This is a genomic window from Kitasatospora sp. NEAU-69 (genome assembly GCF_057158765.1).
The window spans coordinates 262143-375421 of record NZ_JBWXUE010000003.1; the positions used below are offsets into that span (position 1 = coordinate 262143).

Genomic DNA, 113279 nt, shown 5'->3' on the forward strand with positions numbered 1-113279 from the left:
CCTGCTTTACCACGAGACACAAAGCCCACCCCACCCCCCCCCCCCCACCACCCCCCCCCCCCCCCCCCCCCCCCCCCCGGGCCCGGGTCTCAGCCGGCGTTGACGCGGGCCGCGAGGCGGAGCAGGGCGGGCGAGATCCGGCCCAGCCAGCGGGCCGCCTTCGCCTCGACGGTCACCGGCACCACCGCCTTGCGGGTGTGCACCGCGCGGACGATCTGCGCGGCCACCTTCTCCGGCGGGAACCCACGCCGGGCGTACAGCTTGGACGCCCGGGCCTGCTTCGCCGCCTGCTCGTCGGCCGAGACGCCGGAGAAGGTGGAGGTGCGGGTGATGTTGGTGTTCACGATGCCGGGGCAGATCGCGCTCACCCCGACGCCGGTGGGCGCCAACTCGGCGCGCAGGCAGTCGGAGAGCATCAGCACCGCCGCCTTGCTGGTGGCGTACGCGGCCAGCACCTTCGAGGGCAGGTAGGCGGCGGCCGAGGCCAGGTTGACGATGTGCCCGCCCTGGCCGCGCTCGGCCATCATGCCGCCGAAGGCGCGGCAACCGTGGATCACACCCCACAGGTTGACGTCGAGGACCCGCTGCCACTCCTTCTCGGTGGTCTGCAGGAAGGTCCCGGAGTGGCCGATGCCGGCGTTGTTGACCAGCACGTCGGGCACCCCGTGTTCGGCGGCGACGCGCTGCGCGAACTCGTCCATCGCGCCGCCGTCGCTCACGTCCACCCGGTAGGCGTGGCCCGATCCGCCGGCCAGGCCGACGAGTTCGGCCGTCCGCTCGGCCGCGGCGAGGTCCAGGTCGCAGACCACCACCCGGGCACCCTGCTCGGCGAAGGCCAGCGCGGTGGCCCGCCCGATCCCGCTGCCGGCCCCGGTGATCACGACCAACCGGCCGTCACCACTGGGCGGTTCGGCGCCACTCTCGGCGGCGGTGTCGACCCGGCCGACGAACTCGCGCACCATCCCGGCCACCACCGGACCCTGCTCCAGCAGCGCGGACCAGTGGGTGGCGTTCAGCTCGCGCCGGGTCAGCCTGGGCACCCAGCGCTCCAGCCCCTCGGAGAGGAACGGCTTGACGTAGCGGTCCCGCTTCAGCGTGATCAGCTGCACCGGCAGCCGGGTCGGCCGCTCGCGCGGGTTCCGCAGCCGCGGGCGCATGTTGGCCCGGTACAACTCGATGCCGCGAACCGCGTCCTGACGCAACGTCGGCTGCGGATGGCCCGGGCGCGGCGGCACCGCCTCCAGATCGCGCAGCACCCGCGGCCAGGCCCGGGCCAGCCCGAACCGCCAGGTGGCCGGCGCCAGGAACGGCAGGTGGAACGCCGTGATGTACCAGGAGTGCGCGCTCTGCGCCAGGAGTTGGCGGACGTGCCGGGGCGTCGGGCGGCGCAGCCGGTGCCGGATCCAGTGGCCCATGTGGTCCAGGCAGGGCCCGGACATCGTGGTGTACGAGGCGAGCCGCCGCTCGGCGCCGGGCTCGGTGACCGCCTCCCAGGACTGCAGCGAGCCCCAGTCGTGCGCGACCACGTGCACCGGGCGGTCCGGGCTGACCGCGTCGGCCACCGCGAAGAGGTCGGCGGCCAGCAGCTCCAGCCGGTACTGCGCGCGGGTGCCCGGCACCCCCGACTCCCCGGCGCCGCGGACGTCGTAGCGCACCACGTGGTGGTCGGCGGCCAGGTCGGCGGCCACGTCGTCCCAGACCACGTGACTGTCGGGGTAGCCGTGCACCAGCAGCACGGTGGGCCCGGCGGGGTCGCCCTGTTCGAAGACCGCGAGGTCCACGCCGGCGCTGTGCACGGTTCGGCGGACGATGGTCATGCCGCGATCTCCTCGGAGTCGTTCCAGCGCCGCACGTGCGGCAGGTCCTCGTCGAGCCAGTAGGCGCTGTCCTCGGTGATCACCAGCAGCTCCTCGAACTTGATGCCGACATCGCGGAACCCGATGTGCGGCTCCACCGCCCACAGCCCCGGGGTCGGCGCGTGCCGGGAGGAGCGCCCGTCCGCCCAGAGCGGGGAACGCCCGTGCAGGCGCTCGCTGATCAGCTCCCGGCCGAGCGTCTGCAGGGTGCGCAGCCCGAAGCCGAAGAGGTTGACGCCGGCCGGCGCGCGGCTGGTGTTGCGGGTCACCTGGTGGCCGATCACCCGCCCAGGGTAGACCTGGTGGCGGTTGTCGTACCCGTGCGCGGCGATCTGCGCGTCCACGGCCGCGTAGATCTCGTTCAGCGGCTTGCGGGCCGTCACCTCGCGCAGGATCAGCTCCCGGTAGACCTTGAGGTCCTGCGCGAGGCGGTCCCAGATCCGGTTCTCGCCGACCTTGCCGCCGTAGCCGATGTCGGCGGTGTAACCGTCCACCACCGGCGCGCAGTCCAGCACGTACGGCATGCCCTCGCGGAGCACCCGGCCGCCGGCGAAGAACTGCAGCGGGGTGTGGAAGTGCCGGAACGCCGTGCGGTCGCCGAACCAGGCGAACGGGACGTGGAAGAAGTCGTCCACGCCCTCGGCGACCAGGCAGCGGCGCAGCTTCGCGGTGGCCTGGCGCTCGGTCACGCCGGGCTCGATCCAGGCCGCGACCTGCTCGGCGCAGTGGTAGGCGAGCTGCTGGACCTCGCGGAACCGGTCCAGGTCCTGCTCGGAGTAGGTGAATGCCATCGTTCAGACCTCCAGGACCAGGGTCTGGCCCTCGGCTGCCCGCGAGACGCACGGCAGCAGCGCGCCGGCCGCGCGCTCCTCGGCGGTCAGCCGGCGGTCGCGGTGTTCGGGGGTGCCGGCCAGCACGGTCACCTTGCAGGTGCCGCAGAAGCCCTGGTGGCAGGAGTACGGCAGCTCGGGCCTGGCCTCGCGCAGCACGTCCAGCGCGGAGCGGTCGGCCGGCACGGCCAGCCGCTCGCCGTCGGGGCCGAGCTGGAGATCGAACGGACGGCCGCCGACGATCGGCGCGGCGCCGAACCGCTCGAAGTGCAGCGCGACGGCCGGCGAGGCCTCGAACGCGCGCTGCACGGCGGTCAGCATCGGGGCCGGGCCGCAGCAGTAGACGGCGGCGCCGGGGCGGGCCCGGGCGAGCAGCTCGGGCCCGGTCGGCACGGCCTCGGTGATGAAGCCGACCCGCTCCGGCGCGAGCGCGGCGAGCTCCTCGGCGAAGGGCATCGACGCTGCGCTGCGGCCGGCGTGCACCAGGTACCAGTCCAGCCCGCGGCGCTGTGCCTCGCGGGCCATCGGCAGCAGCGGCGTGATGCCGATCCCGCCGGCCACCAGCAGCAGCACCGGCTCGACGCAGAACGGGAAGCCGTTGCGCGGGCGGCGGACCGTCAGCCGGGCGCCCACGTGCAGCTCGTGGTGGACCTCCCAGGAGCCGCCGCCACCGTCCGCGATCAGGCGCACCGCGATCCGGTAGGACGTCCGGTCGGACGGGTCGCCGCAGAGCGAGTAGTGCCGCTCGCGGCCGGACGGCAGCGTGAGCCGCAGGTGGGCGCCGGGCTGCCAGGCGGGCAGCACGCCGCCGCCGGGTTCGGCCAGCCGCAGCTCGACGACGTCCTCGGCGATCATCCGGTGAGCGGTGATCACCAACGAGAGCGCTGCTCTCGAACGCGGCGCGGGGAGACGCGGGTTGCGGCGCAGCAGCGGGCTGCCCAGCGCGGGCGTGTACCGCTCGCTGAACGCCGTGACCGCGTGCATGAAGCGGTCGAGCTGCGGACGGCCGTAGAGGTCCGGCGGCGGCTCGCTGATGTCCAGCCGGGTGGTGCGGTCGAAGACCGCGGTCGGCGCCGGCTCGGTGGCCAGGCTGGGCTCGGCGATCGGGCTGGGCTCGACGGTCGGGCTGGGCCCGGCGGCCGGGGAGGTTTCGGTACGCGACTCGGTGCTCATCGGGCGGCGCTCCGGCGGCTCAGCGGGCGGCGGCCGCGCGGGCGGCCGGCGAGGTGGCGAGGTAGCCGAGCGCCTGGGCGCTGGAGCCCTCCTGGGTCGGGTGGTAGCGGGGACGCAGGTAACGCAGGCCGGACCGCAGCGACTGGACCGGGTCGGGCAGCAGTCCGCGCTGCGCGTCGGCCCAGGCCTGACGCCAGCTCGGCCGGACCCGCCCGTTCAGCGTCGGGTCGGCCGCGAGCAGGAACCGGGTGCCGCGCACCCACAGGTGCACCAGCAGCGGCCCGGAGACGAGCATCCCGCGGATCCGCCGCAGGTACCCCGGGTCCAGGTGCTCCATCAGGTCGAAGGCCACGCTGCGGTGCTCGACCTCCTCGGCGCCGTGCCAGCGCAGCAGGTCCACCATCGTCGGATCGGCCTTGGCGCGGTCCAGCCCCGGCGAGTTGAGCGCCCAGTTGCCGAGGAACGCGGTGAAGTGCTCGATCGCGGCGACGAACGCCACCCGCTCGATGATGTTCTCGCGCCGCTGCCGCCCGGTCAGCCCGGTCTTCTCGCCGAGCACCCGCTGGAACAGCCAGGCGAGCTGGCGCACGTACGGGCGAGGGTCGATGCCCTGCCCGAGCAGGTGGTCCAGCACCTCCTGGTGCGCCTGCGCGTGGATCGACTCCTGCCCGATGAAGCCGAGCACCTCCTCGCGCAGCTGCTCGTCGCGGACCAGCGGCAGCGCGTCCAGGAACACCTTGATGAACCAGCGCTCGCCCTCGGGCAGCAGCAGGTGGAGCACGTTGATGGTGTGGGTGGCGAACGGCTCGTCCGGTATCCAGTGCAGCGGCAGGCTGCTCCAGTCGAACTTCACGTCACGCGGTTCCAGCACCAGGCTGTCGTGCACCTCGGGGGCGTCTTTGCGCATGGGGGCCTCCTGACCTGCGGGGAGTGGCGGCAGCAGTTCAAACTACTGGCGGGTACGGCGGCCCACAAGGGTTTCGGCAGGTCTTATCGACAACGCGTCTAATAAGATCTGCCGAACGCCGCCCCGCTCGCGGGCGCCGACGAGCGCACCTACGGTGAGACCGCCGGTACTCTCCGGCATCGGAAGGAGAGAGCTGTGATCACAGCGCGTGACATCATGCACCGCGGGGCCCAGTGCGTCGAGGCCAGCCAGACGCTGATGGAGGCGGCCAAGATGATGCGGGACAAGGGCGTCGGCGCCCTCCCCATCTGCGGCCCGGACAAGAAGCTCAAGGGGATCATCACCGACCGCGACATCATCACCCGATGTCTCGCGGAGGGGAAGGACCCGTCGAAGATGACCGCGATGGACCTCGCCGGTCACCTGCACTGCGTCCGGGCCGACGACGACATGGAGACGGTGCTGAAGAAGATGGAGCAGCACAAGATCCGCCGGATCCCGGTGATCGAGAACGAGATGCTGGTCGGCATGATCACCGAGAAGGACCTGGCGGACGGGCACAAGATGTCCAAGGGCCTGACGGATCAGCAGATCATCGACTTCATGGACAGCATGTTCGTCACGCACTGACGCGCGGGACCTCCGTGCGGGCCGGGACGCCAGCCCGGCCCGCACGCACGTGCGCGCAGCGCGCACGCACGCTCAGCAGGCACAGCAGGCGCAGGCTCAGACCGCCATCGCGAGCATCAGCGGCGCCGCCCGCTCCGCGAGCAGCTCGGCCGCCGCACGTAGCCGGTGCGCGTTGTCCGCCGGCAGCGACATCGCCAGGCAGCCGACCGTGCTGCCGGCCGTCACCGGCACGGCGGCGCAGACCGTCCCCAGCGCGTACTCCTGGAGGTCGAGCATCGGGACGGTGGCCGGCTGGCGCTCCAGCCGGTGCATCAGCTGCTCGGCATCGGTGATGGTGCGCGAGGTGAGCCGGGCGATCGGATGCCGGGAGAGGTGGTCGAGCCGCCCGTCATGGTCGAGCTGGCTCAGCAGGCACTTGCCGATGGCACTGGCGTGCGCCGTCGCCTTGAAGTCCACCCACTCGTGGACCGCCGGCGCGTGCTCGGCCTCGGCGACCGCCTCGACCCGCAGTTCGCCGTCGTGGTAGCGGCTGAAGTAGACGGCGGCGCCGAGCTCGTCGCGCAGTTCGGCCAACTTGTGCTGCAGGCGGATCCGGATCAGCTGCTCGCGGTTGTGCTGGCCGAGCATCGCGAACGTGCCGCCGAGCACCCAACCGCCGTCCGCCGCCTGGAGGTAACCCTCGGCGCAGAGCAGCGCGACCAGGTCACGCACCACCGGCGCGGGCAGCGCGGTCTCCCTGGCCAGGTCGGCCAGGCCCGCGCCGTACGGGTGTCGATCGGCGGCCTCCAGCACCCGCAGCGCCCGGCGCAGCGAGCCGAACGGGCCGGACTCTCCCTGGTCGAGCGTGACCTGACGACCCGCACCGTGTGCCGACATGGCCTCCCCTTTCCGCTCATCGAGCGGTACCGGGGTCCACTGCGCGGCGCCAGCGACCATCCCGGAAACCAGGCTCCAAGCCTATCCATCACAGGGCCCGCGCACCCCCAGGTCCGGAGAGATTCCCGCTGGTGACGGGTATTGGCCGAATGGCATATGCCAGACCGTCCACTGACCGGCCGCGCCTGGCTGAAATGCCGCACTTGACCGAAAGAGATCGTCAACCCCGGCCCAGACGCCCGCGGGCTCCTCCCCCACTGTCGAGGGGGAGGAGCCCGTTGAGGGTCGTCAGTTGGTCGTCAGGCGCAGCCGGTCAGGACCGAACTGTCAGGACCGGATCGTCAGAATCGGACTGTCAGTCAGTTCTCGTCGCCCGCACGGAGCTTGGCGACCGCGGCGGCCAGCCGGCGGCCGTAGTCCTCGTCCGCGGCGTGGAAGTGCGCGAGGTTCTTCTCGACGATGTCGTCGCGCGAGACCTGCGCGAGGAAGCCCGCGAGGTTCTCGATCAGCCGGGACTTCTCGCCCTCGGACATCAGCCGGTAGAGCTCGCCGGCCTGGAAGAAGTCGTCGTCCTTGCTGTGCGCCGGCGTGGTGTACGTGCCGGTGTGGCCGCTGACCGCGACCGGCGCGGCCAGCGCGCGGTCGGTCTGCGCCGGGCCGTCGAACGAGTTCGGCTCGTAGTTCTTGCCCCGGCCGGCCTTGTTGACGGCGGAGAGGCCGTCCCGGCCGTAGTTGGCCGCCTCGGTGGCCCGCGGCGCGTTGACGGCGAGCAGCGTGTGGTTGACGCCGAGGCGGTAGCGCTGGGCGTCCGCGTAGGCGAACAGCCGGCCCTGCAGCATCTTGTCCGGGGACGGACCGATGCCGGGCACGAAGTTGTTCGGCGAGAAGGCGGCCTGCTCGACCTCGGCGAAGACGTTCTCCGGGTTCTTGTTCAGCACCAGGCGGCCGACCTTGACCAGCGGGTAGTCGGCGTGCGGCCACACCTTGGTGAGGTCGAACGGGTTGAAGCGGTAGTCGGCCGCCTCGGCCACCGGCATCAGCTGGACGTAGAGCGTCCAGGACGGGAAGACGCCGCGCTCGATCGCCTGGTGCAGGTCGCGCTGGTGGCTGTCGGCGTCACCGCCGACCACCTCGGCGGCCTGGGTGCCGTCCAGCGAGCGGACGCCCTGGTTGGTCTTGAAGTGGTACTTGACCCAGAACGCCTCGCCCGACTCGTTGACCCACTGGTAGGTGTGCGAGCCGTAGCCGTTCATGTGGCGGTACGAGGCGGGGATGCCGCGGTCGCCGAAGAGCCAGGTGATCTGGTGGGTGGCCTCGGGGGCGTGCGCCCAGAAGTCCCAGACGTTGTCGGCCTCGGTGATGCCGGTGAACGGGTCGCGCTTCTGCGAGTGGATGAAGTCGGGGAACTTGATCGGGTCCTTGATGAAGAACACCGGGGTGTTGTTGCCGACCAGGTCGTAGTTGCCCTCGGCGGTGTAGAACTTCAGCGCGAAGCCGCGCGGGTCGCGCACCGCGTCGTTGGCGCCCAGGTTGCCGGCCACGGTCGAGAAGCGCAGGAAGACCTCGGTGCGCTTGCCGACCTCGGCGAGGAAGTCCGCGCGGGTGTACCGGGAGACCTCGTCGGTCACCTCGAAGTAGCCGTACGCGCCGGAGCCGCGGGCGTGCACGACCCGCTCCGGGATCCGCTCGCGGTTGAACCGGGCGAGCTTCTCCAGGAGTTGCTGGTCCTGGATGAGCAGCGGGCCGTACTCGCCGGCCGAGGCCGAGTTCTGGTTGTCGGCGATCGGAGCGCCGGACTCGGTGGTCAGGATCTTGGACATGGGGGTCCTTCGCGATGAGAGGCGGTGCGTGGAGAAGAGGAGCCCGGTGAGTCGGCCCCTGGGTCGGCCTGTGAGCAGGCCCCGCGGGTCAGACGCCCAGCAGGCGCCAGATCGCGGCGGCCCGGCGGGTGGTCTCGGTGCCGTCGGGGCCGTCGGCGGGCAGCAGCGCGGCGACGGCCGCGGTGAGCTCGGCCGGTCCGGCGAGCGGACGGGCGGCGGCCAGCGTGATCGCCTCGGCGCCGGTCAGGCCGGCATCGGCCAGCGCCTGGGCGGCCTCGGCGGGCGCCAGCGCGTTGAACCAGCGCAGCGCGAGCGCGGCGCGGCCGGCCTCGGTGAGCTTGCCGACCAGCCGCAGCCGGGCCAGGCCGCCGTCGGGGTAGACGTTGATGCGCACGTGGGTGACCGTCCGGCCGCCGTAGCCGGACGACGCGGTCAGGCGCAGGCGGTGGCGGGTGTCGGGCTGGAGCCGGGTGCGCGGCAGGATCTCGAACCAGCCGGCCGCATCGGTCTGCGGGTCGCCGCCCGACGAGGCGTCGTACCCCACCAGGTCGGCCCAGCCGGGGGCGTTGGCGACGAAGTGGGTGGTATCCACCTCGACAGCCAGGACCTCGCCGCCCCCGGCCAGGGCGATCTGTACCCAGTCGTTGGCCTTGTCGCGCCGACGCCGGGTCTCCCAGCCCTCGCCCATGACGGAGGCGCGACCGGGAGCGTTCAGGTTGTGCGGGGAGGAGAAGTAGCGGTCCGAGGCGGCCTCGGCGACGCCGCCGTACTCCTGGGCGGCCAGGTCGAAGGTGAGGCCGTCCAGGTCGCGCGGGTCGGGCAGCACCTCGCCGTGCACCCGCAGCCGGGCCACGCCGCCGTCCGGCCAGATGTTCAGCCGCACGTGCGTGTAGCGCGTGGTGTCCGTGACCTCGAACGCGTGCACGGTGTCACCGCGCAGCGCGGTGCGCGTGACCAGGTCGGTCCACTCGGCGGCGTCCAGCTCCTCGACCGAGGGCAGCCCGGGTATCGAGGCGGCCTGCACGGAGGCGGTCTCCGGGTAGTTGCCGGTGAAGTGCGCGGTGTCCACGATCACGCCGTGGATCCGGCCGGGCACGCCGAGCCGGACGATCGCCCAGTCGTGGTCCTCGTCGGTGGGGTGCGGCTGCTCGGCGCTGACGCCGCGCCGGCGCTTGCTCTCCCAGCCGTCCATGATCTGGCCCTTGTGGCCGAAGGTGTGCGCGCGGAACTCGGCGGGCTTGGCGACCAGCAGGTTCTCCGCGTCGGCGAAGGTGTCCTCGTTGGTGGCCACCACGCCGGCGCCCAGCAGCCGGGAGGCGAGGTTGACCAGCTCGGTGAAAGGAGCGGCCGGGGTGTCACTGGTAGTCATGTCGCTCCTCAGCGATGGGTGTCGGCGGTGTGTCGGCGGTGCTGTCGGCGGTGCCGTCCGGCGGATGTGGTGTCAGCGGTGGCGCAGGATCTGCTGCCCGAAGGGCTCGGCGCTCACATCGACCACCCGGCCGCGCAGCCAGGTGGTGCGCACGACACCGGTCAGCTTCTTGCCCGCGTACGGGGTGACCGGGTTGCGGTGGTGCAGCCCGGCGGGATCGACGGCGAACTCGCCGTCGGGGTCGAAGGCGACCAGGTCGGCGTCGTGCCCGACCGCGATCGCGCCCTTGCGCCCGTCCAGGCCGACCAGCGAGGCCGGGCCGCTCGCCATCCAGCGCACCACGTCGGTGAGCGCGTGGCCGCGGCGCCGGGCCTCGGTCCAGATCGCCGGCAGGCCGAGCTGGAGCGAGGCGATGCCGCCCCAGGCCGCCGCGAAGTCGCCGCTGCCGCCGTACTCGCGCAGCAGCTTCAGGTCAGGGGTGGACGGCGAGTGGTCGGAGACGATGCCGACGAACTCGCCGTTCGCCAGCGCCGCCCAGAGCTTGTCGCGGTTGGACTCGTCGCGGATCGGCGGGCAGCACTTGAAGGCGGTGTCGCCGTCCGGCACCTCCTCGGCGGCCAGCGTCAGGTAGTGCGGGCACGTTTCCGCAGTCACCTGCACGCCGTCGGCGCGGGCCTGGGCGAGCAGCGGCAGCACGGCGGCAGACGAGACGTGCAGGATGTGCACCCGGGCGCCGGTGACCCGCGCGGTCTCCAACAGCCGTGCGACGGCGGCGGATTCGGCAGCGTCCGGGCGGGAGGCGAGGAAGTCGCGGTAGTGCACGCCGGGCGTGTGCGGCGCGGCGTCCAGCACCGCGGGGTCCTCCGCGTGGATGATCGCGAGCGCGCCGATCCGGGCCTGCTCGGTCAGCGCGGCGGTCAGGTCCGCCTGCTCGACGTGCGGGAACTCGTCCACACCGGACGGCGCCAGGAAGCTCTTGAAACCGAAGACGCCGGCCTCGTGCAGCGGCTCCAGGTCGGGCGTGTTGCCCGGGATCGCGCCGCCCCAGAAGCCGAGGTCCACCCAGCTCTGCCCCTCGGCGATCTGCCGCTTGGCTGCCAGCCCGGCCACCGTGGTGGTGGGCGGGATCGAGTTGAGCGGCATGTCGATGATCGTGGTGACGCCGCCGGCCGCGGCCGCCCGGGTGGCGGTGGCGAAGCCCTCCCACTCGGTGCGGCCGGGCTCGTTGACGTGCACGTGGGTGTCGACCAGGCCGGGCAGCAGCGCGGTGTCGCCGAGGTCGGTGAGCGGCGTGTCGGCGGGCAGCGAGCCGATGGGCTGGGAGCGGGAATGCACAGAGCCGGAGTGGAGCGAGCCGTGCTCGGCGATCCGCTCGATCCGACCGTCCCGGATCAGCACGTCGGCGGGGCGCTCACCCTCCGGCAGGACCACTCGCCGGGAGCGGATCACCTCGGTCGACTGCTGCATCAGATACCTCCGACTGTGCTGGCTCAGCGCTGCTTTGGGGGTGGCTCGGAGCCTAGGCCCGCCTTCAACAAAACGTCAATGTAGGAAGATACGACTAATTTCTGGCCAACCGCTGGTGGATCAGCGGCCCGCGAGCAGGTCCCGGGCGAGCTTCTCGCCCGCCACCTCGGCCAGCTCGGCCGCCAGCGTCAGGCTGTCGCCGGGCTGCTCGGCCAGGTCGGTGAGCGCGTACGCGGCCACGAAGCCGGCGGCCCGCCACTGCGGCTCGGCCAGTTCGAGCCGGCCTGCCACAGCGGCCACCGGAACCCCCGCCCCAGTGGCCGCCGCGGCGACTCCGGCGGGTGCCTTGCCATGGAGCGTCTGAGCGTCCAGGCAGCCCTCACCGGTGACGACGAGGCGTGCCCCACGCACGGCCTCGTCGAAGCCCAGCAGTTCGAGCAACAGCTCGATGCCGGGCCGCATGGTGGCACCGAGCAGGGCCAGGGCGGCGAAGCCGACCCCGCCTGCGGCCCCGGCGCCGGGGGCGTCTCGGAAGTCCTCACCGGTGCTCTCGCGCACCACGTCGGCCCAGCGGGTCAGGCCGGCCTCCAGGACCACCAGGTCCTCGCCGTCCGCGCCCTTCTGCGGGCCGTAGACGGCGGTCGCGCCGCGCGGGCCGAGCAACGGGTTGTCCACGTCGCAGGCGACCACGATCTGCACGCCGGCCAGGCCGTCCGCGAGCGAGCCCGGGTCCAGGCGGTGCAGCCGGCGCAGGGCCGCACCGCCCGGCGGCAGCTCGATGCCGTCGGCGTCGTGAAGTCCGGCGCCGAGCGCCTGGACCATGCCGGCGCCGCCGTCGGTGCAGGCGCTGCCGCCCAGACCCAGCACGACCCGCTTGACCCCGAGCGCGACGGCCCGGCCGATCAGCTGGCCGACGCCGTAGGAGCCGGCCCCGAGCGGCGCGGTGCGGCCGCCGGGCAGCCGGGCCAGGCCGGAGGCCTGGGCGAGCTCGACCACGGCGGTGTCGCCCTTGACGGCGATCGCGGCGTCCACCGGCAGGCCGGTCGGGCCGGACACCTTGACCGGGATCCGGGTGAACCCGGCCGCCAGCGCGGCGGCCAGGGTGCCCTCGCCGCCGTCGGCGACCGGCAGTTCGCGGACCTCGACGCCGGGGACGACCCGGCGGATCCCCGCGGCCAGCCGGGCGGCGACCTCGGCGCCCTCCAGGGTGCCCTTGAACTTGTCGGGAGCTACGACCACATGGCCCTGGGTGGGGGTGGCAGGCATGGTGCTGGCCTCACTTCCGAGTCGAGCTGGCTTACGAGTCGAGCTGGTGGTCCATCGTCGGTTCGTCCATGGTGCGCGCGAACCGGATGAGATCAAGGGGTGCGACCCCCTCCCCGCCGATCCTCCCGTCCCGCTTCCGACGTACGGGAGGCTCCCCTCGGCGAGGAGGGGATCGGGCGGCGCGTCCGCACGACCGAAGTGCGCTGCGCCGCCGGTTGGCACGACCAGCGGGTGGGGGTCCTCCCGGCGGCTGCCGGATTGGTGGATGAGCCCCACGCCCACCCGCTGGTCGAATTTGGCCTCCTGGTGACGCGGGCACGACCGGACAGGTACACGCCACCAGGAGGAGTCATGAGGACCCGGAGGTCACTTCACCTCACGGCCGGCGAGGCGCTCGACGCCGCGCAGCAGGGCCGAGTGGTCCAGGCCGCCGTCACCGTTGGCGCGGGCCGAGGCGACCAGCTGGGCGACGGTGGCACCGAGCGGCAGCGGGGCCTCGACGGCGCGGGCCGCGGCGGTCACGATGCCCATGTCCTTGTGGTGCAGGTCGATCCGGAAGCCCGGGGCGAACTCGCGGTTCAGCATGTTGGCCTTCTTGCGGTTCAGCACCGTCGAGCCGGCCAGGCCGCCCGCGAGGACGTCCAGCGACGCCTCCAGGTCCACGCCCGCGTTCTCCAGGAAGACCACGGCCTCGGCCACGGCCTGGATGTTGATCGCCACGATCAGCTGGTTGGCGGCCTTGACGGTCTGACCGGCACCGGCCGGGCCGACGTGGATCACCGTGGTGCCGAGCGCGTCGAAGAGCGGCTTCGCCTCGGCGAAGTCCTCGGCGGCGCCGCCGACCATGATCGAGAGCACCGCCTCGACGGCGCCGGCCTCGCCACCGGAGACCGGCGCGTCCAGCGCACGCAGGCCCTTGGCCCGGGCGGCGGCCTCGACCTTGATCGAGGTCTGCGGGGTGATCGAGGACATGTCGATCACCAGCGCGCCGGCCTTCGCGTTCTCCAGCACGCCACCCTCGCCGAGGATCACCTGCTCGACGTGCGGGTCGGCCGGGACCATCGTGATGACGACCTCGGCGTCCTTGACGGCGTCCGCGATGCTGCTCGCACCGTGGCCACCGGCCGCCACCAGGGCGTCGATCGCGGACTGCTCGAGGTTGAAGCCGGTGACGTGGTGGCCGGCGTTGACCAGGTTGACGGCCATGGGCTTGCCCATGATGCCGAGGCCGATGAAGGCGATCTTGCGGGAGGCGCTCATCGCGTGGCGTCCTTACGTGTGCGGGGTGGTGGGGAGTTCTTTGGCGGGCACTGGGTGGCCGGCATGCCGGGCGCGGGAGTGCGTGGGACTACTTCGCGGCGCGCAGCTCGCGCGGCAGCCAGTCGAAGCTGTCGGCGCTGACGCCACCGGCGGGGCGGTACTCCAGGCCGATCCGGCCGGTGTAACCGGCGGCGGTGAGCCGGGCGAACAGGTCCTCGAAGTCCAGCGCGCCGGTGCCGGGCTCGTTGCGGCCCGGGTTGTCGGCGATCTGCACGTGGCCGAAGCGGTCGGCGTAGGTGTCGATCACCTCGGCCAGGTCCTCGCCGTTCATCGCCAGGTGGTAGAGGTCGCAGAGGAACTTCGCGTTGCCCAGGCCGGTCGCGGCGTTGACCTGGTCAACGATCTCGACGGCGGCCTTCGCGGAGACCAGCGGGTAGTCGGGCGACTCGGGCTTGTTCAGCGCCTCGATCAGCAGCACCGCGCCGATCGCGTGCGCCGCCCGGGCGGCCAGGGTGAGGTTCTCCAGCGCGAGCGCGTCCTGCTCGGCCGGGTCCACACCCGCCACGCGGTTGCCGTAGAGGGCGTTCAGCGCCTTGGTGCCGAGCGACTCGGCGAGCGCCGCGGTGACCGGGACGTTCGCCCGGAACCGCTCGCTCTCGGCCGGCACCGAGACGGTACCGCGGGCGCCCCGGCTCAGGTCGTCGAGGAAGTTGAGGCCGGTGAGCTGGACGCCCGCGTCGGTGAACGCCTTGCGCAGCGCGTCCAGCTCCGCCTCGGACGGGGTGTGGTTCTCGCCGAAGGGCCACCACAGCTCGGCCGCGGTGAAGCCGGCGGCCGCCGCGGCGGCCGGGCGCTCCAGCAACGGGAGCTCACCGAACAGGATCGACAGGTTGATCGTGAAGTTGTGCCCGGAAGCGGCGCTCACGTCCATCACCTTTCACTCTTCCGTATCCTCAACTTCCATGATGCGGAAGAAGGATTCTGCTTGATGGAATCTTGCCACGAGCACCCTCGGAAGTGTCAAGGGCTCTGCAACAGTTTGTTGAAGCAGCTGCTCCGCCGGGCCCGCCGCACACCCGCTCGCTACAGTGAGCGCGTGCGATTGATGGTGGAGTTCACGACAGAACCGTTCGAACTGGTCAACTTCCCGGACCACGCGGCGGCAGCCCGGCGAGTGGTCGACGAGGCGGGCCTCGCCGTCTCGGTCGGGCCGTTCGGCACGAGTGCCGAGGGTGAGGCCGAGCAGGTGCTCGCCGCGGTGACCCGACTGCTGCACGACACCCTGGACGCCGGCGCCAGCCGGATCTCGGTCCAGGTCAGCGTGGTCCCCGAGGAGGCCGCCGAGACCCCTGAAGGAGTGGGTACGCAGTGACCGAAGCCCTGGAACACCCGCTCGCCGTGGCGATAAAGCCGCTGCTCGACGCCGTCGGCGCGACCCCGCTCGCACTGGACGAGGCGAAGCCGGACGACGTGCTGCTGGAGTGGGACGGCCGGCCGGCGCTGGCCGTCCGGCTCCCGCACCTGAGCAGTGCGCTCGACCGCCTGCTGGCCGAGATGACCCGCCAGTTCGACGGCCGTCCGCTCGCCGAGCTGGACCGGCTGGAGAAGCAGCGGGTCGTCGCCCTGCTGGAGGAGCGCGGCGCCTTCACCGTGCGGCACGGCGTGGAGACGGTCGCGTCCGCCCTGGGCGTCAGCCGGTTCACGGTGTACAACTACCTGAACCGGCAGGTCGACGGCCCGAAGGCCGACTGACCAGGCCAGTCTCACCGAGCACCACGCACGGCACACTTGGCGGATCACACACGAAACCACCCGGTGAGCACCGGCGGTTCGAAACGTAACCACCAAGGCTTCAACAAAGTGTTGACGCCCGGGGGTGGTGGATCTAGCTTTTCCGGGTGGCACCACTCTTCAGGAGGCCCACCCGTGACCAACCACCCCCACGCGTCCGATGACGTGGCGAGCGCCCTCGCGGCGCTCGCGGCGGCTCCGGCCGACGAGCTGGAGAAGCTCCTGCTGGAGGTCTGCTCCAGCCCCGGCTGGGCCGGAGCCGTCGCGGCGACCCGGCCCTGGTCCGGCCGCGACGCCCTGCTCGCCGCCAACTCCGCCGCGATGGCCGGCCTTTCGGTCGGCGACCTGAACGACGCGATGGCCGGCCACGCCCGGATCGGCAAGCCGAAGACCGGCGACGCCACCTCCGAGCGCGAACAGGCCGGCATCCACGGAGTGGACCAGGCGCTGCTCGACGAGCTGCACGAGGCGAACGCCGCCTACGAGGCGAAGTTCGGCCACGTGTTCCTGATCTGCGCGACCGGGCGAACCGCGGCCACCATGCTCGCCGCCCTGCGCGAGCGCTTCCCGAACGACGCGGCCACCGAGGCCGAGATCGTCCGGGGCGAGCTGCGAAAGATCAACGACATCCGTCTGGGTCGTCTCCTGGACGAGACCTCCTGACGTATTTTTCCGGTACGTGCTCCTGGCACGTACTTTCCGAAACGTACTTTCTGACGCATCGTCACTTTCCGATGATCCGTCACCCCTGTTACCAGTAAGGTCACTCAGCCATGACTGGCATCTCCACGCACGTGCTCGACACCAGCCTGGGCCGCCCGGCCGAGGGCGTCCCGGTCGAGCTCGCACTGTTCACCGAGGGTGGCTGGAAGGTGCTCGGCGCCTCCGCCACGGACTCCGACGGCCGGGCCAAGGACCTGCCGGCCGCGGAGGCGGGCTCGGTCGTCCGGCTCACGTTCGACACCGCTGCGTACTACGCGGAGAAGTCGGACGAGACGCCGTTCTTCCCCGAGGTCTCGATCGTCTTCACGGTCGCGCCCGCGCAGCAGCACTACCACGTGCCGCTGCTGCTGAACCCCTTCGGATATTCCGTCTACCGCGGAAGCTAGACACCAAGGAGCCGACGATGGCCCACGTGCTCGGTCAGAACCAGTACGGCAAGGCGGAGAACCGCATCGTCCGGGTCTACCGTGACAGCACCCGTCACGAGATCAAGGACCTGAACGTCTCGGTCGCCCTCCAGGGCGACTTCGAGGACGTCCACCTCACCGGCTCGAACGCCAACTGCCTGCCCACCGACACCACCAAGAACACCGTCTTCGCCTTCGCGAAGGAGCACGGCATCGAGTCGGCGGAGGCGTTCGGCATCACGCTGGCGCGCCACTTCGTCGACAACACCGAGCCGGTGCACAGCGCCCGGATCCGGATCGAGGAGTACACCTGGGACCGGATCAGGACCCCGGACAGCTCCTCCCGCTTCATCGGCTCGGAGGAGGTCGGTCACTCCTTCGTGCGCAACGGCGGTGAGGTCCGCACCAGCGAGATCGTCTACGACGGCGAGACCGTCCAGGTGATCTCCGGCCTCAAGGACCTGGTCGTGCTGAACTCGACCAACTCCGAGTTCTGGGGCTACATCAAGGACAAGTACACGACCCTCCAGGAGGCCTACGACCGGATCCTGGCCACCCAGGTCACCGCGCGCTGGAAGTACTCCTACAGCGGCCGCGAGGACGAGGCCCAGCCGAACTGGAACCGCTCCTACCAGCACGTGCGCCGGCACATGCTGGAGGCCTTCGCGGAGACCTACTCCTACTCGCTGCAGCAGACCCTGCACGCGATGGGCACCCGGGTGCTGAACAACCGGGCCGAGGTGGACGAGGTCCGCCTGGAGCTCCCGAACAAGCACCACTTCCTGGTCGACCTCTCGCCGTTCGGCCTGAAGAACGACAACGAGGTGTACTACGCCGCCGACCGCATGTACGGCCTGATCGAGGGCACCGTGCACCGCGAGGGCGTCACCCCGGTCATCCCGGTCGTCTGAACCGCGGTTCTTCGCCCAGACCGACACGCACGGCCGGACGGGTGCCCCAGTCCTCCCCGCTCCCGCCCGCCGGCCGTGCCACCGTCGTCGTCACCCACCCTCACGGGCTCGCGGCCCTCCTCCCGGCCCCGCCCGGCCCTCCCCCATTCACCAGGAGTCACCATGGCAGTCCAGCCGCCGCCCGCCGACCAGCGGATCGTGATCGAGAACGTCGCGATCGCCACCGTCGACGCCGCCGACACCGAGTACGCCCGCGGCCATGTCGTGATCAAGGGCAACACCATCGAGTCGGTCGGCGACGGCCCGGCTCCGCAGTGGCTGGACAACGTCGTGCGCCGGATCAACGGCGAGGGCCACCTGATCACCCCGGGCCTGGTCAACACGCACCACCACTTCTACCAGTGGATCACCCGCGGCCTGGCCCAGGACAACATCCTCTTCGACTGGCTGGTCGCGCTGTACCCGACCTGGGCCCGGATCGACGACCAGCTGGTGCACGCCGCCACGCTCGGCTCGGCCGCCGCGCTGCTCAAGTCCGGCTGTACCACCGCGAGCGACCATCACTACGTCTTCCCGAAGGACGGCGGCGACATCCTGGGCGCCTCGATCGAGGCCGTCCAGTCGCTCGGCCTGCGCTTCACCGCGCTGCGCGGCTCGATGGACCGCAGCAAGAAGGACGGCGGCCTGCCGCCGGACCACGCGGTCGAGACCACCGAGGACATCCTGATCGCCTCCGAGGCGGCCGTGGACAAGTACCACGACTCCTCCTTCGGCTCGATGCTGCACGTCGCGATCGCGCCCTGCTCGCCGTTCTCGGTCTCCACCGAACTGCTGCGCGAGGCCGCCGTGCTGGCCCGCCGCAAGGGCGTCCGGCTGCACACCCACGGCTCCGAGACGGCCGAGGAGGAGCAGTTCTGCAAGGAGCTGTTCGGCATGGGCCCGACCGACTACTTCGAGTCCACCGGCTGGCTGGGCGAGGACGTCTGGATGGCGCACTGCGTCCACATGAACGACTCCGACATCGCGAAGTTCGCCGAGACCGGCACCGGTGTCGCGCACTGCCCGTCCTCCAACGCGCGCCTCGCCGCCGGCATCGCCCGGGTGCCGGACATGGTGAGAGCGGGCGTCCCGGTCGGCCTCGGCGTGGACGGCACCGCCTCCAACGAGTCCGGCGAGCTCGGCACCGAGCTGCGCAACGCCCTGCTGATCAACCGCCTGCACGGCCGCCCCGACGCACTGACCGCGCGCGGCGCGCTGCGCCTGGGCACCATGGGCGGCGCCCGGGTACTGGGCCGTCAGAACGAGATCGGCTCGATCGAGGTCGGCAAGCTCGCCGACCTGGCGCTGTGGAAGGTCGACGGGATCATGCACTCCTCGATCGCCGACCCGGTCGCCGCGCTGACCATGGGCGCGCTGCCGCCGCTCGCGGCGCTCTTCGTCAACGGCAACGCCGTGGTCGAGAAGGGCACCCTGACGACCGTCAACGAGGACCAGATCGCGCTGGCCTGCGCCCGCGCCGCGAAGGAGCTCGCCTCCCGCGGCTGATCCCCCCATACTCCGGGCCGCCCAGGGACGGTGCGTGACCCGGACTCCGTCCCCCGCCACTCCCGGCGGTGGGCGGACCGCAGCCCCGGACCCACGGCGAGGGTCCGGGGCTGCGGCGTGCCGTGCCGGGTGGGCACGTAGGTTACTGCTCATCAGCACTGCACCTCGACGGCCGAAAGAGACACGATATGACCACCGTGGGCCCGGCGCTGCCCGCTGCCAGCCCTGGGCGTGCCAGCCCTGGGCGTGTCCTGGCCGCCGCGCTGCGTCATCCGGTGGTCGCCGCCACCCTGCTGGCCGCGGTGCTGCACGGCATCTGGGCCGTGGCGCTGGCCAACGACGCCGGTGACCTGGCCGCCCAGTACGCCTGGATGGAGTTCACCCGGCAGCACCCCGAGGCGGCGTACAACCTCTCCTGGTACGGCGGGATGCACACCGCCTCGTACAGCGTGCTCTCGCCGTACCTGATGGGTCTGATCGGGGTGCGCACCACCGGCGTGCTGGCCGGCACCGCCTCCGCCGCGCTGGCGGCCGCGCTGCTGCGGCGCACGGGCCTTGCCCGGCCGCTGGCGCCGGCGCTGTGGACCGCCTTCGCCCTCTGGTGTGACGTCGCCTCGGGCCGGGTGACCTTCGCGGTCGGCGTGGCGTTCGGGCTGGGCTCGGTGCTGCTCGCGTTCACCCCGACGGTGCTGCGGCTGCGCGGCTGCGCGCTCTTCGGGCTGGCCGCGCTGGCCACCCTGGGCAGCCCGGTGGTCGGGCTCTTCCTGGAGGTGGTGGCCGCCGCGCTCTTCCTGACCGGACGGCGCCGGGACAGCTATCCGCTGGCCGCGGCGCCGGTGGTCGTGGTGGCGGCCACCACGCTGCTCTTCCCGTTCTCCGGCGTGCAGCCGTTCGACTGGTTCACGGCGGCGCCGGTGATCGCCGCCGCGCTGTCGGTCGCCTGGCTGGTGCCGTCCTCGTGGCGGGTGGTGCGGCGCGGCGCGCTGGTCTACGCGCTCGGCGTGTTCCTGGTCTGGCTGATCCCCTCGCCGGTGGGCAGCAACGTCGAGCGGCTCAGCCTGCTCTTCGCGGGGACGGTCTTCCTGGCCGTCCTGCTCGGCGCGCGACCGGGCGACTCGGCGGTGCGGCCGGGCGACACAGCGCAGCCAGGCAGCACAGCGCAGCCGGGTGACACAGCGGTGCGGCCGGATCCGCGGCACACCGGCTGGCGGCGGCTGGCGCGTGGCCGCGGCATGGTCGCGGTGGCGTTCCTCTCGGTGGCCTGCTGGCTGGCCGGGCGCACGCTCGGGGACCTGCTGGTGACCGTCCCGGTCTCGGCGCCGGCCCGGGACGGCGGGGCGCTGATCGACGAGCTGCACCGGGTCGGCGCGGACCGGGCCCGGGTCGAGGTGGTCCCGCTCGCCTCGCACTGGGAGGCCGCCGGCGTGTCGCCGTACGTCGATCTGGCACGCGGCTGGAACCGGCAGGCGGACGTCACCCGCAATCCGCTCTTCTACGCCGACAAGCTCTCCCCCGACGACTACCACGCCTGGCTGCGGCACTGGGGCGTCGGCTACGTCGCGCTCTCCACCGAACGGCCCGACGACGCCGCGGTGGACGAGGCGGCGCTGGTCGCGGCCGGCCAGCCCTGGCTGCAGCAGGTGTGGCAGCACGGCAGCTGGCGGCTGTTCCAGGTCACCGACGCCGAGCCGCTGGCCGAACCGCCGGCGGTCGTCCAGCAGGCCGGGCCGGCCGCGCTGACCGTCCAGGTGCCCGTCGCCGGCCCGGTGCGGCTGCTGCTGCCCTGGTCGCCGTGGCTGGGCATCGCGAGCGCGACCGGCGGCGCGGTGGGCTGCCTGGCCGCCTCCGGCGACTGGACCATGCTGTACGCGCCGACGCCCGGCACGTACCGGATCGCCGGTGACTACAGCCTGACCCGCGGCACGCCGTGCTCGGCGGCGAAGCTGGCCCAGGCGGCAAAGGCGGTCCGGGCCCGCTGACGCTCGGTCAGCGGGCCCGGACAGGGTGATCTGGCGGGGTGCTCTGGCGGGGTGATCGGACCGATCAGCCCTTGCGATCAGCCCTTGAGCGCCAGGATCGCGGTCGGGGCGTGGCCGGGCTCGGTGGCCAGCTCCTCGAACTCGCTGACGTCGCTGATGTCGGCCGTCTTGCTCATCGCGATGTTGGTGATCCGCTCCAGGATCGCCTCGACCACGACCGGCACCTGGTGCTCGGCGGCGAGCTTCTTGGCCTGCTCGAACGCGGCGCCGAGCTCGCTCGGGTCGGTGACCCGGATCGCCTTGCAGCCCAGGCCCTCGACGACCTTGACGTGGTCCACGCCGTAGACGCCCAGCTCCGGGGAGTTGATGTTCTCGAACTCCAGGTTGACCTGGAAGTTGATGTCCAGGCCGATCTGCGCCTGACGGATCAGGCCCAGGTAGGCGTTGTTCACCAGCACGTGGACGTACGGGATCTTGTGCTGGGCACCGACGGCCAGCTCCTCCAGCATGAACTGGAAGTCGTAGTCGCCGGAGAGCGCGACCACCGGGGTCTGCGGGTCGGCGGTGGCGACACCGAGGGCCGCCGGGGTGGTCCAGCCGAGCGGGCCGGCCTGGCCGCAGTTGATCCAGTGCCGCGGCTTGTAGACGTGCAGCATCTGCGCGCCGGCGATCTGGGAGAGGCCGATGGTGGTGACGTAGCGGGTCTCCGGGCCGAAGGCCTTGTTCATCTCCTCGTAGACGCGCTGCGGCTTCATCGGCACGTTGTCGAAGTGGGTGCGGCGCTGCAGCGTGGCCTTGCGCTCCTGGGTGGAGGCGACCCACGCGCTGCGGTCGGGCAGCTTGCCGGCGGCCTTGAGCTCCTTGGCCACCTCGATGAAGAGCTCCAGCGCGGCCTTGGCGTCGGAGGCGATGCCGAAGTCCGGGGCGAAGATCCGGCCGATCTGGGTGGGCTCGATGTCGACGTGGACGAACTTGCGCTCGCCGCGGTAGACGTCCAGCTTGTAGCCGGTGTGACGGTTGGCCCAGCGGTTGCCGATGCCCAGGACGAAGTCCGACTCCAGGAAGTTCGCGTTGCCGTAGCGGTGCGAGGTCTGGACGCCGACCATGCCGGCGCTCAGCTCGTGGTCGTCCGCGATGATGCCCCAGCCCATCAGGGTGGGGATGACCGGCGTGTTGGTGAGCTCGGCGAACTCGACCAGCAGGTCCGCGGCGTCGGCGTTGATGACGCCGCCACCGGCGACGATCAGCGGCCGCTCGGACTCCAGCAGGAACCCGATCGCCTTATCGATCTGGGCGCGGGTCGCGGCCGGCTTGTAGACCGGCAGCGGCTGGTAGGTCTCCGGGTCGAACTCGATCTCGGTCAGCTGCACGTCGATCGGCAGGTCGATCAGCACCGGGCCGGGGCGGCCGGAGCGCATCAGGTGGAAGGCCTGCTGGAAGACGCCGGGGACCTGCGCGGCCTCCAGCACGGTGGTCGCGGCCTTGGTGACCGGCTTGGCGATCGAGGCGATGTCGACGGCCTGGAAGTCCTCGGTGTGCAGCTTCGCGACCGGTGCCTGGCCGGTGATGCACAGGATCGGGATCGAGTCGGCGATCGCCGAGTAGAGCCCGGTGATCATGTCGGTGCCGGCCGGGCCCGAGGTGCCGATGCAGACACCGATGTTGCCCGCCTTGGTGCGGGTGTAGCCCTCGGCCATGTGCGAGGCGCCCTCGACGTGGCGGGCCAGCGTGTGCCGGATGCCGCCGCCCTCCTTCAGCGCCTTGTAGAAGGGGTTGATCGCGGCGCCCGGCACGCCGAACGCGACCTCGACGCCTTCGCGCTTGAGGATCTCAACTGCTGCGCGGGCGGCTGTCATTCGAGGCATCGGGTGACTCCTGACCGACTCGGTTCCGCACCGAGTGTTTCCACTATGCGGAATAATGCTTCTAGGATGCGAAAACCACGGTAGGTGGCGGCCCGCCAGGGCGTCAAGAGTTCCGCAGGGCCATCTTCAACAACTCGTTGAAGTCCCGGCCATTGGCGATCCCACCAGGAGCGAACGGCCACGCGGGCCCCGATTCGCACCGAACACACCATTCGCATACGGACCACATGGGCGGCGGCACCCGTAAGGGCCGAGCCGATCAGCCGGCGTGGAGCGCCTGCCCGGCTCCGGGCGCTTTAGCGGCTTGCTAGGCCGGCGCGGTAGACAGCTCAGTCCGCTTCTCTGCCCGCTGGAGCCCGCCCATGACAAGCCCTGCCCCGACATCCGACACCGCCGCCACCCCTGATCGAGGTTCAGGGGCCACGCTGACCGTCCTGGTCGGCGCGTATCTGATGATCGGCATCGACTCGACGGTGGTCAACGTCGCACTGCCCGCCCTGCAACGCCAGCTGCACTTCAGTGCGACCAGCCTGTCCTGGGTGCCCAACGCGTACTCGCTGACCTTCGGCGGCCTGCTGCTGCTCGGCAGCCGGCTCGGCGACCGGCTGGGCCGGCGGCGCACCTTCACCGTCGGCGTGCTGCTCTTCACGCTCGCCTCGCTGCTCGGCGGCCTGGCCGCCGGTGGCAGCTGGCTGCTGGCCGCCCGCGCGCTCCAGGGCGTGGGCGCGGCCCTCACCACGCCCAACGTGCTCGCGCTGATCGCCGTCAACTTCGCCGAGGGCGCGCCGCGCAACCGGGCGCTCAGCCTCTACTCGGCCACCGCCGGGATCGGCGCCTCGGTCGGCCTGGTCCTCGGCGGGCTGCTGACCAGCTGGTTCTCCTGGCGCTGGGCGCTGCTGATCAACGTCCCGGTGGGCCTGGCGGTGGCGTTCGCCGCTCCCCGGGTGATGGCCGAACCACCGCGCCACCCCGGCCGGTTCGACGCCGCCGGCGCACTCACCGGCACGCTCGGCATCAGCGCGCTGGTGTACGGGTTCCTGCAGGCCGGCGACCGCGGCTGGGGCGACGGGCGGACGCTGACCGCCTTCCTCGCCGCCGCGCTGCTGCTCGTGGCCTTCCTGCTGGTCGAACTGCGCACCAGCGAGCCGCTGTTGCCGCTGGAGCTGCTGCGCGACCGGGTGCGGGTCGGCGGGTACGTCAGCATGCTGCTGATCCCGGCCGGGATGCTGCCGGCCTTCTTCTTCCTGACGCTGTTCCTCCAGGACGTGCTCGGCTACAGCCCGCTGCGCACCGGCTTCGGCTTCCTGCCGCTGACGCTGTCGATGTTCGTCACCGTGCGCCTGCTGCCCCGGGTCCTGGCCCGTACCGGCACCCGTCCGATGCTGCTCACCGGCGCCACGCTGCTGATCCTGGCCAACCTGTGGCTCACCCGGCTGCCGGAGCACGGCAGTTACCTGGCCGCACTGTGCGGGCCGATGCTGCTGACCGGCGTCGGCGCGGGGCTCAGCTTCATGCCGATGAGCGTGCTGGTGCTGACCGGCGTCAGCCCCGCCCGCTCCGGCGCCGCGGCCGGCCTGATGCAGACGCTGCAGTGGAGCAGCGGCACGGTCGGCACCGCCGTACTGGTCTCGCTCTACGGCAGCGCCGCCCGGCACGGCTCAGGCAGCCCACTGCACCACCAAGTGCGCGGCCTGGACACGGCGTTCACCGGCAGCGCCACGATCATGGTGCTCGCGCTGCTGGTCGCCGCGGTGATGCTGCGCCCCGGGCCGAGCCGGGGCCGGTCGGACGGGCCCGCGGACGGGCCCCGGGAGACCGGAGCCCAGCCGGTCCCGGCCCAGCAAGTAGCTGCTTAGCCGATCCGGTTCAGCAGGTCCCGGTTCAGAAGGTGCGGCCGAGCGTGGCCAGGTAGGCGCGCCAGCCGCCGAACTCGGTGATCTCCTTGTGCACGCCGCGCTCCGACTCGCCGCGGGCGAGCAGCATCGAGAAGCAGGCGCTGCCGTCGGCGAGCCGGATGATGCCGAACTCCAGCTCCGGCGGCTCACCGGGCAGGATCACGTCGCGCAGCAGCTCCAGGCTCAGCTCGTAGAGCTCACCCTCGATGGCGGTGTCCACCGCCGGATCGGGCAGCAGGCCGGGGCAGACGTCGCCGATCGAGAAGAAGCGGTGGCCGGGCGCGGTGCGGACCTCGCCCAGGAACGGCGCGCCGGCGAGCAGCGGGTGGAACTCGCCGCCGCGCATCGCCTGGCCGTTGAGGAACATGCGGACCATGGTGCATAAGCCTTTCGTGGCAGGAAGCGCACGGTCCACCGGGGAGTGTTCGCCCCGGTGGACCGTACGAATCGGAGTGCGGTGCTCAGCCGAGGAGTGCGTAGCCTGGCAGCGTCAGGAAATCGACGAAGTCCTCGGCGAGCGCGACCTGCTCGAAGAGTTCGCGGGCCTCGGCCCACCGGCCGGCCGCGAAGACCTCGTCGCCCAACTCGGCCTTGACCGTGGCCAGTTCCTCGGCGATCAGGCGGCGGGTCAGCTCGGCGGTGGCCTTCTCGCCGGTGTCGGCGAGCACCACGCCGTTGTGGATCCACTGCCAGATCTGCGAGCGGGAGATCTCGGCGGTGGCCGCGTCCTCCATCATGTTGAAGATGCCGACCGCGCCCAGACCGCGCAGCCAGGCCTCGCAGTACCGCAGACCGACGGCGACCGCGTTCTGCAGCCCGGCCTCGGTGCAGGAGCCGCCGGAGCCGGCGATGTCGAGCAGCTGGGCCGCCGTCACCTGCTCGGCCGAGCCGGGGTTCTCCTTCTGGTTCGGCCGGTCACCGAGCACCGCGTCGAAGGACGCCCGGGCGACCGGGACGAGGTCCGGGTGCGCCACCCAGGAGCCGTCGAAGCCGCCCGCGGCCTCGCGGTCCTTGTCCGCCTTGACCTTCTCCAGCGCGGCCGCGTTGACCGCGGCGTCCTTGCGGCTGGGGATGAACGCGGCCATGCCGCCGATCGCGTGGGCGCCGCGCCGGTGGCAGGTCTGCACCAGCAGCCGGGCGTAGGCGGCCATGAACGGCGAGGTCATGCCCACGCTGTTGCGGTCGGGCAGGATGTACTGCTCGCCGGCGTCGCGGAAGTTCTTGACGATCGAGAAGAGGTAGTCCCAGCGGCCGGCGTTGAGCCCGGCGGCGTGGTCGCGCAGCTCGTAGAGGATCTCCTCCATCTCGAACGCGGCGGTGATCGTCTCGATCAGCACGGTGGCCCGGATGGTGCCGTGCGCGATGCCGAGTTGGCGCTGGGCGTAGGTGAAGACCTCGTTCCAGAGCCGGGCCTCCAGGTGGCTCTCGGTCTTCGGGAGGTAGAAGTACGGCCCCGAGTTGGGGTCCTCGGCGCCCTTGGCGAGCAGCCGCTTCGCGTTGTGGAAGAAGTAGAGGCCGAAGTCGAAGAACGCGCCGGCCACCGGTACGCCGTCCACCATCAGGTGGCTCTCGTCCAGGTGCCAGCCGCGCGGGCGGACCACGACGGTGGCGAGCTCGGCCGCGGGCTTGAGCTTGTAGTGCTTACCCTGCTCCGAGGTGAAGTCGATCCGGCCCTCGTACGCGTCGATCAGGTTGATCTGACCGGAGACCACCGAGTGCCAGGTCGGGGACGTCGCGTCCTCGAAGTCGGCCAGCCAGACCTTGGCACCGGAGTTGAGCGCGTTCACCACCATCTTGCGGTCGGTCGGTCCGGTGATCTCGACCCGGCGGTCCTGGAGCGCTCGCGGCGCCGGAGCGACCTGCCAGTCCGCGGCGCGGATCTCGGCGGTCTCGGCGAGGAAATCGAGCGTTCCGGCCTGGGCGACCTCCACCCGGCGGGCCGTGCGGCGGGCGAGCAGCTCCTGCCGACGGCCGTCGAACGTCCGATGGAGACCGACCACGAACGCGACCGCCTCGGGAGTGAGCACCTCCTCCGCACGGGCGACGCGCGGACCGGCGACAGTGACGACCGGAGCGGCGGAGGTGACGCCGGCAGATCCCTGGTCTGTGGCCATGGGCAGGACACTCCTTGGACGGTTGAGCCAATGTAGGGAGCCCCGGTGGAGGCTTCCCTCGATACGACCCACCTACGGTGGCAGTTCGATTCTGTAAGGTGGAGACTAGTTTCCGCGATACAGAATTTCAACGGTTTGTTGAGTGGATCGCTGGGACTCTACTCCTCCCCCGAGAGCAAAGGGAACGCCGGTGGCCAGCACCCCCGACGCAGCTTCGACAGCACCAGAGCGCGCCGCCCCCGGCGGCGTGCAGTCGGTCGAGCGCGCCTTCCAGCTCCTGGAGGCGCTCGCCGACTCGAACGGGATCGCCACCCTCAGTGAGCTCTCCAGCACCTCGGGCCTGCCGATGCCGACCATCCACCGGCTGGTTCGTACCCTCGCACAGCAGGGATATGTCCGCCAGGACACCGCGCGCCGGTACACACTCGGCCCGCGGCTGATCCGGCTCGGCGAGACCGCGGGCCGGCTGCTCGGCAGCTGGGCCCGTCCGTACCTGGCCGAGCTGATGGAGGCCACCGGCGAGACGGCCAACCTGGCGGTACTGGAGGGCGGCGAGGTGGTCTACGTCGGGCAGGTGCAGTCGCGCCGCTCGATGCGGATGTTCACCGAGGTCGGCCGCCGGGTGCAGCCGCACTGCACCGGCGTCGGCAAGGCACTGCTGGCCCAGCTGCCCGAGGACGAGGCGCGCGCGGTGCTCGGCCCGAACCCGCTGCCCGCGCACACCGAGTTCACCGTCACCGACCCGGACGCGCTGCTCAGCCAGCTGGCCGCCGCGCGCGAGGCCGGCTACGTGGTGGACGACCAGGAGCAGGAGATCGGCGTGCGCTGCATCGCGGTCGCCGTCCCCGGCGCGCCGACGCCGACCGCGCTCTCGGTCTCCGGCCCCGAGGCGCGGATCCGGGCGCTGGAGGAGCAGAGCGGCGGCGCGGCGCTGGTGCCGGTGATGCGCCAGATCGCCGAACGGCTGGGCGCGGTCCTGGCGCCCTGATGCCGGGTGACCGGCCTCGTACGTAAAGTGACGGCATGCGACCACTGCTCGTCCCGCTGCTGCTCACGCCCGTGCTGACCGCCGCCCTGCTCGGCGCGGCGGCTGACCCGGCGGCCGCCCCGGCGGTCGCTCAGGCCGACCTCGCCGTGGTGCCGATGGACCCCGCCCCGGCGCCGCCCGGCGGCAGCACCACGGTGCACGGGTTCGTCGCGAACGAGGGGTCGGCGACCGCCGGCGCGTTCACCGTCGTGGTCCGGCTGCCAGTCGGTGCGACGGCGGTGGGGCCGTACTTCCCGGCCGGCTGCACGGCGAACGCGACCGCCTCGGTGGTCCGCTGCCCGTTCCCGGCGGGCCTGCGGGCGCAGCGCTCGGCGACCGCGACGGTGCCGGTGCGGATCGCCGCCACCGCGCGCGGGACGCTGGCGGGCGGGCGGGTGAGCGTGGAAAGCACCGGAGACCCGAATCCGGCGAACCACAGCGCGCCATTCGTGATTCGGGTCTCCGGGACCTGATCGTCAGATGATCCTCAGGCGATCGTCGCCGGTAGCTGTCAGCGGTAGACGCGCACGTAGTCCGCGGCGAAGCTGATCGGGGCGGTGCCGGTCGGGGCCGGGTGGTACTCGCCGGCGCTGATCGACAGGTTGAGGATCAGGTACGCCGACCAGTTGGCGCCCACGCCGGTGTTGTCGGAGAAGACCTTGACGCCGTTGACGTAGTAGTCCACCGAGTTGGCGCCGTAGTACGTGCCGATGGTCACCCACTGGCCGGGCTTCACCGCGTTCGCGTCGGTGTAGTACTTCTGCGCGGGGTTGACGTGGTTGGTCAGCTCCAGCAGGTTCGGGTTGTCCGGGTGGTACTCGAACGAGTCGATCTCGCCGTTGCCGTTCGACCAGGTCCACAGCGCCGGCCAGGCACCGGCCGTGCCCGGCAGCTGCACCCGGGTCTCGGCGTAGTCGCCGGTCTTGACCTTGAAGCCCTCGCTGGTGCCCTCGGTGGTCAGGAACCCGGTGGTCCAGGCCTGCTTGCCGTTCTCCAGGGTGTGGCTGCTCGGCTGGGCGGTGAAGGTGGCGACACCGTTCGCGACCGAGACGTCGGACGGGTCGAGCCAGTCCAGCTTGTTGTCGTTCGGGTTGTGGTTGCCGTACTGGTACGCGGTGCTGCTGCTGGTGTTCCAGCGGGCGCTGTTCAGCGGGCCGTTGAACTCGTCCGACCAGGTCAGCGACTTGCCGGCGACCGGCGCTGCGGGGGCGGCGGGGGACGTGGACGGGCTGGTGCTCGGCGTCGGGGCCGGCGCGGGGGCCGGGGTGACGGTGGGCGTCGAGGTCGGCGTCGGGGCGGGCGCCGGGGTCGGCGTCTGCGTCTGCGTCTGCGCCGGGGCGACGGTCAGCGTGTGGGCCGGCAGGTTGTGCCAGGTACCCGCCTGGTCCTGGTAGTAGCCGAACATGCTGTACGACCCGGTCGCGAAGGTCCGCGCGCCGGTGGTCAGCGACACCCCGCCCGGGCAGAGCTGCACGTTGCTCCGCGAGCCGGGGAAGTCCAGGTTGTCGCCGGCCGCGTCGCGCACGCCGACACCCAGCGACCTCACGGTGAAGCAGGAGCCGGAGTGCACGGTCAGTGCGGCGGTGGTGGCCGCTCCGGTGGTCGCGGTGCCGGGCGTCAGCCGGTCCTGGGTGACGCTGGGCGTCGTGGGCGCGGAGGTGCGGGCCCAGGCGGGCACCTGGCCGACGATCGGGACGGCGACCAGCGCGAGGGCGCCGGCGACGACGCCGAGGCGGACGGGGGTGGCGGAAGAGATCATGAGCGGTCCTCTTGCGACGCCTGCGAGGTGAGCTGTCGGGTTCGGGCCGCAAGTGGCCCGGCCGCCGGGAAGGCACGGCTTCACCCCAAGCCGTGACCGCGCGTGACGGGCAGACGCGTCAGCGGGGTCGCAGCACTACCGTGGGTCCCCCGCTCCTGCCCGGTGCGGTGCTCTGGTTCCGGACGACGGGCGGGCAGGACTCGGCGCCCCGGCGGTCGGGCTCGCCGTGGGGGGGCGAGCGACCTGCAGGTTAGGCAGATCAGAAGATCAATCACAATGTCAGACGACTCACACCAATTCACCCGTAACGGCTCACGGCGGACGTCCGGCATGCTCCCAGTCAGCGCACAGCAAACACTCAGACCACGTGACAGTTACATGGACATGAAGACTCGCCGAGTACCCCCGTGGCACCTTCTCAGCCGCCCTGATGCGGCCTCAGACTGCTTGCCATGCACACTCTTCTACGCGCGTTGAAGTCGCGTACCGCGTCCGTTCTCACCGTCGGCCTGATCTCGCTGGCCCCGATCGCGCTCACCGCCACCGACGCGCACGCCGACGTCAGCGGCAACGTCTGCCAGAGCACGCTGCCGAGCCAGGCGGACGACACGCTCAACCTGATCGCCCAGGGCGGCCCGTTCCCGTACTCCCAGGACGGCGAGACCTTCCAGAACCGCGAGGGCGTGCTGCCCAGCGAGCCGGACGGCTACTACCAGGAGTACACGGTCGTCACGCCGGGCGCCCGGACCCGTGGCACCCGCCGGATCATCACCGGCCAGGACGGCTCGGACTACTACACGTCCGACCACTACTCCACGTTCTACCTGGTCGACTTCAGCTGCTGAAACGGGCCTGACCTGGCCTGATCGCGGCCTGATCGCGGCCTGATCGCGGCCTGATCGCGGTCCGATCGCGGTCCGATCGACGATGCCGGTCCGCTCTCAGAGCGGCCGGCGAGACCCACCGACTGCCCCCGGACGCACGCCGACCGGGGGCAGTCGGCCTGCCGCCTGCCAGACCACCGCCGCCTCCACCCGGCTGTGCACCCGGAGCTTGGCGTAGGCGTGCTCCAGGTGCTTGTCCACGGTGCGCGGCGAGACCGCCAGCCGCCGCCCGATCTGACGGTCGGTCAGCCCGCCGGCGAGCAGGTCGAGCACCGCGGCCTCGCGCGCGGTCAACCGTGCGGCCAGCTCGGCGGGCAGTTGGGCGGACAGCCGGGCGGACAGCTCCGCGGGCACCCGCACCGGCGGCGCCAGCCGGTCCAGCGCGTGGCCCAGCCGGGCCCGCAGCAGCGTGGCCGCCTCCAGGTCGGCGTCCGCGAAGTCGCCGGCGGAGCGGTTCACGATCAGCGCGACGGTGCGCCGCCGGGTGCCCGACCAGCCGGCCGGGAAGGCCATCCCCAGCTGGTACTGCGCGTCCACCGCGCGCAGCACCGCGTTGTACGTGCCGAGCCGGTGGTAGTCGGTGAGGCTCTGCAGGTCGGAGCGGCGCAGCGGGACGCCGGGCCCGGTGATGTCGGTGTGCCGGAAGAACGGGTCCTCGGGCGCGTACCGGTAGAAGCCGGCCTCCGCCTCCGGGCTGTACAGGTTCACCGGCGTGTGCCTCGGGAAGCGTGCGAGCGTGGTCCGGGTGGACCAGGTGAGCGAGTCCCCCGGCACCGCGCGGAGCAGCAGCGGCAGCAGCGCCGGGAGGAGCGTCTCCTCGTCGACGGCATCGAGCAGCAGGTCGATCACGGCGCAGACACGCCGCAACCCGGCCTCCCCGGACGGAGCCACTCTTGGAGCGTGCTCCGTCCAGGGGGCCGGGTCAAGCCGGGCCCCGACAAACCCGGCTCCGGCGGCCGCCCGGCCCAAGCGAGGCGGACTGCGGTGACAGGTGGACTCTGGACTGCGGGCTACGGACTGCGGACTGCGGACTGCGGGCTGCGGGCTGCGGGCTGCGGAGGCGGCCGCCGTTCAGCGGCTCGTCGCCCTTCAGCGGCTCGCCGCGTAGACCCGGTTGACCGGGCTCTCGGCCGCCAGCCGCCAGTGGTGCAGCCCGGCGTCGTCGGCGAGGTGGCGCATGGCGTCCTCACCGGCGTGGTTACCCATCGCCATCGGGCCGTGCTGGGCCAGCGCGGAGGGCAGGCAGATCGCGACGCTGGCGGAGACCACCGCACGCCCGATCGGATTGGCGTTCTCCCGGACGTCGGCCGAGACGTTCGGCTCGACGATCATGCACGCGCCCTCGTCGGCCAGCGCCTCCTGGGCGTGCCGCAGCGCACTGCCCGGGTCGCCCATGTCGTGCAGGCAGTCGAAGAAGGTGATCAGGTCGTAACCGTCGCCCGGGAAGTCCTGCGCGGTGGCCACCTCGAAGGTCACCTGCTCGGACATGCCCTGCTCGGCCGCGATACTGCGGGCCGCGTCGATCGACGGCGCGTGGAAGTCGAAGCCGTGGAACCGGGAGGTGGGGTAGGCCTTGGCCATCAGCATGGTCGAGTAGCCGTAGCCACAGCCCACGTCGGCCACCTCGGCGCCGTCCCGCAGCTTGCGCTCGGTGCCGTTCATGGCCGGGATCCACTCCGGGACCAGCGCACCGGTGTAACCCGGGCGGAAGAACTTGGCGGTGCCGGCGAAGAGCGCGTTGCTGTGCTCCTCCCAGCCGACCCCGTGCCCGGTGCGGAACGCCTCCATCAGCGTGTCCTCGGTGCCGTAGAGCGCCTGCATCATCGTGAAGAAGCCGGCCGCGTAGGTCGGCGCCTCGGGGTTGGCCAGCACCGCGGCGTGCTCGTCCGGCAGCAGGTAGGTGTCGCCGTCCGCCTGGTACTGGACGTACTCGCCCGCCACCTGCGCGGCCAGCCACTCGCGCAGGTACCGCTCCTGCAGGCCGGTCCGCTCGGCGAGCGTGGCCGCCGTCATCGGGCCGGCGCCGGCCATCGCGGTGTACAGGCCCAGCCGGTCACCCAGCGAGGTGCAGAGCCCCGACACGGCCGCACCGGCGTCGGTCACCACCCGGCCCAGGAACTCCATCACCTTGTCCTCGTCCAACCCGGTCCCCTGACCGCCGGCCATGGCTCCCACCTCCTCGCTGTGCGTTCCCTCCCAGTGCAGCAGAACGCCCGCGCCCCGGGCCATACGGTGAATCCCGTACGTCCCGGGGGCGCGGCTTGACCCGTGGGGGCGAATACGCCCAACCCGCTCAGGTGTGCTGCAGGACCAGCTCGTCCTTGAGGCCGCTCCTGATCATGTCCCGCAGTTCCTTGCCGTCCTGGTGGCCGTGCACCGAGACGGCGTGCTCGGCCGCCGCACGGACGACCTCTTCCTCGGTACCGGAGATGCAGAGCGTGCAGTTCGTGTCACTCGGCATGTCCCGGCAGTCGACGACCTTGCGCATGTCGGCCTCCCGACTCGCCGTGGCACCGCGTCCGCCGGCGGGCCACCCGCTGGCCCGAGGACCGACGTGCGGCAGCACGCGCGTGTCGCGTGACCATTGTCCCTCCGTGACGCGGGTCGGATAGCTTTGGGAGCGCACCGGATCGCCCGACCGACCTGGCGGGGCGGTGCGGACCGCTCCAGAGCAGATCAGACCGGAAACGAGGACATTCGCGAGCATGACCGAGACCCCCGCCCTGCCGGGCTTCGCCGGCCGCACGTACCTCTTCCAGGTCGACAACGGCGCCGCGTTCCGCAACGCGTATTCGGCCGACGGCACCCGGCTGCGCTGGGAGGGCCTGGGCGAGTCCGCCGGACAGTGGGACGACGTGGCACTGCACGTCGCGCTGGTCGCGCCGCAGGTCTACTTCGTCAGCTGGACCGAGAAGAGCGGCCTGACGGTCAGCCATGTGATGGATCTCGGCGCGCTGACCGTTCGCGTGTTCTGGACGTACGAGGGCGAGGGCGGCCGGGTCGGCGAGCTGCACACGGGCACGCTGGAGCCGCTGGCCTGACGGTGCGTGCGACGGCGGTGACCCCGAGGCTGCGTCTGACGTCTGACGTCTGACGCAGCCTCGGCCTGACGCGGCCTCGGACCTGTCTGCTCGTCGCTGCGCTCAGCGGCTCTCCTCGCGTGCGCCGTCCCAGAGCCGCAGACCCGCCGTCAGCTCCCGGACGCAGCGTGCCGCCAGCCGGCCGGGCGAGTCCGGGCCGGTGGTCGGCGCCGGGCCGCCCGGGACCGCGGCGGCCGCCCACTGCTCCAGCGCCACCCGGATCGCGGCCGTCGCGGCGGCCGCGGCCAGCCGGACCTCCAAGGGGTCCGCCGCCGGACCGCAGCGCTCGGCGAGCACCCGGGCCAGCTCGTCCTCCGAATCACGGTGCACCGACTGCCAGACGGCCCGCAGCCCGGGGTCGGTGAGCAGCGCGATGGTCCAGTTCAGCGCCTCGGCACCCGCCGCGTCGGCGGGGGTGAGCGCCTCCACCGCGGCATGTTCCAGCGCCTGCGGCACCGCCAGATCGGCCGGTGCCGCGGCTATGAGTGCCGTCCAGCGCCGGCCGCCGGCCGCGAGCAGCGGGGCGACCGCCTCCTCCTTGGTGCGGAAGTAGCGGTAGAAGGTGCGCGGTGCGATGCCCGCCGCGCGGGCGACGTCCTCGGCCGTGGTGGCCTCCGCCCCTTGCTCGGCGAAGAGCGCGGCGGCCGCGGTGGCGATCTCCAGCAGGGTCTCGGCCCGCCTGCGCTCGGCGAGGGAGGGGCGGTCGGCGCGGTCTGTCATGCCCCCAAGCTACGTGCCCCCGGGATGCGTGTCACATTCTGCCTAGGTGGCACACTGTGCCACCTAGGCGTACGGTGGATGGCGCGTTCCCCTCCGGGGCCCCTCTGCGGCCACCCGTACCGCGGCGGCCTCGCCACCGGCGGCACGCGCCCACCGGCCGTCGTCACGAACGGTCTTCACGAACGGAGCACCACCATGCAGCGATTCACCGACCGCCGAGTCCTGATCACCGGCGGCGGCTCCGGCATCGGCCAGGCCACCGTGCACCGGATCCTCGCCGAGGGCGGTCGGGTCGTCACGGTCGACGTCAACGAGGCCGGCCTGGCCGCCACCGCCGAGCGGGCCGCCGCCGCGGGCACCGCGGACCGGCTGACCACCGCCGTGCTGGACATCTCCGACGAGACCTCGGTGCGCACCGGCACCGCCGCGGCGATCGAACGGCTCGGCGGGCTCGACGTCCTGGTCAACGCGGCCGGCATCCTGCGCTCCTCGCACACCCACGAGACCAGCCTGGACTTCTGGAACCTGCTGCTCAGGGTCAACCTGACCGGCACCTTCCTGATGACCCGCGAGGCGCTGCCCGCGCTGCTCGCCGACCGGCCCGGCGTGGTGGTCAACTTCAGCTCCACCTCGGCGAGTTTCGCCCACCCGTACATGGCCGCGTACGCCGCGACCAAGGGCGGTATCCAGTCCTTCACACACGCCATCGCGCAGGAGTACAGCAAGCAGGGCCTGCGCGCGGTCTGCGTGGCGCCCGGCAGCATCGACAGCGGCATGACCAACAACCCGGGCCTGCCGGCCGACACCGACTTCAGCCTGCTCGCCAAGCTGGCCCCGGCGCTTGGTCAGGGCTTCGCCGGCCCGGACGCGGTGGCCGGTGTGATCGCGATGCTGGCGAGCGAGGACGGCTCGTTCATCACCGGCACCGAGATCCGGATCGACGGCGGCACGCACATGTGAGGCTCCGTCAGATTGCCTCCGCCGGACCGTCGGCACCGGCCTTCAGGGCGTCCGCCACTGTGCCGCAAAGGCGCGGGAGGGGTTCTGACGGTAGATCAAATCGGCTTGTTCATCGCCCAGTTCGCGGATGATCCGCGGGCGCAGGCCGGTCAGCAGGAACGGCATCCCCGGACCGCCGCCGGTCGCCGCGCGGGCGGCGGCGGTCACGGTGTCGCCGCCGAGCAGCAGGCGCTCGGCGTGGCCGGCCCCGGCGAGCGCCGCGAGCACGTCCAGCAGCCGCCAGTCGGTGGCGTGGTGCGTGCGGGACGGGCCGTCGAATGCCAAGTAGGCTCCAGAAGTCGCGAGTTCGCGGTGCAGGCGCTGATCGGGGAAACGGTTGAGGTGCCCGAGGATCACGCTCTGCGGCGGCACTTCGAGCCGCTCGCAGAGCAGCTCCAGCACCTCCAGGCCGGCGGTTCCCTGCTCGTGGTGGATGGCGATCGGCGCGCCGGTCGCGTGGTGGGCGGCAGCGGCGGCGGTCATGGTGCGCCTGGCGTGCGCGTCGAGGCCGTGGAAGCCGCCGGCCACCTTGATCAGGCCGGCCCGGACCCCGGAGCCGCGGATTCCCTCGGTGAGCTCCCTGACGAAGAGTTCGGCGAGATCCTCCCCCGGCAGCTCGCCGGGACCATAGTGGATCGACTGGTGCAGGCCGGTCGCGGCCACCAGGTGCACGCCGGAGCCGCGCGAGAGCCCGGGCAGGTCGGCGGCGCGGCGGCCCATCCCGTACGGCGTCCACTGGACCACCGCCTGCCCGCCGGCCGCGTGGAACAGCGCGAGCTCGGCTGCCGCGGCGGCGGGATCGTCCAGCTCCTGACCCGGCAACTGCGGGCTGCGGATGAAGAGATGGTCGTGCGCATCGGTGACGCCGAGCTCGGCGGGGTCGAGCGGGCCGAGCACGGTGCGCACGGTGGCGGTGGTGGCGGTGCCGCTCATTCGGCACCGTCCTCGGTCGCCAGTTCGGCGAAGGTGGCCGCCGCCACGCGCAGCGCGGCCAGCGCCTTCGGCGTGCCGATGTACGGCGCGAGGTGGACGAAGACCTCGACCACCTGGTGCTGCGTCAGGCCGACCCGCAGGCTGCTGCGGATGTGCCCGGCCAGCTGCGGATCCACCCCGCCGAGTGTGGCGAGCGCAGCCAGGTTGACCAGTTGGCGCTCGCTCGGCTCCAGGCCCGGGCGCTGGTAGGTGCCACCGAAGAGGCTGGTGACGATCCAGTCCGGGAACCCCGGGGCGATCGCCTCCAGTGCGGGCAGCGCGGCCGCCTGCGTGGCGCGGTCCTGGTATTCGTCGAGCAGCCGGTAGCCGGCTGCGCGGTCCACGGTCGCCGTGGTCAGGCCGTTCGGGCTGTTCAGATCGTTCGGGTCGTTCGGGTCGTTCGACACGGTTTCTGCTCCCCTCGTTGAAGTCGGACGCGTTGAAGTCGGACGGTCGGGTGCGGCCGGCCCGCCACCGCCGGTCACCAGTGCCGCCCGCGCGGCACCTCGTCGAGCTCCGGGCGGGACAGGTGCAGCACCTGGTACCGCTCCCCGGCGGTCGGCGGAGCCTCGTGCGCCCAGAGCGTGAAGGTCAACAGCTCCCAGCGGGCGGTGTCGATGGCGAGCGCGACCGAGTGCAGGCCCGGCTCGTCCTGCGGCAGCTCCGCCAGCGCCCGCTCGACGGCCTCGGCCGGCGGGAGGTCGAACGGGACGGACTCGATCCGCCGGGCAGCCGAGGTGACCGAGGCAGCCGGGGCGCCTGCTGCAGCCTGGTACGCCGGCCCTTGCCGGTACGCGAGCCCGAGCCAGCGGCGGACCTCCGGGCGGCCGAAGTCCGCGCTCAGCCCGGCGAACCCCGGCCCCCAGAGGAAGCGGTTCGCCGCCTCGTCGGAGCGCCAGAGGTAGAACGGCGCGTACTGGTTGACGGAGGAGCCGGCCAGTCCGCGCTCGCGGATCAGATAGGCCTTGAGTCCGAGCCCGGGAAAGCCGTCGAGCAGATGACCCCGCTCCGCCACCCGGCGGCGGATGATCCCCATGTCGTAGTCGGCCGGCAGCGTGATCTCGTACTGCATCGCCTGCACTGTTTCGCCCTCCCGTCGCGTCGGCCTCTCCCTGCACCTGACTGTACATACTAGTAGGTACAGACGACAAGATCTTGTCCACGGATCGGACCGGACCATGGACAGGGACATGTAAAAACGGAATAGTAGGACCGGAATAGTTGAAACTTCATGCGCTGTTGTCCGGGACGGCACCGAGAAAGGAGCACACCGTGACCACTCACACCCCCGACGGCACTCTCTCCCCCGCCGAGGAGTACGCCCGGGCCCAGCTGTTCTTCGACTCCAAGGCCTACGCGGACGCCGCGCTGATCCTGGCCCCGCTGGTCACCGAGGACCCGGCCAACCTCTCCGCCCGTCTGCTGCTCGCGCGCAGCTACTACCACTCCGCGCAGCTGACCCGGGCGGCCACCGAGCTGCGCCGGATCCTGGAGCAGGACCCCGCCGAGAGCTACGCGCACCTCATGCTCGGCCGCACCCTGGAGCGCCAGGGCCACGCCGTCGAGGCCCGTCCGCACCTGCGCCTGGCCGCCGCGATGACCGACACCGCCGCCTGACCGCACTGACCGCCCGCACTGCCCGACGCCTGCTGCCCGACCCCGCCGCCCGATTCGCCGGCACCCGTGAGCGCCGCCCGCCCGCACCCCCACGCGGGCGGGCGGCTCGGTGCAGGGGCCACCCCGTCCCGGCGGGTCAGCCCGCGGCGATACTCCTGCCCGGCATCGGCTCCGCGAGTGCCGCCCGCCACTCAGGCGCACCGAAGGCGTCCCCGAAGTACTGCGTCTCGTGCACCACGTACCCGTCGGCGAATTCCATCGTGCTCACCGAGTAGCTGGGCACGCCGTCGTACGTGATCACACACTCGCTCACCCACAGATCGCCGCTGCCGACGATCCGCTGCACGGCGAAGTGCCGACTGGCCGGGTGCCCGCCACGCTGCGCCGAGATCGTCGCGCGGCCCCGGAAGCGCTCACCCGACTGGGGGTAGTCGAGGATCGCGTCCGCAGCGTAGATGGCGTGCTCGGCTTCGGTGTCCCCACGCTCCGACGCCCGCCAGTGTTCCTCGATCGCGGCCCTGTTCCGGGTATCGGGATCCATCGCCTTGTCCCTTCTGCGGGCGGCCGGGGGCCGGGCCAGGGCCTGGGACCGCTTCGAGGCTTCGAGACTTCCGCCCAGGACACCGGGCCACCGAACGCAACGGGCAACGCTGCCAGCCTAGCCAGACGCCTGGCGCGGCGCGCGGCGCCCCCATGGCCGAACGCGCGCACTTGCCGGAGTGGGGGCGGGGTGGCGCAGCGGATGAGCCAAAATGAATGTGAATCTGACGATCATTCATATCGCTTGCTAGCCTCACGCTCGAACTCGTACCTGTGCTCGATGCATCCCCATCCGACCAGAGGAGCGTGTGTCCATGAGCGGCCTCAAGCTGCTGCTACGCCGAGTCCTCCCGCTCGCCGTCGCCGCCGCGCTGGCGTTCTTCGCCTTCATCGTGCCCGGCGCGGCGAACGCGCAGGCCGCGACGCCGAACACGGCATCGACGGTGTGCGCCAACCAGTCCGTCCCGTCGGGTTACATCGTCACCGCCGTGTCCCCGACCAACGCGTGCCAGGGCTACCTGCTGTACACGATCGCGCTGCCCAGCAACGGCGCGAAGCTGTGCACCGTCGGAGTCCCCGTGCCGTACCCGTACGTCATCATCGCCGGTACCACCACCGCCCAGCCGCAGTGTGACAACCAGTTCGAAACACAGACGATCACCCAGGTCTACAACGGCATCGTGGTCTGCTTCGGCGGCACGCTGCCCTCCCCCTACGTGATCACCAACATCTCCACCGGCAACAGCGGTGGGTGCGGTGGCCAGGCGATGACCCTGCAGCAGGAGACCCCCGGCATCACGGCCTGCCAGCTCACCATCAAGTGGAACAACTACGTGGCCGTCTCCGACGGCACCGGCGGCCCCTGCGCGGGCTACGGGACCGAGGTGCTGACCCCGGTGTACAACGGCATCGTCGCCTGCGGCGTCGGCGCCGGCCCGGCCCCGACCGGCTACGTGATCACCCACGTCTGGAGCAGCTACGGCGGCTGCGGCCAGTACGAGGGGCTCCAGTACAACACCCCCTACAGCGGCATCGTCGCCTGCTCCAACACGACCGTGCCGGCCGGCTGGATCATCAGCTCCTACACGAACCAGAGCATCTGCAGCCCGTTCGAAGGCGAGATCCTGGTCCCCTGACCCAGTTGCTACGGCCGCAGCCGTCGCCGCCCAGCGCGGTGGCGGCTGCGGCCGTAGGCGTGATCGGCGGCTTCCCGGAACCCCGCCGCGCCCTGACCCGGCACCCACGGCCCGCCATTGAGGAGCGCGGGCCCGGTGCAGGTGGGTTCACACCGCGGCGCGGCCGCCGTCGACGGGCAGGACCACGCCCTGGACGAAGGAGGCCTGGTCGCCGGCGAGGTAGGCGACCGCGGCGGCGATCTCGGACGGGTCCGCGACGCGAGCGGCGGGGGCCTGGGAGGCGAGCTGGTCCAGGCCCTCACCCATGGGAGCGGTCCCTTCGGTGCGGACGGGGCCGGGGGCGACGGCGTTGACGCGCACGCCCTGCGGGCCGAACTCCGCCGCCCAGGACTTCGTCAGCAGGTTCACGGCCGCCTTGGTCGATCCGTACAGCGCCATGCCCGGCATGCCGAAGCCGGCGACCATGGTGGACACGCTCACCACCGCGCCGCCTCCGCGCTCGGCCATGGCCGGGGCCAGGGCCGCCGTCAGGAAGTACGGGGCCCTGACGTTGACCGCGTACATGGCGTCGAAGTCGGCCTCGGTAGTGGCCGCGGTGGGGCCGAACGCGCTCAGGCCGGCGTTGTTGACCAGGATGTCCACGTGGCCGCCGGTCTCCGTGGCGCGGTGGGCCAAGTCCCGGGCGGAGTCGGCGTCGCGCAGGTCGGCGGGCAGGAAGTCCGCCTTGCCGCCCTCGGTGCGGATGGCGGTCACGGTCTCGGCGCCGCGCTCCGCATTGCGCCCGGAGACCAGGACGTGGGCGCCGCGGGCGGCCAGGGTCCGGGCGATGGCGCGGCCGATGCCGCTGGTCGAGCCGGTCACCAGGGCGACCTTGCCGGAGAACTCCATGACGAACCTCCAGAGAAGGAGAGCCTCGGGGCTCCGGCCGGAGCCCCGGATTGGCTTGCGCGATCCACTATTCGCCGAAAAAAATGGACTGTCCAATCCAAAAATGGGCGTACGGTGGAGCCATGACGACGCACACGGCGCACACGGCTTCGAAGCCCCGAAAGCTGACACCCAAAGGCGAGCAGACCCGCCTGCGGATCGTCGCCGCAGCGGCGCAGCTGATGTTCGACCGGGGCGTCGCCGGCACCACGATGGAAGACGTCAAGGCGGCCTCCGGGGCCAGCAGCTCGCAGCTCTACCACTACTTCGCCGACAAGCAGGCCCTGATCATGGACGTGATCGCCTACCAGGACGAGCGCGTCGTCGGCGACCAGGAGCCGATGCTCGCCCGCCTGGACACCATCGACGGGCTGCGCGCCTGGTGCGACTTCATCGTTCAGCACCAACTCGACCTCGAATGCCGCGGAGGCTGCCCGATCGGCTCGCTCGGCAGCGAACTCGCCGAGGTCGACCCCGCCGCCCGGGCCGCCGTGTCGGGCTCCTTCCTGCGGTGGGAGTCCGGCATCCGCAACGGCCTGCGCGCCATGCACGAGCGCGGCGAGCTGACCGCGGATCCCGAGGACCTGGCGCTGACCGTCCTGGCGGCCCTCCAGGGAGGACTGCTCCTCACCCAGATCCACCGCGATGTCCGCGCCCTGCGGGTCACCCTCGACGCGATGATCGACCACGTTCAGGCCCGCACCACAGCAGCCACCCCGCCGCGGCTGGGCTGAGCTCAACACGAGTTTTTTCGCCATCCGACGCGCCCGGTCACACGACCGCACCCCCGCCGCCGAGGCGGTCGGTGACAACTGGCGCGTTCCGTCACAGCAGGTAATCGCTCACTCGTTCTATTCTGGCTTGAATATTTACGAACGAATGTTCGATCCTGGAGCCATGGCAACCCCCGTCCTTCTCCCCCCGTCGCGACCGACGCCGCCGTCGTCGCGACCGTCGCCGTCCCCGTCGCCGGCTTCGCCCTCGGCGGGGCGGCGGGCTGGCGTGCTGCCGGAGGGTGGCGTGCGACGGGGGACGGCGGTGGCGGTGCAGGGTGATGCGGGGCTGCTGCTGGCGCTGGCGGCGGGCGTCGCGGACGGCTGGTTCGCGGCGGTGGGGCTGCCGGAGCTCGGGCTGCTCGCGGCCAGTGGGTACGGGATCGATCCGGGGCGGCTGCTGCTCGCGGACGCGCCGGGGCGGCAGTGGCCGGAGGTGGTGGCGGCGCTGGCGGGGGCGGTGGAGGTGATCCTGCTGCGGCCGTCCGGGCCGGTGGCGCCGCAGCTGGCGGCGCGGCTGGGGGCGGTGCTGCGGCGGACCGGGTGCGTGCTGGTGGTGGCCGGGGAGTGGCCCGGGGCCGAGTTGCGGCTGGGCGTGCGGGAGAGCCGGTGGGTCGGGCTCGGGGACGGGCACGGGCTGCTGGCCGGACGGCAGGCCGAGGTGGTCGTGACGGGCCGCGGGGCGGCGGCGCGCGGGCGGACCGTACGGCTGTGGCTGCCGGACGCCCAGGGGGCGGTCCGGGCCGTGACGGCCCAGGAGGAGGAGAGCAAGAACAGGGACGAGAACGAAGGCGGGAGCGGGAGCGGGCTGGAGTACGCAGGGGACGGTGCGCTCGCACCCGCCGCTGCCGGGGTGGGGTTCGGCGTGGAGCCGGACGGCGCGGTGGGGCGGGGGCGGCTGACGGCGGTGTGACGTGACTGCCGTCGACAAGGAGGAAGCCGGTCGGGTGGCCGACCGGGAGGCGCTGCGGGTGCTGGCCGTCTGGTACCCGGACTGGCCGATCGTCGCCATCGGCGGGGTGGCCGGGCCTGACGCCGCCGTGGCCGTGGTCGAGGGCGGCCGGGTGCTCGCCTGTTCGAACGCGGCTCGGGCGGCGGGTGTGCGGCGCGGCCAGCCGCTGCGGCTGGCGCACCGGCTCTGTCCCGAGCTGCGGCTGCGCGAGCGGGATCCGGCCGCCGAGGCCGAGCGGTTCGAGCCCGTGCTGGCCGCCGTCGAGGCGTTCACGCCGCGGGTGGAGGTGCTGCGGCCCGGACTCTGTGCGATCCGGGTGAAGGGGCCCGGCCGGTACTTCGGCGGCGAGCAGGCGCTGGCCGCCGCCGTCGCCGAGGCGCTGGCGGAGCTCGGCGCGGAGCGCGGACCGGTCGGCCAGGCGGCTCGCGCGACGGACTGGGGCGGCGAGGTCGACGGGAAGGGCGGCGGCGGGGTCGGGTCGGTCGGGCAGACGGCGGAGGCAGCACCGCAGGAGGCAACGGCCCCGGAGGCCGGTACCGCTCCCCGGGTCGGCATCGCGGACGGTGTCTTCGCCGCCGTCCTCGCCGCTCGGGCCGGCACGGCCGGCGTGCTGGTCCCGGCCGGCCGGACCGCCGAGTTCCTCGCGCCCTACCCGGTCGCGGCGCTGGAGGACGAAGCACTGGCCGGGCTGCTGGTGCGGCTCGGGATACCGACGCTGGGCGACTTCGCCCGGCTGCCGGGCGGCACGGTCGCCGACCGGTTCGGTCCGGCCGGCCGGACCGCCCATCGGCTGGCCCGCGGCCTGGAAGCCCGGCCGGCGGCCGGGCGGCCACCGGGTCCGGACCTGGCGGTGGAGCAGCTCTTCGACCCACCCGAGCTGCTCGCCGAGCCGCTGGTCTTCGTCGGCCGGGCCCTGGCCGAGCAGTTGCACGCGGTGCTGGCCGGCGCGGGGCTGGCCTGCCGTCGGGTGGCGGTCGAGGTGCGCTGCGCGGACGGCACCACGGCGTCCCGGCTCTGGCAGCACGAAGGGCGGCTCTCCGCGCCGGCCCTGGCCGAACGGGTGCGCTGGCAGTTGCAGGCCTGGCAGGGGTCCGGGTTCCTCGGCCCGGAGGCCGGCGGCTTCACCGCGCTGCGCCTGGTGCCGGACGAACTGGTGGCCGACCAGGGCCGGCAACTGGCGCTCTGGGGACAGGCGGTGGTGGAGGACCGGGTGGAGCGGGCGGCGGCCCGGGTGCAGGCGCTGCTGGGGTACGGCGGGCTGAGCCGGGTGGAACGGGTCGGCGGGCGCGGTCCGGACGAGGTGCTGGTCAGGGTGCCCTGGGGCGAGCATCCGCCGCCGGCCGCCGACCGGGACGCGCCCTGGCCCGGCCGGTTCGGCCACCCCGCGCCCGGCTGGGTCCCGCCGGCGCCGCTGCCGGTGGAGCTGCTGGATGTGTACGGCAGCCCGGTGGAGGTGACCGGACGGGCCGAGGTCTCCGCACCGCCGGACCGGCTGGTGCTGGACGGGCGGAGCACGGCGGTGACCGGCTGGGCCGGGCCGTGGCCCGCGGTCGAGCAGTGGTGGGACCAGGACCGGGCCCGCCGCCGGGCCCGCTGCCAGGTCGTGCTCGCCGACGGCCGGGCGCTGCTGCTCGTGCTGGAGGGCGGGCGGTGGGCGGTGGAGGCCGCCTATGCCTGACGGATGACAGATCTCGGATCTCAGATAACAGATGACAGATTTCGTTATCTGTCATCTGTTATCTGAGATCCGCCGATCTTCGACGACCCACCGATACCGAACCGAACAGGAAAGCCGGAGCCGAGAGCACCATGGGATTCAGCAGCAGACCCGAGCTCCCCTGGAACGAGCTGCGCCGCCGGATGGACGGCCGGCGGATGGACGGCCGACCGCACGACGAAGCCGCGCCACGGCCCGGCGACGACGCGCCCCGGCCGGGCGAGGTCGTCCGGTTGCCGGTCGCGGGGCCCACCACCCCCCAACCGCCCTGGGCCGAACTGCACGTGCACTCCGCGTTCAGCTTCCTGGACGGCGCCGACGAGCCCGAGGGCCTGGTCGAGGAGGCCCTGCGGCTCGGCCTGGAAACGCTCGCGATCACCGACCACGACGGCCTGTACGGGGTGGTCAGGCTCGCCAAGGCGGCCGAGGGCACCGGCCTGCGCACGGTGTTCGGCGCCGAGCTCGGACTGCCCGGCGCACCCGGCCTGCGGGACGAGCACCTGCTGGTGCTGGCCCGCTCCCCGGCCGGCTACCGCCGGCTCTCCGCCGCGATCGCCGCCGCCCAGCTGGCCGGCCAGGGCAAGGGGCGCCCGGCGTACACGTTCGAGCGGCTCGCCGAGGCGCACGGCGGCGAGTGGGCGGTGCTCACCGGCTGCCGCAACGGACGGGTGCCGCGCGCCCTGGCCGAGCGCGGACCGGACGCCGCACTGCGCGAACTGCGCCTGCTCAGCGAGGCGTTCGGCCCGGAGAACGTCTTCGTCGAGCTGATCGACCACCGCCTGCCCGGGGACGACCCGCGCAACGACGCGCTGGCGGAGCTCGCCGGGCGGGCCGGGCTCGCCGTGGTCGCCTCCAACAACGTGCACCACGCCTCGCCCGCCCAGGGGCGGCTGGCCCAGGGGCTGGCCGCGCTGCAGGCCCGCAAGACCCTTCGGCAGGCGGCCGGTTGGACCAGGGCGGCGGGCACGGCGCACCTGCGCTCGGGTGACGAGATGGCGCAGCGGCTGGCCCGGTTCCCCGGTGCGCGCCAGGCCACCGCCCGGCTCGGCCGCGACTGCTCGTTCGAATTCCGTTCGCTGGAACCGCAGTTGCCAGGGTTCCCGGTGCCCCCCGGCCACACCGAGATCAGCCACCTGCGCGAGCTGACCTGGCAGGGCGCGGCCCGGCGGTTCGGTCCGGGCCACCCGGAGCAGGACAGGGCGCAGCAGCAGGTCGCCAAGGAGCTGGCGGTCATCGAAGAGCTCGGACTGGCGGGCTACTTCCTCATCGTGCACGACCTGGTGGAGTACTGCCGGCAGGCGGACATCTGGTGCCAGGGCCGCGGCTCGGCCGCCAACTCGGCGGTCTGCTACGCGCTGGGCATCACGGCCGTCGATCCGATCAGCTACCGACTGCTCTTCGAGCGCTTCCTCAGCATGGAACGGGACGGCCCGCCGGACATCGACCTGGACATCGAGCACCGCCGCCGCGAGGAGGTGATCCAGTACGTCTACCGGCGCTACGGCCGCGAGCACGCGGCCCAGGTGGCCAACGTGATCACCTACCGCCCCCGCCTCGCACTGCGCGACGCGGCCCGGGTGCTCGGCTATCCGATGGACCAGGTGAACGCCTTCTCCCGGCAGGTCGACTTCCACGGGCCGCCCCGCGAGGATGCCGTGATCCCGTCCGACGTGCTCGACCTCGGGCGCCAACTGCACGGCCTGCCGCGGCATCTGGGCATCCACTCGGGCGGCATGGTGCTGACCCGGGAGCCGATCGGGGAGATCTGCCCGACCGAGTGGGCCCGGATGCCGGGACGCTCGGTGCTGCAGTGGGACAAGGAGTCCACCGCCGGCGCCAAGCTGGTCAAGATCGACCTGCTCGGCCTGGGCATGCTCTCCGCGCTGCACGACGCCTGCGACCTGGTGGCCGCGCACCACGGCCGCCGGCTCGACCTCGCGAGCATCCCGAAGGAGGACCCGAAGGTCTACGAGATGCTCTGCCGGGCCGACACGGTCGGCGTGTTCCAGGTCGAGTCGCGGGCCCAGATGTCCACGCTGCCCCGGCTGAAGCCACGCGAGTTCTACGACCTGGTGGTGGAGGTCGCGCTGATCCGGCCGGGGCCGATCCAGGGCGGCTCGGTCCACCCGTACCTGCGGCGGCGGGCCGGGGAGGAGCCGGCCCACTGCCCGCACCCGCTGATGGAACCGGCCCTCGGCAAGACCCTCGGGGTGCCGCTGTTCCAGGAGCAGATGATGCAACTGGCCATCGACTGCGCCGGGTTCACCGGCGCCGAGGCCGACCGGCTGCGCCAGGCGATGGGTGCCAAGCGCTCACACCAGCGGGTGGCCGAGCTGCGCGGCCGGCTGCTGGCCGGAATGGCCGAGCGCGGGATCGCGCCCGAGATCGCCGAGGACGTCTGCACCAAGATCGAGGCGTTCTCCAACTACGGCTTCCCGGAGAGCCATTCGATCAGTTTCGCCTTTCTGGTGTACGCCAGCGCCTGGCTCAAGTACCACTATCCGGCGGCCTTCACCTGTGCCCTGCTGGCCAACCAGCCGATGGGCTTCTACTCCCCGCTCAGCCTGATCTCCGACGCCCGCCGGCACGGCGTGACGGTGCACGCGGTGGACGCCAACGCCAGCTCGGCCGGGCCGACCCTGGAGGGGCCGCCGGACAGCCCGGCGATCCGGCTCGGCCTGTCCACCGTGCGCGGCCTGGGCGAGGAGCCGGCGCAGGCGGTCGCGGCCGGGCAGCCGTACCGCGATCTGGAGGACTTCGCGCACCGCACCGGCCTGTCCGCACCCGTGCTGGAGGCGCTCGCCACCGCCGGGGCGTTCCGCTGCTTCGGTCTGACCCGGCGCCAGGCGCTGTGGGCCGCGGGGATGCTGGCGACCGCCGGCGCCGGCCTGCTGCCCGGCACCACGCCGGGGACGGCGGCGCCCGAGCTGCCCGCGATGACGCCGGTCGAGGAGACCATCGCCGATCTGTGGGCCACCGGCGCCTCGGCAACCAGCCACCCGGTCGAGCACGTCCGCCCGTCCCTGGCGCACATCGGCGCGCTCTGCGCCGCCGACCTGCCGGGTGTCGCGCACGGCAGTCCGGTGATCGTCGGCGGATTGGTGACACACCGTCAGCGGCCGCCGACGGCCGGCGGGGTGCTCTTCCTCAGCCTGGAGGACGAGACCGGGCTGATCAACGTGGTCTGCAGCCGGCCGGTCTGGGAGGTGCACCGCCGCACCGCGCTGGACCGGGCCGGCCTGCTGGTGCACGGCCGGATCGAACGCGACCGGGGGGCCACCAACCTGGTCGCGACCCGGCTCGCGCCGCTGCGGATCGCGATCTGATCACCGCAAAGCCCCGCCCGGTAGGGTGTGGGCGTGATCGAACTGGTGATCTTCGACTGCGACGGCGTCCTCATCGACAGCGAACGGCTGGCGGTGCGGGTGGACGCGATCGTCCTCAAGGAGCTCGGCTGGCCGATGGGCGAGGAGGAGATCGTCGAGCGCTTCGTCGGCCGCTCGCACGCCTCGATGACCGCCGACATCGAGGCGCACCTGGGCCGCAAGCTGCCCGCCGACTGGGACCGCGAGTTCCGCCCGCTCTACGACGAGGTCTTCGAGCGCGAGCTGACTCCGGTCGACGGCATCCTCGACGCGCTCGACGCGATCACCCTCCCCAGCTGCGTCGCATCCAGCAGCAGCCACCGCAGGCTGCACCAGACCCTGGGCCTGACCGGCCTGCTCGAACGCTTCGACGAGCGGATCTTCAGTGCCCAGGACGTCGCGAACGGCAAGCCGGCCCCCGACCTCTTCCTGCACGCCGCCCGCAGCCTCGGCGTCGCCCCGGAGGCCTGCGTGGTCGTCGAGGACAGCCGCTTCGGCCTCGCCGCCGCCCGCGCCGCCGGCATGCGGTCGTTCGGCTACCACGGCGGCCTCAGCCGTCCCGAGCAGCTGGCCGGTCCGGGCACCGTGCTCTTCGACGACATGCGCAAGCTGCCGGAACTGCTCCGCGCGGCAAACTAGGGCCTGTCCGGGCGATCTTGCCGGGCGCGCGACGCCGGGCGCTGATCCGACAAGATCGCCCGGACAGGCCCTAGTTGATCTCGCGGCGGATGACCGGTGCCACCTCCGTCGCGAACAGCTCCAGCTGCTCGTGCTGCACCTCCTCGGTGAGCGCGTCCACGCCGATGCCGACCACCTCGTTGCCGAAGGCCTCGTGGTAGCGATGGATCTTCTCGATCACCTGCTGCGGGCTGCCGACCAGTGCCGAGCCACGCGCCAGGGCGTCCTCCAGCGAGGCGAACGGCGAGTTGTTGTGCTTGCCGGCGGCCGAGTCGAAGAGCGCGTCCCAGTACGGGCGGAAGCCCGCCACCGCGTCCTGCGAGCGCTTGGCGAGGAAGAGTCCGCCGAAGCCGGTGCCGACCCTGGCGTCCTTCGGGTCCCGGCCGTAGTGCGCCCAGCGCTCGCGGTAGTGGTCCACCAGCGCGGCGTACTTCTCCAGCGGGTGGAAGCTGTTCGCGGAGAAGAGCGGGTCGCCGTAGCGGGCGGCCAGGTCGGTGGACTGCGTGCTGGTGGCGCTGCCGTGCCAGACCGGGATCGGCTGCTGGTACGGGCGCGGGTACGTGGTCACCCCGTCGAGGGCCGGACGGGTGCCGCCCGACCAGCTGACCCCCTCCTCGCGCCAGAGCCGGTGCAGCAGGCCGTAGTTCTCCGCGAGGTACTCCCACTGGCGCTCCTCGGCGAGCCCGAAGAGACCGAAGTGCCGCGGGTCGTTGCCCTTGCCGATGATCAGCTCGACCCGACCGCCGGAGAGCTGGTCGAGCATCGCGTAGTCCTCGGCGACCCGGACCGGGTCCAGGATGCTGAGCACCGCCACCGTGGTGAAGAGCCGGATCCGGGACGTCCGGGCGGCGATCGTGGCGAGCAGCACGGGGGGCGCCGGCGAGAGGAACGGTTCACCGTGCCGTTCGCCGACGCCGTAGCCGTCGTAGCCGAGCCGCTCGGCCGTGACGGCCTGGTCGATCACGTTCCGGTACTTCTGGGACGCGCTGTACTGCCGCCCGGTGACCGGATCCGGGCCGTTGGAGAGCAGGGACGAGACGATGAACCGCATGGTGATGACTCCTCGACACACATCGTGAACGACGACACCGCGGCAGCTGCCGGGTGCACCGACCGCCCCGCCGACCTGGCAGGATGCCGGTATGACCTACCTCGCGGCCGAATCCCGCTACGCCTCGATGACCTACCGCCGTGCCGGGCGCAGCGGCGTCCAGCTACCCGCCGTCTCGCTGGGGCTGTGGCACAACTTCGGCGACACCCAGCCGCTGGACGTGCAGCGCGCGGTGCTGCGCCGCGCCTTCGACCGGGGTGTCACCCACTTCGACCTCGCCAACAACTACGGCCCGCCGTACGGCTCGGCCGAGCGGAACTTCGGCACGCTCTTCGCCCAGGACTTCCGCCCGTACCGGGACGAACTGTTCATCGCCAGCAAGGCCGGCTTCGACATGTGGCCCGGCCCGTACGGCGACGGCGGCAGCCGGAAGTACCTGATGGCCAGTCTGGACCAGTCGCTCGTCCGGATGGGCCTGGACTACGTGGACGTCTTCTACTCGCACCGCTACGACCCCGACACGCCGCTCGAGGAGACCATGGGGGCGCTGGCCTCGGCGGTCCGCCAGGGCAAGGCGCTGTATGCGGCGATCTCCAACTACCCGGCCGAGCAGCACCGCGAGGCGATCGCGATCCTGCGCGAGCTGGGCACCCCGGCGCTGCTCAACCAGTCCCGCTACTCGATCCTGGACCGCGGGGTGGAGGACGGCGTGCTGGACGCGGTCGGTGACACCCAGACCAGCCTGATCGCCTACTCCCCGCTCGCCCAGGGTCTGCTGACGGATCGTTATCTCGGTGGCGAGGTGCCGGCCGGCTCCCGGATGTCGGTCGGGCACTTCCTCAAGGAGGAGGCGCTCACCGGCGAGAAGCTGGAGCGGCTGCGGGCGCTGGACCGGCTGGCCGGCCGGCGCGGGCAGACGCTGGCCCAGCTGGCGCTCAGCTGGGTGCTGCGCGACCAGCGGGTGGCCTCGGTGATCATCGGCGCGAGCAGCGTGGCCCAACTCGACCAGAACCTCGACGCGCTGGCGGCCGGGCCGCTGAGCGCCGAGGAGCTGGCCGAGATCGACCAGCTGAGCGGCTGAGCCACTGAGCGGCTGAGCCGCCACCGATCGGCCGCTGCCCACCGGGAACCCGGCGCCGGGCAGCGGCCGATCGGAACGTCGGAGGCAGAGCGTCAGATCCGGTTGGTGGGTGCGTACTTGTAGCCGACCCGGCGGACCGTGACGATGCTGTCCCGGTGCGCCGCGCCCAACTTGCGTCGCAGCCGGGCCACATGGACGTCCACCGTGCGGCCGTCGCCGACGTGGCCGTAACCCCAGACGGCGGAGACCAGGTGGTCGCGGGTGTGCACGCGCTGCGGGTGCTGGGTCAGGTGGGCGAGCAACTCGAACTCCAGGTACGTGAGATCGAGCAGCCGGCCGTCCACGTAGGCGGCCCGGCGGTCGAGGTCGACGTTGATCCCGCGACCGGTCGGCCACCCCGGCCGCTCCGGGTGAGCTGCGCCGGGCTGCGGGGCGGCGACCGCAGGAGCGACGGCCGGCGGGGCGGCGACCGGGGACAGAGTCGGGGTAGCCGGGGCAGCCGAAACGGCCTGGGCAGCCAGGGCCGCCGGATCGGCGGCCGGCACCAGGACCAGGTAGCCGACCATCGGCTGGCTGCCCTGCTGAGCGCCCAACTGGGCGCCGTACTGGGCCAGTAGCGCCTGCGGCAGCGCCGAGTGCGGCAGTGCCGCGACGACGGTCGCCCCCTCCGGCAGCACGACCGGCAGTCCGCCGGGGTGCGCCGCAGGCTGAGCGGCGGGCTGGGAGACCGGCTGAGCGGCGGCCGGATGGCCGGCCGTCAGCGGTGTCGGCGCGGGTGAGGGGTACGGCGCGGCCACGTTCGGGTGCCGGCGCTCGGCGCCGAGCGGCGCCGCACCGACCGAGCGGACGGCGCGCAGGTGCGGGGTGGCGGCCGGCGGGGTGAGGGTGGCCGAGGAGGAGGAAGACATGAGGCAGCTCTTTCGCGCAGGACGGTCGGGTGGGTGTCGTCTGCGCGTCGACGGGCTCAGCTGTCCGAACCGGTGTACCGGGGTCGGTTGACCGCGGATCAGCTGTGGGCGAGCCGGGACGCGCGAGGCGAGCCCGGACAGGTCTGGTCGAAGTGGTGCGGCTGCCGGGACGGCCAGAACGGCTCGAGGTCCTGCTGACCTCGGCTGCGGTCCACGGTGATGTGCACTCCCTGAGTGAAGCGGATCCCGGGGTCGGAGCGGCGGACCTGCCCGGCGCGGCGCGGTACTTCCCGTCGGATCGACGGCGTACGGCCTGCGGTCATGGTGCTCCCCTCCCCCAGTGGTCCGGACCAGGCGCGGGTCTCGCGCCTCGGCGGTGCGATCCGAGCGTTCCACGACGACCATGGAAAGGGCAAGCCTGATCGCGATTCAGCCCACACTCCGACCATCGGCGTCCCACATGCCGAGAAATCAGGGAATCATGCCTGCTCAGCGGCTTGGCGCCGAGACCTGACGCTCCGCCGCATGCTGGACGAGCCGGGCCAGCAGCTCCTTGCCGTCCTCACGGCGACGCGCGTCGCAGAGCAGCACCGGCACGCCGGGGTCGAGGTCCAGTGCGGCCCGGACGTCCTCGACCGCGAAGACCTCGGTTCCCTCGAAGCAGTTCACCGCGATCAGGAACGGGATGCCGCGCCGCTCGAAGAAGTCCACCGAGGGGAAGCAGTCCGCGAGGCGCCGGGTGTCCGCGAGCACCACCGCGCCCAGCGAGCCGCGCGCCAGGTCGTCCCAGACGAACCAGAACCGGTCCTGGCCGGGCGTGCCGAAGAGGTAGAGCGCGAGCCCGGGGCGCAGGTCGATCCGCCCGAAGTCCATCGCCACCGTGGTGGTCCGTTTGGCCTCCACCCCGGCCGTCGAGTCCAGCGGACGGCCGAGCTCGCTGAGCCGCTCCTCGGTGCGCAGCGGCCGGATCTGGCTCACGGCGCCGACCAGCGTGGTCTTGCCGACGCCGAAGCCGCCGGCCACCAGGATCTTCAGTGCGACCGCCGGCGCACCGGCCACCGCGCCGCCCGGACTGCTGGGCGACGGGCGGTCAGAGCGCGCGGAGTCCACTGATCACCTCCCGGAGCAGGCTCTCGTCCGGGAGTTCGGCGAGCGGGACGGGGCGGGTGACATCGATCAGGTCGGCGTCGTGCAGATCGCCGAGCAGGACCCGCACCACGCTGACCGGCAGGTCGGTGTACGAGCCGAGCTCGGCCACCGAGAGCGGCTCCCGGGCGCAGAGGTCCAGGATCGCGTGGTGCTCGGGATCCAGCACGGGCTCCGGCAGGATCGGATCACGGTCGGCCGGATCCCGCCGGGTGACCATCGAGATCAGGTCGAAGAAGCCGTCACCGGCCGGCCGGGTGCGCCCCCTGGTCATCGCGAACAGGCGCACCACCGGGCCCGCCTCGTCGTCGAACCAACACTCCCCTGCGGCGTCCTGACTGTCCGCCGGTAATTCGGCGGCCGCCGTCCGCTCGGCCGCCGAATCCTCCGCCGGGCCGGTCATCCGGCCGGCGTCCGCGGTTCGGCGGCCAGGTGCTCCCCGACCCGCTTCACCAACAGCGCCATCTCGTAGGCGATCTGGCCGATGTCGGAGTCGGCGTCGCTCAGCACGGCCAGGCAACTCCCGTCGCCTGCCGCGGTGATGAAGAGAAAGGCCTCGTCCAGTTCGACCATGGTCTGGCGCACGCCGCCGACCCCGAACTGCCGGCCGGCGCCCTTGGCCAGGCTGTGGAAGCCGGCCGCCACGGCGGCCAGGTGCTCGGCGTCCTCGCGCTCCATGCCGCGGGAGGCACCGGTGGCCAGGCCGTCGCTGGAGAGAATGACCGCATGTCGCAGCGACGCGACCCGGCCCACCAGGTCGTCCAGGAGCCAGTTGAGGTCGCCGGACGGCTGGGTCATTGCGGTCATCGATCGTTTCCTTCCGCTACTGCGGGTTGTGCTGGGCTTGGTGCTACCGGCAGAGCCGGGGGTACGGGGGACGGGGTCGGCGCGCGCCGTGCGGCCGGCCCGGCCGGGGCCGGCGGGCGCGCGGAGCCCGCCTGATCAGACGGTGTTCGTGGGGCGGATGGTTCCGGGACGATCCGACCGGCTTGCCACCGCCCGGACGCGCCGGCCGGAGCACCCGGCGGCCCGGCCCCGGCCGGATCGGTGCTCGGCGGCTCGGTGCTCAGCGACCCGGCCCCGGGCGAGTCGGTGCTCGGCGACCCGGCGCTCGGTGATTCGGCGCGGCCCCGGCTGAAGCCGCGCTGGAACGAGCTGAACGCCGCCCGCGCCTCCTCCGGCGAGCGCTCGCGCGACGATGCCTGCGGCTGCGGCTCGGCCGCGCGCTCGGTCAGGCGCAGTTGTGGGGCCAGGTTGGCCTGGCGCACCCGGCGGGGCAGCAGTCCGCCGGCCACCGGCAGCGGGGCGGACACATCCTCGGCCGGCGCCGTCGGCTCGACCGGATCGGTCAGCGCGGTCGCCGCGTCCGAGCCGGCCGCGCCCGCGTCCACCAGGTCCGCCCGCCGGTGCCGTCCGGTCGCGCCCGCCGCACCCGGGGCCGACGGCACCAGGACCGGCCCGCCCGCCGTCCGCCGCCGGGGCAGCCCGCCGGGCGTGGGTACGGGCTCGGTGCCGGCCGGCTGCGGCCCGGTGACCGACCGCTTGTGGCTGCGCACCCGGCCCTCGCCGCGGCGCGGCAGCTCGCCGCCCGCGCCGCCGGCCACCGCGACCAGCTCCCGCTGCCGCGGCCCCGCGCCACCCGGACGAACGCCGCCACCACCACCGGCAGCGACACCGGCAGCGACACCGGCACCGGCACCGCCGGAAGCACCGCCAGCACCCGCAGCCGCACCCGGCCCGCCCATCGCGACGCCGCCCGGCACCTCGGCCAGCAGCTCACGCGGTATCAGCACCACCGCCGTGGTCCCGCCGTACGGCGAGGCCCGCAGGTGCACCCGGATCCCGTGCCGCCGGGCCAGCCGGCTGACCACGAAGAGCCCGAGCCGGTCGGTGTCCGCCAGGTCGAACGGCTGCTCGATCTCCAGCCGCTGGTTGATCCCGGCCAGCGCCTGCTCGCTCAGCCCGAGCCCGCGGTCGTCGATCTCCAGCGCGAAGCCGTGCGCGACCACCTCGCCCTGCACCGTGACCTGGGTCTGCGGCGGCGAGAACACCGCCGCGTTCTCGACCAGTTCGGCGATCAGGTGGGTCACGTCGGCGACCGCGTTGCCGAGCAGCCCGGTGCCGGGGAACGGCCGCACGATCACCCGTGCGTAGTCCTCCACCTCGCCGACCGCCGCACGCACCACGTCCACCATCCGCACCGGCTTGCGCCAGGCCCGGCCGGGCGAACCGCCGGAGAGGATGATCAGGCCCTCGGCGTGCCGGCGCATGCGGGTGGTCAGGTGGTCCAGCTTGAAGAGGTCCTCCAGCTCCCCCGGGTCCTCGGTGCGCCGTTCCATGGTGTCGAGCAGGGTCAGCTGGCGGTGCAGCAGCACCTGGCTGCGCCGGGCCAGGTTGACGAAGACCGCCGAGACGCCGCGGCGCAGCTCGGCCTGCTCGACGGCGGCCTGCACGGCGGTGCGCTGCACCGCGTTGAAGGCCCGGCCGACCTGTCCGATCTCGGCCGGGCCGTAGTCGAGTTCGGGCGCCTCGGCCGCGATGTCCACCGGTTCGCCGTCACGCAGCCGCTTCATCAGCGAGGGCAGCCGGGCGCCGGCCAGGTCGTGGGCGGCGTTGCGCAGCCCGATCAGCTGGCGGACCAGGCCGCGCCCGATCCGGAACGAGATCAGCACCGAGAGCACGATCGCGACCAGGCCGACGCCACCCGCGATCACCCCGCGCCAGAGCAGTCCCATCGCGTACGACCGGGCCTGCTGCCCGAGTTGGTCGGCCAGCTGGGTGTTGAGCGTGCCGAGCTCGCCGAGCGCCTGGTCGGCGTCCTGCCGCCAGGGCATCCCGAGGACGTTGTGCACCGAGTCGGCGGGCTCCGCCGCACTCTGGAACTCCGTTTCGGCGATGCCCAGTTCGGCGAAGGCGGGGTCGGTCCAGAGCGCCCGGTACTGGTCCTGGGCGGGCTGGTCGAGTTCGTCGATGTAGACGGTGAAGAGCGCCTGCTGGTCGTGCATCGGGTCGACCACGGCCTGGTAGTCGGTCGCGGTCGGCGCGGCGCTGTGACCCATCGCCTCCATCGCCGCGTCCTCCTGCGCGAGGAACTCGCGGGCCCGGGCCAGCTCGACCAGGACCGTTCCCTGGCGCGGGAGTTGGCCGGTCTGCTTGGCCACGAACGCGGACCGGGCGGTGAACTCGGGACGGATCAGCTCGCTGTACTGCCCCAGCGCGAACTCCCAGGCGAGCGCGTCCTGTGAGACCTGGCCGCGCAGCGTGCCGAGCTGGCCGGCCGCGTTCAGCACGTCGTTCAACCGGGACCGGGTGGTCGGATCCAGCCGGCCGGCGCCGGTCCCGTTCAGCTGCTGCCGCAGCGCCAGCACGTCCTGGTCGGTGACCGCCTGGGCCTTCTGGTAGTCGTCCTGGAGGCCCGGCCCGCCGGGCTGGGCGAGCCGGATCACCGCGGCCCGGCGCTCCTGCTGGAGGTCGCGGACGAGCTGGTCGAGCGGAGTACTGAAAGCCCGGTAGGTGGACGCGACGTTGAGCTGGCTCCAGAAATCGCTGGTGGTGACCATGGTGGCGTAGGCCCACAGGCCGACCAGCGCCACGATGGGCACCAGGAGCAGCGCGATGATCTTCGCGCGGATCGAGCTGCTGCGCAGACGCATGGAGTCCTCGGTCAGGTGAGCCCGCGGCCGGGCAGGCCGATCCGACCCGACGGGGAGTGTCAGGCCGATGGATCTGCGCGAGCTTACTACTCTCCGCTTACTCGTTCGACGGGTCTCGGAGATCGATTTCCAACTGTTCCGAAACCCTCCTGTGAAATGTCCGCGAGCGGCCGTCGGGCCTGGTCGTTGGCAGGCGCATGACCGTTGTGCGGATCGGTTCCTGACAGCCCTTCCGGGCCCCGGCGGCCGCGTCCCACCCCAGTCGAACGAGGTGTGCCGAAGCGGCCGCGACCGTGGCACCGACCCGCCCGGACGGTGCCGATCCGGTGAGGGATCCGCCCAACCCTGGGCAGCACCGCACGGATCCGCTACCTTCGCTTGCGGGTCGCGCAGTCGTCACCGCCGGCCGACCAGGGGACAACAGAGAGCAACAGAGAACAGAGAACAGAGAACAGGGAACAGCGAGAGCAACAGGGCGCGGCCGAGGCAGGGCGGCCGCGGACGGCGCGGCGCCGGACACCGCGGCCGCGAAGGAGCCGGGGAGGATCGTGCGCGAGCTGAGCACCCCGCCACTGGCACAGCCCGCGCCCGGCGGACTCGCCGACTCGGTCTACGAGACGGCCGAGCTCACCCCTGCACTCGTCCAGCTGGCGCGTCGCGCGGCCGGCTCACCGCGCTGGACCGAGGTCACCGCGGCCCGCTTCCGCGACGAGGTGCTCGGCCTGGCGAAGGGTTTACTCGCGCATGGTGTGCGGTTCGGCGACCGCGTCGCGCTGATGTCGCGCACCCGCTACGAGTGGACGCTGTTCGACTACGCGCTCTGGTCGATCGGCGCGATCCCGGTCCCGGTCTACCCCACCTCGGCCGCCGAGCAGGTCCGCTGGATCCTGGCCGAGACCGACGCGGTGGCCTGCGTGGTGGAGAACGAGGACCACGCGATGACGGTCGGCGCGGTCTGCGACGCGCTGCCGCAGCTGACCGGGATCTGGCAGCTCGACCAGGGCTGCGTGCGGCGGCTGACCGCGGACGGCGCGGGCATACCCGACACCCTGGTGCACCGTCAGCGCCACGCGGTCACCGCCGACTCGATCGCCACCGTGATCTACACCTCGGGCACCACCGGCCGCCCCAAGGGCTGCCTGCTCACCCACGGCAACTTCACCGCCGAGGCCGACAACATCCTGGCCGGCTGGCAGGACGTCTTCGGCGCGAGCGCCGGCGAACAGGCGACGACGCTGCTCGTGCTGCCGCTCGCCCACGTGTACGGCCGGATGGTGCAGGTGGCGGCGGTCCGCGGCGGGATCCGGCTCGGCCACCTCGCCGAACTCGGCGCGCAGGTGCTGCTGCCGGCGCTGGCCTCCTACCGGCCGACCTTCCTGCAGGCCGTCCCCTACGTCTTCGAGAAGCTCTACGACTCGGCCCGCACCGCCGCCGAGGAGGCCGGGCGCGGCGAGCTCTTCGCGCAGGCCGTCGAGACCGCGGTGCGCTGGGCCCGGGCCGGCGAACGCCGGGCACTGGGCCACGGCACCGGCCCCGGACCGTCCCTGCGGGTGCGTCATCTCGCCTACGACCGGCTGGTCTACCAGCGGATCCGCGGCGCGCTCGGCGGGCGGGTGCGCAGTGTGATGTGCGGCGGCTCCTCGCTCAGCCGCGAACTCGGCCTCTTCTTCGCGGGCGCCGGGATGACCCTCTACGAGGGCTACGGGCTGACCGAGACCACCGGCGCGATCACCGCGAACCCGGCCGGGGCACCGAAGTTCGGCACGGTCGGCAAGCCGGTCCCCGGTGCGGCGGTCACCATCGCCACGGACGGCGAGGTCTGGGTGCGCGGGCCGAGCGTCTTCGGCGGCTACCTCAACCACCCGCGGTGCACCGCCGAGGCGCTGCACCGCGGCTGGCTGGCCACCGGCGACCTCGGTTCGCTGGACGACGACGGCTACCTGACCATCACCGGCCGCAAGAAGGAGGTGATCGTCACCAGCAGCGGCAAGAACCTGGCACCGGCCGCGCTGGAGGAGCGGGTCCGGGCGCACCCGCTGGTCGCGCAGTGCCTGGTGGTGGGCGACAACCGGCCGTACGTGGCGGCGCTGATCACGCTCGACCCGCGGGCGCTGGCGCACTGGCGGCTGGCCCACCGGCGGGCACCGGCAGACGAGTGGGCGGCACTCGCCGACGAGGAGCTGCACGCCGAGATCCAGCGCGCGGTGGCGGCCGCCAACACGGCGGTGTCGCGGGCCGAGTCGATCCGGGCGTTCCGCCTGCTGCCGAGGGAGTTCACCGTCGAGCAGGGGCTGCTGACGCCCTCGCTGAAGCTGCGCCGACAGGCCATCATCGACTGGTACGCGGCGGACGTCGAGGAGCTCTACACCGCCTGAGCCGGCACCCGGGCCCGGTGTCCTGGCCTGGCGCGGGGCACCGGACCCGTCCGGCACCGACCTCAAGCCAGGATTAAGTCGACGGCCGATCCCTTGACCTCCCGGATGGTCTAGTCCACTTTATTGGGCAGGTCCGTGCGACACCCGCTCCGCGCTCCCCCACACCGTGCGCGGCGCAGTCCTGCTCTGCCCATTTCCGAAAGAGGCCTCCACCCGATGGAACGCACTCAGCCACCACCCGCGCCCGCCGTCGCCCCCACCGCCGGCCGGCACCGCCGCCGTCGCACCACCGCCCTGACCGCGGTCGCCGCGTTCGGCCTGCTGGCCGGCGGGATCGCCGCCGTCGCCACCGGCGGCTCGGCCCTCGCCTCCACCACCGGCACCACGGGCACCACGGGCACCACCGGCACGGCCGGCAGTGCGCTCGCCTCCAACTGGTACGCCTCGGCGCCGTACCTGATGCCCGAGGACAACAGCCCGCCGGACGCCGCCGCGGTGATGGACGCGACCGGCCAGAAGGCCTTCCAGCTGGCCTTCATCCTCGACTCCGGTGGCTGTACGCCCGCCTGGGGCGGCACCTCCTCGATCGACACCGACACCACGATGCCCGCGGTGATCCAGACCATCCGCGCCAAGGGCGGTGACGTCTCGGTCTCGTTCGGCGGCTACGGCGGCACCAAGCTCGGCCAGAACTGCGGCACGCCGGACGCGACCGCCGCCGCCTACCAGAAGGTGATCACCAAGTACTCGCTCAAGGCGATCGACTTCGACCTCGAGGAGCCCGAGTACGAGAACACCGCGGCGATCCACAACGAGATCGGCGCGGCCAAGATCCTGCAGCAGAACAACCCCGGGATCTACGTCTCGATCACCACCGCCGGCACCACGGCGGGCACCGGCTGGTTCGGCACCCAGATGCTGAACGAGGCCAAGTCGGACGGCTTCACGCCCAACAACTACTCGATCATGCCGTTCGACGGCGGGTTCAACGGCGGCGCCGCGCAGACCGCCGCGCTGGTCCAGTTCAACACCATCCTGCAGAACACCTTCGGCTGGGACCAGGCCACCGCCTACGCCCACGAGGGCGTCTCGATGATGAACGGGCGCACCGACGCGGCCGAGTACTTCACCCAGGCCGACTTCCAGACCGTGCTGGACTTCGCCACCTCGCACGGGCTGGCCCGCTACACCTTCTGGTCCGTCAACCGCGACCGGCAGTGCACCGGGGCGGTCGACCCGGGCCTGTCGGGCTCCTGCTCCAGCGTGGCGCAGAGCGACTGGGACTTCACGAAGTACACGGTGAAGTTCGCCGGCGCGACCCCGCCGGTCACCCCGCCGAGCACGCCGCCGGTGACCCCGCCCGTCACGCCGCCGACGACGCCGCCGAGCACGCCCGGCGCCTGCACGCTGCCGGCGTGGAGCGCGGCCACCACGTACACGGCCGGGAGCAAGGTCTCGTACAACGGGCACGACTACCACGCCAAGTGGTGGACGCTGAACGAGATCCCGACCGCCAGCGGCCAGTGGGGCGTCTGGGCCGACGACGGCGCCTGCTGACACCTGATCCCCAGCGGTGACGGCGGCCCCGGGAGAGCCTGAGAGCTCTCCCGGGGCCGCCTTCTCGCTGGATCAGGCCTTGTTGGATCAGGCCTTGTTGGAGAACACCGGCAGGTAGCCGTACTGCTGGCCGTCCGCGGTGGGGTGGTAGCTCTCGTCGATCGGCAGCGTGGTGCTGTGCAGCCACTCGTCGTCCGAGCAGATCTCGTGGCCGCTGAAGGTGCTGCGGACGTCGGCGAACGTGAAGTTGCCGTACTTCGCGACCTCGTTCGCGGTCACCTGGTCGATCGTGTCGGCAGCGCCGTCGATCGCGCTGCGGGAGGTGTCGCTGATGCCGAACCAGCAGTCCCCGGGAACCTCGTAGAGCTCCGGGTAGCCGAGCACCACGACGTGCGCGCTCGGCGACTTGGCGCGGATCGCCGAGTAGACCTGGTCGAGCTGGCCGGGAAGCGTGTTCTTGGCGTAGCCCTCGGCGGTCTGCACCGCGCTCAGGCAGGAGCTGGTGCCGTCGAGCACGCAGGTCTCCATGGTGTTCGAGAAGCCGGCGTCGTTGCCGCCGATGGTGATGCTGACGAGCGTGGTGCCGGAGTTGAGCGCGGAGAGCTGGCTGCTCAGTACGTCCGTCGTTCTGGCGCCGGAGCAGGCGACGGACGAGAACGACGAGGTGCTGTTCGCGGCCGCCCAGAGCTCCGGGTAGGCGCTGTAGCTACGGCTGCAGCTTCCGCTGGAGCTGTCGTAGTTGCCGGCACCGACGCCGGCCGAGTAGGAGTCGCCGAGGGCGACGTAGTTCACCGTCGCCGCGTTGGCGGGCGAGGCGAGGATGAAGCTGGTCGCTGCGAGCAGCGAAGCCATGATGGCACCGGACACGACACGGACGGGACGCACTTGCACCTCCACAGAAGTGTGACGCGGGCCACTCTGTGGTACCAGTGGCGCGCTCCCAGCGGAAGTGCCCATGCCAAAGATGTTGACACGAATTCTCGTATCAACAGCCGAAGTTGGCCTCGATGTCGGCCGACTTTCGCGTTTGCTCGCACTGGGCGGCCGGACCATGACCGACCGTCATCACGGCGGTCGGTCAACGGCCGGTCATGGCCTGCCCGCTACTCCCCGTCCCCGCAGACCACTTCGAGCTCGAAACCCTGACCGTCCACCAGGTGCACCGTCTCGCCGGTGTCCACCCGGAGCGTCCACCCGGCGGCCAGCGCGGCGCCGACGGCGGCCCGCGAACCGTGCACCGCGAGGTGGTTCAGCCCGGCGCGCATCCGGTCGTGCCCGCCGGGGCGCAGCGCGGGCGACTGCTCCAGCACCAGGTAGCAGTCGCCGAGCCGCCAGCTGCGGCCGGCCTGCCAGCTCTGGAACGGTGAGCAGCCGAGCGCGAGCAGCACCGGAGTCCACTGCTCCTCGGCCAGCACCAGGTCGTCGACCCATAGTTCGACGTGATGGAAGAGACCTTTACTCGGCCCGGACATGGCATTCCCCCTCGGTCGCCAACGACCCTAGCCCACACCGGTGCGCCAACCGGCCGGTAACACGAAGCCCACCCGGCACACGGATCACGCACCGCACCGCGGCGGATGCGTGGGAGTCCGCCTTGGGACGTCACACATCACGCACGAAGGACGAATCCGTCGCCGCGCCGGCATTACAGCCTGATCACAAGCTGACGGTGCGCCAGGGGAAGCTGTCAGGCTGTGCCTCCGTCAGCCGACCACCCCTCTCCCCTCCGAGGACCACCGTGCCCAAGACCCTTCCCGTGCCCCCCGGCTGGGGCCAGCCGCAACCGCCCGCGCCTCCGAAGAACCGGAAGGGCCGGAAGATCGCGGGGATCGGGTGCGGGATACCCGTCGGCCTGATCGTGCTGCTCGGCGTGATCAGCGCGATCGTCCACCCGCCGAAGACCACCCCGACGGCGGCCAGGACGACGCTCTCCGCCCCGGCGACCGCGAGCTCGCCCGCGGCGGCGCCGGCCGCCACGGCGCCGAGCGCGGCACCGAGCCCGCCGGCCACCGCGATCCCCGAGCCGACCACGCCGAGCAGCCCGCCAGTAGCGGTGCACACCACGCCGGCCGCGGTGACGACGCACCAGCCCGTCCCCGCGCACACCCCGGCGGCGCCGACGCCGCCCGCGCCTGCGCCCGCGCCGACCCACACCCTCGCCGCTCCCGCGCCGGCGCCGCAGCCGACCGAGCCTGCCGAGCCGCCCGCTCCGGCCCAGCCGCCCGCCCCGGCCCCGACTTCGGCAGCCGGCGGCCCCGCGGCGTCGGGTGTGATCATGGCGCCGAGCGGCAACTACTACCGGGCCGGTGAGTTCTGCCCGGGTGCGGACCTCGGCAAGTCCACGGTCGACAGCCACGGCACCGGCATCACCTGCGTCCAGGACAACGGCTACAACCGCTGGCGCTACTGAGCCACGCCACGGCGCCCCGGGTGCCCCGGGACTCAGGGCCTGTCCGGTCCTACGAGAAGACCTCGCAGCCGTTGGTCGGCAGCTCCTCGATCACCTCGTTGGCGGCCGCCGGCACGCCCAGGTACGCGACCGCCGTGCGCACGGCGGCGCGGGCCTGCCGCAGGCCGGGGGCGCCCCAGCCGAGCAGCTCCACCGCGAGGCCGGGTGCCACCAGGAGGCGGCGGTAGTGCCGTCCCGAGGCCGGGTCGGGGACGCTCGGGCCGACCCGGCGCAGCGCCGCCGCCATCCGGACCCGGGCGCACTCGTGGCCGCCGTTCGCCGAGCCGACCCGGTCGTAGAGGTAGCCCAGGTAGTACGCCGGCCCGATCACGGCCTGCGCCTCCTCGACCGCCTCCCGGGCCAGCGCCGCGGTCGGATCCCCGCAGTCCTCGGCCTCCAGCGAGCCGCCGGGCAGGCTGACGATGCCGTCCCGCGGGTTGACCAGGGTCAGCACCCGGCCGTCCGGCGCGAAGAGCCAGCCCCAGGACTGCTTGACCGGCAGCCACTCCGGCACCGGCTCGCCGGGACGCCACGGCCAGCCCGCGGCCGGGCGGCGCCGGACGCGGCCGAGCAGGTCGGCGATCTCTGCGCTGTACTCGATCCGCGGCATGCGTCCCCCTCCGGTGTCGGGCCTGTCGGGCCGGCTGTCGTGTGGCATTACGGCCGGCGCGCAGGCGCGTGGATCGGGGATCGCGCGAGGTCCGACCTGTTGATCTTCCCCGAACAGGCGGTCGATGAACAGTCCTCGCGCCCGCATGGGGCATGGTGCGGCGGCCGACGTCAACTCACTTGCGCTCCTGTTCACCGGCCCCGCCGGCCGTCGGCCCCGGCCCGCGGGGCGCACCCGGCGGCCGAACCGGACGGGTCGCCGAACCCGTGGTCGAACGTGCGATCGGATGCCAGGGACCAGGGCCGGGATCGCGGTGGGACCCAGGGCCAGGATCGGGGTGGGGGCCGGGGTGGGGCGGCGGCAGCGCGAAAGCCGCCCGCACCAGGACCGGACCGCGCTGCGCCTGCGCGCGGTGCGGCAGTCGGGCGAGCAGGGCCCGCAGGCCGTCCGCGTCCAGCGCGGCCGTCCGGCCGGCAGCCACCGCCCAGCCGCGGGCCACCGGTGGCCGGGGTCCGAGTCGGGCCCGCGTACCCCGTCCGGTTCCGGCCCCGCCGGCAGCCGGGCCGCGCCGCGGCCGTCCGCTGTGTGCCAGCAGCTCACCGGGCCAGCGCGCCGCCAGCCCGGCCGCCAGCGTGACCCGGAACGCCTCCGCAGCCCGCTGCGCCGCGAACCGCCGACCGTGCTCCACGCAGACCTCGGCCTCGGCCACCAGCTGCTCCGGCCCGTCCCGCTCCCCCAGCCGCAGCGCGAGCCGGTGGCAGCCCTCACCCAGCCCGGCGACCAGCGCCCGGTACAGCACGCCCGCGTAGTCGAGCTGCGCCGCCCCCGCGCCCGCCCGGTCCCGCAGCAGCTGACGGGCCACCGAGATCCGCACCCGGGCCAGGTGGTCGCCGACCAGCTCGGGCAGCAGCTCGGCCAGCGGCTCCCCCGCGTAGACGAACGGCTCACCGGCCAGCTCCGGATCGGCCGCGTACGCCACCCGGGAGGCCGGGTCAGCGGGCGGGAGGCCGCGAAGCGCGCAGAAGTCGGCGAAGTCCGCCGGCTCCAGCACCCGCAGGTGCACCTCCACCCCCTCGCCCGCCATCGCCCGCAGCTGGGTCTCGGTCCGCCGCAGGTAGCGCGCGTACTCCTCGGCAGCGAACAGGCCGAGCCGTCGCAGCCGCCGGAAGTCCGCGGCGTCCGCCACCAGCGCGAGCGCCACCGGCTGGATCGACCGGCCCGCCCGGTGCCCCGAACCGGACAACGCCACCGCCGCCGAGCCCACCGACTCCGCCGAACCCAGCCACGACCAGGTCATGCCGACCACGCCCTTCCGTCCGCACCGTCTCTCCTGCCGACGCCGCCGACCATACACAGCGCGACTGACAATCCACCCTGCGTGACAACGGCGAGGTGACGCGCTCCCGAGCCCGACGCGCAGCCATCAGTTCCCGAGCCGCTCGACGCCGGCCGTGATCGTGGCGACCCGCTGCTCGACCTCGCCGGCCGGGACCTCGATCAGCTCGAAGCCGAACGCCCGATACGTCCGCTCGTGCAGCTCCTCGAAGACCAGCGACTCCTCGAAGCCGATCCGGCGCGCGGCGGTCGGCGTGCAGAAGCCGAGGTTGCGGACGAAGAAGACCTGCGGCCGGTAGACCCCCTCGCGGAGCACCCGCTCGGTCTCGGCCGCGAGCGCGGGCGAGACAGGGCGGCCGAGGTACTCGGCGAGCGCGTGCGTACAGATCGGCGAGCGGTCGTGGAACTCGATGCCATGCGCCGCCGCCGGTGCCTGCCCCAGCCACGCGCGCTGAACGGCGACGATCTCGTCGATGAAACCGGGCCCGGTCCACGGCTCCGGCACGCCGCGCGCCTGCTCCCGGTCGATCACGGCTGTCGCCGCCTCCGGTACGACCGCGTGGCCGGCGCTGCGCAGCCGCTCGATGATCGTCGTCTTTCCGGCTCCGGGCGTACCCGTGAGGATGAATCGCATCACGCCCCGGCCAACGCGGCCGCCCCGGCACGGCGTTCCCGAGGTGTCCGGGTAAGCCCCGGGGACGGACGGGCCGCAGGTTGTCAGTGGTGCCAGCTAGGGTCGGGGCCATGCGACTGCTGCATACCTCCGACTGGCACCTGGGCCGCTCCTTCCACCGGGAGAGCCTGCACGACGCCCAGCGCGCGTTCCTCGACCATCTGGTACGTGTGGTCGTGGCCCGCGAGGTCGACGCCGTGCTGGTCGCGGGCGACGTCTACGACCGCGCGCTGCCGGGCCTGGAGGCGGTCGGGCTGTTCGACGAGGTGCTGCACCGGCTGGCCGATCTGGACGTGCCGACGGTCTTCATCAGCGGCAACCACGACTCGGCCCGCCGGCTCGGGGTCGGCGCCGGCCTGATCCGGCACGCGGGCGTCCATCTGCGCACCGATCCGGACGGCTGCGCCACCCCGGTGCTGCTGGCGGACGCCTTCGGTCCGGTCGCGGTCTACGGGCTGCCGTACCTGGAGCCGGCGCTGGTGCGCGAGCGGTTCGGCCTGGAGCGCGGCGGTCACGCGGCCGTGCTCGGGGCCGCGATGGAGAAGGTCAGGGCCGACCTGGCCGAGCGGGCACCAGGCACCCGCTCGGTCGTGCTGGCGCACGCCTTCGTGACCGGCGGCGCACCGAGCGACAGCGAGCGGGACATCGCGGTGGGCGGGGTGGCGAGCGTCCCCGCCTCGCTCTTCGACGGTGTGGACTACGCCGCGCTGGGCCACCTGCACGGTGCCCAGACGCTCGCCCCGCACCTGCGTTACAGCGGCTCGCCGCTCGCCTACTCCTTCTCCGAGGCGCGCCAGCGCAAGTCGATGTGGCTGGTCGACCTCGGGCCGGACGGCTCGGTGGAAGCCGAGCGGCTCCACTGCCCGGTGCCGCGCCCGCTCGCCTGCCTGCGCGGCCGGCTCGACGAGTTGCTGACCGCGGAGCGGTACCAGGAGCACGAGGACGCCTGGGTGCAGGTCACCCTGACCGATCCGGGCCGCCCGGCCGAGCCGATGGAACGGCTGCGCAAGCGCTTCCCGCACACCCTGCAGCTGCTGTTCGATCCCGAGGAGCAGACCGCCGAGGGCCCGGTCTCCTACGCGGCACGGGTGCGCGGGCGCAGCGATCTGGAGGTGGCCGAGAGCTTCGTCCGGCACGTGCGCCCCGGCGTGCGGCTGGACGAGCGCGAGCGCGACTGGCTGCGCGAGGGCTTCGAAGAGGTCCGCAGCGCCGAGGACCGCCGACAGGAGCTGCCCCGATGAGGCTGCACCGGCTCACCGTCACCGCCTTCGGCCCGTTCGCCGGGCGCCAGGAGGTCGATTTCGACGCGCTCGCGGCAGGCGGCCTCTTCCTGCTCCGGGGCGCCACCGGCGCCGGCAAGACCAGCGTGCTGGACGCGGTCTGCTTCGCGCTCTACGGCGAGCTGCCGGGCAGCCGCAAGGCGAACCGGATGCGTAGTGACCACGCCGATCCGCACCTGCTGACCGAGGTCAGGCTGGAGCTGACGCTGGGCGGGCGCCGGCTGGAGGTCACCCGGATCCCCGAGCAGCTGCGCCCCAAGAAGCGCGGCACCGGCTTCACCCCGGAGAAGGCGCAGACGCTGCTGCGCGAGTGGACCGCCGACACCGGCGACGGGCAGCCCGGCTGGCGGGCCGCGAGCCGCTCGCACCAGGAGACCGGCGAGGAGATCCTGCGGCTGCTCGGGATGAGCCGGGACCAGTTCTGCCAGGTGGTGCTGCTGCCGCAGGGCGATTTCGCCCGCTTCCTGAAGGCTGACGCGACGCAGCGCGCCGACCTGCTCGGCAAGCTCTTCGACACCGCGCGGTTCGGCCGGGTGGAGGCCTGGCTGGGCGAGCGGCGCAAGGAGCAGGAGGCGGCCGTGCAGGCCGAGCGGCAGCGGCTGCGCGAACTGGTCAGCCGGATCGCCCAGGCGGCCGGTCCGCAGGCGCCGTCCGCTGCGGAGTGGCTGCCGGCCGAGGGCGAGAGCGAACCGGGCGGAGCCGAGCCGGCCGCGGCAACGCTCGGCTGGGCGGCCGTGCTGCGCGGTGAGGCCGCGGAGCTGCTGACCGCTCGCGAGCTCGCGCTGGCCGCCGCCGAACACCGGCTCCGCGGCGCCGAGCAGCGGCTGGCCGCCGCCCGGGAGCTGGCCGACCGCCAGCTCCAGCAGGCCACGGCGGCGCGCCGGGCGGCCGCGCTCGCGCAGACCGTGGATCAGGAGGCCACCGAGCGGGAGCGGCTGACGCTGGCCCAGGCGGCGGTCGGGGTGGAGTCCGCGCTGCGGCTGCGCGCGAGTGCGCGGGCGGCCCACGAGCGCGCCGGTGCCGCACGCTCGGCGCAGCGCCGGGCGCTGGCCGCCGCTGGGTTCGCTCAGGCCGTCGGCCCGGCCGAACCCACCGAAGCCCGACTCGCCGAAGGCACGCTCACCGAAGCCCAACTCACTGAAGCCCAGCTCACCGAGGCCAGGCTCGCCGAAGCCGAGGCGGCGGCCCGTGCGGAGATCGGCCGGCTGGAGTCCGCCGCGGCCGACGAGCGGCGGTCCGCCGTACTCGCCGCCGAGCAGGGCCGCGTCGCCGCCGAGCGGCGCCAGGCAGAGGAGCTGGCCGAGGAGGCCGAGCGCTGGCTGTCCGACTACGCGGCCGAAGCCGAGGCCCTGCAGCAGCGCGAGCAGGCCGCCCGGGAGGCCGTGACCCGCGCCGAGCAGCTCACCACGCACCGGGCCGAGGCCGAGCAGCGGCTGACCGCCGCGCACCGCCGCGACGAGCTGCGGGCCCGCACCGAGCCCGCCCGGCGCGCGCAGCTCGACCTGCGGGAGGCAGCCCTGGCGGCCCGCGAACGCACGCTCGACCTGCGCCGCCGCCGACTGGACGGGATGGCCGCCGAGCTGGCCGACCGGCTGCGCAGCGGCGAAGCGTGCCTGGTCTGCGGGTCGGTCGAGCATCCGGCCCCGGCCGCCCTCGGCGCCGAGCCGGTCCGCGCGGCGGACGAGCAGGCCGCGGCCGCCGCCGAGCAGGCCGCCGAGCAGGCGGTCGCGGCCGCCGAGAGCGAACTGATGAGCCTGCGGGAGGCGCTGGCGGCCGCCGCGGCCACCGCCGGTGAGGAGCCCGCCGCCGTGCTGGCCGAGCGGCTCACCGCCCTGGCCCAGGAGCACCGGGCGGCGCTGCGGGGAGCCGACGCGCTGACCGGGCTGCTCCAGCAGGGCGAGCAGTTGGCACAGCGCCACCGGCGGCACAGCGCCCAGTCGCAGGAGAGCCGGGAGCGGCTGGCCGCGCACACCGCCCGGCTGGAGACGCTCGCCACCGAGCGGGCCGAGCTGGACGAACGGGTGGCCGCGGCGCGCGCGGACGCGCCCTCCGTCGCCGAGCGGGCCGCCGGGCTCGGCCGGCTGGCGAGCGCCCTGGCCGGGGCGGTGCAGGCCGAGCGGGCGGTCGCGGAGACCGCCGCCCGGCTGGCCGACGCCGAGGCGGAGCTGGCGCTGGCCACCCGCTCCGCCGGCTTCACCCACCCCGAGCAGGCCGGGGCCGCGCTGCTGCCGCCCGCCGAGCTCGCCGACCGCCGCCGGCGCCTGGAGCAGCGCGCCGCCGAGCGGCAGGCGGCCGCCGAGCGCCTCGCCGAGCCCGAACTGGTCGCCGCGGCGGCCGCACCGCCCGCCGACACCGATGGGGCCCAGGCCGCGCTGCGCGCCGCCACCGACGCGCTGCAACTGGCGGCCGCCGACGAGCGCACCGCCCGCGAGCGCACCACCGCGCTGGCCGAGCTCGGCCGCCGGCTGGCCACACTGGCGGCGGAACTGGCCCCGCGGCTGGCCGAGTTCGGCCGGATCAGCCGGCTGGCCCAGCTCACGCTCGGCACCGGCACCGACAACCGCCTCAAGATGCGCCTGGAGTCGTACGTGCTGGCGGCCAGGCTGGAGCAGGTCGCGGCCGCGGCCAGCGCGCGGCTGGTCCGGATGTCCGGCGGCCGCTACACCCTGGTGCACAGCGACGGGCGGTCGTCCGGCGGGCGGCGTTCCGGCCTGTCGCTGCTGGTGGTGGACGCCTGGACCGGCACCGAGCGGGACACCGCCACGCTCTCCGGCGGCGAGAGCTTCTTCGCCTCACTGGCCCTGGCCCTGGGCCTGGCCGACGTGGTGACGGACGAGGCCGGCGGCATGCCGCTGGACACCCTCTTCATCGACGAGGGCTTCGGCACGCTCGACGAACAGGCACTGGAGGAGGTCATGGACGTGCTCGACGGCCTGCGCGAACGCGACCGCGCGGTCGGCATCGTCAGCCATGTCGCCGATCTGCGCCAGCGGATCCCGGCCCAGCTGCTGGTCCGCAAGTCCCGGCACGGCTCCACCCTCCACCTCACCGGCCCCGACGCGGGCTGACCGGCAGCAGGGCTCCGAGGCTGGCCGGGGCTCCGGCGCCCCGGGGCTGGCCGGTATCCGATCATCCGTCAGACGGATTCCACCGGCCCGGCCGCTGTGGTCCGATCGGCGGATGAGCGAACGAGTACGCGAGGGGTACCGGGGCACCGGGCAGGGCGCGATCACGCCGGACGGCTGCGCCGTCACGGTCTGGGAGCGGCTGCCGCTGCGCGACGAGGTGGAGGTGATCGCGGGCGCCGTCCCCGCCGGCGGGCGGCTGCTCGAACTGGGCAGCGGGGTCGGCCGGATGACACGGCCGCTGGTGCAACGCGGCTTCCTGGTGACGGCGGTGGACGAGTCGGCGGCGATGCTGGAGCAGGTGCGCCGCCAGGCACCCGGCGCCCGGACGGTGCACGGCCCGATCGAGCAGCTGGCGCTCGGCGAGCGCTTCGACGTGGTGCTGCTGGCCTCCTTCCTGGTGCACGCCGGCGATCCGAAGGTGCGTCAGGGGCTCCTCGACACCTGCCGGCGGCACGTCGCCGAGGGCGGCTGCGTGCTGATCCAGCGCGAGGCCGAGGGGGACGCCTGGCACGTCAACCTGCCCAGGGAGAGCGAGCTGCCCGGCGGTGTGGTCCGGGTCCTCTCCTCCGAACCGGTCGGGCCGGGGGTGCGGTCGGTGCACGTCGAGTACGTCTTCGAGGACGGGACGTGGAGCCACACGTTCCGGTCCCGCCCGCTGACCCGGGCGGCGTTCGAGTCGGCCCTGGCCGAGGCCGGCCTGGCGGTGGACGCGTACCTCAAGGAGGACCACACCTGGGTCCGGGTCCGGCCGCTCCCCGAGCGGTAGCGCTCGAACCGGCGGCCGTCCGAGCCGTGACGGCCGTCAGCCCGAGCAGGCGATCCGCTGGGCCTGCTGCCAGGCACAGGTGGGGCAGAGCGTGCCGCCCGGCGTATCGGCGGGGTACTCGGTCGGTTCGCCGCAGAGCACGCAGTCGGCGCGCGGGCCGACCGCCTCGCCGGCCGGGGTGAGTGCGGCCAGCGGGTCGCCGGCCGGGACGGCGCAGTAGCCGTTCGATGCGTTCGGTTCTTCGGTCACGGCGTCCTGCCTACTCCGCCGCGCCGCCGCTGGCAAGCCCGGCCGAGCCCGGCCCGGCCCAGCACGTCCCGGCGCCCGGCCCGGCTCAGCCCAGGAACGAGAGCCGGACGGTGCGGCGCGGGTTGTCGCCGTTGGTGTCGATCAGCACGACCGACTGCCAGACACCGAGCGCCATCCGCCCGCCGATCACCGGAAGCGTGGCGTGCGGGGCGACCAGGCCGGGCAGCACGTGGTCCCGGCCGTGGCCGGGGCTGCCGTGCCGGTGGCGCCAGCGGTCGTCGGCGGGGATCAGGTCGCGCAGCAGCGCGAGCAGGTCGTCGTCACTGCCGGCGCCGGTCTCCAGCACGGCGATCCCGGCCGTGGCGTGCGGGACGAACACGTTCAGCAGCCCGTCCCGGCCGTCGGCGACGTCCGTGAGGAAGGCCGCGCAGCGATCGGTGATGTCCAGGGCCACCTCGCGGTCGCCGGTGGTGATCTCGAAGGTCTGGGAGTGGAAGGTGTCGGCCATGGGGCCATCCTCCGCTGGCGACGCCCCGGCCGACAACAACAGCCACCCAACACACACAGGACGGTCGCACGACCACCGGGCGCAGGCGGGACCGGCGCAAGCAGAGCCACGCCGTCCGGTACCCGGTGCATCCGGAGACGAAAAAGAGCCCGATGGGCGATCCGCCCACCGGGTCACTTGCCGTCGCCGGCCGCCCTTCCGGGCGCGGCCGCCGGGGCTACGAGCCCAAGCTCCGAAACCAGGCGCCGAGAGATCCGGCTCCTGACGCCGGACTCAGTGCCGACTGCCGAACAAGCTGCGCTTGAGACGGCGCAGCGGCGCGAGCAGCATCACTCGCGTCGTCCGGCGTGGTGCGGCCAGGGTGCTCACGCCACGAGGCGTCAGCTCCCTTATCAGACCGAGCGCCTCCACGGTGTCAACCGCGGGAAGCGCGGGCGCACCGAGCACCGCCAGATGGCGCTCGATCCGCCGACCTGTCGCACCGACGCCGCATTGAATGGCCGGCACGCGGGGCCTGCTCCGCACTTGCATGTGTTCCATGACTTTTTTCCCACCCCTACGAGGCGCCAGGGCCGTGAGGCGAAGACTATCCGTGGAAGACGGTCCTCACGCAACCGTCCTGATGTTCTGCCACCGTATCGTGTGATGACAACTGGCGTGGCATCTGTGAGCCGTGGGCTCGGTCACGACTGCGCATCGATGGGGGCAAATCCGGCAGAATCCATCCGGATTCAAGCGGGACAGCGTCGTGATCGGCCCGACACTCCGCCAGGAGAGCATCCCGGCAGTGATCATGACACTACGTCAGTCATTCCCAGCAAGTTCTCAGGAAGCTCCGGCGGGCACTCCGGTGAGCTCCTCCGGCCACGCGTTCGGCAGCCGGCAGGGCAGCTCCGGCGGGTCGAGCAGCACGGAGACGCCCGCTCCGGCGAGTCCGAGGCCGAGCAGTGAGCAGAGCACCAGCACCACCAGCCAGGCGCCGGGCGAGGACCAGCTCACCCGGTCGGCATACCTGAGCAGCCCGATCAGCCCGAACAGCCCGCTGAGCACCAGGGCCGCCATGCCACCGCGCACCCGGCGAAGCTCGGCCTCCCAGCAGCTCAGCAGCAGGGCGAGCCCGAAGACCAGGCACCAGGCACCGATCACCCGGACGTCGAGCGGTCGCGCCTGCCACGGCCAGTGCCGGGCCGCCGGGTCCGGCAGCACATAGAGGACCAGGCCGCCGAGGGCCAGCGCCAGGCCATTGCCGATCATCGGCGCCGCGACCCACCAGGGCAGCCGGGGCGGACGCGGCGGCACAGGGCCACGCTGCCGTCGCTGCGCGGCCAGCGCGGCCAGGCCGATCAGCGGCGCGAGCAGGTGGACGGCGAGCCAGCCCCAGGCGGACAGGAAGGCGGGCAGCGCACCCCCGCGCAGCGGCAGCTCGCCGCGCCCGAGCAGCAGCGCGCCAAGCATCAGCAGCATGAAGACCGAGCTGGCCGCGACCGCGCCCCGCACCCTGGCCCACCGGGCGTCCCGCAGCGCCAGCCCGAGCATCGCGCAGCTGCCGCCGTAGGCCGCGCCGATCAGCGTCGCGCTGACCGGGGACATCCGCCAGGCGAAGAAGGAGCCCGTGTGCGAGCTGAGCAGCGTGAGACAGAGGAAGGTGTAGCCGGCGGCCAGCGCGAGCGGCCCGATCATCATGACCTTCAGGACCGGACTGACCCCGCGCTCGGGCACGGCGGCCGCACCGGGCGCCGGAACGGACGGGGACGCGGAGGGAGACGCGGAGGGGGACGCGGAGGGGGACGCGGAGGGGGACGCGGAGGGGGACGCGGACAGGGACGGGGAGCCGGAAGCAGAAGCGGGCACAGACATGGGCGCTCCGTGGGTGAGGCGAGCCGAGCCGCTATGAGACTGCGCGTCAATATAGGAGCCGGAGCACCGCACGACAACGGCCCGGACAAAATTCAGGAAGTGAATGCTTTCGAGGGATTGACGTGCCCGTAACCTCCAAGCAATATCTGTCCTAGTGGGAAATTCGGGCCGCAAGCCCGGGTCGGCCTTCGACTGATAAACGCATGATCGACCACCCACGACTGCTTCCACCACCCCTGGGTCCACTGTCGGGCCGCCTCGACGTCGCGGCGGCCAGGCTCCAGGCCGTGGCGGACGGCGGCCGGCCGTTGAGGGTCGGCTGGGCCGCCAATCGACTGCCGGTGCCGCCGGACCACTGGCGCGGCACCGGCGGTCGCCCTTCCACCGGCGGTCGATAGAGTGACCAGGTCAGGCGCCCGGCCACGGTGGAGAGCAAGAAGAGCGTGCGAGTCCTCCTCAGCATCGTCGTACCCGTCCACGGCGTGGAGCGCTTCCTGCCCCAGTGCCTGGACTCCCTGTTCGTCGGCCAGGACGCCGACGACTTCGAAGTGATCGCGGTCGATGACCGCTCCCCCGACGGCAGCGGCGCGATCCTGGACGCCTACGCCGCCCGCGAGCCCCGGCTGCGGGTGCTGCACCTGGCCGAGAACCAGGGCCTCGGCGGCGCCCGGATCGCCGCGCTGCCCGAGGCGAACGGCGAGTACCTCTGGTTCGTGGACAGCGACGACTACCTCACCGAGGGCGCGCTGACCGCCGTGCTGGCCGAGCTGCGCGCCGAGCGCGGCAGCGAACCACCGCTGGACGTGCTGCTCACCGGGTTCACGCACGTCTATCCGGACGGCACGACCGAGCCGAACCCATGGCGCCACCTGCTGGCCGGCTCCCCGCTGGACACCGCGGCCGGCAGCACGCTGCGCGAGCACCCGGCGCTGTTGCGCACAGTGCTCTCGGTCTGGAACAAGGTCTTCCGCCGCGACTTCCTCGACGGTCTAGGCGTCGAATTCGGCCGCGGCTTCTACGAGGACATCTCCGTCACCTACCCCGCGCTGCTCGCCGCCCGCCGACTGCGCTACCTCGACCGCTCCTGCTACCACTACCGCCGCGGCCGGCCCGGAGCGATCACCGCGACCGCCTCGGCGAAGCACGCGGACGCGTTCGCGCAGTACCAGGCGATCTTCGCGTTCCTGGACCGTCACCCCGAGCTCGACGACCTGCGCGCGCTGGTCTTCGAACGGACCGTCAAGCAGGCGCTGACGGTCTACGACTCCCCGGGCCTGGTCCCCGCCGAGCTGCGCCGCGAGTTCTTCCACCGGATCGCCGCGCACTTCGCCGCGCACCGCCCGGCCGGCTACCGGTTCCCGGGCGGGGCGACCGGCGTCCAGTACCGCCTGGCGGCCCGCGACGCCCGGTTCGCCTACGACGAGCTGCGCCGGGCCGGCCGGCTGCCGCGCACCCTGAAGGCGGGCCTGCGCGGCGGCGGCCGGACACCCGCCTAGAGACTCCCGTCCAGCCGAGCTGACGAGCCGCCCGGGACTGCCCCCGGCGGCCCGTCAGAGCTCGCCCAGCCCCGCCTCCTCCAGGTCCAGCGCGTGCTGCAGGCTGCCCCGGGTCGCGTCGCTGATCCGGTGCTCCGCGTAGAGCCGCCGCAGCTCGCCGGTCTCCACCGCGATCAGGTCGCGCCGCAGCCGCCGGTACGCCAGCACCATCGCCACCTCCTGCGCCGAGTCCTCGGCCGCCTCGCCGGGCCCCTGCGCCGACTCCCCGCCGGGCCCATCCCCGCTCAGCCCATCCCCACCGGGCCCGTCCCCGGCGAGCCGGGCCCGGGCGTGGTCGAGCCTGGCCTCCAGGTCGCGCCGCATCCGCTCGGCGACCACCTCGGAGACCCCCTCCGCGTCCACCGTCGCCTCCAGCCGCTCCAACGCGGCCCGCAGCACGAGCTTCGCCGCCCGCGCCTCCTCCCGCGCCGTGGCCTCCGGCTCCAACGCGATCCCGGAGGCACGCACCACCGGCGCCAGCGTGAAGCCCTGGACCACCAGCGTGCAGGCGACCACCGAGGTGGTGAGCACCAGCACCAGCTCGCGGTACGGCAGCGCGCTGCCGTCCTGCGCCAGCAGCGGGATCGTCAGCGCGGCGGCCAGCGGCATCACCCCGCGGGTGCCGGCCCAGGTCATCACGGCCGGCACCCGCCAGTTCAGTGCCGGTCCCGATCCGGCGGTGCGCTGCCGGTGCGCGAGCCAGGCGGTCGGGAAGATCCACAGCAGCCGGACCAGGATCAGCGCGAGGGCGATCAGCAGCGCCTGCCAGAACCAGCCACGCTCCTCCCCGCTGAGGTCGCGGATCAGACCGGGCAGTTCCAGGCCGATCACCGCGAAGACCACACTCTCCAGCATGAAGACGACGGTCTGGTAGACCGCGTGCACCTGCAGCCGGATCCGGGCGTTGGTCAGCCGGTGCCCGAACGCACCGAGCGCCACTCCCGCGACCACCACCGCGGTCACCCCCGAGGTGTGCAGGTCCTCGCCGAGCACGTACGCGGCGTACGGCGTGACCAGTGCGGTCACGGTCTCCAGCACCGGATCCTCGGTGCGCGCCCGGATCAGCGCGACCAGCCCGGCCAGCGCCAGGCCGATCACCGCCCCGCCACCCGCGAGCAGCACGAACTCGCCGGCGGCCGAGGCCACCGAGACCGAACCGGCCGCCACCGCCAGACTGATCGCGACCTTGAAGAGGACCAGGCTGGTCGCGTCGTTGAACAGGCTCTCCGACTGCACCAGCGTCTGTATCCGGGGCGGCAGCGCGAGTCTGCGGCCGAGCGCGGTGACCGCGACCGGATCGGTCGAGGCCAGCACCGCGCCCAGCACGAAGGCCATCGCCGGCGGCAGCGGCGTCAGCCAGGCGGCTATCGCGCCGACCGCGAAGGCACTGGCCAGCACCAGCCCGAGGGCCAGCACCGTGACGGGCCGCCAGACGGCCTTCAGCTCCCGCCAGGAGATCTCCTCCGCCGAGGCGTAGAGCAGCGGCGGCAGCACCGCGACGCTGATCACCTCCGGCGGCACGGTGAACCTGGGTACGAACGGCAGCAACCCGGCCAGCACCCCGGCGACCACCAACAACGAGGGCGCCGGAATACTCCAGTGCCGTGCACCCGTTGCGACCCCGGTGGCGAGGATGACGAGCAGCAGGACGGTTGTGACACCGCTCACCCTGGTGATTCCTCCCATGACGCAGTGAAGATCAAGACGCAGTGATATGAAAGGTCATTCTAAGAAGCGCGCCAGTCGGCACCTGCCGGCGCAGGCCTGGTCCGGTGCCGTCCGGGGAGGGATCCAATGATCAAGATCATCACCAAGCTCGTGCTCAAGCCGCTCGCCAAGGCCGTCTACCGGCCCACCATCGAGGGGCTGGAGAACGTGCCGCGCAAGGGCGGGGTGATCCTGGCCAGCAATCACCTCTCGTTCATCGACAGCGTGGTGATCCCGCTGACCGCGCCGCGCCCGATCAGCTTCCTGGCGAAGGCCGAGTACTGGGAGGGCACCGGCCTCAAGGGCCGGCTCTCCCGGGCCTTCTTCGAGGCGGTCGAGGCGGTGCCGGTGCAGCGCGGCGAGGTCCACCTGGCCCAGGCCGCGCTGAACGCCGCGCTGGGCGTGCTGGAGGACGGCCGCGCGTTCGGCATCTACCCCGAGGGCACCCGCTCGCTGGACGGCCGGCTGTACCGCGGCAAGACCGGCGTCGCCTGGCTCGCGCTGACCGCCGGGGTGCCGGTGGTCCCGGTCGCGTTGGAGGGTCCGCAGGACATCCTGCCCGTCGGCAGCAAGCGGCCCCGGATCCGCAAGGTCACGGTCCGGTTCGGCGAGCCGCTGCACTTCACCGAGCTGCACGGCCAGGCCCGCTCGGCGCGGGCCCGGCGGCAGGTGACCGACGAGGTGATGACGGCGATCCAGAAGCTGTCCGGCCAGGAGCCGGCCGGCAGCTACAACGAGCGCCCGATCGCGGCCTGAGCCGTCCGCCCGCGAGCGGGCCGACGCGACTCCCGCAAGCGGGCCGACGCGACTCCCGCAAGCGGGCCGACGCGACTCCCGCAAGCGGGCCGACGCGACTCCCGTGAGCGGGCCGCTCAGGCAGCCTTCTGCCGCGCGATCTCGCGGGCCCGCTGGTCCAGCCGGCGCACCGCGCCGCCGCCGCGGTGGCCGCGCAGGCCGCTGCGCAGCGCCCGGAAGTGCTCGTCGCCGCGGGCCGAGCTGATCGCGACGTAGTCGTCCAGGAAGGTGTGCCAGGTCGTGCTGGCCGCCTCGATGTGACCCAGCGCCGCCTGACGCCGCGCCAGCAGGCCGTTGGCGTGCACCCGGCCCTGCCGGTCGGTGGCCGGCCGCACCTGGTTGGAGAGCCGCAACTGCTTGATCGAGCCGGGCAGGTCGCCGAGCTCGGCGAGCACGTGCGAGGCGTGGAAGTGGTAGGCGGCCTGGTCGTAGCCGCCGACCGCGTCGTTGCGGCCGTCCGCCTGGGAGAGCGCGGTCTCGGTCTCGGTCAGCCGGGCGAACGCCTGTCTGCGGTCCTTCACCATCGCCGCGCCGTGCGCCTGCTGGCCGGCCAGGAAGGCGCGCAGCCGCGGGCCGCCGGCCGGGGCCGCCTCGGCGGCGGAGTCGGCGAGCTCCAGCGCCTTGGCGCCGTGGCCCAGGTTGGCCGCCTGCAGCGCCATGCCGCGCAGCGTGCGGCAGTACGTGACGTGGTCGCGGGCCTCGCGGGCCAGCTTCAGCGCCTGGACGTAGTACCGCTGCCCGAGGCCGTGCGCGGTCTCGTACATCGCCATCCAGCCGGTGAGGTAGCTGAGGTCGGAGGCGGCGGCGAGCAGATCGTCCTTGTCCTTGCTGCTGCCGGACGCCTGGAGCCACGGCCCGACCGAGTTGACCAGGAAGGCCGCCGCCATCGGACGGGCGTGCGCGGCGCCGAGTTCGTCGAGGATGCCGGCGATCCGGACCGTCATGGTCCGCACCGTCTCGACCTCGCCGGGGCCGATCCGCACCGTCCGGCCGGCCTCGGGTTGTCCGGTCCGCTCGGCCGGATCACTGAAGCCCGGCAGCGTCAGCGCGACCGAGTACAGCCCGGCGTTGAGCACCCCACGACGAGACGGGTCCATGTCGGCCCTCCCAAGCGATACCAGTTCGGACACCGTGTCCGCGCCGTCCACCGGACCGGCCGGATCGCCGAGCCCGGTCTCCTCGGGCGTGACCGGCCGCCCCAACCGCCGCGAGAGCGCCTCGCGGATCACCTCGCGGATCCCGGCGCGCGGCCGGGAGCCGCGCAACCAGTGCGAGACCGAGGTCTTGTCATAGGTCAGGCTCAGCCCGACCTCGGCTCCGGTGCGGTTCACCGCCCGTGCCAGTTGGTCGTTCCCCCAGGTCGCCTCGGCCATCAAGGCGGCCAGCGAGCTGTTCGGCGTGCGCGTGCGCATTGCCATCACACTCCCCCGAGCGTCGTTCAACCGGTTCAACTCCTGCCCCAGCATCGCCGGTTCTCCCGGTCTAGGTACCCGCGTTGAATGAATGTCAGCCGCTCGGCCCGAAAACGTGCTCTTCTGGCAACTTTGGGCCCAACCCGGTCGTTCACCGCCAAACCGGAGGACCCATGGCCGCCACACCGACGCCAAGCCGACGTCCCACCCGGCAGCCCGACCCCTCGGGCAGCAGGGCCGGCGCACTGCTCGACACGTTCCATGTGCCGGCCGGGGACGGCGCGGTGCACGCGGCCCGGGACCGGATCGTCGCCACCGCGCGCAGGTGGGGCCTGCCGCTGTCGGCGGACGCGCTGGCCGACGCCAAGCTCTGCGCGAGCGAGGTGATCACGAACGCGCTGCTGCACGCGGGCGGCGAGTGCTGGGTCAGCGTCTCGTGGGGCGCCGACCAGTTACGGGTCGCGGTGGCGGACCGCTCGACTCGGCTGCCGGTGCTCACCGCCGCCGGCGCCGACGCGGGTTCGGGGCGTGGCCTGGCCCTGGTGGCCGCGTTCGCGGCGCTCTGGGGCTGGGAGTCGGGGCCGGTCGGCAAGACGGTCTTCTTCCAGATCGCCGCCGACGCCGAGCCCAGCTGCGACCAGCGGTTCAAGCTGCTGCTGCGGACCGCCGAATCGCTGGCCGGACTCGGCAAGTTGATGACGGCCTGAGGTGCCGCCGGGTCAGCCCAGCACCTCGGCGGGCAGCACCTCGGCCGCCAGCACCGACTCGCCGTCCACCGCGGGCGCCTCCCGGCGCAGCAGCGCCGCGTACCGGCCGCCGAGCTCCAGCAGCTGCTGATGGGTGCCGAGTTCGGCGACCCGGCCGCGCTCCAGCACCGCGATCTGGTCGGCCAGCCGGACGGTGGAGAGCCGGTGCGCGATGGTGATCGTGGTACGGCCGGCGGCCAGTGCGTCGATCGCCTGCTGGACGGCCCGCTCGGTCTGGTTGTCCAGCGCGCTGGTGGCCTCGTCCAGGATCAGCACCGGCGGGTTGCGCAGGATCGTGCGGGCGATCGCCAGCCGCTGCTTCTCGCCACCGGAGAACCGGTAGCCGCGCTCGCCGACCATCGTGTCGTAGCCGTCCGGCAGGCCCGCGATGTGGTCGTGGATCTGCGCGGCGCGGGCGGCGGCGACCAGCTCCGCGTCGGTCGCGTCGGGCTTGGCGAAGCGCAGGTTCTCGGCGACCGAGGCGTGGAACAGGTACGTCTCCTGGGAGACCACCCCGACCGCCCGGGAGAGCGTCTCGAAGGCCAGCTCGCGCACATCGACGCCGTCGATGGTGACCCGGCCGCCGGTCACGTCGTACAGCCGCGGGACCAGGTAGCTGAGCGAGGTCTTGCCGGACCCGGTCTCGCCGACCAGCGCGAGCGAGCCGCCGGCCGGGACGGTCAGGTCGATGCCGGCCAGCGTGCCGGCCGGGTGCTCGGGGTCGTAGCCGAAGTCGACCCGCTCGAACCGGACCTCGCCGCGCACGGCCGGCAGGTGGACGGCGTCGGCCGGCTCGTCGATCTCCACCGGCAGGTCCAGGTACTCGAAGATCCGCTGGAAGAGCGCCATCGAGGTCTGCACGTCCACGCCGGTGGAGAGCAGGCTGACGGCCGGGCGGAACAGCGCCTGCTGGAGCGAGACGAAGGCGACCAGGGTGCCGATCGAGACGAGCGGCGCGCCATGCGACGCGGTGAGCCCGGCCGCCCAGTAGATGACGGCGGGCATCGCGGCCATCACGATCCCGATCACGTTCATCCGCCAGCGCCCGGCCATGCTGGAGCGCACCTCCAGGTCGGCGAGCTGGTCCGACTGGTCGGTGAACTCGCGGGAGAGCGAGTCGGTGCGGCCCATGGTGCGCCCGAGCAGGATCCCGCTGACCGAGAGCGACTCCTGAACCGCCGAGGAGAGCACGGCGAGCTGCTTCTGCCGCTCGGTGGTGATCTTGCGACGCTCCCGGCCGACCCGGCGGCTGATCCAGACGAAGAACGGCAGCAGCAGCAGCGAGACGACGGTCAGCCGCCAGTCCAGCGCGACCATGGCGACCACGGTGGCCACCACGGCGGTCAGGTTGGAGACCAGCGAGGTGGCGGTGGAGGTGACGGTGGACTGCATGCCGCCGATGTCGTTGGCGATCCGGGACTGCACCTCACCGGTGCGGGTCCGGGTGAAGAAGGCCAGCGACATCCGCTGCAGGTGGCTGTAGACGGCGGTGCGCAGGTCGTGCATGACCCGCTGGCCGACCGTCGTGGAGATCAGCGTCTGCAGGACGTTGAAGACGCTGTTGATCACGGCGGCCGCGATCATGCCGAGCACCAGCAGGCTGAGCAGGCCGGTGCGGCCGTGCGGGATCGCGTCGTCGAGCACGGCGCGCAGCAGGAACGGCGTGACCACCGAGACGACGGCGGACGCCCCGACCAGCAGGCCGACGATCGCCAGCCGCCCCCGGTACGGGCGGAAGAGCGCGAGGATGCGGCGCACCTGGGCAGGCGGACGCGGCTCGTCCGTATCGCGGGCGGGCGGCGTCCAGTCGATCCGGTCTGGCCTCATCCGGACCTCCTCACTCTCGTAGCGGCCCACTGCGAAGCGGCCTACTGCGGGTCGGCCTACTCCAGGCTGACATGCCGAGGATAGCTCATTGTTAGGCGAGCTAATAATGAGTTATCCCCAACGTGTACTCCGGCGTGTTCCGCGAGCAGGCGGCTCAGTCGGTCCGGTAGGTGCGGGCCGCCTTGGACGAGACCCCGCCGAGCGCGCCGGACGGCAGCCGCCGGGCGATCGCCACCGCCACCTTGTACCGCTTGCTCGGCACCGAGACCGTCCGCCCGCGGGCCAGGTCGCGCATCGCCTCGTCCACCACCCGTTCGGCGGACAGCCAGCCCCAGCGCGGCACGCCCTTGATGCCCATGCCCGCCCGCTGGTGGAACTCCGTCCTGGTGAACCCCGGGCAGAGCGCCATCAGCCGCACGCCGGTGCCGCCGAGGTCGCGCATCACGCCCTGGGTGAAGCTGACCATCCAGGCCTTGGACGCACCGTACGTGCCGCGCGGCAGGAACGCGGCGACCGAGGCCACGTTGACCACGCCGCCGAAGCCGCGCTCGCGCATCCCCGGCACGGCCGCGCTGGTCAGCCGCAGCACCGCCTCGATGTGCACCTTGACCATGTCGAGCTCGGCCTGCAGCGGCACGTCCAGATAGGCGCCCTTGTTGCCGAAGCCGGCGTTGTTGACCAGGATCCCGATCGGCCGCGCGGCGTCCCGCAGCCGCTCCTCGACGGCCGCGATGCCGGTCTCGGTGGCGAGGTCGGCGGTCAGCACCTCGGTCTGCACGCCGTACTGGTTGTGCAGCGCGGCGGCGGCCTCGGTGAGCCGCTTGGTGTCGCGGGCGACCAGCACCAGGTCGTGGCCGTCCTTGGCCAGCCGGGTGGCGAAGGCGGCACCGATACCGGCCGTGGCGCCAGTGATGAGGGCAGTTGTCATGGCGCAACGCTAGCGATCACCGGCGGACTCCAGAAGGGGCGGCCGCGACCGACCGGCAAATGGTGGGTGGAGGAAGGAGCGGCGTCCGGGCCGAGTCTGGGCGGCGCCGACGAGGGAGCCACTGCGGAGCATTGGCGACTGAGGAGAAGCCGTCCAGGGGAGAGTACGGGCGTCGCGACGCCGCCCACCATTTGCCGGTCGGTCTGACCCGACCGGAGCACGTCAGGTCGGCCCCGGACCGGACGGTAGGATCTGGCGCGTGTCAGCAGCCCCCCGACTCTCCGTCGTCGTCCCGATCTACAACGTCGAGCGCTACCTCGAAGAGTGCCTCGACTCCCTCGCCGCGCAGACGTTCCGCGACTTCGAGTGCGTCATGGTCGACGACGGCTCGACCGACACCAGCGCGGCCATCGCCGAGGCGTACGCCGCGAAGGACGCGCGGTTCCGGCTGGTCAAGCAGCAGAACAAGGGCCTCGGGGCGGCCCGCAACACCGGCTGGCGGCACCTCGGTGACGGCACCGAGTACCTCGCGTTCGTGGACAGCGACGACACGCTGCCGCCCGGCGCGTACGAGCTGATGATCAGCACGCTCGACAAGACCGGCTCCGACTTCGCGGCCGGCAACGTGCTGCGCTTCCGCTCGACCGGCTTCTACCAGTCCGGCGCGCACGTCAAGCCGTTCCGCCAGACCCGGCTCAAGACGCACGTGAGCGAGCTGCCGGCGCTGGTCACCGACCGCACCGCGTGGAACAAGGTCTACCGGCGCAGCTTCTTCGACGGCGCCGGCATCCTCTACCCCGAGGGCATCCTGTACGAGGACGCGCCGGTCAGCGTGCCGCACCACTACCTGGCCACCAGCGTGGACGTGCTCTCCGAGCACATCTACCACTGGCGCGAGCGCGAGCTGGGCGACGTCTCGATCACCCAGGGCCGGACCAACCCGCGCGGGCTGGTCGACCGGGTCCGCTCGATGGAGCTGGTCCGCGAGTGGCTGATCGCGCAGACCGAGCCGAAGTACCGCGAGCACCTGCGCTCCTACGACCGCAACTGCCTGGTCGAGGAGATCGTGATGTTCTTCTGGTGGGTGCCGGACGGCGACCGCGCGTACCGCGAGCTCTACCAGGAGCACGTCAGCCGGCTGGTCCGGGAGATCGGCGTGGAGCGGATCCGCGATCTGCGCACGCCGCTGCGGGTCAAGTACCAGCTGACGCTGGCGAACCGGATGGACGAGTTCGTCGCACTCCAGCGGGTGCACCGGGCCTACCGGCGCCGGCGCCAGCAGGTCGCCCGCCGGATCAAGTCCGCGCGCGGCTGACCGGTCGGGGTGGGCTGCTGCCCCACCCCGACTGACGATCCGTCAACTCCTGCGCGCCCCGCGGGAGCTCGCGTCAGCCGCGCCACCGGCACCGACCGCGCCCAGCCGGGACGCCGCGGTGGCCGCCAACCGCGGTGCCAGCCGGGCCACTTCACGCGCACCGACGGCGGCGATCAGGCCCGGCAGCACCCAGCGCACCGGCTGCATACCGCGCAGCCAGGCCTGCGCGTAGACGTGCGGCGAGCGGCGCGCGATGCCCGCGACCAGCCGCTCCACCGCCGGGTCGATCGGGTAGGTCTTGTTCGCCGGCCACGGCAGCCGGGCCCGCATCTCGCGCAGCACGTCGTCCTGGTCGGCTCCGCGCACCATGTCGGTGTCGGTCCAACTCAGGTAGCCGACACCGACCTTGACGCCCTGGTAGGCGACCTCGGCGCGCAGCGAGTGGGCGAAGGCCTCGACCCCCGCCTTGCTCGCGCAGTACGCCGACATCAGCGGGGACGGGGTGATCGCCGCCAGCGAGGCGATCTGCAGCAGATAGCCGCGGCTGTGCGCGAGCGCGGGCAGGAACGCGCGGGCGGTCGTGACGCTGCCGAGCAGGTTGACCTCGATCACCCGGTTGTAGGCGGCCGGGTCGCTCTCCAGCAGCGGGCCGCCGATCGCGATGCCGGCGTTGGCCACCACGGTGTCGATCCGCCCGTACTTCTCCCGGATCGCCTCGGCGACCGCGCTCATCGTCACCAGGTCGGTGACGTCGGCCTCCCAGTACGACGCCTCGGGCCCGCACTGCGCGGCGGCGGCCTTCAGCTCGGCCGGCTCCAGGCCGACCAGCGCCACCCGGGCGCCGCGGTCGGCGAGCTTGCGGGCCATCAGCGCGCCCAGCCCGCGGGCGGCGCCGGTGACGACGACGACCTGCGCGTTCAACGGTGGTGTGCTCATGCGACTGCCTCGCTTCGCTCGGTCATGCGGCGTCGGTCCGGTCAGTGGTCCGGTCTGCGGTCAGGTGCGTGGTGACGAGCCGGCGGATCTCGCCCGCCACCTCCGCGGCGCGCTCGACCGGGGACATGTGGCCGACCCCGGGCAGTTCGAGCAGCCCGTCCGGGCGGCGCAGCGCGCGCTGCATGGCGCGGGCGTGCACCGGCGGGGTGAGCTTGTCGTGGCTGCCGACCACGATCGCGGTCGGCGCCTCCAGCATGGTCAGCCCCGGGCGCACGTCCAGCTCGCCGAGCACCCGGGCCCAGTGGGCGCGCACCGGGGTCGGGCAGGCGTGCACGATCTCGGCGCACGCGGCGACCTGCTCGGCGGGGGTGGCCGGGCCCATCGTCGCGTACTTCAGCAGCGCCTTGGACAACCCGGTGATCGGCCCGAGCGGCAGCCGGGACTGCAGGATCTGCCGGTGCAGCAGCCGGCGCAGGCCGGGCGGGCGCAGCCCCGGCGGCATCACCAGCAGCTGCTCGGTGAGGTCGCTCGGACCGGTGCTGACCAGCAGCGCGGCCGCGGTGCGGGCGGCCACCTTGGACCGGCCACCGGCCGCCATGATGGTCATGCCGCCCATGCTGTGGCCGGCGAGCACGGCGCGTTCGCCGGCCGGCACTACCCGGGTGACCACGGCCTCCAGATCGTCGGCCAGCGCCTGCGTCGAGTAGCCGTGCCGGGTGGCCGGTATGTCGCTGCGGCCGTGGCCGCGCTGGTCGTAGGCGACCACCCGGTGGTCGGCGAGGAGCCGGTGCACGACCGGGGCCCAGAACGCGGTGCTGCACGTCCAGCCGTGCGCGAGCACCACCAGCGGCGCACCCTCGGGGCCGTACGCCTCGGCGTTCAGCCAGCTGCCGTCGGCGGAGCGGATCCGCAGCCGCTCCTCGGGCGCGGGCAGCAGCAGCTCCGCGGGCAGGTTCGCGGCTCGGGACGCGGTCATGCGTGCACCTCCTGGGGGACGGCGGCCGGCGCCTGCCGCTTGATCAGCTCGTACTCGGCCAGGTCGATCCGGCGGGTGGCCCGGCGGAACGCGCCGGTGGAGCCCGGCCACAGCACTGTGTTGCGGCCCTGCTCGTCCAGGTACCAGCTGCGGCAGCCGCCGGTGTTCCATACCGTGCGGCCCATCCTGTGCTGGAGCCGCTGGTTCCAGACCCGCTGGGCGCGCTCGGTGGGCTGCAGGGCGGTCGCGCCGACCGAGCGGAGCGTGGTCAGCGCGTCGATCAGGTAGTTCAGCTGGGACTCGATCATCAGGATCATCGAGCTGTTGCCGAGGCCGGTGTTCGGCCCGATCACGAAGAACAGGTTCGGGAAGCCGCGCACCGTCGAGCCGCGCAGCGCCTCCATGCCGTCCTTCCAGTGCGCCGCCAGGCTCTGCCCGTCGGCGCCGAAGACCCGGTGCGCGATCGGCATGTCGGTGACGTGGAAGCCGGTGCCGAAGACGACCGCGTCCACCTCGTGCTCGCTGCCGTCCTCGGCGACCAGCGTCGAGCCGCGCACCTCGCGCAGTCCGGAGGCGACCAGCTCGGTGTTGGGCGCGGCCAGCGCCGGATAGTACGTCTGGCTGAGCAGGATCCGCTTGCAGCCGATCCGGAAGTCCGGGGTGAGCTTGGCGCGCAGCCGCGGGTCCCGGATCTGCTGGGCCAGCTGCCGCTCGGCCAGCCGCTGGACCAGCTTCAGCGCGCCCGGACGGCGGACGAACGCGTCCACCTGGAGCTCGCGGACCGCGAACAGCGCGGCCCGGCGCAGCGCGGTGGTGGCGGGCACCGCCCGGTGCACCGCCTTCTCCAGCGCGCTGATCTCGCGGTCCACCTTGGGCAGCACCCAGGCGGGGGTGCGCTGGAAGACGGTGAGCCGGCCGACCTTCGGCTGGATGGCCGGCACGATCTGGATCGCCGAGGCGCCGGTGCCGATCATCGCGACCCGCTTGCCGGTCAGGTCGTAGTCGTGGTCCCAGCGGGAGGAGTGGAAGACCTTGCCGGGGAACTGCGCGAGGCCGGGCAGGTCGGGGATCTGCGGGTCGGAGAGTGGGCCGGTCGCGGAGACCAGCGCGTCGGCGGTCCACTCGCCGCGGCTGGTGCTGATCCGCCAGCGGGTCAGCTCCGGGTCCCAGCGCGACTCGGTGACCTCGGTCTCCAGGCGCAGGTGCGGGCGCAGGCCGTACGTGTCGGTGACCCGCTCCAGGTAGCCGCGGATCTCGCCCTGGCCGGAGAAGCTGCGCGGCCAGTCGGGGTTGAGCGCGAAGGAGAACGAGTAGAGGTGCGAGGGCACGTCGCAGGCGCAGCCCGGGTAGCTGTTGTCGCGCCAGGTGCCACCGACCGAGTCGGCCCGCTCCAGGATCACGAAGTCGGTGATCCCGGCCCGGCGGAGCCGGACACCGGCGCCGATCCCGCCGAAGCCCGAGCCGATCACGGCGACCCGGACGTGCGGGGCCTCGGCGGGCCGCGGCGCCGAACGGTCGCGCTGTTTGGGAGTGCTGGCTGCCATGCGGCGGTCCTCTCTGGTGGTGCGCGTGGTGCGCGCCCGGCCTGCGCCCGGCCCGGCTCTGGCGTGTTCCCGGCCCGGCTGCGGCCTGCCAATGGCCTACGGTAACCGTGCCAGTAATCACTGGCGCGATTGGCAGGGTAGCCCGGGACGGCGGCGCACGGAAGAAGGCCGACCGGACGAGTTCGGCGCAGTGCCCGACAGGGTGGTCACGGCCGTGGCGCGGGCGGCGCCGACGCCTCACGGCCCGGTCCGGCCGTTCGAGCAGGCCCTATGCTGGGCCGCGTGGCGCAGATCGAGAGCGAAGCAGCAGGCCCGCGCGAGTACCGGGTCGAGGAACTCGCCGAAGCCGCCGGCATCACCACCCGCACCCTGCGCTTCTACCGCGAACGCAAGCTGCTGCCCCCGCCCCGCCGGGAGGGCCGGATCGCCTGGTACGGCGAGTCGCACCTGGCCCGGCTGCGGGTGATCGCCGAACTGCTGGAGCGCGGCCACACGCTCGGCGGCATCGCCGAGCTGATCGGCGCCGGCGAGAGCGGCCGGGACGTCGCCGAGCTGATCGGCCTGGAGGCCGCGATCATCTCGCCCTGGTCGGACGAGACCCCGGTCTCCCTCAGCTGGGACGACCTGCGGGCCGCCTTCGGCGACCAGCTCACCGAGGCCAACACCGCCGAGTCGCTGGCCCAGGGCTACATCACGGTCACCGAGGACGGCATCACGCACATCAGCCGCCGCCTGATGGACGCGACCACCGCACTGGTCGCCGAGGGCGTCCCGCTCGCCGCCGTGCTCGACGCCAGCCGCAAGGCCCAGGAGTACGCGGACGCGGTCGCCGAGGTCTTCGTCGGCCTGATCCGCGACCAGTTGCTCGGCGCGCTGGCCGCGCAGGACCCACTGCCGCCCGGCGAGGCCGCCCACCTGACCGAGCAGCTGACCCGGATCCGCCCGCTCGCCCGGACCGTCGCGGACGCGCAGTTCGGCCTCGCGCTGGACCGCCGGGTCCACGCCGAGTACGACGAACTGCTGCGCCGGCGGCGGTAGCGCCGCCCTGGCGCCCCCTCGCTTTGGATGATCGTACGATTACGCTGCGTCGTGGCCGCTGCCTACCGTGAAGGCTCACCCGCTGGCGATCACCACGGCGGGCCGACGACGGGGAGGCGGGCGCCCCGGGTCGGCCCCTCCTGGGGGCGGGACGATGAACGCGGCGGGGATCGGCAATGCAGTGGGGACCGGCACTGCGCAGACCGGCGTGCTGGGCAAGTTCCGGCAGGCCAGGGAGTTGACCGGCGGCCGGGTGCTGGTCTGGTCGCAGCTCGGCCGGCTGCCGGCCGCGATGTGCGCGATCGGCTCGCTGCTGATGGTCAGCGAGCGCACCGGCAGCGTCTGGCAGGGCTCGGCCGTCACCGGCGCCATGGCGCTCGGGCAGGCGGTCGGCGGCCCGCTGGTCGGCCGGGCCGCCGACCGGCGCGGACAGCGCCGGGTCGGGCTGATCGCGGCCGGCGTCAACACGCTCGCGATCCTGGCGCTGGTCGCCGCCTCGCGCTACGGCGCGCCGTTCGGCGGGCAGCTGCTGCTCGCGCTGCTGGTCGGCCTCTCGGTGCCGCTGGTCGGACCGCTCTCGCGCAGCCGCTGGCTCTGGCTGGCGCGCGGCCGCGGCGCCGAGGAGACCGCTGCGGTGCTGTGGCTGGACGGGCTGATCGACGAGCTGAGCTTCACCGGCGGCCCGGCCGTGGTCGGCCTGCTCGCCGCCCTCACCGGGCCGGCCGGCGGGATGCTGCTGGCGGCGGCCCTGGTCGGCGTCTGCGCGACGCTCTTCGCGCTGCACCCGACCGCCCCGCCCGGCAGCCGGACCGTCCGCACCCGGGCGACCGAGCGCCTGCTGACCGCTCCGTACGGCCTGCTGCTCGCCGGCATGGCGCTGCTCGGCGTCGCGTTCGGCTCGATCCAGGTCGGCGTCACCGCGACCACCGCGCAGCTCGGTCACGCCGGCGCGGCCGGTCTGATCTACGGCCTGATGGGCCTGACCAGCGCCTGCTCGGGCCTGGCTGTCGCCGGCCTGCCCACCCGCTGGGACCTCCCGGCCCGGCTGCGGGCCGGGACGGCGCTGCTCTGCGCGGCGGCCGTGCTGCTGCCGCTACTCGGTGGCACCCTGGGCGGGCTGGCGGCGGCCGTCGGCTGCGTCGGCCTCGCGGTGGCGCCACAGATGATCACCATGTTCGGCCTGGCCGAGCGCACCGTGCCGGCCGCGCGGCTCGGCGAGGCGATGGCCGGGCTGGTCAGCAGCATCACGCTCGCCCAGGCGGCCGGCACGGCGGCGGCCGGCTGGACGGCAGCCGCGGCGGGCGCCCGCGCACCGTTCCTGATCACCTGCGCGGCGGCGGGCGCCGCCCTGCTCCTCGCGGCCACCACGGCCACCCACCGCCGTTATCGCCGCCCGTCGGGCACCACGACGGCCGCCGCGACGGCCGAGCCCGAGACCGCGTCCGCCTGACCGGAAGGCGTCAGCCCCGCTCCCGCAGCCCACGGCCTCCGGCTCACGGCTCACGGCCTCCGGCTGACGACCGCACGCCCCTTCGGCCGGACGGGCCCTGGCCGTAGCGCGATGGCAACCTGCCGGACTCCCCGACGTGCTGCACTCGCTACCGCGAGGTGGAGCACCTCGGGCCGCGATGTCCAGCAGCGCGTCCACGCATCGGTCGCCGCAGGTCGCGTGCGGTCGGGCGTGCGAGAGTGGTAGCCGAGCGAAGGGAGCGAGCGGCGTGCTGATGGAAAAGGTGGCGGAGATCCTCACCGACGCCTCCGCGGAGGCAGTCGAGCCGCGGTTCCGTGCGCTGGCGGCCGGTGAGGTGATGGAGAAGGCTCCCGGCGACGTGGTGACCATAGCCGACCGGGAGGCCGAGGCGATCATCACGCGGCGGCTGCGCGAGCTGCTGCCGGTGCCCGTGGTGGGCGAGGAGGCGGTGGCCGCCGATCCCGGCCTCGCGCACGCGCTGCGCAAGGAGCGCGCCTGCTGGTTGGTGGACCCGGTGGACGGGACGGCCAACTTCATCGCCGGGCGCCCCGACTTCGCCGTGATGGCCACCCTGATCCGCGATGGCGAGCCGGTGGCCGCCTGGATCTGGCAGCCGATGAGCCGCACCTTCTACGCGGCCGAACTGGGCGCCGGCGCCTGGCGGGACGGCCACCGGCTGACCCGGCTGCCCGCCGCCGCCCGGCCCGAGACCTGGCGCGGATCGGTCAAGCGGCGGATGCTCGACCCGGATTTCCACCCCACCTCCAGCCGCCTGACGAACGCCGCCCCGCGCCCGGTCGGCGAGCTCTTCCCCGGCCTGAGCAACGGCGCGCCCGGCTTCGGCCGGGTGACCGAGGGCCGGCGCTCGGCCGGTGTGGAGTACCCGCAGCTGGCCGATGGCGAGCTGGACTTCCTCCTCTACTGGTGCACCCTGCCCTGGGACCACGCACCCGGCTCCCTGCTGGTGCGCGAGACCGGCGGCGTCTCGGCCCGCCTCGACGGCTCGCCGTACCGCGCCGATCCGCCCGGCTGCGAGGACGGCCTGCTGGTCGCCTGCGACCCGCAGACCTGGGAGCGGACCCGGGCGATCCTGCTCGGGCTGCACGACTAGGACCTGTCCGGGCGATCTCGTCGGATCAGCGCGCGGCGTTGGGCGCCCGGCTGGGCGTGCCGGCGGATCGTCCTCGTACTGGGCCGTACTTGGATGATTCGCCGGTGCGTCCAGGCGGGATGCCCGGCGTCGCGCGCCCGGCAAGATCGCCCGGACAGGCCCTAGGGCGGACGGGTCCTGGCCCGGCTGCGCGGGCCTGTCCAGGGCCTCGCGCGGCGGGCTACCAGAGCACCGGGAGGCGTTCCGGGAGGCGCTTGATGAAGCCCGGGCGCCAGGCCAGCTGCTCGATCGGCAGGGCCGGCCGCAGCTCGGGCATCCGCTGCACCAGGGCGGTCAGCGCGATCTCCGCGTGAGTGCGGCCGAGCGCGGAAGCGGGGCAGAAGTGCCGGCCGGCGCCGAACGCGAGGTGCGGGTTCTGCTCGCGGTCGAAGTCGATCCGCTCCGGATCCGGGAAGACCGCCGGGTCGTAGTTGGCCCCCTCGACCAGGACCAGCACCAGCTCGCCGGCCCGGATCTCCACCTCACCGAGCTTGACGTCCTCCAGCGCGAGGCGGGGCAGCGCGTCGCCGATCGAGAGGTTGAAGCGCAGCAGCTCGTCCACCGCCCGGCCGATCACCGCCGGTTCGGCGCGCAGCCGTTCGGCGAGCTCGGGTTGGCGGACCAGCGCGATGATCGCGTGCTGGAGGAAGGCCGAGGTGCTCACCGCGCCCGCGCCGAAGAGCGAGAGCGCGACGGTGGCGAGCAGCTCGTCGCTCACGCGGTCCGAGACGTCCGGCGAGCGGCGCAGCGCGGCGAACCGCCCGAGCAGGCCCTCGGTGGGCTCGGGGTCGGCGTTCAGCCGCGCCGTCATGTAGTCAAGGTCCTTGTACCAGTTGGGCGTCGAGCCGGCGAAGGGCGCCGGGCTGGTGATGAAGGCGACGTCGATGCCGGCCATCAGCCGCCGCCAGTCATCCGTCGGGATGCCCAGCAGCCGGCAGTGCAGCGCGGCGGAGTACGGCTCGGTGAAGCCGTCCCGCAGGTCGGCGGGCGGGCCCTGCGCGATCAGCGCGTCCAGCAGGCCGTGCGCGCGGGCCTCCAGCCAGTCGCCCAACTCCTTGTCGCCGCGCGGCGAGAGGGTCTTCATCACGGCGTTGCGCAGCCCCGCGCTGTTGATGTTGCCCATGTTGTTGACCACCTCGGGCGGGATGGTCAGCGCGTACTGGCGCGGGACGCCCTGGTTCGCGGTGTCCTTGAGGCTGAACCGGTCGTCCTCCAGCACCTGCTTGGCGAGTTCGTGGCTGCTGACCAGCCAGGCCTGGTCACCGGTCATGGTGCGCACCAGCGCCACCGGCCGGTCCGCGCGCAGCCGTTCGACCTCGGGCGGGATGCTGTCGCCGCGCCGGTCCAGCGGGAAGGCCGGCAGATCCGCCGACAGCGGGGTGTTCGTGGTCATGACGCACTTCTCCTTGAACGGAATTGACGGATCGTCAGGCAGCGACGGCGGCGACGGCCTGGGCCCCCGGCGACGGCGACGGACGGACCACCGCGTAGCCCTGCCCGGGAGCCGCGCGCAGTCCCTCGCGGCGGCCGAACAGCACCGGGGTCAGCGGGAGTTCGATGTGGTAGCAGGAGACCGAGCTGTCCACGCCGAGCAGGCGCGGGGTGTCCAGGAAGAACGGCAGCTCGGCGCAGATGTAGCGCAGCCCGGCGGCGACCTGAGCAGCGGTCGGCTCGATGCCCTCCGGCAGCCGCCCGGCCAGGAAGCCGCGCGCCATGCCCTCGGCGGCCGCGCGGAAGACCGGGTCGCCGGCCAGCGCCCGCTCGATCTGCCCGCACAGCTCCTGATAGCCGGGATCCGGCAGGAAGTCGGAGAGCGCCCGCACCCGGACGCCGTCCCTCCCGGCCTCCTCGACGCCCCGGTGGATCCGCCGGGCGGTGGTCTTGATCTCCTTCGCGGCCCGCCGGGCGGCGTGCCCGGGCTCGTAGCCGAACGCGGCGAACTGCGTGTCGACGTGCAGGTCGGCGTAGACGATGTCCACGGCGCCGAAGAACTCCCGCCCCCAGGTGACGAGTTCGGCTATCCGCCGGTGGCTGAAATAGCTGTTGCCGGGGCTCACGCCGATCAGCAGGTGGTCGCCGAGCTCCCAGACCCGTCGGCAGCGGTCGGAGAACGGGAACGCCTCGAATGCGGCAGGGTCGAATGCGGCGGGGTCGAACGGGCCGGGCGCGAATGTGGCGGGGTCGTCGAATGTGCCGGGGTTGGTGCTCATGAGCGAATCGCTCATAACGCGGCCTCCGCGTGGCATGGCTGATTTCACAGCGCGTCAGGGGAATGGGCCCGGAGCCGTCCGGCACCGGGTGGCGCACAGCCGTTCAAGGGCGCGCGGGAATGCGCACTTCCGGGCCGGCGCACCCCGGCGCGGCGCGCGACAGCGCGCCGTACCGTGCGGTCCGGCCGTCGGAAATGTGGTGCCGGCATCCGGCGAAATGTGGCAGTCGGGGTGCTCGGTGCGCTCAGGGCGCCCGGTGTGCGCGGGGCAGCCGCTCCTAGGGCCGGTCCGGCCCCGGGGCCGGTGGCGCCTCGGGCGCGGGCGCGCCGTCGGGGGTGGATACCACGGACGCCGGGGCCGTCAGCGGCCGCGCCCGATCGCTACGACATGCCGCAGGCACCGCGAAATCGCGGTTGCGCATGGCGGAATCCCCCATCGTGCCGCGAGTCCCAGGGAGCCGTGTGCTTCCGGTGTGGCGGCGACTACCCGAAGTTATCTCCGGTGCTCGGGAGTGACGCAAGGGCTGCCGACGGGATGGCGGGAATTCGCCCAGGAGCGGCCGAAAAGCGTCGTTACAAGCCGGGCCCGCTATGCGTACGCGCACCTTTTCGGCGGCTCCGGAGAACGATCGCCCGGGGAATTGTGAGGATAGCCGACCGGGCGGCTGCGCCAGTGTGCTTTCCTCCAATTCCGGGGGCCGCTCCGGGGAATCCGCTGTGCCGTGCGGACCTGTTCGGATCAGGGCAGCGGCGACTCCAGTCGGCGGCCGGCGCGGACCACCTGGTCCAGCAGGGCGGCCAGCGCCGCCTCGGTGGTGTGCGGATTGAGCAGCGTGAGCTTGAGGCGCAGCGAGCCACGCTCCGGAGCCGTCGTCACGGCGGCGCCGGCCGGCGGCAGCTCGGTGGGCGGCAGTTCGGTCCGGCCGAGCACCGCGCGGCCCTCGGCCAGCAGCAGGCGGCGCAGTTCGGCGTTCAGCCGGTCCACGGCGGCCGGGTCGGCCCGCAGCCGCGGGTCGCCCGGCAGGTAGCGGAAGAGCACGGTGGTCAGCAGCGGCTCGCCGTACAGCTCCAGTTCCGGCCGGAGCCGGATCTCGGCGGCGGCCGCCACGGCGAGTTCCCGGCAGCGGTCGACGAGTCGGCCGAGCCCCGCCCGCCCGAGCGTGCGCAGGGTGACCGCGATCTTGAACGCGTCGGCCCGCCGGGTGGTCCGCAGCGAACGGCCGAGCAGGCTCGGATAGCCGGCCTCCTCGTCGTCCACCGGGTTGAGGTAGACGGCGTTGCGGGCCAGCGACGCGTAGCTCTCGCTCCGGCGGACCAGGAACACCCCGGCCGCCACCGGCTGCCAGCCCAGCTTGTGCCAGTCGAGCGAGACCGAGTCGGCCCGCTCGATCCCGGCCAGCAGCGGCGCGAGCCGGTCGGAGAGCAGCGCCCCGCCCCCGTAGGCGGCGTCCACGTGCAGCCAGGCGCCGTACTCGGCGGCCAGCTCGGCGCAGCGGTGCAGCGGGTCCACCGCGCCGGTGTCGGTGGTCCCGGCGGTGGCCACCACGGCGACCGGCGTGGCGCCGTCGCGGACCGCGCCGGCCAGCGCGGCGGCGAGTGCGTCGGCGTCCATCCGCAGGTCGCGGTCGACCGGGACCGGGACGACCGCCCGCTCCCCCAGGCCGAGCAGCGCGGCGGCGCGCTGGACGGAGAAGTGCGCGGACCGCGAGGCGAAGATCCGCGGCCGCCGGGCCGGATCGACGCCGTCCAGCTCCGCACGGCCGGCGTTACCGTCCGCCCCGCGCAGGACCTGGTCGCGGGCCAGCATCAGGCCCATCAGGTTGGACTCCGTCCCGCCCGAGGTGAGCACCCCGGCGGCGAGCTCGGGCCGGTAGCCCACCAACGCCGCCAGCTCGGCGAGCAGTTCGGTCTCCAGGACGGTGGCGGCCGGTGCCTGGTCCCAGGAGTCCAGCGAGGGGTTGAGCGCGCTCGCGGCCAGCTCGGCGGCGACCGCGACGGCGAGCGGCGGGCAGTGCAGGTGCGCGGCGCAGGCCGGGTCGGCCGGGTCGGCGGCGCCGAACGCGAGCAGCTCGGTGAGGGTGGCCAGCGCACCTGCGCCGGACGTCGCGTGGAACACCCGCGCGACCTCCTGCGCGAGCTCCTTCGGGTCGCCGGCCGGCAGCGGGCCGCCACGGCGGGCGGCACCGGCCGCGAGCGCGTCCGCCACCTGGCCGAGCAGCAGGCGCAGCGCGGCCGGACCACCCGTCCCACCGGCGAGCGCCGCGGAGCCGGACAGTGCCGCGCCTCCGGACAGTGCCGCGCCGCCGGACAGCGCCGTGGGCTGCTCCCCCGTCATGCCCGCTCCCCCACTGCCGCCTCGAGCGCCGCCGCCTCGATCGCCTCGGCGAGCCGGTCGAGCACCGCGCGCAGCTGCTCGTCCGTGACGGTCAGCGGCGGCAGCAGCCGCAGCACCGCGTCGTGCCGCCCGCCCAGCTCCACGATCAGACCGCGGGCCAGGCAGGCCTCCCGGACCCGTGCCGCGAGCCGCGGATCGGCCGGGCGCGCGCCACAGGCGTCCGGCTCGGCGGCGGGGTCGACGAACTCGACGCCGAGCATCAGCCCGCGCCCGCGCACGTCCCCGATCACCGGCAGCCGGCCGCGCAGCGCGGTCAGCTCGTCGAGCAGCCGGCGGCCGAGCAGTTCGGCGCGCTCGGCGAGCCCGTTCGCCGCCACGTACCGCAGCGTCGCGGCGCCGGCCGCCATCGCCAGCGTGTTGCCGCGGAAGGTGCCGGTGTGCGCGCCGGGCCGCCAGGTGTCGTACTCCTCGCGGTAGACGACCACCGCCAGCGGCAGGCTGCCGCCGATCGCCTTGGAGAGCACCATGGCGTCCGGCACGATCCCGCTGTGCTCGACCGCCCACATCGCGCCGGTCCGGCCGACCCCGGTCTGCACCTCGTCCACGATCAGCGGGATCTCGCGCTCGGCGGTGATCCGGCGCATCTCGCGCAGCCAGTCGTCCGGCGCCGGCACCGCGCCACCTTCACCCTGGACGGCCTCCAGGATCATCGCCGCCGGGCGGACCACGCCACCCGCCGGATCGTCGAGCAGCCGCTCGGTGTAGACCGCCGCGAGCCGCTCGCCGGCCGCGCCGCCGACGCCGAACGGGCAGCGGTAGGAGTACGGGTACGGCAGCCGGGTCACCTCGCCGGCGCTGGGCAGCGGCGACTTGACGTCCACGTTGCCACTGAGCGCGAGCGCGCCGGCCGTCATGCCGTGGTACCCGCCGGTGAAGGCGAGCGCGCCGCTGCGTCCGGTCGCGGTCTGCATCAGCTTCAGTGCGGCCTCCACCGCGTCCGTCCCGGCCGGGCCGCAGAAGTGCACCCGGGCCCGGGCTGCGAACTCGGCGGGCAGCGTCTCCAGCAGCGCGGTGGTGAAGTCGTCCTTCTCGATCGTCGCCAGGTCCAGCAGGTGCAGCGGGGCACCGCTGTCCAGCGTGCGGCGGATCGCCGCGAGCACCACCGGGTGGTTGTGGCCGAGCGCGAGCGTGCCGGCGCCGGAGAGGCAGTCGAGGTAGCGGCGGCCGTCCGCGCCCTCCACCGTCATGCCGCTCGCGCGCACCGGCACGATCGGGAACGAGCGGGCGTAGGTACGGGCGGCGGACTCGCGGATCCGCTGGCGGCGCAGGATGGCGTCGCCAGGCACGGTGGATTCGGCAGTGACGGTCACCGGAACTCCAGAAGTTAGGTTAGCCTAACCTTAATTGATGCTCCGGAAGGTGCCATACCGCCCTGCGCTCCGGTAAACGACCGAGCGGCCGCCTGGTCACGGGTACGCTGCGCGCATGGTCAGCCCCTCCTCGCCCGAGCGCCCCTCCTCGCCCAGGCAGCATGCGCCGTCCGACCAAGCCGCGATCCGGGAGTTCTTCGCGGCCCGCGCCGCCGACTGGGAGATCCGGTTCCCCGACGACGGGCCGCGCTTCCAGGCCGCCATCACCGAACTCGGCCTGCGCGCGGGCGATGCGGTGCTGGACGCCGGCTGCGGCACCGGCCGCGCGCTCCCGCTGCTGCGCCGCGCGGTCGGCGCGAGCGGCACCGTGCTCGGCGTCGACCTGACGCCCGAGATGCTCCGTCAGGCCGTACGCGAGGGGCGGGACGCGGTCGGCGCCCTGCTCGTCGCCGACTGCGCCCGGCTGCCGCTGCCCGCCGCTGCCCTCGACGCCGTCTTTGCCGCCGGCCTGGTCGGGCACCTGCCCGAACCGGCCGCCGCGCTCGCCGAGCTCGCCCGGGTCACCCGGGCCGGCGGCCGCCTCGCGCTGTTCCACCCGGTCGGGCGCGCCGCGCTCGCCGCCCGCCACGGCCGGCGGCTCACGCCGGACGACCTGCTCGCCGAGCCGAACCTGCGCCCGCTGCTCGCGGAGGCAGGCTGGCGGCTCACGGGCTGCTTCGACGAGGACGAGCGCTTCCTGGCGCTGGCGGAACGGGTCTGACCTGCCTTGATCCGAGCCGACCTGGCGCCGGGTCAGACGTTGGGTCAGACGTTGGGTCAGACGCTAGGTCAGACCTCGTCGAGCAGTCCCAGGACCGGCGAGAGGCCTGCCGGGCGCCGGTCGACCGGCAGGTGGTCGACGAAGTACACCCGGCTGCCGAGCGCCGCGGCGCCGCCATCGGCGGTGCGGTCGTCGCCGACCATCAGGACGTCGGCGGCGGCCAGGCCCAACTCCCGGTACGCCGCCTCGAAGATGCCCGGCAGGGGCTTCTGGATGCCGAGCTCGAAGGAGAGCAGGTACGCATCGACCAGCTCGTCCAGCCCGTGCTCGCGGAAGACCGGCCGCAGGTCCCAGCCGATGTTGCTGACCACCGCGACCGGCAGCCCGCGCCGGCGCAGCTCGCGCAGCGTCGGCTCGGCATCGGCGTACGGATGCCAGGCGGCAGCCGACATGTGGCGGTCGTAGAGCCGGTCCGCGAGCACCGGGTCGGGCAGCGCCGCCTGCCGGGCCAGCGCGGTGTAGCAGGCCCGGTGCTGCTGCTCGCTGCGGTCGCGCACGGCCCAGAGCTCTTCGAGCTCGGCGGTCAGCTCCCGGCGCGGTACCGGGCCGCCCGGCAGCGCGCCCCACTCGTCCAGGCTCGCCACGAGCGCCACCCGCTCCGGCTCGCCGAGCGCGAGGCCGGCGTCGGCCAGGACCGCGGCCAGCCACTGCTCGGTCGACTCGATCCGGAACAGCGTCCCGGAGAAGTCGAACATGACGCCCTTGACGGATCCATCGCTTTTCATGATCATGCGACGATCCTCACGTGCCGCCCTGCCCAACCGCAATGGCGTCCCGCTGAATTGCCGGAACTGTCGGCGGGGTGGCGCACCGGGCCAGTGCGCGGGCCGGTGCGGCGTCAGCCGGCGGACTGACCCGGTGTCACCAGACCGGTCTCGTAGGCCAGTACCACGGCCTGGGCCCTGCTCGACAGGTTGAGCTTGGCCATCGTCCGGTTGAGGTGCGTCTTCACCGTGGCGACGCTGACCACCAGGCGCTCGGCGATCTCGGGATTGGACAGCCCCTGGCCGACCAGCCGCAGCACGTCCAGCTCCCGGCCGGTCAGCGGGTCCAGCCCGGCGGGCGGCGGCGCGGCGCGGTCGGCGGCCCGGTCGGCGTAGGCCTCGATCAGCCGGCACACCACGCTGGGCGCGAAGAGCATGTCCCCCGCGGCGACGGTCTCCACCGCGGCGAGCAGCCGCTCCGGCGGGGTGTCCTTGAGCAGGAAGCCCGCCGCGCCCGCCCGCAGCGCGGCGTACACGTACTCGTCCAGGTCGAAGGTGGTCAGGATGATGATCCGTGGCGCCGGCTCGGCGGCACCCGCGAGGATCCGGCTGGTCGCGGTGATCCCGTCCATCCCCGGCATCCGGATGTCCATCAGGACGATGTCGGGCCGCTCGGCGGCCGCCAGCGCGACGGCCTGCTCACCGCTCTCCGCCTCGCCGACCACCGTGATCCCCGGCGCGGCGCGCAGCAACGCGACCAGCCCCACCCTGATCAGGACCTGATCGTCCACCACCAGCACGCGCGTCACGCCGCGGTCCTCCCCCGTAAGCCGCACAGTTCGCAACCCCACGATAAGGGCTGACGTGAACACGTGAACCGGAGGGGCCGGGGATGAGGGCAGGGATGAAGGCGGGGACCCGGGGGCCGCCGAGCCTCGTCGCCCCCTGTTCGACGAGGTTCGGCGGAGCCCCGCCTGGGAGAGACGCTAAGGCAACCGGGGCATGACGGGCGTCCCACAGCGGGGTGACATCGGCCGTGAGCCTGGCGGTAGCCGGTCCGCCGTCTGCAACCTGCGCGGTAGGCGCGGTGCGGGCGGCGGGGACGTCAGCAGATGTGTCAGTCGTAGTCGGCGCCGCTGATCGCCCAGGCCAGGCCGGTGGCCGGGTCCTCCAGCGCCAGGTGCAGGTGCCAGAGCTCGTCGGCCGGGTCGCACCAGGTGAAGCAGCGCATCCGGGCGACCAGCGCGTCCACCTCGTGGACCGTGCACCGACCGCCCGGGTCCGCCATCGCGGCCAGCGCCCGCCAGACGGCGAGCCGACCGCGCGCCGTGCCGGTGTGCGCGGTGTACGCACCGGCCCCGGAGGCCGCCCGGACCAGCGCGGGATAGGCGGTGGCGAACGGGATGAACCCACCGATCGCGGGCGTGGGCAGATGGGGCGCCAGCAGCGCGGCAGCCTCCAGCGCACTGCCGCGCACACAGCGGGCCCCGAGCCAGCCGCTCAACTCCCGCAACGCGGCGGTCGCGGGCTGCGCCGACCCCGGCTGCGGCCGCCCGGAAGCCGGCAACCGCACCGGCCCGAGCCCCTCCCGGCTGTCAGGCAGCGAGCGCAGCGAGCTGGCACAGCCACCCCCGGGCTGATACCCGGCCACCCGCGCCCCGGGCTCCCACCCCACCTGCTCCCACAACCGCAAGGCAAGCGGAGGCACGAGCGCCGGAGGGGCCGGGGGGATGGTGGGAGCGGCGGCCGGAGGGACGGCAGGAGGGGTAGCTGGGGGGACGGCTGGGGGGACGAGGGGCGAGGCGGCTGCGGGAGCTACCGGCGGAGCACCCGGCGAGGCGGCCGGAGGGACGAGAGGCGGAACGCCCGGCGAGGCGGCCGACGGAGCAACCGGTGGCGGCACACCAGGGCGAAGCCGCCCAGGGCCGCCGGGCGAGCCGGTACGCCGCGGAGCGATCACGGTCGGCCCCCCGGCATTGGACGGCGAGCCAGCAGCGGGCGGCAAGCCGGTGGCGCTCGCCGCGGCGTCGGGCGGCGAACCAGCGCCAGGCGGCGCGGCAGCGGGCGGGTCACTCCCGGCTGGCGGCGCGGTAGTGGGCGGCAAGCCAGCGCCAGGCGGCGCGGCAGCGGGCGGCAAGCCAGTGAAAGGTGCGGCGGCGGGTGGCAAGCCAGTGGGAGACGGCGCGGCGGTAACAGGCGGGGCACCTGCGGCAGGCGGAGCGGCGGCGGGTGGCAAGCCAGCGGCAGGCCGCGCGGCGGCAGGCGGCAAGCCGGTGAAAGGCGCGGCGGCGGGTGGGGCACTCCCGGCAGGCAGCGCGGTAGTGGGCGGCAAGCCGGGGGCAACAGGCGTGGGGGCGGCAGGCAGGGCACTCGTGGCAGGCGGCGTGGCGGCGGGTGGCACCCCCGGGCCCGCCGGCCCACCAGCATCGGGCACCCCCGCTGGCCCCACCGCCGCCAGCCCACCAGCATCCGGCACCCCCGCTGCCCCCGCTGCCCCCACCGCCCCACCCATCCCGCCCGCCCCGCCCGTACCCGGGAGGTCGGTCAGGTCCTCGCCGAGGAGGACGCGGGTGTGGGCGACCAGGGTGCGGACCGGCTCGGCCGCTAGCAGCGGGTCCAGGAGCGACCACGGGTGACGGGTGGCCAGCACCTCCCAGAGCGGGCCGGCGAGGCCGTCGTGTTCGCCGGCCGCGCCGGGGCCGGCGGCCGGGTCGAAGAGGGCGGCCGCGATCGGGGCCGGCGCCGCGTAGGCGAGGCGGTGGCCGAGCGCGGCCGTCTCACGGGCCGCCGCGCGTTCGCCGCGGCGGGTGGCCGCCGCGGCACGGGTGCGCCGGTAGCGCGCCAGCAACTCGTCCCAGTGGCCGTCGTGGGCCAGGGCTTCGGGACACCCGCCGTCCTCGTCCGTGATCATATTTGTCAGCGTATGTGCAAGCCCGCGAAGCACCCTGACACCTCGTCAGCCCGGTGCGTCGCGTCGCGACAGCGCGGCCGGCCTGCGGTTTTCCGACAGTTCGTACAGCGCTGCACCCAGTCGGGCGACGGGTTGCCTGTGCAAAGAGACAAGGGATTCCTGGGTTGCATCTGCGGCACTATGATCGCCATAACGACCGCAGATACGAGATCATGGGCGGGCAAGCCGCGCAGCTTCGAGTACGGCGGCCGTTCCTGGGTCGCCCCCTTTTCGTCGCACGGCGCGGCGGACCGGCCCGCACCTACCGCACCGCCGCGCCGCTCCCGGCGCGGCAGGAGGAGACACCCCGCATGACCAGCTCCCGGAACCGCACTGCCGCCGCCGCGCTCGCCGCACTCGCGCTGGCCGCAGGCATCAGCGCGTGCAGCAGCTCCACGAAGTCGGCCAGTTCGACGTCCAGTGCTTCGACCGGCGCTTCGACCGGCGCCTCGAGCGCGCCCGCCGTGACCGGCACCATCACCGTGTTCGCGGCCTCCTCGCTGCAGGGCACCTTCACCGACCTCGGCAAGAAGTTCGAGGCCGCGCACCCCGGCACGACCGTCAAGTTCAACTTCGGCGGCAGCTCCGCGCTGGCCCAGAGCATCGTCGCCGGCGCGCCCGCCGACGTCTTCGCGGCCGCCTCCCCGGCCACCATGAAGACGGTGACCGACGCGAAGGGCAACGCGAGCCAGCCCACCGTCTTCGTCCGGAACGAGCTGGAGATCGCCGTTCCCAACGGCAACCCCAAGCACATCGCCGCGCTCAAGGACCTCGCCGCGCCCGGCGTGAAGGTCGCGCTCTGCGCGCCGCAGGTGCCGTGCGGCGCCGCCGCGCAGACCGCGCTCAAGGCCGCCAACGTCTCGCTGACCCCGGTCACCCAGGAGCAGGACGTCAAGAGCGCGCTGACCAAGGTCGAGCTCGGCGAGGTGGACGCCTCGATCGTCTACCAGACCGACATCAAGGCCGATGGTGGCAAGGTGGACGGCGTGAACTTCCCCGAAGCCGCGAAGGCCATCAACGACTACCCGATCGCCGACCTGGCGAAGGCTCCGAACACGGCCGGCGCGCAGGCGTTCGTCGCGTACGTCGAGTCGGCCGAGGGCACCCAGGTGCTGACCGCGGCCGGCTTCCAGTCCCCCACGGCCACGGCCGCCGCCGGCGCCTCGCCCTCGGCTTCGTGAGCCGGCGCGCCTCCCGGGTTCCGTTCGCCCTGCTGCTGCCGGCCCTGCTCGGGCTGACCTTCCTGGTACTGCCGCTCGTGGGCCTGCTGATCCGGGCACCCTGGCGGTCACTGCCCGAGCAGCTGAGCAGCAGTCAGGTCTGGGAGGCGCTGAAGCTCTCGCTGATCTGCGCGACGTCCGCCACCGGTGTCTCGCTGGTGCTCGGCGTGCCGCTGGCGTGGCTGCTGGCACGCACCGAGTTCCCCGGGCGGCGGCTGGTTCGCGCGCTGGTCACGCTGCCGCTGGTGCTGCCGCCGGTGGTCGGCGGCGTGGCGCTGCTGCTGGTGCTGGGACGCAACGGGATCGTCGGGCGCTGGCTGGACTCCGCGTTCGGCATCACACTGCCGTTCACCACGGCGGGCGTTGTGGTCGCCGAGGCGTTCGTCGCGATGCCGTTCCTGGTGATCAGCGTGGAGGGGGCGCTGCGTGCGGCCGACCCGCGTTACGAGGAGGCCGCGGCCACCCTCGGCGCCTCCCGGCTGACCGCGTTCCGCCGGGTGACGCTGCCGCTGATCGCGCCCGGCGTGGCGGCGGGGTCGGTGCTGGCCTGGGCGCGGGCGCTCGGGGAGTTCGGCGCGACGATCACCTTCGCGGGCAACTTCCCCGGCACCACCCAGACCATGCCGCTGGCCGTCTACCTGGCGCTGGAGTCCGACCCGGAGGCCGCGATCGCGCTCAGCCTGGTGCTCCTCGCGGTCTCGATCGCGGTCATGGTCGGACTGCGCGAGCGCTGGATGAGCGCGCCGTGACGAAGGATCAGGACATGACGGAGCACGACTCACCGACGGCGGCCCCCACGCCGGCCGCCGCCGCTGCCGGCCTCGACGCCCGGCTGCGGGTGGAGCGGCCCGGCTTCTCGCTCGACCTGACGCTCGAAGCGGCCGCCGGCGAGGTGATCGCGCTGCTCGGCCCGAACGGCGCGGGCAAGTCCACCGCGCTGCGCGCGCTGGCCGGGCTGCTGCCGCTCAGCGAGGGACGGCTGCTGCTGGACAGCGTCGTCCTGGAGGACCCGGCGGCCGGTCGGCACACGCCCGCCGAGGAGCGGCCGGTCGGCGTGGTCTTCCAGGACTACCTGCTCTTCCCGCATCTCAGCGCGCTCGACAACGTCGCCTTCGGGCTGCGCTGCCGGGGCCGGCGGAAGGCGCAGTCGCGGGCCGAAGCGCTGCCCTGGCTCGAGCGGATGGGCCTGGCCGAGCACGCCGACGCCCGCCCCGGGAAGCTCTCCGGCGGGCAGGCCCAGCGGGTCGCGCTGGCCAGGGCGCTCGCGGTCCGGCCGCGCCTGCTGCTGCTGGACGAGCCGCTGGCCGCGCTGGACGCCCGGACCAGGCTGGACGTGCGGGCGCAGCTGCGCCGCCACCTGGCCGAGTTCGAGGCGGTCGCGGTGCTGGTCACGCACGATCCGCTGGACGCCATGGTGCTCGCCGACCGGCTGGTGGTGATCGAGAACGGGCGCGAGGTGCAGTCCGGCACGCCCGCCGAGATCTCCCGGCGGCCGCGCACCGACTACATCGCCCGGCTGGTCGGGCTGAACCTGTACCAGGGGACCGGCTCCGGCCACCAGGTGACGGTCGCGGCGACCGGCGCCGTGGTGACCACGGCCGAGGAGGTGTCCGGACCGGCGTTCGTCGCGTTCCCGCCCGCCGCCGTGACGCTGCACCGCGGCCGCCCCGATACCAGCGCGCGCAACGTCTGGGAGCTCACCGTCGTCGGGCTCGACCTGCACGGCGACCAGGTCCGCGCCGACCTGGCCGGCCCGCTCGCGCTCGCCGCCGACCTGACCCCGGCGGCCGCGGCCGAGCTGGACCTGAGCCCGGGCGCACGGGTCTGGGCCACCGTCAAAGCGGCCCAGGCGCACGCCTACCCGGCCTGAGCGCCGGCCCGTCGGTGCGAGTGGCTACGCCGGCACGCTGCGGGCGCGGTCCACGGCGGCCTCGAACGCGGTGCTGAGCAGCTCGGAGACGAGCAGCGCGCCCATCCAGAGCTTGCCGGCGTCGAGACCGCGGGCGGCCTCCAGCTCGCGGATCGCGAGCTGCAACTGCTCGCGGTGCAGACCGTCCACGGTGAGGTGCTCGGTGTAGTAGCGGCCGTTCGCGATCCCCAGCCGCTCGCAGGCCCTGGCCTGCACGGTGAACGCGTCCGGCAAGCTCGCCTCCAGGTAGGCGAGCGCGCCGAGGAAGTACTCGACGTCGGGCGCGCGCTGGGCGAGCCAGAAGAAGACGTTCAGGAACGCGAACGTCTCCTCGCTCGTGGTGTCCAGGAAGTCGTCCACCTCCTGCGGGAGTCGGAGCTCCGCGAGCAGGTCGAGGTAGAGCTGGGCGTGGGTCCGTCGCAGGTCACCGCTGCCGAACTCGTCGAGCAGCACCCGCAGCACCGCGGGCTGCGCCGTGATCGGCAGACGCGGCACGACCGGGAAGAAGCTCTGCGCCTCGGTCAGGCCGTCGAGCGCGAACTCCCGGACCACCTGGGCGAACTGCTCCCGATCGGCCTGCTCGGCGAGGTAGCGGGCGGCCGCGGTGCCGGGCCGCTCCTCGTCCAACAGCGCGTCCAGCACCAGCTGCCAGGACTCACAGCTCGTCACCGGGCCTGCCGAGGCGCCGAGTTCGACCACCTTGGGCAGCAGCCAGGCGCGCTCGATCTCGGTGATCTCGGCCAGCCCCGCGACGCTCGGCAGCGCCCGGTTGAGTTCGAAGAGCCTGCGCATCTCGGTCCCGCGCATCTCGGTCACGTCACTTCCTCTCCCCTGGGCTGGTTCCAGGAGTTGGTCTTCAGAGCTGGTCTTCGGAGCTGGTCTTCAGAGCCGGGCGGGGTCGACGCGCAGCGCCAGCGACCGCTGGTAGAGCGACTCCAGCGGTTCGGGGAACGCGAGTTCGGGCACCGGTTCGGGCGCCCGGACCGGCAGGCCGGGCTGGTCCAGCAGCCGGCGGCTGACCGTGCGCAGCACGCCGCCGCGGTTGAACACCATGCCGAGCAGCAGTCGTTCGTGAACCGGCAGCCGGCCGCCGGAGCGGGCCGCCGCCGAGGCGCGCACCAGGTCCGACTCGTCGTACCCGGTGCGCTCGATCGGCATGACCGAGTGCAGGCGGTCCATGAACGGGCAGTAGGCGTCCTGGACTTCACGCGGCGAGCGCCAGACCAGGTCCTCGCAGCGGCCGATCTGCTCCAGGCTCATCGAGAGCGAGCCGGTCAGCCGGGCGGCGAAGAAGGACTTGCAGGCGATCCGGAGCTCCTCGTCCGCGCTGTTCATCCCCATGAAGAGCGCGGCGTCGACGAACTCCCGGGCGCCCGGATGCAGACTCATGACGGCCTCCAGCCAGCCGCGGGCAGGCGCGGATGGGCTACGGAACGTGCAAAGGGTGAGGGCGGAGCAGGAGGTGCCGGCCCGAGGAAATCGATCCGGATCCGGCGGCGTTCTGCCAGTGTCCGGACGGCGAAGCGGACCACGGTCCGGTTCTGCCACGACTATAACCACAGCGCTCCGTTGGGAACAAGGAGCACCGGAGACCGGGCGGTAACGTCATATCGGAGACCGCATCACGTCAGGTGGGTACCATGAGCTGACCCTGACACCGCCACAGTGGCCGGAACCGAACCAGGATGAGCAGGTGACCCAGCAGGACAGCGACCAACTCACCGACACCGGCTCCCGGCCGATCAGGGAGCGCTCCGACGCCGTACGCAACCGCGGCCGCATCCTCGCGGTGGCCGCCCGGATGTTCGCCGAACACGGCGTCGGTGAGGTGTCCCTGGACGCCATCGCGGCCGAGGCGGGGGTCGGAAAGGGCACCCTGTTCCGGCGCTTCGGCAGCAAGGCCGGCCTGGCCGCCGCCCTGCTGGACGCACAGGACAGTGAGCTGCAGGAACGCATCAAGTACGGTCCGCCGCCGCTCGGCCCGGGCACCGCGCCCGCCGAGCGGATCATCGCCTTCTTCGACGCCTATCTCGAACTGCTCGAACGCAACCTGGAGTTGATCAGGCTCTCGGAGACCGCCGCGCCCGGGGCGCGCTACCGGGTCGGCTCCTACCAGCTCTGGCGCCAGCACCTGTCCGTCCTGCTCTCGGAGTCCTGCCCCGGGCTGGACACCGAGGTGACGGCCCATCTGCTGCTCGCCCCGGTGGCCGGCGAGCTGCACCACGCGCTGCGCTCCGCCGACGTGGCGCCCGAACGGATCCGCACCGGCGTCGCGCTGCTGGTCCGCGGTGTGATCAGCGATCACGCGCCGAGCGGGGCGGTGGTGATTCCACAGTTGAACACGTCTGACTTGAGAGTCAGTTGAACGACCACAGTTGAACGCACGGTCAGCGCAGCACGGCCTCCAGCAGGTCGGTGCCGAGCCGGGCGCTGGTCGACAGGTCCAGTTCGTACAGCACGTAGCGTCCGCGGCGGCGGGTGGTGAGCAGCCCGGCCCGCCGCAGCACGGTCAGGTGCCGGGAGACCTCGGGAGCGCTCAGCTGCCAGGCCTCGGCGAGCTCGCCGGTCGTGTGCGGGCCACGGGCGATCGTGCGGGCCAGCCGCAGCCGGACCGGGTGGGCGAGCGCTTCGAGCCGCTGCTGCACCAGCGCGAGCGGCACCGGCTCGGCTGACCCCGCCGCCGCGGCCGGGTACTGGACGACCGGACGCCAACCGCGCGCGTGCACCACCACCAGGTGCGGCCGGCCGAACGCGGTCGGCACGAAGGTGACGCCGCCCGCCTCGACCGCGCTGGTGGCGTTGTCCTGGAGCTTGTCGATGACGATCCGGCGGCGACGCGGCTGCCCGGGCTCGGCGGGCTGCGCGGGTTCCGTCACGTCCAGCGCGATGGCCGGCGAGATCGCGGCCAGCGCCTCGGCCAGCCCGTGCCGGGCCAGCAGGTCGGCCTTCTGCCGCGCGTCGGCGGCGAGTCCGGGCAGCACCTGGCGCCAGGCATCGGCGAAGAACGCCTGCTCGCACTCCTCCAGCAGCCGGCGGACCAGCTGCCGGACGGCCGGCGGATCAGCCAGCAGCCGCTCGGTGAACGCGGCCTGCGCCGGGCCGCGGGCCATAGCCAGCTCGCGCGCCCGCTCCCGCAGCGCCGGGTCGCCGAGCGGCGAGTCGGCCCGTCGGAAGTTCAGCCGGGCCGCTCCGCAGCTGGTGAAGAGCGCGGCCGCGACGTACCGCTCGTCGTCCACCCGGTCCACCGCGTCCAGTTCCTCGGCCAGCGTGGCACCGGGCAGTGCCGGGAGCAGGAAGTCGGCCCGGGAGGAGCGCCAGAGGAAGTCCGCCTCGGTCAGCCGGTCGGCCAGCTCGGGCTTGATCGCACTGGCGGTCGCCCGGGCCCAGCCGTGCAGCGCGGGGTGGTGCGCGGGCTCGGTGAGCACGTGCAGCATCGCGGTCAGCTCGGCGAGCGGCGAGGGTGCGAACAGCAGGCGCTCGGGCGGCAGGCCGGTGATGTCGACGGTGAGGCTCATGGCGCAGATCCTGCCACCGGCACCGGCCGGAGCCGAGGTCGATTGACGGTGATCGTCAATCGACGTGCCCGGGCGGCCCGCGCCCGATCAGGGTGACCGGCATGACGACGACTCAACGGACCCGGGCGACCACCGACCCCATGGACACCTCGGACGCCTTGGACACCTCGGACACCACCGCCAAGCTCAGCACGCTGCGACTGCTGCGGGTCAGCGGCGGCCCCCGGTACGCGCTGGCGCTGGTGGTGGACGCGGTCGGCGCCGGACTGCTGCGGCCGTTCCTGCTGCTCTACGGCGTCAGCGTGCTCGGCCTGAGCGCCGGGCGGACCGGTCTGGCGCTCACCGTCGGCCTGCTGGCGGGCCTGGCCGCAGTGCCGCTGACCGGCCGTTGGATCGACCGCGGCGCCCGCAGCCTGCCGGTCGCGGCCACCCTGCTCGCCCGCACGGCGGGGGTCGGGGTGCTGCTCGGCACCCACGGCCTCCTCGGGTTCACGCTGGCGACGGTCCTGCTCGGGCTCGGCAGCCAGTCCTGGCCGACCGCGCACGCGGCGATGGTCGCCACGCTCGTCCAGGGCCGGGCCCGGGACGCGGCGCTGGCCGCCGGACGCTCGCTGCGCAACGCCGGCCTCGGCGTCGGCGCGCTGATCGCCACCACAGCGCTGGCCGGCGGCGCCGGGACGCTGCGGGCACTCGCGCTGCTGACCGGGGTGGCCTGCCTGGTCGCGGCCGGTCTGGTCGCCTCGATGCGGGTGGTCACACCGGCCGCCGGCCGCAAGCCCGGCCGGCCCGAGCCGGCCGCCGCCCCGGAGCGCCAGGAGCACCAGGAGCACCAGGAGCGCCGGGACAGGCGGGTCGCGCTGCTCGGCCTGGCCAACCTGCCGTACGCGTTCTGCTTCGACGTGCTGGAGGTGGCGCTGCCGGCCCTGCTGGTCACCCGGCTGCACGTCTCGCCCGCCTGGTCCTCGGGGATCTTCGTCGGCAACACCGCGCTGGTGATCGCCACTCAGCTCGCCGTGGTGCTCTGGCTCAGCCGCCGCTCGCGCCGTTCGGTGCTGGCCTCGTCCGGCCTGCTGCTCGCGGTGTCCTACCTGGGCTTCTGGGCCGCCGGCTCGCTCGGTGGCACGGCCGGTGCGGCGGCGCTCTGCGCGGTCGCGGTGGCCTACACCGGCGGCGAGATCCTCTACGCCGGCGCCGGAACGGCCCTGGTGGTGGCCGCCGCACCGCCGGGCGAGCTGGGCCGGGCCATCGCCCGCTGGGAGCTCTCCAGCGGCCTCGGCCGCGCCGCCGCCCCGGCCTCGCTCACCGCCCTGCTCGCGGTCGGCCCCGGCGCCCTCTGGGTCACGCTGGCAGCGGCCACCGCGCTGGGCGCGCTGGCCGTGCGGCGCTTCGGCCCGGCGGTGTGAGGCGACCCCGAGCAGCCCGTGCCAGGCCCGGGCTCAGCGTCAGCTGCCGCGAAGACCCACCGCCAGGGTCAGTTCAAGGACCCGGTGTGGCGAGGCGAGATCCGGAAACAGCTCCCGCAGCTGCGACATCCGGTACCGGACTGTCTGAGGATGGACGAACAACTCCGCCGCCACTTCGTCCCGCCTGCCCTGGTGCAGCAGCCACGCCCGCAACGTCTCCTCCAGCCGCCGTGCGGTCGCGACAGGCAGGGTCCGCAACGGCGCGAGGGCTCGGGCACGCAGGTCTGCGAACGCGTCCGCGTCGGCGCTCAGCACCAGCTCGGGCAGGTGGTCCTCGGTGTCGCGAATCTCAGCGGAGAGGGAGCGCGCACGTACGGCTCGTGCGTACGAGGCGGACGCACGGATCCATGGCCGTGCCGGGCCGACCACGGCGGTGCGGTCGGTCAGCTGCCGCAAGAGGTGTGGCCGGTCGGCATCGGGGACGAGCAGCACACCGGTGGCGTCCGGCAGATCGTCGAGGACGAGAGTGCCCGGGTCGAGCACGCGGTAGGCAGGCCGGGCCTGGGCGGCGGGCAGCAGGACCGCGGTCAGCGAAACCGGGGGCTGCCACCCGGCCCGTTGAACAGCGGCCAGCAGCACGTCCGGACTCGCGCCGGCGAGGAGGTCGCGGGCCAGGTGTTCCAGGTAGCGCTCGTGGGCCCTGCCCCGGGCGACCAGTTCGTCGGCATGGCCTGCGGCGCTCGCGGCGGAGAGCTCGTCGATGTAGGCGAAGGTCAGCTCCGCGAACTTGGCGACCTCGGCCGCGGGCAGACCGGCGGGTACGGCACCCGCTGCCAGGCATCGCCAGGCCACCCGGGCGCCGACGCGGTAGGCGCTGAGCAGGGCGTCCATCGAACGGCCGTCGCGCACCTCGCCGCGGCCCAGCTCGTAGGCCGCGTCACCGGCGTCGCCACCCGTGACGTTCCCACTCGCGAGGTCCAGGTAGTGCCCCAGGGCAGTACGGACGGCTCGGCGGATGGTGCCGCCCATGCGGCCCGAAAGGGCGTTGGCGTAGGGAGGGACCTCGTCGATGATCGCCTCGACGACCTCGTCGGCGGTGGCCGTCAACGCGGCCCGAAGCGCGGTGACCGTCGTCTCGTCCAGGACCAGCTCGCTGGCCCTGCGGATTGCATGGCTCACGTTCTTGTTCCCTGCGAACAATTCAGCCGACCAGATTTACGTCCTACGGTCAGGACTTTACTCCCCGAGGCGCAGCAAGCTGGAGTCATGACGAGTGCAGCCCTTCGCAGCAGGGCTTGGAAACTGCTGGAGATGGTCACGACGCCGCTGCTGCCGTCGGACTACCTCGACCTGGTCAGCCCGCTGCGTGCGGGCGCCGACCTGCGTGGGCGCATCGAGGCCGTGCACCCCGAGACGGGTGACGCCGCGACCGTCGTGATCAGGCCGGGACGGGGCTGGCGCGGCCACACGGCCGGTCAGTACGTGCGGATCGGGGTCGACGTCGACGGGAGGCGCCTGTGGCGTGCCTACTCCATCACCTCGCCGACGGACCGCCAGGACGGCCGCATCACGATCACCGTGAAGGCGATCCCGGACGGCAAGGTCAGCAACCACCTCGTCCACAGGGCGACGCCGGGCACGCTGATCCAGCTCGACCAGCCGACCGGTGACTTCGTGCTGCCGCAGGCCAAGCCCGCCAAGGTGCTCTACCTGACGGCCGGCAGCGGCATCACGCCTGTGATGGGCATGCTGCGCGACGTCGAGTTCGACGACGTCGTCATGGTCCACTGCGCGCCGCAGCCGCAAGACGTGATCTTCCGCAACGAACTGCACGGCCTGGTCGCGGACAAGAAGCTGTGCCTCACCGAGGTGCACACCGCCACGGACGGCAGGCTCGACATCGCCCGTCTCGGCGAGCTCGTGCCCGACTGGGCCGAGCGCGAGACCTGGGCCTGCGGGCCCGCGGGCCTGCTCGACGCCGCAGAGGAGCGCTGGACCGAGCACGGCGTCCAAGAGCGCCTGCACACCGAACGGTTCCGCCCCCGCATCGTCGTCGCCGGCGACGGCGGCGAGGTCACGTTCAGCGCCACCGGCAAGACCGTCGACGCGGACGGCGCCACGCCGCTGCTGGACATCGGCGAGGAAGCCGGCGTGCTCATGCCCTCCGGGTGCCGCATGGGCATCTGCTTCGGCTGCGTCACGCCGCTCAAGGCGGGCGCCGTCCGCGACCTGCGCACCGGCGAGATCACCGAGGCCGAGCCGGGCGTCCTCATCCAGACCTGCGTGTCCGCCGCGGCGGGCCCCTGCGACATCGAACGGTAGAGGCACCTTGACCGCCATCGACCCCACCGCCCACCTGACCGCAGAGCAGATCGAGGAGCTCGGCCGCGAGCTGGACGCGATCCGCGACGAGGTGCTCGCCGACCGCGGCGAGAAGGACGCCGCCTACATCCGCAAGGTCATCTCGACGCAGCGCAAGCTCGAGCTGGCCAGCAGGGGCGTGCTGCTGTTCTCGATCTTCCCGCCCGCGTGGCTGCTCGGCACCGCCGGCCTGTCCGTGGCGAAGATCATGGACAACATGGAGATCGGCCACAACGTCCTGCACGGCCAGTGGGACTGGATGCGGGACCCGAAGATCCACTCCACCACCTGGGAGTGGGACCACGTCTCGCCGGCCGAGCAGTGGAAGCACTCGCACAACGAGCTGCACCACACGTACACCAACGTGATCGGCAAGGACAACGACCTCGGCTACGGCATCATGCGCGTCGACGAGGACCAGAAGTGGCACCCGGTCCACCTCGGCCAGCCGCTGTGGAACTTCGTCAACGCCTGCTTCTTCGAGTACGGCATCGCGGCGTACGACCTCGAACTCGGCAAGAACCTGGACAAGCACCGCCGCAGGACCCCGGAGTTCCGCGCGCGGGTCAAGGCCGTGGGCCGCAAGATCCGCAAGCAGGTGCTCAAGGACTACGTGATCCACCCGCTGCTGTCGGGCCCGTCGTTCCTCACCACGCTCGCCGCCACGTTCACCGCGAACCTGGTCCGCAACATCTGGACCCACTCGGTGATCATGTGCGGGCACTTCCCGGAGGGCGTACAGGTCTTCGAGCGCCAGTCGGTCAACGGCGAGACGCGCGGCCAGTGGTACCTGCGCCAGATGATGGGCTCGGCGAACATCAGCGGCAGCAGGGCCATGCACTTCATGACCGGCAACCTGTCCCACCAGATCGAGCACCACCTGTTCCCGGACCTGCCGAGCAACCGGTACGCCGAGGTCGCGGTGAAGGTGCGCGCGCTGTTCGAAAAGTACGAGCTGGAGTACGTCACCGGGCCGCTGCCCAAGCAGGTGTTCTCCGCGTGGCACAAGGTCTTCCGGCTCTCGCTGCCGAACAGGAAGCCCAAGGTCAAGACACCGGCCCGCGAGAAGGAGCTCATCGCCGCCTGATTCGCAGGGCGTTGACCGATCCGCGGCCAATGACACCAAAAGCGCCCAAGTTTCACCATCAAAAGTCCCCAAGACCACTAATAACATGTCACACCCTATTGCTCTGGCACTCCGTGCGTGAGAGCGTGCCGGGCAGTGCCTCTGCCCGTCCCCCACCGAGGCGCAGCCACTGGACCCCCACCAAGGAGTGACGATGCGTCGGCCATCAAGGCTGCCCAGAATCATGGCGGTGCTCGCCGCAACGAGCACCGCCATAGCCGCTTTTGCCACCACCCCGAGCTTCGCCGCCGCGCCCGCGAAGTCCGCCCCACAGGTCAGTCAGGCCGCGAACCCCTACCGCGGTCCGAGCCCGACCGGCAGCATCGCCAGTGTCGGCAGCACCGACGACGGCGGCACGCAGAACGGCCGGATCGCCCCCACCCTGTTGCCCCCGCGCGCGCCCCGGACCGCCGCCCCCAAGGCGGTCCCGGCCTCGGCCAAGTCCAAGTCCGCCGCTTCCCGCGCCGCCGGGGAGGCGACGACCGCCGCCACTTCGTGCACCCCGGCGGACTTCTCCGGTCGCACCGGGGCTGCCCTCGTCTCGTTCATCGAGGGCTCGACCGAGGACTGCATCAGCTCGCTCTTCCCGCTCCGAGGCAGCATCGCCACCTCGGTGTTCAAGGAGAGCCAGATGACAGCCGTGGCCAACGGCTTCCAGAGCTCTGCCGCGGCCTACACCGGGGACAACTCGACCGGGCTGTTCCAGCTGATCTACTTCCTCCAGGGCGGCTACTTCGTCCAGTCCAACGACGCCGCGGACGTACCCGCGTACGACGCCTCGCTGACCAACCCGGTGCAGGCAGGACTGGACGCCATCGTGGCCGGCCCGCACTTCACCGACGTCAGTGACGGCAACGGCATGGTCGCCGGCCAGGCGATGATCCTGAGCGACTCCGCCAACCTGCAGGCCCGTTACATCAACACCTACAAGCAGGTGTTGAACGGCTACAACAGCTCGTACGACTCGTCGCCGTCCATGCTGGGCTTCGTCAACGACGTCTTCACCCCGATCTTCCGCGGCCACCAGCAGCCGGCCTACGTCGCCGCGGTCACCGCCGACCCGAGCCTGATCACCACGCTCGACGCCTTCGCCCAGAACCACCTCTCGATGCTCGGCGGAAGCAACAGCTTCCTCGACGCGAACGCCGCGCTGGAGACGTCCCGGTTCAGCGAGCACCCGGCGCTGCTGCCCGTGGTCAGGCCGATGGTCCAGCAACTGCTCTCCGAGACGCAGATCAGCGGCCCGACCGCGGCCGTCTGGGCCCCCGTGGCCGGCATGATCAACTATGCCGACCCGGCCGACTGCTCCTCCTACAGCACCTGCAACCTGACGGCCCGGCTCAAGGCTGCCGCGCTGCCGATCAACCACACCTGCGACTCGACGCACAGCATCCTGGCGCAGAGCCTGACCGCCGCCGACCTGACCGCCGTCTGCACCAGCCTGGAGAACCAGGACGGCTTCGTCCACAACCTGGTCAAGGACAACGGCCCGATCCCCGGCCAGTACGAGAACTCACTGCA

General features: G+C 73.0%; 102 protein-coding genes and 1 riboswitch (1 of these 103 only partly in view). Of the genes, 44 read left to right on the plus strand and 58 right to left on the minus strand.

Annotated features, from left to right (window positions below):
* Window positions 1-89: 89 nt before the first annotated feature.
* Genes AC060L_RS05430 through AC060L_RS05445 form a run of 4 tightly spaced genes read right to left on the minus strand, consistent with a single transcriptional unit; the run spans window position 90 to window position 4766 of the window.
* Window positions 90-1817, minus strand: coding sequence for an SDR family oxidoreductase (locus tag AC060L_RS05430; protein ID WP_483797317.1), 1728 nt, complete (start codon window positions 1815-1817; stop codon window positions 90-92).
* Window positions 1814-2647 (minus strand): M24 family metallopeptidase, encoded by an 834-nt coding sequence (locus tag AC060L_RS05435; RefSeq protein WP_483797319.1) that lies wholly within the window; start codon window positions 2645-2647, stop codon window positions 1814-1816. Before AC060L_RS05435 ends, AC060L_RS05430 begins: the two co-directional genes overlap by 4 nt.
* 3 nt (window positions 2648-2650) lie before the next feature.
* Window positions 2651-3859, minus strand: a complete 1209-nt coding sequence (locus AC060L_RS05440) for a PDR/VanB family oxidoreductase (protein ID WP_483797320.1) — start codon at window positions 3857-3859, stop codon at window positions 2651-2653.
* Between the two features lie 19 nt (window positions 3860-3878).
* Window positions 3879-4766: a metal-dependent hydrolase gene (locus tag AC060L_RS05445; protein ID WP_483797321.1), complete on the minus strand. Its 888-nt coding sequence runs from the start codon at window positions 4764-4766 to the stop codon at window positions 3879-3881.
* A gap of 195 nt (window positions 4767-4961) precedes the next feature.
* Here AC060L_RS05445 and AC060L_RS05450 point away from each other — a divergent pair, with 195 nt between their 5' ends.
* Window positions 4962-5396 carry a CBS domain-containing protein gene (locus AC060L_RS05450; RefSeq protein WP_483797322.1) on the plus strand — a complete coding sequence of 145 codons (435 nt, stop codon included), beginning with the start codon at window positions 4962-4964 and terminating at the stop codon, window positions 5394-5396.
* A 96-nt stretch (window positions 5397-5492) separates the two neighbouring features.
* On the opposite strand, the gene AC060L_RS05455 is transcribed toward AC060L_RS05450, so the two are convergent.
* From AC060L_RS05455 to AC060L_RS05485, 7 genes are all read right to left on the minus strand, one after another.
* Window positions 5493-6272, minus strand: a complete 780-nt coding sequence (locus tag AC060L_RS05455) for an IclR family transcriptional regulator (RefSeq protein ID WP_483797323.1) — start codon at window positions 6270-6272, stop codon at window positions 5493-5495.
* A 359-nt stretch (window positions 6273-6631) separates the two neighbouring features.
* Window positions 6632-8092, minus strand: coding sequence for a catalase (locus tag AC060L_RS05460; protein WP_483797324.1), 1461 nt, complete (start codon window positions 8090-8092; stop codon window positions 6632-6634).
* An 88-nt stretch (window positions 8093-8180) separates the two neighbouring features.
* Window positions 8181-9461 (minus strand): allantoicase, encoded by a 1281-nt coding sequence (alc, locus tag AC060L_RS05465; RefSeq protein WP_483797326.1) that lies wholly within the window; start codon window positions 9459-9461, stop codon window positions 8181-8183.
* A 72-nt stretch (window positions 9462-9533) separates the two neighbouring features.
* A complete protein-coding gene (allB, locus tag AC060L_RS05470; protein WP_483797327.1) occupies window positions 9534-10928 on the minus strand; it encodes an allantoinase AllB in 1395 nt (464 codons plus the stop codon).
* A 120-nt stretch (window positions 10929-11048) separates the two neighbouring features.
* A complete protein-coding gene (locus tag AC060L_RS05475) occupies window positions 11049-12194 on the minus strand; it encodes a glycerate kinase (protein ID WP_483797328.1) in 1146 nt (381 codons plus the stop codon).
* A gap of 366 nt (window positions 12195-12560) precedes the next feature.
* On the minus strand, window positions 12561-13454 hold the full coding sequence (locus AC060L_RS05480; RefSeq protein WP_483797329.1) for a 2-hydroxy-3-oxopropionate reductase: 894 nt from the start codon (window positions 13452-13454) through the stop codon (window positions 12561-12563).
* Window positions 13455-13542: 88 nt separating this feature from the next.
* Window positions 13543-14385 carry a TIM barrel protein gene (locus AC060L_RS05485; protein WP_483797439.1) on the minus strand — a complete coding sequence of 281 codons (843 nt, stop codon included), beginning with the start codon at window positions 14383-14385 and terminating at the stop codon, window positions 13543-13545.
* Between the two features lie 174 nt (window positions 14386-14559).
* On the opposite strand from AC060L_RS05485, the gene AC060L_RS05490 reads away from it, so the two are divergent.
* From AC060L_RS05490 to AC060L_RS05520, 7 genes are all read left to right on the plus strand, one after another.
* Window positions 14560-14826 carry a thiamine-binding protein gene (locus AC060L_RS05490; RefSeq protein WP_483797440.1) on the plus strand — a complete coding sequence of 89 codons (267 nt, stop codon included), beginning with the start codon at window positions 14560-14562 and terminating at the stop codon, window positions 14824-14826.
* The gene (locus tag AC060L_RS05495) at window positions 14823-15206 is read left to right on the plus strand and encodes a helix-turn-helix domain-containing protein (protein WP_483797330.1); all 384 of its coding nucleotides are present in this window, start codon (window positions 14823-14825) and stop codon (window positions 15204-15206) included. The genes AC060L_RS05490 and AC060L_RS05495 overlap by 4 nt, the downstream gene beginning before the upstream one ends.
* A gap of 174 nt (window positions 15207-15380) precedes the next feature.
* The gene (uraD, locus tag AC060L_RS05500; RefSeq protein ID WP_483797331.1) at window positions 15381-15908 is read left to right on the plus strand and encodes a 2-oxo-4-hydroxy-4-carboxy-5-ureidoimidazoline decarboxylase; all 528 of its coding nucleotides are present in this window, start codon (window positions 15381-15383) and stop codon (window positions 15906-15908) included.
* Window positions 15909-16018: 110 nt separating this feature from the next.
* A complete protein-coding gene (gene uraH / locus AC060L_RS05505) occupies window positions 16019-16354 on the plus strand; it encodes a hydroxyisourate hydrolase (RefSeq protein WP_483797332.1) in 336 nt (111 codons plus the stop codon).
* A gap of 17 nt (window positions 16355-16371) precedes the next feature.
* Window positions 16372-17286 (plus strand): factor-independent urate hydroxylase, encoded by a 915-nt coding sequence (pucL, locus tag AC060L_RS05510; protein WP_483797333.1) that lies wholly within the window; start codon window positions 16372-16374, stop codon window positions 17284-17286.
* A gap of 162 nt (window positions 17287-17448) precedes the next feature.
* Window positions 17449-18831: an 8-oxoguanine deaminase gene (locus tag AC060L_RS05515; protein ID WP_483797334.1), complete on the plus strand. Its 1383-nt coding sequence runs from the start codon at window positions 17449-17451 to the stop codon at window positions 18829-18831.
* A 188-nt stretch (window positions 18832-19019) separates the two neighbouring features.
* Window positions 19020-20810 carry an MFS transporter gene (locus tag AC060L_RS05520; RefSeq protein WP_483797335.1) on the plus strand — a complete coding sequence of 597 codons (1791 nt, stop codon included), beginning with the start codon at window positions 19020-19022 and terminating at the stop codon, window positions 20808-20810.
* A gap of 77 nt (window positions 20811-20887) precedes the next feature.
* Here the strand turns inward: AC060L_RS05520 and gcl are convergent, their stop codons facing one another.
* Window positions 20888-22666, minus strand: a complete 1779-nt coding sequence (gene gcl / locus AC060L_RS05525; RefSeq protein ID WP_483797441.1) for a glyoxylate carboligase — start codon at window positions 22664-22666, stop codon at window positions 20888-20890.
* A 371-nt stretch (window positions 22667-23037) separates the two neighbouring features.
* Here gcl and AC060L_RS05530 point away from each other — a divergent pair, with 371 nt between their 5' ends.
* Window positions 23038-24531, plus strand: coding sequence for an MFS transporter (locus tag AC060L_RS05530; protein WP_483797336.1), 1494 nt, complete (start codon window positions 23038-23040; stop codon window positions 24529-24531).
* Window positions 24532-24556: 25 nt separating this feature from the next.
* On the opposite strand, the gene AC060L_RS05535 is transcribed toward AC060L_RS05530, so the two are convergent.
* Together AC060L_RS05535 and aceB are read right to left on the minus strand one after the other, a co-directional pair.
* Window positions 24557-24937 carry an allophanate hydrolase-related protein gene (locus AC060L_RS05535; RefSeq protein WP_483797337.1) on the minus strand — a complete coding sequence of 127 codons (381 nt, stop codon included), beginning with the start codon at window positions 24935-24937 and terminating at the stop codon, window positions 24557-24559.
* 94 nt (window positions 24938-25031) lie between these two features.
* Window positions 25032-26684 (minus strand): malate synthase A, encoded by a 1653-nt coding sequence (aceB, locus tag AC060L_RS05540; protein ID WP_483797338.1) that lies wholly within the window; start codon window positions 26682-26684, stop codon window positions 25032-25034.
* A gap of 190 nt (window positions 26685-26874) precedes the next feature.
* On the opposite strand from aceB, the gene AC060L_RS05545 reads away from it, so the two are divergent.
* Together AC060L_RS05545 and AC060L_RS05550 are read left to right on the plus strand one after the other, a co-directional pair.
* Complete coding sequence (locus tag AC060L_RS05545) at window positions 26875-27672, plus strand: IclR family transcriptional regulator (protein WP_483797339.1); 798 nt, start codon at window positions 26875-26877, stop codon at window positions 27670-27672.
* 35 nt (window positions 27673-27707) lie between these two features.
* Window positions 27708-28184, plus strand: coding sequence for a hypothetical protein (locus tag AC060L_RS05550; protein ID WP_483797340.1), 477 nt, complete (start codon window positions 27708-27710; stop codon window positions 28182-28184).
* Window positions 28185-28222: 38 nt separating this feature from the next.
* On the opposite strand, the gene AC060L_RS05555 is transcribed toward AC060L_RS05550, so the two are convergent.
* Entirely contained in the window at window positions 28223-29470 is a 1248-nt protein-coding gene (locus AC060L_RS05555) for a glycoside hydrolase family 16 protein (protein ID WP_483797341.1), read from the minus strand.
* Between the two features lie 3 nt (window positions 29471-29473).
* Window positions 29474-29650, minus strand: a riboswitch (cyclic di-AMP (ydaO/yuaA leader).
* A 272-nt stretch (window positions 29651-29922) separates the two neighbouring features.
* Here AC060L_RS05555 and AC060L_RS05560 point away from each other — a divergent pair.
* Entirely contained in the window at window positions 29923-30315 is a 393-nt protein-coding gene (locus tag AC060L_RS05560; protein WP_483797342.1) for a guanyl-specific ribonuclease, read from the plus strand.
* A gap of 96 nt (window positions 30316-30411) precedes the next feature.
* Here AC060L_RS05560 and AC060L_RS05565 read toward each other — a convergent pair whose 3' ends face one another.
* From AC060L_RS05565 to AC060L_RS05575, 3 genes are all read right to left on the minus strand, one after another.
* Window positions 30412-31245 carry a helix-turn-helix transcriptional regulator gene (locus AC060L_RS05565; RefSeq protein WP_483797343.1) on the minus strand — a complete coding sequence of 278 codons (834 nt, stop codon included), beginning with the start codon at window positions 31243-31245 and terminating at the stop codon, window positions 30412-30414.
* 198 nt (window positions 31246-31443) lie between these two features.
* Complete coding sequence (locus AC060L_RS05570; protein ID WP_483797344.1) at window positions 31444-32520, minus strand: class I SAM-dependent methyltransferase; 1077 nt, start codon at window positions 32518-32520, stop codon at window positions 31444-31446.
* A gap of 127 nt (window positions 32521-32647) precedes the next feature.
* Entirely contained in the window at window positions 32648-32842 is a 195-nt protein-coding gene (locus AC060L_RS05575) for a DUF1059 domain-containing protein (protein WP_483797345.1), read from the minus strand.
* Between the two features lie 217 nt (window positions 32843-33059).
* Here AC060L_RS05575 and AC060L_RS05580 point away from each other — a divergent pair, with 217 nt between their 5' ends.
* On the plus strand, window positions 33060-33395 hold the full coding sequence (locus AC060L_RS05580; protein WP_483797346.1) for a MoaF-related domain-containing protein: 336 nt from the start codon (window positions 33060-33062) through the stop codon (window positions 33393-33395).
* Window positions 33396-33497: 102 nt separating this feature from the next.
* Here the strand turns inward: AC060L_RS05580 and AC060L_RS05585 are convergent, their stop codons facing one another.
* On the minus strand, window positions 33498-34154 hold the full coding sequence (locus AC060L_RS05585; RefSeq protein ID WP_483797347.1) for a TetR family transcriptional regulator: 657 nt from the start codon (window positions 34152-34154) through the stop codon (window positions 33498-33500).
* Window positions 34155-34349: 195 nt separating this feature from the next.
* Here AC060L_RS05585 and AC060L_RS05590 point away from each other — a divergent pair, with 195 nt between their 5' ends.
* Window positions 34350-35114 carry an SDR family NAD(P)-dependent oxidoreductase gene (locus AC060L_RS05590; RefSeq protein ID WP_483797348.1) on the plus strand — a complete coding sequence of 255 codons (765 nt, stop codon included), beginning with the start codon at window positions 34350-34352 and terminating at the stop codon, window positions 35112-35114.
* Window positions 35115-35156: 42 nt separating this feature from the next.
* On the opposite strand, the gene AC060L_RS05595 is transcribed toward AC060L_RS05590, so the two are convergent.
* The 3 genes from AC060L_RS05595 to AC060L_RS05605 all read right to left on the minus strand — a co-directional run bounded on the left by AC060L_RS05595 (window position 35157) and on the right by AC060L_RS05605 (window position 37206).
* Window positions 35157-36086 carry a phosphotriesterase family protein gene (locus tag AC060L_RS05595; RefSeq protein WP_483797349.1) on the minus strand — a complete coding sequence of 310 codons (930 nt, stop codon included), beginning with the start codon at window positions 36084-36086 and terminating at the stop codon, window positions 35157-35159.
* Window positions 36083-36532, minus strand: a complete 450-nt coding sequence (locus AC060L_RS05600) for a carboxymuconolactone decarboxylase family protein (RefSeq protein WP_483797350.1) — start codon at window positions 36530-36532, stop codon at window positions 36083-36085. Before AC060L_RS05600 ends, AC060L_RS05595 begins: the two co-directional genes overlap by 4 nt.
* A 74-nt stretch (window positions 36533-36606) precedes the next feature.
* Complete coding sequence (locus AC060L_RS05605) at window positions 36607-37206, minus strand: DUF4865 family protein (protein ID WP_483797351.1); 600 nt, start codon at window positions 37204-37206, stop codon at window positions 36607-36609.
* Window positions 37207-37397: 191 nt separating this feature from the next.
* Between AC060L_RS05605 and AC060L_RS05610 the strand changes: the two genes are divergently transcribed.
* On the plus strand, window positions 37398-37742 hold the full coding sequence (locus AC060L_RS05610; RefSeq protein ID WP_483797353.1) for a tetratricopeptide repeat protein: 345 nt from the start codon (window positions 37398-37400) through the stop codon (window positions 37740-37742).
* 136 nt (window positions 37743-37878) lie between these two features.
* Here AC060L_RS05610 and AC060L_RS05615 read toward each other — a convergent pair whose 3' ends face one another.
* Window positions 37879-38283, minus strand: a complete 405-nt coding sequence (locus AC060L_RS05615; RefSeq protein WP_483797354.1) for a nuclear transport factor 2 family protein — start codon at window positions 38281-38283, stop codon at window positions 37879-37881.
* Between the two features lie 313 nt (window positions 38284-38596).
* Between AC060L_RS05615 and AC060L_RS05620 the strand changes: the two genes are divergently transcribed.
* The gene (locus tag AC060L_RS05620; RefSeq protein WP_483797355.1) at window positions 38597-39418 is read left to right on the plus strand and encodes a hypothetical protein; all 822 of its coding nucleotides are present in this window, start codon (window positions 38597-38599) and stop codon (window positions 39416-39418) included.
* Between the two features lie 147 nt (window positions 39419-39565).
* On the opposite strand, the gene AC060L_RS05625 is transcribed toward AC060L_RS05620, so the two are convergent.
* Window positions 39566-40306, minus strand: coding sequence for an SDR family NAD(P)-dependent oxidoreductase (locus tag AC060L_RS05625; protein WP_483797356.1), 741 nt, complete (start codon window positions 40304-40306; stop codon window positions 39566-39568).
* Between the two features lie 122 nt (window positions 40307-40428).
* On the opposite strand from AC060L_RS05625, the gene AC060L_RS05630 reads away from it, so the two are divergent.
* The 5 genes from AC060L_RS05630 to AC060L_RS05650 all read left to right on the plus strand — a co-directional run bounded on the left by AC060L_RS05630 (window position 40429) and on the right by AC060L_RS05650 (window position 47791).
* Entirely contained in the window at window positions 40429-41079 is a 651-nt protein-coding gene (locus AC060L_RS05630) for a TetR/AcrR family transcriptional regulator (RefSeq protein ID WP_483797357.1), read from the plus strand.
* A 286-nt stretch (window positions 41080-41365) separates the two neighbouring features.
* A complete protein-coding gene (locus AC060L_RS05635; protein WP_483797358.1) occupies window positions 41366-42031 on the plus strand; it encodes a hypothetical protein in 666 nt (221 codons plus the stop codon).
* Between the two features lies 1 nt (window position 42032).
* The gene (locus AC060L_RS05640) at window positions 42033-43748 is read left to right on the plus strand and encodes a DNA polymerase Y family protein (RefSeq protein WP_483797359.1); all 1716 of its coding nucleotides are present in this window, start codon (window positions 42033-42035) and stop codon (window positions 43746-43748) included.
* Between the two features lie 131 nt (window positions 43749-43879).
* Window positions 43880-47113, plus strand: a complete 3234-nt coding sequence (locus tag AC060L_RS05645; RefSeq protein ID WP_483797360.1) for an error-prone DNA polymerase — start codon at window positions 43880-43882, stop codon at window positions 47111-47113.
* A 33-nt stretch (window positions 47114-47146) separates the two neighbouring features.
* Complete coding sequence (locus AC060L_RS05650; protein ID WP_483797361.1) at window positions 47147-47791, plus strand: HAD family hydrolase; 645 nt, start codon at window positions 47147-47149, stop codon at window positions 47789-47791.
* Between the two features lie 70 nt (window positions 47792-47861).
* Here the strand turns inward: AC060L_RS05650 and AC060L_RS05655 are convergent, their stop codons facing one another.
* Window positions 47862-48881 (minus strand): LLM class flavin-dependent oxidoreductase, encoded by a 1020-nt coding sequence (locus AC060L_RS05655; RefSeq protein WP_483797363.1) that lies wholly within the window; start codon window positions 48879-48881, stop codon window positions 47862-47864.
* Between the two features lie 91 nt (window positions 48882-48972).
* Here AC060L_RS05655 and AC060L_RS05660 point away from each other — a divergent pair, with 91 nt between their 5' ends.
* Window positions 48973-49962: an aldo/keto reductase gene (locus tag AC060L_RS05660; RefSeq protein ID WP_483797364.1), complete on the plus strand. Its 990-nt coding sequence runs from the start codon at window positions 48973-48975 to the stop codon at window positions 49960-49962.
* A gap of 92 nt (window positions 49963-50054) precedes the next feature.
* Here the strand turns inward: AC060L_RS05660 and AC060L_RS05665 are convergent, their stop codons facing one another.
* The 6 genes from AC060L_RS05665 to AC060L_RS05690 all read right to left on the minus strand — a co-directional run bounded on the left by AC060L_RS05665 (window position 50055) and on the right by AC060L_RS05690 (window position 55669).
* Window positions 50055-50870, minus strand: a complete 816-nt coding sequence (locus AC060L_RS05665) for a winged helix-turn-helix domain-containing protein (RefSeq protein ID WP_483797366.1) — start codon at window positions 50868-50870, stop codon at window positions 50055-50057.
* Window positions 50871-50968: 98 nt separating this feature from the next.
* Window positions 50969-51193, minus strand: a complete 225-nt coding sequence (locus AC060L_RS05670) for a hypothetical protein (protein ID WP_483797367.1) — start codon at window positions 51191-51193, stop codon at window positions 50969-50971.
* Between the two features lie 166 nt (window positions 51194-51359).
* Entirely contained in the window at window positions 51360-51929 is a 570-nt protein-coding gene (locus AC060L_RS05675) for a GTP-binding protein (protein WP_483797442.1), read from the minus strand.
* A gap of 31 nt (window positions 51930-51960) precedes the next feature.
* A complete protein-coding gene (locus tag AC060L_RS05680; RefSeq protein ID WP_483797368.1) occupies window positions 51961-52419 on the minus strand; it encodes a DUF742 domain-containing protein in 459 nt (152 codons plus the stop codon).
* The gene (locus AC060L_RS05685) at window positions 52416-52823 is read right to left on the minus strand and encodes a roadblock/LC7 domain-containing protein (RefSeq protein WP_483797369.1); all 408 of its coding nucleotides are present in this window, start codon (window positions 52821-52823) and stop codon (window positions 52416-52418) included. The genes AC060L_RS05680 and AC060L_RS05685 overlap by 4 nt, the downstream gene beginning before the upstream one ends.
* On the minus strand, window positions 52820-55669 hold the full coding sequence (locus AC060L_RS05690; RefSeq protein WP_483797370.1) for a sensor histidine kinase: 2850 nt from the start codon (window positions 55667-55669) through the stop codon (window positions 52820-52822). Before AC060L_RS05690 ends, AC060L_RS05685 begins: the two co-directional genes overlap by 4 nt.
* Before the next feature lie 548 nt (window positions 55670-56217).
* Between AC060L_RS05690 and AC060L_RS05695 the strand changes: the two genes are divergently transcribed.
* Together AC060L_RS05695 and AC060L_RS05700 are read left to right on the plus strand one after the other, a co-directional pair.
* Window positions 56218-58044, plus strand: a complete 1827-nt coding sequence (locus AC060L_RS05695; protein ID WP_483797371.1) for an AMP-dependent synthetase/ligase — start codon at window positions 56218-56220, stop codon at window positions 58042-58044.
* Between the two features lie 216 nt (window positions 58045-58260).
* Window positions 58261-59601 carry a chitinase gene (locus AC060L_RS05700; RefSeq protein ID WP_483797372.1) on the plus strand — a complete coding sequence of 447 codons (1341 nt, stop codon included), beginning with the start codon at window positions 58261-58263 and terminating at the stop codon, window positions 59599-59601.
* An 87-nt stretch (window positions 59602-59688) separates the two neighbouring features.
* Here the strand turns inward: AC060L_RS05700 and AC060L_RS05705 are convergent, their stop codons facing one another.
* On the minus strand, window positions 59689-60453 hold the full coding sequence (locus tag AC060L_RS05705; RefSeq protein ID WP_483797373.1) for an SGNH/GDSL hydrolase family protein: 765 nt from the start codon (window positions 60451-60453) through the stop codon (window positions 59689-59691).
* A 251-nt stretch (window positions 60454-60704) separates the two neighbouring features.
* Window positions 60705-61073 (minus strand): VOC family protein, encoded by a 369-nt coding sequence (locus AC060L_RS05710; RefSeq protein WP_483797374.1) that lies wholly within the window; start codon window positions 61071-61073, stop codon window positions 60705-60707.
* Window positions 61074-61339: 266 nt separating this feature from the next.
* Between AC060L_RS05710 and AC060L_RS05715 the strand changes: the two genes are divergently transcribed.
* Window positions 61340-62011 (plus strand): hypothetical protein, encoded by a 672-nt coding sequence (locus tag AC060L_RS05715; RefSeq protein WP_483797375.1) that lies wholly within the window; start codon window positions 61340-61342, stop codon window positions 62009-62011.
* Between the two features lie 49 nt (window positions 62012-62060).
* Here AC060L_RS05715 and AC060L_RS05720 read toward each other — a convergent pair whose 3' ends face one another.
* From AC060L_RS05720 to AC060L_RS05730, 3 genes are all read right to left on the minus strand, one after another.
* Window positions 62061-62660 carry a hypothetical protein gene (locus AC060L_RS05720; RefSeq protein WP_483797376.1) on the minus strand — a complete coding sequence of 200 codons (600 nt, stop codon included), beginning with the start codon at window positions 62658-62660 and terminating at the stop codon, window positions 62061-62063.
* A 175-nt stretch (window positions 62661-62835) separates the two neighbouring features.
* Window positions 62836-63957 (minus strand): hypothetical protein, encoded by a 1122-nt coding sequence (locus AC060L_RS05725; protein WP_483797377.1) that lies wholly within the window; start codon window positions 63955-63957, stop codon window positions 62836-62838.
* A 126-nt stretch (window positions 63958-64083) separates the two neighbouring features.
* Window positions 64084-64629: an ATP/GTP-binding protein gene (locus AC060L_RS05730; protein WP_483797378.1), complete on the minus strand. Its 546-nt coding sequence runs from the start codon at window positions 64627-64629 to the stop codon at window positions 64084-64086.
* Between the two features lie 110 nt (window positions 64630-64739).
* Between AC060L_RS05730 and AC060L_RS05735 the strand changes: the two genes are divergently transcribed.
* From AC060L_RS05735 to AC060L_RS05745, 3 genes are all read left to right on the plus strand, one after another.
* Window positions 64740-65909, plus strand: coding sequence for an exonuclease SbcCD subunit D (locus AC060L_RS05735; RefSeq protein WP_483797380.1), 1170 nt, complete (start codon window positions 64740-64742; stop codon window positions 65907-65909).
* Window positions 65906-69016 (plus strand): AAA family ATPase, encoded by a 3111-nt coding sequence (locus AC060L_RS05740; protein WP_483797381.1) that lies wholly within the window; start codon window positions 65906-65908, stop codon window positions 69014-69016. The genes AC060L_RS05735 and AC060L_RS05740 overlap by 4 nt, the downstream gene beginning before the upstream one ends.
* Before the next feature lie 112 nt (window positions 69017-69128).
* On the plus strand, window positions 69129-69842 hold the full coding sequence (locus AC060L_RS05745; RefSeq protein ID WP_483797382.1) for a class I SAM-dependent methyltransferase: 714 nt from the start codon (window positions 69129-69131) through the stop codon (window positions 69840-69842).
* Window positions 69843-69878: 36 nt separating this feature from the next.
* On the opposite strand, the gene AC060L_RS05750 is transcribed toward AC060L_RS05745, so the two are convergent.
* The 4 genes from AC060L_RS05750 to AC060L_RS05765 all read right to left on the minus strand — a co-directional run bounded on the left by AC060L_RS05750 (window position 69879) and on the right by AC060L_RS05765 (window position 72318).
* Window positions 69879-70091: a hypothetical protein gene (locus AC060L_RS05750; RefSeq protein WP_483797383.1), complete on the minus strand. Its 213-nt coding sequence runs from the start codon at window positions 70089-70091 to the stop codon at window positions 69879-69881.
* An 85-nt stretch (window positions 70092-70176) separates the two neighbouring features.
* A complete protein-coding gene (locus AC060L_RS05755; RefSeq protein ID WP_483797384.1) occupies window positions 70177-70599 on the minus strand; it encodes a secondary thiamine-phosphate synthase enzyme YjbQ in 423 nt (140 codons plus the stop codon).
* A gap of 273 nt (window positions 70600-70872) precedes the next feature.
* Window positions 70873-71139 (minus strand): hypothetical protein, encoded by a 267-nt coding sequence (locus tag AC060L_RS05760; RefSeq protein WP_483797385.1) that lies wholly within the window; start codon window positions 71137-71139, stop codon window positions 70873-70875.
* 285 nt (window positions 71140-71424) lie between these two features.
* Window positions 71425-72318: a hypothetical protein gene (locus AC060L_RS05765; protein WP_483797386.1), complete on the minus strand. Its 894-nt coding sequence runs from the start codon at window positions 72316-72318 to the stop codon at window positions 71425-71427.
* Window positions 72319-72899: 581 nt separating this feature from the next.
* On the opposite strand from AC060L_RS05765, the gene AC060L_RS05770 reads away from it, so the two are divergent.
* Window positions 72900-73952 (plus strand): glycosyltransferase, encoded by a 1053-nt coding sequence (locus AC060L_RS05770; RefSeq protein ID WP_483797388.1) that lies wholly within the window; start codon window positions 72900-72902, stop codon window positions 73950-73952.
* 54 nt (window positions 73953-74006) lie between these two features.
* On the opposite strand, the gene AC060L_RS05775 is transcribed toward AC060L_RS05770, so the two are convergent.
* Window positions 74007-75659: a Na+/H+ antiporter gene (locus AC060L_RS05775; RefSeq protein ID WP_483797389.1), complete on the minus strand. Its 1653-nt coding sequence runs from the start codon at window positions 75657-75659 to the stop codon at window positions 74007-74009.
* Between the two features lie 126 nt (window positions 75660-75785).
* On the opposite strand from AC060L_RS05775, the gene AC060L_RS05780 reads away from it, so the two are divergent.
* Window positions 75786-76454, plus strand: a complete 669-nt coding sequence (locus AC060L_RS05780) for a lysophospholipid acyltransferase family protein (protein ID WP_483797390.1) — start codon at window positions 75786-75788, stop codon at window positions 76452-76454.
* 116 nt (window positions 76455-76570) lie between these two features.
* Here AC060L_RS05780 and AC060L_RS05785 read toward each other — a convergent pair whose 3' ends face one another.
* Complete coding sequence (locus AC060L_RS05785; RefSeq protein ID WP_483797392.1) at window positions 76571-77911, minus strand: NsdA family TPR-like regulatory protein; 1341 nt, start codon at window positions 77909-77911, stop codon at window positions 76571-76573.
* Between the two features lie 167 nt (window positions 77912-78078).
* Between AC060L_RS05785 and AC060L_RS05790 the strand changes: the two genes are divergently transcribed.
* Window positions 78079-78612 (plus strand): ATP-binding protein, encoded by a 534-nt coding sequence (locus AC060L_RS05790; RefSeq protein ID WP_483797393.1) that lies wholly within the window; start codon window positions 78079-78081, stop codon window positions 78610-78612.
* A 12-nt stretch (window positions 78613-78624) separates the two neighbouring features.
* Here AC060L_RS05790 and AC060L_RS05795 read toward each other — a convergent pair whose 3' ends face one another.
* Window positions 78625-80478 carry an ABC transporter ATP-binding protein gene (locus AC060L_RS05795; protein ID WP_483797395.1) on the minus strand — a complete coding sequence of 618 codons (1854 nt, stop codon included), beginning with the start codon at window positions 80476-80478 and terminating at the stop codon, window positions 78625-78627.
* A gap of 154 nt (window positions 80479-80632) precedes the next feature.
* Window positions 80633-81406 (minus strand): SDR family NAD(P)-dependent oxidoreductase, encoded by a 774-nt coding sequence (locus tag AC060L_RS05800; RefSeq protein WP_483797397.1) that lies wholly within the window; start codon window positions 81404-81406, stop codon window positions 80633-80635.
* Between the two features lie 259 nt (window positions 81407-81665).
* Here AC060L_RS05800 and AC060L_RS05805 point away from each other — a divergent pair, with 259 nt between their 5' ends.
* Window positions 81666-82721 carry a glycosyltransferase family 2 protein gene (locus AC060L_RS05805; protein WP_483797398.1) on the plus strand — a complete coding sequence of 352 codons (1056 nt, stop codon included), beginning with the start codon at window positions 81666-81668 and terminating at the stop codon, window positions 82719-82721.
* Between the two features lie 42 nt (window positions 82722-82763).
* On the opposite strand, the gene AC060L_RS05810 is transcribed toward AC060L_RS05805, so the two are convergent.
* Genes AC060L_RS05810 through AC060L_RS05820 form a run of 3 tightly spaced genes read right to left on the minus strand, consistent with a single transcriptional unit; the run spans window position 82764 to window position 86177 of the window.
* On the minus strand, window positions 82764-83657 hold the full coding sequence (locus tag AC060L_RS05810) for an SDR family oxidoreductase (protein ID WP_483797399.1): 894 nt from the start codon (window positions 83655-83657) through the stop codon (window positions 82764-82766).
* A 22-nt stretch (window positions 83658-83679) separates the two neighbouring features.
* Window positions 83680-84633 (minus strand): alpha/beta fold hydrolase, encoded by a 954-nt coding sequence (locus tag AC060L_RS05815; RefSeq protein WP_483797400.1) that lies wholly within the window; start codon window positions 84631-84633, stop codon window positions 83680-83682.
* On the minus strand, window positions 84630-86177 hold the full coding sequence (locus tag AC060L_RS05820; RefSeq protein ID WP_483797401.1) for a flavin-containing monooxygenase: 1548 nt from the start codon (window positions 86175-86177) through the stop codon (window positions 84630-84632). Before AC060L_RS05820 ends, AC060L_RS05815 begins: the two co-directional genes overlap by 4 nt.
* A gap of 270 nt (window positions 86178-86447) precedes the next feature.
* Between AC060L_RS05820 and AC060L_RS05825 the strand changes: the two genes are divergently transcribed.
* The 3 genes from AC060L_RS05825 (at window position 86448) to AC060L_RS05835 (ending at window position 89797) form a co-directional block, all read left to right on the plus strand.
* The gene (locus tag AC060L_RS05825; RefSeq protein ID WP_483797402.1) at window positions 86448-87215 is read left to right on the plus strand and encodes a MerR family transcriptional regulator; all 768 of its coding nucleotides are present in this window, start codon (window positions 86448-86450) and stop codon (window positions 87213-87215) included.
* A gap of 181 nt (window positions 87216-87396) precedes the next feature.
* The gene (locus tag AC060L_RS05830; RefSeq protein WP_483797403.1) at window positions 87397-88665 is read left to right on the plus strand and encodes an MFS transporter; all 1269 of its coding nucleotides are present in this window, start codon (window positions 87397-87399) and stop codon (window positions 88663-88665) included.
* A 274-nt stretch (window positions 88666-88939) separates the two neighbouring features.
* On the plus strand, window positions 88940-89797 hold the full coding sequence (locus AC060L_RS05835) for an inositol monophosphatase family protein (RefSeq protein WP_483797444.1): 858 nt from the start codon (window positions 88940-88942) through the stop codon (window positions 89795-89797).
* A gap of 220 nt (window positions 89798-90017) precedes the next feature.
* Here AC060L_RS05835 and AC060L_RS05840 read toward each other — a convergent pair whose 3' ends face one another.
* The 4 genes from AC060L_RS05840 to AC060L_RS05855 form a co-directional block, all read right to left on the minus strand.
* On the minus strand, window positions 90018-91229 hold the full coding sequence (locus tag AC060L_RS05840; RefSeq protein WP_483797404.1) for a cytochrome P450: 1212 nt from the start codon (window positions 91227-91229) through the stop codon (window positions 90018-90020).
* Between the two features lie 34 nt (window positions 91230-91263).
* Window positions 91264-92061: a tRNA-dependent cyclodipeptide synthase gene (locus tag AC060L_RS05845; RefSeq protein ID WP_483797405.1), complete on the minus strand. Its 798-nt coding sequence runs from the start codon at window positions 92059-92061 to the stop codon at window positions 91264-91266.
* A 723-nt stretch (window positions 92062-92784) separates the two neighbouring features.
* Window positions 92785-94380 (minus strand): pyridoxal phosphate-dependent decarboxylase family protein, encoded by a 1596-nt coding sequence (locus AC060L_RS05850; protein ID WP_483797406.1) that lies wholly within the window; start codon window positions 94378-94380, stop codon window positions 92785-92787.
* A complete protein-coding gene (locus AC060L_RS05855; protein WP_483797407.1) occupies window positions 94377-95750 on the minus strand; it encodes a diaminobutyrate--2-oxoglutarate transaminase family protein in 1374 nt (457 codons plus the stop codon). Before AC060L_RS05855 ends, AC060L_RS05850 begins: the two co-directional genes overlap by 4 nt.
* A gap of 115 nt (window positions 95751-95865) precedes the next feature.
* Here AC060L_RS05855 and AC060L_RS05860 point away from each other — a divergent pair, with 115 nt between their 5' ends.
* A complete protein-coding gene (locus tag AC060L_RS05860; RefSeq protein WP_483797408.1) occupies window positions 95866-96510 on the plus strand; it encodes a class I SAM-dependent methyltransferase in 645 nt (214 codons plus the stop codon).
* Window positions 96511-96578: 68 nt separating this feature from the next.
* Here AC060L_RS05860 and AC060L_RS05865 read toward each other — a convergent pair whose 3' ends face one another.
* The 3 genes from AC060L_RS05865 to AC060L_RS05875 all read right to left on the minus strand — a co-directional run bounded on the left by AC060L_RS05865 (window position 96579) and on the right by AC060L_RS05875 (window position 98847).
* Window positions 96579-97301 (minus strand): HAD family hydrolase, encoded by a 723-nt coding sequence (locus tag AC060L_RS05865; protein ID WP_483797409.1) that lies wholly within the window; start codon window positions 97299-97301, stop codon window positions 96579-96581.
* 107 nt (window positions 97302-97408) lie between these two features.
* Window positions 97409-98083, minus strand: a complete 675-nt coding sequence (locus AC060L_RS05870; RefSeq protein ID WP_483797410.1) for a response regulator — start codon at window positions 98081-98083, stop codon at window positions 97409-97411.
* Between the two features lie 308 nt (window positions 98084-98391).
* A complete protein-coding gene (locus tag AC060L_RS05875; protein ID WP_483797411.1) occupies window positions 98392-98847 on the minus strand; it encodes a DUF6183 family protein in 456 nt (151 codons plus the stop codon).
* 1688 nt (window positions 98848-100535) lie between these two features.
* On the opposite strand from AC060L_RS05875, the gene modA reads away from it, so the two are divergent.
* The 3 genes from modA to AC060L_RS05890 are packed head-to-tail and all read left to right on the plus strand — an operon-like array spanning window position 100536 to window position 103314.
* Window positions 100536-101405, plus strand: a complete 870-nt coding sequence (gene modA / locus AC060L_RS05880; protein WP_483797412.1) for a molybdate ABC transporter substrate-binding protein — start codon at window positions 100536-100538, stop codon at window positions 101403-101405.
* Window positions 101402-102193 carry a molybdate ABC transporter permease subunit gene (modB, locus tag AC060L_RS05885; protein WP_483797413.1) on the plus strand — a complete coding sequence of 264 codons (792 nt, stop codon included), beginning with the start codon at window positions 101402-101404 and terminating at the stop codon, window positions 102191-102193. The genes modA and modB overlap by 4 nt, the downstream gene beginning before the upstream one ends.
* 14 nt (window positions 102194-102207) lie before the next feature.
* Window positions 102208-103314, plus strand: coding sequence for an ABC transporter ATP-binding protein (locus tag AC060L_RS05890; RefSeq protein WP_483797414.1), 1107 nt, complete (start codon window positions 102208-102210; stop codon window positions 103312-103314).
* 24 nt (window positions 103315-103338) lie between these two features.
* Here AC060L_RS05890 and AC060L_RS05895 read toward each other — a convergent pair whose 3' ends face one another.
* Window positions 103339-104160 carry an iron-containing redox enzyme family protein gene (locus tag AC060L_RS05895; protein WP_483797445.1) on the minus strand — a complete coding sequence of 274 codons (822 nt, stop codon included), beginning with the start codon at window positions 104158-104160 and terminating at the stop codon, window positions 103339-103341.
* 75 nt (window positions 104161-104235) lie between these two features.
* Entirely contained in the window at window positions 104236-104742 is a 507-nt protein-coding gene (locus AC060L_RS05900; protein ID WP_483797415.1) for a DUF6190 family protein, read from the minus strand.
* Window positions 104743-105046: 304 nt separating this feature from the next.
* Between AC060L_RS05900 and AC060L_RS05905 the strand changes: the two genes are divergently transcribed.
* On the plus strand, window positions 105047-105718 hold the full coding sequence (locus AC060L_RS05905; protein WP_483797417.1) for a TetR/AcrR family transcriptional regulator: 672 nt from the start codon (window positions 105047-105049) through the stop codon (window positions 105716-105718).
* A 22-nt stretch (window positions 105719-105740) separates the two neighbouring features.
* On the opposite strand, the gene AC060L_RS05910 is transcribed toward AC060L_RS05905, so the two are convergent.
* Window positions 105741-106868, minus strand: coding sequence for a DUF5937 family protein (locus tag AC060L_RS05910; RefSeq protein ID WP_483797418.1), 1128 nt, complete (start codon window positions 106866-106868; stop codon window positions 105741-105743).
* A gap of 101 nt (window positions 106869-106969) precedes the next feature.
* Between AC060L_RS05910 and AC060L_RS05915 the strand changes: the two genes are divergently transcribed.
* Window positions 106970-108271, plus strand: a complete 1302-nt coding sequence (locus AC060L_RS05915; RefSeq protein WP_483797419.1) for an MFS transporter — start codon at window positions 106970-106972, stop codon at window positions 108269-108271.
* 39 nt (window positions 108272-108310) lie between these two features.
* Here the strand turns inward: AC060L_RS05915 and AC060L_RS05920 are convergent, their stop codons facing one another.
* Window positions 108311-109450 carry a PucR family transcriptional regulator gene (locus AC060L_RS05920; RefSeq protein WP_483797420.1) on the minus strand — a complete coding sequence of 380 codons (1140 nt, stop codon included), beginning with the start codon at window positions 109448-109450 and terminating at the stop codon, window positions 108311-108313.
* An 87-nt stretch (window positions 109451-109537) separates the two neighbouring features.
* Between AC060L_RS05920 and AC060L_RS05925 the strand changes: the two genes are divergently transcribed.
* The 3 genes from AC060L_RS05925 to AC060L_RS05935 form a co-directional block, all read left to right on the plus strand.
* A complete protein-coding gene (locus tag AC060L_RS05925; protein ID WP_483797421.1) occupies window positions 109538-110593 on the plus strand; it encodes a ferredoxin reductase in 1056 nt (351 codons plus the stop codon).
* A 7-nt stretch (window positions 110594-110600) separates the two neighbouring features.
* Window positions 110601-111719 (plus strand): fatty acid desaturase family protein, encoded by a 1119-nt coding sequence (locus tag AC060L_RS05930; protein ID WP_483797422.1) that lies wholly within the window; start codon window positions 110601-110603, stop codon window positions 111717-111719.
* A gap of 229 nt (window positions 111720-111948) precedes the next feature.
* Window positions 111949-113279, plus strand: the 5' portion of a protein-coding gene (locus AC060L_RS05935; protein WP_483797423.1) for a collagenase. 1177 nt of this gene lie beyond the right edge of the window; only the first 1331 of its 2508 coding nucleotides appear in the window; its start codon is at window positions 111949-111951; the stop codon falls past the right edge of the window.

Coding starts and splice junctions, on each gene's coding strand:
- AC060L_RS05575 (WP_483797345.1), bottom strand. CDS start 32,842: ATGCGCAAGGTCGTCGACTGCCGGGACATGCCGAGTGACACGAACTGC.
- AC060L_RS05860 (WP_483797408.1), top strand. CDS start 95,866: ATGGTCAGCCCCTCCTCGCCCGAGCGCCCCTCCTCGCCCAGGCAGCAT.
- AC060L_RS05665 (WP_483797366.1), bottom strand. CDS start 50,870: ATGTCTTCCTCCTCCTCGGCCACCCTCACCCCGCCGGCCGCCACCCCG.
- AC060L_RS05580 (WP_483797346.1), top strand. CDS start 33,060: ATGACCGAGACCCCCGCCCTGCCGGGCTTCGCCGGCCGCACGTACCTC.
- AC060L_RS05915 (WP_483797419.1), top strand. CDS start 106,970: ATGACGACGACTCAACGGACCCGGGCGACCACCGACCCCATGGACACC.
- AC060L_RS05790 (WP_483797393.1), top strand. CDS start 78,079: ATGGCCGCCACACCGACGCCAAGCCGACGTCCCACCCGGCAGCCCGAC.
- AC060L_RS05690 (WP_483797370.1), bottom strand. CDS start 55,669: ATGCGTCTGCGCAGCAGCTCGATCCGCGCGAAGATCATCGCGCTGCTC.
- AC060L_RS05625 (WP_483797356.1), bottom strand. CDS start 40,306: ATGGAGTTCTCCGGCAAGGTCGCCCTGGTGACCGGCTCGACCAGCGGC.
- AC060L_RS05550 (WP_483797340.1), top strand. CDS start 27,708: ATGCGACCACTGCTCGTCCCGCTGCTGCTCACGCCCGTGCTGACCGCC.
- allB (WP_483797327.1), bottom strand. CDS start 10,928: ATGCAGCAGTCGACCGAGGTGATCCGCTCCCGGCGAGTGGTCCTGCCG.
- AC060L_RS05485 (WP_483797439.1), bottom strand. CDS start 14,385: ATGGACGTGAGCGCCGCTTCCGGGCACAACTTCACGATCAACCTGTCG.
- AC060L_RS05710 (WP_483797374.1), bottom strand. CDS start 61,073: ATGTCCGGGCCGAGTAAAGGTCTCTTCCATCACGTCGAACTATGGGTC.
- AC060L_RS05845 (WP_483797405.1), bottom strand. CDS start 92,061: ATGAGCGATTCGCTCATGAGCACCAACCCCGGCACATTCGACGACCCC.
- AC060L_RS05800 (WP_483797397.1), bottom strand. CDS start 81,406: ATGACAACTGCCCTCATCACTGGCGCCACGGCCGGTATCGGTGCCGCC.
- AC060L_RS05910 (WP_483797418.1), bottom strand. CDS start 106,868: ATGAGCCTCACCGTCGACATCACCGGCCTGCCGCCCGAGCGCCTGCTG.
- AC060L_RS05660 (WP_483797364.1), top strand. CDS start 48,973: ATGACCTACCTCGCGGCCGAATCCCGCTACGCCTCGATGACCTACCGC.
- AC060L_RS05730 (WP_483797378.1), bottom strand. CDS start 64,629: ATGCGATTCATCCTCACGGGTACGCCCGGAGCCGGAAAGACGACGATC.
- AC060L_RS05535 (WP_483797337.1), bottom strand. CDS start 24,937: ATGTTCCTCAACGGCCAGGCGATGCGCGGCGGCGAGTTCCACCCGCTG.
- AC060L_RS05755 (WP_483797384.1), bottom strand. CDS start 70,599: ATGGCCGACACCTTCCACTCCCAGACCTTCGAGATCACCACCGGCGAC.
- AC060L_RS05590 (WP_483797348.1), top strand. CDS start 34,350: ATGCAGCGATTCACCGACCGCCGAGTCCTGATCACCGGCGGCGGCTCC.
- AC060L_RS05555 (WP_483797341.1), bottom strand. CDS start 29,470: ATGATCTCTTCCGCCACCCCCGTCCGCCTCGGCGTCGTCGCCGGCGCC.
- AC060L_RS05785 (WP_483797392.1), bottom strand. CDS start 77,911: ATGGCAATGCGCACGCGCACGCCGAACAGCTCGCTGGCCGCCTTGATG.
- AC060L_RS05700 (WP_483797372.1), top strand. CDS start 58,261: ATGGAACGCACTCAGCCACCACCCGCGCCCGCCGTCGCCCCCACCGCC.
- AC060L_RS05430 (WP_483797317.1), bottom strand. CDS start 1,817: ATGACCATCGTCCGCCGAACCGTGCACAGCGCCGGCGTGGACCTCGCG.
- modA (WP_483797412.1), top strand. CDS start 100,536: ATGACCAGCTCCCGGAACCGCACTGCCGCCGCCGCGCTCGCCGCACTC.
- AC060L_RS05435 (WP_483797319.1), bottom strand. CDS start 2,647: ATGGCATTCACCTACTCCGAGCAGGACCTGGACCGGTTCCGCGAGGTC.
- AC060L_RS05780 (WP_483797390.1), top strand. CDS start 75,786: ATGATCAAGATCATCACCAAGCTCGTGCTCAAGCCGCTCGCCAAGGCC.
- AC060L_RS05745 (WP_483797382.1), top strand. CDS start 69,129: ATGAGCGAACGAGTACGCGAGGGGTACCGGGGCACCGGGCAGGGCGCG.
- AC060L_RS05620 (WP_483797355.1), top strand. CDS start 38,597: ATGAGCGGCCTCAAGCTGCTGCTACGCCGAGTCCTCCCGCTCGCCGTC.
- AC060L_RS05560 (WP_483797342.1), top strand. CDS start 29,923: ATGCACACTCTTCTACGCGCGTTGAAGTCGCGTACCGCGTCCGTTCTC.
- AC060L_RS05850 (WP_483797406.1), bottom strand. CDS start 94,380: ATGACGGGGGAGCAGCCCACGGCGCTGTCCGGCGGCGCGGCACTGTCC.
- AC060L_RS05480 (WP_483797329.1), bottom strand. CDS start 13,454: ATGAGCGCCTCCCGCAAGATCGCCTTCATCGGCCTCGGCATCATGGGC.
- AC060L_RS05440 (WP_483797320.1), bottom strand. CDS start 3,859: ATGAGCACCGAGTCGCGTACCGAAACCTCCCCGGCCGCCGGGCCCAGC.
- AC060L_RS05680 (WP_483797368.1), bottom strand. CDS start 52,419: ATGACCGGCCCGGCGGAGGATTCGGCGGCCGAGCGGACGGCGGCCGCC.
- AC060L_RS05630 (WP_483797357.1), top strand. CDS start 40,429: ATGACGACGCACACGGCGCACACGGCTTCGAAGCCCCGAAAGCTGACA.
- AC060L_RS05740 (WP_483797381.1), top strand. CDS start 65,906: ATGAGGCTGCACCGGCTCACCGTCACCGCCTTCGGCCCGTTCGCCGGG.
- AC060L_RS05925 (WP_483797421.1), top strand. CDS start 109,538: ATGACGAGTGCAGCCCTTCGCAGCAGGGCTTGGAAACTGCTGGAGATG.
- AC060L_RS05815 (WP_483797400.1), bottom strand. CDS start 84,633: ATGACCGCGTCCCGAGCCGCGAACCTGCCCGCGGAGCTGCTGCTGCCC.
- AC060L_RS05670 (WP_483797367.1), bottom strand. CDS start 51,193: ATGACCGCAGGCCGTACGCCGTCGATCCGACGGGAAGTACCGCGCCGC.
- AC060L_RS05445 (WP_483797321.1), bottom strand. CDS start 4,766: ATGCGCAAAGACGCCCCCGAGGTGCACGACAGCCTGGTGCTGGAACCG.
- AC060L_RS05825 (WP_483797402.1), top strand. CDS start 86,448: ATGCTGGGCCGCGTGGCGCAGATCGAGAGCGAAGCAGCAGGCCCGCGC.
- AC060L_RS05895 (WP_483797445.1), bottom strand. CDS start 104,160: ATGCGCGGGACCGAGATGCGCAGGCTCTTCGAACTCAACCGGGCGCTG.
- AC060L_RS05530 (WP_483797336.1), top strand. CDS start 23,038: ATGACAAGCCCTGCCCCGACATCCGACACCGCCGCCACCCCTGATCGA.
- AC060L_RS05810 (WP_483797399.1), bottom strand. CDS start 83,657: ATGAGCACACCACCGTTGAACGCGCAGGTCGTCGTCGTCACCGGCGCC.
- AC060L_RS05585 (WP_483797347.1), bottom strand. CDS start 34,154: ATGACAGACCGCGCCGACCGCCCCTCCCTCGCCGAGCGCAGGCGGGCC.
- AC060L_RS05840 (WP_483797404.1), bottom strand. CDS start 91,229: ATGACCACGAACACCCCGCTGTCGGCGGATCTGCCGGCCTTCCCGCTG.
- alc (WP_483797326.1), bottom strand. CDS start 9,461: ATGACTACCAGTGACACCCCGGCCGCTCCTTTCACCGAGCTGGTCAAC.
- AC060L_RS05460 (WP_483797324.1), bottom strand. CDS start 8,092: ATGTCCAAGATCCTGACCACCGAGTCCGGCGCTCCGATCGCCGACAAC.
- AC060L_RS05795 (WP_483797395.1), bottom strand. CDS start 80,478: ATGAGGCCAGACCGGATCGACTGGACGCCGCCCGCCCGCGATACGGAC.
- AC060L_RS05685 (WP_483797369.1), bottom strand. CDS start 52,823: ATGACCGCAATGACCCAGCCGTCCGGCGACCTCAACTGGCTCCTGGAC.
- AC060L_RS05655 (WP_483797363.1), bottom strand. CDS start 48,881: ATGCGGTTCATCGTCTCGTCCCTGCTCTCCAACGGCCCGGATCCGGTC.
- AC060L_RS05515 (WP_483797334.1), top strand. CDS start 17,449: ATGGCAGTCCAGCCGCCGCCCGCCGACCAGCGGATCGTGATCGAGAAC.
- AC060L_RS05890 (WP_483797414.1), top strand. CDS start 102,208: ATGACGGAGCACGACTCACCGACGGCGGCCCCCACGCCGGCCGCCGCC.
- AC060L_RS05520 (WP_483797335.1), top strand. CDS start 19,020: ATGACCACCGTGGGCCCGGCGCTGCCCGCTGCCAGCCCTGGGCGTGCC.
- AC060L_RS05835 (WP_483797444.1), top strand. CDS start 88,940: ATGGAAAAGGTGGCGGAGATCCTCACCGACGCCTCCGCGGAGGCAGTC.
- pucL (WP_483797333.1), top strand. CDS start 16,372: ATGGCCCACGTGCTCGGTCAGAACCAGTACGGCAAGGCGGAGAACCGC.
- AC060L_RS05735 (WP_483797380.1), top strand. CDS start 64,740: ATGCGACTGCTGCATACCTCCGACTGGCACCTGGGCCGCTCCTTCCAC.
- AC060L_RS05760 (WP_483797385.1), bottom strand. CDS start 71,139: ATGGAACACATGCAAGTGCGGAGCAGGCCCCGCGTGCCGGCCATTCAA.
- AC060L_RS05705 (WP_483797373.1), bottom strand. CDS start 60,453: ATGGCTTCGCTGCTCGCAGCGACCAGCTTCATCCTCGCCTCGCCCGCC.
- aceB (WP_483797338.1), bottom strand. CDS start 26,684: ATGGCCACAGACCAGGGATCTGCCGGCGTCACCTCCGCCGCTCCGGTC.
- AC060L_RS05720 (WP_483797376.1), bottom strand. CDS start 62,660: ATGCCGCGGATCGAGTACAGCGCAGAGATCGCCGACCTGCTCGGCCGC.
- gcl (WP_483797441.1), bottom strand. CDS start 22,666: ATGACAGCCGCCCGCGCAGCAGTTGAGATCCTCAAGCGCGAAGGCGTC.
- uraH (WP_483797332.1), top strand. CDS start 16,019: ATGACTGGCATCTCCACGCACGTGCTCGACACCAGCCTGGGCCGCCCG.
- AC060L_RS05595 (WP_483797349.1), bottom strand. CDS start 36,086: ATGAGCGGCACCGCCACCACCGCCACCGTGCGCACCGTGCTCGGCCCG.
- AC060L_RS05570 (WP_483797344.1), bottom strand. CDS start 32,520: ATGGCCGGCGGTCAGGGGACCGGGTTGGACGAGGACAAGGTGATGGAG.
- AC060L_RS05615 (WP_483797354.1), bottom strand. CDS start 38,283: ATGGATCCCGATACCCGGAACAGGGCCGCGATCGAGGAACACTGGCGG.
- AC060L_RS05900 (WP_483797415.1), bottom strand. CDS start 104,742: ATGAGTCTGCATCCGGGCGCCCGGGAGTTCGTCGACGCCGCGCTCTTC.
- AC060L_RS05725 (WP_483797377.1), bottom strand. CDS start 63,957: ATGACCTGGTCGTGGCTGGGTTCGGCGGAGTCGGTGGGCTCGGCGGCG.
- AC060L_RS05645 (WP_483797360.1), top strand. CDS start 43,880: ATGGGATTCAGCAGCAGACCCGAGCTCCCCTGGAACGAGCTGCGCCGC.
- AC060L_RS05490 (WP_483797440.1), top strand. CDS start 14,560: ATGGTGGAGTTCACGACAGAACCGTTCGAACTGGTCAACTTCCCGGAC.
- AC060L_RS05820 (WP_483797401.1), bottom strand. CDS start 86,177: ATGGCAGCCAGCACTCCCAAACAGCGCGACCGTTCGGCGCCGCGGCCC.
- AC060L_RS05475 (WP_483797328.1), bottom strand. CDS start 12,194: ATGCCTGCCACCCCCACCCAGGGCCATGTGGTCGTAGCTCCCGACAAG.
- AC060L_RS05865 (WP_483797409.1), bottom strand. CDS start 97,301: ATGATCATGAAAAGCGATGGATCCGTCAAGGGCGTCATGTTCGACTTC.
- AC060L_RS05455 (WP_483797323.1), bottom strand. CDS start 6,272: ATGTCGGCACACGGTGCGGGTCGTCAGGTCACGCTCGACCAGGGAGAG.